The 115,343-nt window shown below is 53.0% G+C and carries 106 protein-coding genes, 5 tRNA genes, 1 other RNA gene, 1 pseudogene and 1 riboswitch (2 of these 114 cut by a window edge); of the genes and pseudogenes, 75 read left to right on the top strand and 38 right to left on the bottom strand.

The window, feature by feature from the left end; all coding sequences use genetic code 11:
• From sdhA to pnuC, 25 genes are all read left to right on the top strand, one after another.
• Window positions 1-1,091, top strand: the 3' portion of a protein-coding gene (gene sdhA, locus QEN32_RS14925; protein WP_000775561.1) for a succinate dehydrogenase flavoprotein subunit. Its footprint begins 676 nt before the window's first position; 1,091 of the gene's 1,767 nt are visible here — the last part of the coding sequence; the start codon falls outside the window, past its left edge; it ends in the stop codon at window positions 1,089-1,091.
• 16 nt (window positions 1,092-1,107) lie between these two features.
• The gene (sdhB, locus tag QEN32_RS14920) at window positions 1,108-1,824 is read left to right on the top strand and encodes a succinate dehydrogenase iron-sulfur subunit SdhB (RefSeq protein WP_001537859.1); all 717 of its coding nucleotides are present in this window, start codon (window positions 1,108-1,110) and stop codon (window positions 1,822-1,824) included.
• A 525-nt stretch (window positions 1,825-2,349) separates the two neighbouring features.
• Window positions 2,350-5,151 (top strand): 2-oxoglutarate dehydrogenase E1 component, encoded by a 2,802-nt coding sequence (gene sucA / locus QEN32_RS14915; protein WP_001181502.1) that lies wholly within the window; start codon window positions 2,350-2,352, stop codon window positions 5,149-5,151.
• A 14-nt stretch (window positions 5,152-5,165) separates the two neighbouring features.
• A complete protein-coding gene (gene odhB / locus QEN32_RS14910) occupies window positions 5,166-6,374 on the top strand; it encodes a 2-oxoglutarate dehydrogenase complex dihydrolipoyllysine-residue succinyltransferase (protein WP_000099858.1) in 1,209 nt (402 codons plus the stop codon).
• A 141-nt stretch (window positions 6,375-6,515) separates the two neighbouring features.
• Window positions 6,516-7,682, top strand: a complete 1,167-nt coding sequence (sucC, locus tag QEN32_RS14905) for an ADP-forming succinate--CoA ligase subunit beta (protein ID WP_001048590.1) — start codon at window positions 6,516-6,518, stop codon at window positions 7,680-7,682.
• Entirely contained in the window at window positions 7,682-8,551 is an 870-nt protein-coding gene (sucD, locus tag QEN32_RS14900) for a succinate--CoA ligase subunit alpha (RefSeq protein ID WP_000114631.1), read from the top strand. Before sucC ends, sucD begins: the two co-directional genes overlap by 1 nt.
• Before the next feature lie 1,581 nt (window positions 8,552-10,132).
• Window positions 10,133-11,701 (top strand): cytochrome ubiquinol oxidase subunit I, encoded by a 1,569-nt coding sequence (gene cydA / locus QEN32_RS14895; RefSeq protein ID WP_000884369.1) that lies wholly within the window; start codon window positions 10,133-10,135, stop codon window positions 11,699-11,701.
• 15 nt (window positions 11,702-11,716) lie between these two features.
• Window positions 11,717-12,856 (top strand): cytochrome d ubiquinol oxidase subunit II, encoded by a 1,140-nt coding sequence (gene cydB / locus QEN32_RS14890; RefSeq protein WP_000568258.1) that lies wholly within the window; start codon window positions 11,717-11,719, stop codon window positions 12,854-12,856.
• A gap of 14 nt (window positions 12,857-12,870) precedes the next feature.
• On the top strand, window positions 12,871-12,984 hold the full coding sequence (cydX, locus tag QEN32_RS14885; RefSeq protein ID WP_000270278.1) for a cytochrome bd-I oxidase subunit CydX: 114 nt from the start codon (window positions 12,871-12,873) through the stop codon (window positions 12,982-12,984).
• The gene (ybgE, locus tag QEN32_RS14880; protein WP_000148790.1) at window positions 12,984-13,277 is read left to right on the top strand and encodes a cyd operon protein YbgE; all 294 of its coding nucleotides are present in this window, start codon (window positions 12,984-12,986) and stop codon (window positions 13,275-13,277) included. The genes cydX and ybgE overlap by 1 nt, the downstream gene beginning before the upstream one ends.
• Before the next feature lie 228 nt (window positions 13,278-13,505).
• Window positions 13,506-13,910, top strand: coding sequence for a tol-pal system-associated acyl-CoA thioesterase (ybgC, locus tag QEN32_RS14875; protein WP_001046240.1), 405 nt, complete (start codon window positions 13,506-13,508; stop codon window positions 13,908-13,910).
• A complete protein-coding gene (gene tolQ, locus QEN32_RS14870; protein ID WP_000131318.1) occupies window positions 13,907-14,599 on the top strand; it encodes a Tol-Pal system protein TolQ in 693 nt (230 codons plus the stop codon). Before ybgC ends, tolQ begins: the two co-directional genes overlap by 4 nt.
• A 3-nt stretch (window positions 14,600-14,602) precedes the next feature.
• Window positions 14,603-15,031, top strand: coding sequence for a colicin uptake protein TolR (tolR, locus tag QEN32_RS14865; protein ID WP_000124676.1), 429 nt, complete (start codon window positions 14,603-14,605; stop codon window positions 15,029-15,031).
• Between the two features lie 64 nt (window positions 15,032-15,095).
• Window positions 15,096-16,274, top strand: a complete 1,179-nt coding sequence (gene tolA / locus QEN32_RS14860; protein WP_058805558.1) for a cell envelope integrity protein TolA — start codon at window positions 15,096-15,098, stop codon at window positions 16,272-16,274.
• Window positions 16,275-16,397: 123 nt separating this feature from the next.
• On the top strand, window positions 16,398-17,690 hold the full coding sequence (gene tolB / locus QEN32_RS14855; RefSeq protein ID WP_001562341.1) for a Tol-Pal system beta propeller repeat protein TolB: 1,293 nt from the start codon (window positions 16,398-16,400) through the stop codon (window positions 17,688-17,690).
• Window positions 17,691-17,724: 34 nt separating this feature from the next.
• Window positions 17,725-18,249, top strand: coding sequence for a peptidoglycan-associated lipoprotein Pal (gene pal / locus QEN32_RS14850; protein ID WP_001176623.1), 525 nt, complete (start codon window positions 17,725-17,727; stop codon window positions 18,247-18,249).
• Between the two features lie 9 nt (window positions 18,250-18,258).
• Window positions 18,259-19,047, top strand: coding sequence for a cell division protein CpoB (gene cpoB / locus QEN32_RS14845; protein ID WP_000097547.1), 789 nt, complete (start codon window positions 18,259-18,261; stop codon window positions 19,045-19,047).
• A gap of 164 nt (window positions 19,048-19,211) precedes the next feature.
• A tRNA-Lys gene (locus tag QEN32_RS14840) sits at window positions 19,212-19,287 on the top strand.
• A gap of 136 nt (window positions 19,288-19,423) precedes the next feature.
• Window positions 19,424-19,499 (top strand) — tRNA-Val (locus QEN32_RS14835).
• A 3-nt stretch (window positions 19,500-19,502) separates the two neighbouring features.
• Window positions 19,503-19,578: transfer RNA gene (locus QEN32_RS14830), tRNA-Lys, on the top strand.
• Between the two features lie 50 nt (window positions 19,579-19,628).
• Window positions 19,629-19,704: transfer RNA gene (locus tag QEN32_RS14825), tRNA-Lys, on the top strand.
• 134 nt (window positions 19,705-19,838) lie between these two features.
• Window positions 19,839-19,914, top strand: a tRNA-Lys gene (locus tag QEN32_RS14820).
• 128 nt (window positions 19,915-20,042) lie between these two features.
• Window positions 20,043-20,168: non-coding RNA, RtT sRNA (locus QEN32_RS14815), on the top strand.
• 294 nt (window positions 20,169-20,462) lie between these two features.
• Complete coding sequence (nadA, locus tag QEN32_RS14810) at window positions 20,463-21,506, top strand: quinolinate synthase NadA (protein WP_061424156.1); 1,044 nt, start codon at window positions 20,463-20,465, stop codon at window positions 21,504-21,506.
• A 24-nt stretch (window positions 21,507-21,530) separates the two neighbouring features.
• A complete protein-coding gene (gene pnuC / locus QEN32_RS14805; RefSeq protein WP_183055828.1) occupies window positions 21,531-22,250 on the top strand; it encodes a nicotinamide riboside transporter PnuC in 720 nt (239 codons plus the stop codon).
• On the opposite strand, the gene zitB is transcribed toward pnuC, so the two are convergent.
• Window positions 22,247-23,185 carry a CDF family zinc transporter ZitB gene (gene zitB / locus QEN32_RS14800; protein WP_000951250.1) on the bottom strand — a complete coding sequence of 313 codons (939 nt, stop codon included), beginning with the start codon at window positions 23,183-23,185 and terminating at the stop codon, window positions 22,247-22,249. The two genes, pnuC and zitB, sit on opposite strands and share 4 nt — an antisense overlap.
• 110 nt (window positions 23,186-23,295) lie before the next feature.
• Window positions 23,296-23,682 (bottom strand): YbgS-like family protein, encoded by a 387-nt coding sequence (locus tag QEN32_RS14795; protein WP_000784380.1) that lies wholly within the window; start codon window positions 23,680-23,682, stop codon window positions 23,296-23,298.
• A 319-nt stretch (window positions 23,683-24,001) separates the two neighbouring features.
• Between QEN32_RS14795 and aroG the strand changes: the two genes are divergently transcribed.
• Window positions 24,002-25,054 carry a 3-deoxy-7-phosphoheptulonate synthase AroG gene (aroG, locus tag QEN32_RS14790; RefSeq protein ID WP_001109233.1) on the top strand — a complete coding sequence of 351 codons (1,053 nt, stop codon included), beginning with the start codon at window positions 24,002-24,004 and terminating at the stop codon, window positions 25,052-25,054.
• Window positions 25,055-25,146: 92 nt separating this feature from the next.
• Here aroG and QEN32_RS14785 read toward each other — a convergent pair whose 3' ends face one another.
• Together QEN32_RS14785 and QEN32_RS14780 are read right to left on the bottom strand one after the other, a co-directional pair.
• Complete coding sequence (locus QEN32_RS14785; RefSeq protein WP_000970374.1) at window positions 25,147-25,692, bottom strand: FumA C-terminus/TtdB family hydratase beta subunit; 546 nt, start codon at window positions 25,690-25,692, stop codon at window positions 25,147-25,149.
• A 14-nt stretch (window positions 25,693-25,706) separates the two neighbouring features.
• Entirely contained in the window at window positions 25,707-26,552 is an 846-nt protein-coding gene (locus tag QEN32_RS14780) for a fumarate hydratase (RefSeq protein WP_000086831.1), read from the bottom strand.
• Between the two features lie 129 nt (window positions 26,553-26,681).
• Here QEN32_RS14780 and QEN32_RS14775 point away from each other — a divergent pair, with 129 nt between their 5' ends.
• A complete protein-coding gene (locus QEN32_RS14775; protein WP_000405924.1) occupies window positions 26,682-27,572 on the top strand; it encodes a LysR family transcriptional regulator in 891 nt (296 codons plus the stop codon).
• Here QEN32_RS14775 and QEN32_RS14770 read toward each other — a convergent pair whose 3' ends face one another.
• Complete coding sequence (locus QEN32_RS14770; protein ID WP_000282119.1) at window positions 27,573-28,556, bottom strand: LysR family transcriptional regulator; 984 nt, start codon at window positions 28,554-28,556, stop codon at window positions 27,573-27,575.
• A 222-nt stretch (window positions 28,557-28,778) separates the two neighbouring features.
• Here QEN32_RS14770 and QEN32_RS14765 point away from each other — a divergent pair, with 222 nt between their 5' ends.
• The 7 genes from QEN32_RS14765 (at window position 28,779) to QEN32_RS14735 (ending at window position 36,499) form a co-directional block, all read left to right on the top strand.
• Window positions 28,779-30,047: an SLC13 family permease gene (locus QEN32_RS14765; RefSeq protein ID WP_000074129.1), complete on the top strand. Its 1,269-nt coding sequence runs from the start codon at window positions 28,779-28,781 to the stop codon at window positions 30,045-30,047.
• A 49-nt stretch (window positions 30,048-30,096) separates the two neighbouring features.
• Window positions 30,097-30,342 (top strand): oxaloacetate decarboxylase subunit gamma, encoded by a 246-nt coding sequence (locus QEN32_RS14760; protein ID WP_265321918.1) that lies wholly within the window; start codon window positions 30,097-30,099, stop codon window positions 30,340-30,342.
• Between the two features lie 15 nt (window positions 30,343-30,357).
• A complete protein-coding gene (gene oadA, locus QEN32_RS14755; RefSeq protein WP_280144433.1) occupies window positions 30,358-32,133 on the top strand; it encodes a sodium-extruding oxaloacetate decarboxylase subunit alpha in 1,776 nt (591 codons plus the stop codon).
• A 12-nt stretch (window positions 32,134-32,145) separates the two neighbouring features.
• Window positions 32,146-33,447 (top strand): oxalacetate decarboxylase subunit beta, encoded by a 1,302-nt coding sequence (locus tag QEN32_RS14750; RefSeq protein WP_061695252.1) that lies wholly within the window; start codon window positions 32,146-32,148, stop codon window positions 33,445-33,447.
• 118 nt (window positions 33,448-33,565) lie between these two features.
• Entirely contained in the window at window positions 33,566-34,264 is a 699-nt protein-coding gene (locus QEN32_RS14745; RefSeq protein WP_023206980.1) for a triphosphoribosyl-dephospho-CoA synthase, read from the top strand.
• 379 nt (window positions 34,265-34,643) lie between these two features.
• Entirely contained in the window at window positions 34,644-35,723 is a 1,080-nt protein-coding gene (locus QEN32_RS14740) for an iron ABC transporter permease (protein WP_000128328.1), read from the top strand.
• Window positions 35,723-36,499 carry an ABC transporter ATP-binding protein gene (locus tag QEN32_RS14735; protein WP_017465744.1) on the top strand — a complete coding sequence of 259 codons (777 nt, stop codon included), beginning with the start codon at window positions 35,723-35,725 and terminating at the stop codon, window positions 36,497-36,499. The genes QEN32_RS14740 and QEN32_RS14735 overlap by 1 nt, the downstream gene beginning before the upstream one ends.
• Window positions 36,500-36,589: 90 nt before the next feature.
• Here the strand turns inward: QEN32_RS14735 and gpmA are convergent, their stop codons facing one another.
• The 8 genes from gpmA to modE all read right to left on the bottom strand — a co-directional run bounded on the left by gpmA (window position 36,590) and on the right by modE (window position 45,457).
• Window positions 36,590-37,342: a 2,3-diphosphoglycerate-dependent phosphoglycerate mutase gene (gpmA, locus tag QEN32_RS14730; RefSeq protein ID WP_000301554.1), complete on the bottom strand. Its 753-nt coding sequence runs from the start codon at window positions 37,340-37,342 to the stop codon at window positions 36,590-36,592.
• Window positions 37,343-37,565: 223 nt separating this feature from the next.
• Window positions 37,566-38,606 carry a galactose-1-epimerase gene (gene galM / locus QEN32_RS14725; RefSeq protein WP_000931428.1) on the bottom strand — a complete coding sequence of 347 codons (1,041 nt, stop codon included), beginning with the start codon at window positions 38,604-38,606 and terminating at the stop codon, window positions 37,566-37,568.
• A complete protein-coding gene (gene galK, locus QEN32_RS14720) occupies window positions 38,600-39,748 on the bottom strand; it encodes a galactokinase (protein WP_023221278.1) in 1,149 nt (382 codons plus the stop codon). Before galK ends, galM begins: the two co-directional genes overlap by 7 nt.
• Before the next feature lie 2 nt (window positions 39,749-39,750).
• Window positions 39,751-40,797, bottom strand: coding sequence for a galactose-1-phosphate uridylyltransferase (gene galT, locus QEN32_RS14715; protein ID WP_080185154.1), 1,047 nt, complete (start codon window positions 40,795-40,797; stop codon window positions 39,751-39,753).
• Between the two features lie 10 nt (window positions 40,798-40,807).
• Window positions 40,808-41,824, bottom strand: coding sequence for a UDP-glucose 4-epimerase GalE (gene galE, locus QEN32_RS14710; protein ID WP_001265465.1), 1,017 nt, complete (start codon window positions 41,822-41,824; stop codon window positions 40,808-40,810).
• Window positions 41,825-42,046: 222 nt separating this feature from the next.
• Window positions 42,047-42,955 (bottom strand): DUF2167 domain-containing protein, encoded by a 909-nt coding sequence (locus QEN32_RS14705; protein WP_000885519.1) that lies wholly within the window; start codon window positions 42,953-42,955, stop codon window positions 42,047-42,049.
• Between the two features lie 170 nt (window positions 42,956-43,125).
• A complete protein-coding gene (gene modF / locus QEN32_RS14700; protein ID WP_265322353.1) occupies window positions 43,126-44,601 on the bottom strand; it encodes a molybdate ABC transporter ATP-binding protein ModF in 1,476 nt (491 codons plus the stop codon).
• Window positions 44,602-44,668: 67 nt separating this feature from the next.
• Window positions 44,669-45,457: a molybdenum-dependent transcriptional regulator gene (modE, locus tag QEN32_RS14695; RefSeq protein WP_001147416.1), complete on the bottom strand. Its 789-nt coding sequence runs from the start codon at window positions 45,455-45,457 to the stop codon at window positions 44,669-44,671.
• A gap of 128 nt (window positions 45,458-45,585) precedes the next feature.
• Between modE and QEN32_RS14690 the strand changes: the two genes are divergently transcribed.
• From QEN32_RS14690 to modC, 4 genes are all read left to right on the top strand, one after another.
• The gene (locus QEN32_RS14690; RefSeq protein ID WP_000891513.1) at window positions 45,586-45,735 is read left to right on the top strand and encodes an AcrZ family multidrug efflux pump-associated protein; all 150 of its coding nucleotides are present in this window, start codon (window positions 45,586-45,588) and stop codon (window positions 45,733-45,735) included.
• Window positions 45,736-45,901: 166 nt separating this feature from the next.
• A complete protein-coding gene (gene modA, locus QEN32_RS14685) occupies window positions 45,902-46,675 on the top strand; it encodes a molybdate ABC transporter substrate-binding protein (protein ID WP_047607266.1) in 774 nt (257 codons plus the stop codon).
• On the top strand, window positions 46,675-47,364 hold the full coding sequence (gene modB / locus QEN32_RS14680) for a molybdate ABC transporter permease subunit (RefSeq protein WP_000604026.1): 690 nt from the start codon (window positions 46,675-46,677) through the stop codon (window positions 47,362-47,364). Before modA ends, modB begins: the two co-directional genes overlap by 1 nt.
• Window positions 47,365-47,366: 2 nt before the next feature.
• Window positions 47,367-48,425, top strand: coding sequence for a molybdenum ABC transporter ATP-binding protein ModC (modC, locus tag QEN32_RS14675; RefSeq protein WP_000891711.1), 1,059 nt, complete (start codon window positions 47,367-47,369; stop codon window positions 48,423-48,425).
• On the opposite strand, the gene QEN32_RS14670 is transcribed toward modC, so the two are convergent.
• Window positions 48,426-49,244 carry a pyridoxal phosphatase gene (locus QEN32_RS14670; RefSeq protein ID WP_001748281.1) on the bottom strand — a complete coding sequence of 273 codons (819 nt, stop codon included), beginning with the start codon at window positions 49,242-49,244 and terminating at the stop codon, window positions 48,426-48,428.
• A gap of 163 nt (window positions 49,245-49,407) precedes the next feature.
• Between QEN32_RS14670 and pgl the strand changes: the two genes are divergently transcribed.
• Window positions 49,408-50,403, top strand: a complete 996-nt coding sequence (gene pgl, locus QEN32_RS14665) for a 6-phosphogluconolactonase (RefSeq protein ID WP_000815468.1) — start codon at window positions 49,408-49,410, stop codon at window positions 50,401-50,403.
• 143 nt (window positions 50,404-50,546) lie between these two features.
• On the opposite strand, the gene QEN32_RS14660 is transcribed toward pgl, so the two are convergent.
• Window positions 50,547-51,830, bottom strand: a complete 1,284-nt coding sequence (locus tag QEN32_RS14660) for a putative acyl-CoA thioester hydrolase (RefSeq protein WP_001094776.1) — start codon at window positions 51,828-51,830, stop codon at window positions 50,547-50,549.
• 237 nt (window positions 51,831-52,067) lie between these two features.
• Here QEN32_RS14660 and hutI point away from each other — a divergent pair, with 237 nt between their 5' ends.
• From hutI to hutH, 5 genes are all read left to right on the top strand, one after another.
• Complete coding sequence (gene hutI / locus QEN32_RS14655) at window positions 52,068-53,291, top strand: imidazolonepropionase (RefSeq protein WP_063809531.1); 1,224 nt, start codon at window positions 52,068-52,070, stop codon at window positions 53,289-53,291.
• Complete coding sequence (gene hutG, locus QEN32_RS14650; RefSeq protein ID WP_023201461.1) at window positions 53,288-54,229, top strand: formimidoylglutamase; 942 nt, start codon at window positions 53,288-53,290, stop codon at window positions 54,227-54,229. The genes hutI and hutG overlap by 4 nt, the downstream gene beginning before the upstream one ends.
• Window positions 54,230-54,273: 44 nt before the next feature.
• Entirely contained in the window at window positions 54,274-54,999 is a 726-nt protein-coding gene (locus QEN32_RS14645) for a histidine utilization repressor (RefSeq protein WP_000287413.1), read from the top strand.
• A gap of 196 nt (window positions 55,000-55,195) precedes the next feature.
• Complete coding sequence (hutU, locus tag QEN32_RS14640; protein ID WP_076932644.1) at window positions 55,196-56,881, top strand: urocanate hydratase; 1,686 nt, start codon at window positions 55,196-55,198, stop codon at window positions 56,879-56,881.
• A gap of 1 nt (window position 56,882) precedes the next feature.
• Window positions 56,883-58,403 (top strand): histidine ammonia-lyase, encoded by a 1,521-nt coding sequence (hutH, locus tag QEN32_RS14635; protein ID WP_001095241.1) that lies wholly within the window; start codon window positions 56,883-56,885, stop codon window positions 58,401-58,403.
• A gap of 84 nt (window positions 58,404-58,487) precedes the next feature.
• Here hutH and QEN32_RS14630 read toward each other — a convergent pair whose 3' ends face one another.
• A complete protein-coding gene (locus QEN32_RS14630; RefSeq protein WP_000767403.1) occupies window positions 58,488-58,964 on the bottom strand; it encodes a kinase inhibitor in 477 nt (158 codons plus the stop codon).
• Window positions 58,965-59,021: 57 nt separating this feature from the next.
• On the bottom strand, window positions 59,022-60,311 hold the full coding sequence (bioA, locus tag QEN32_RS14625; RefSeq protein ID WP_001648451.1) for an adenosylmethionine--8-amino-7-oxononanoate transaminase: 1,290 nt from the start codon (window positions 60,309-60,311) through the stop codon (window positions 59,022-59,024).
• A gap of 86 nt (window positions 60,312-60,397) precedes the next feature.
• Between bioA and bioB the strand changes: the two genes are divergently transcribed.
• From bioB to slrP, 7 genes and pseudogenes are all read left to right on the top strand, one after another.
• Window positions 60,398-61,438: a biotin synthase BioB gene (gene bioB / locus QEN32_RS14620; RefSeq protein ID WP_000090727.1), complete on the top strand. Its 1,041-nt coding sequence runs from the start codon at window positions 60,398-60,400 to the stop codon at window positions 61,436-61,438.
• On the top strand, window positions 61,435-62,592 hold the full coding sequence (bioF, locus tag QEN32_RS14615; protein ID WP_265322352.1) for an 8-amino-7-oxononanoate synthase: 1,158 nt from the start codon (window positions 61,435-61,437) through the stop codon (window positions 62,590-62,592). Before bioB ends, bioF begins: the two co-directional genes overlap by 4 nt.
• On the top strand, window positions 62,576-63,331 hold the full coding sequence (bioC, locus tag QEN32_RS14610) for a malonyl-ACP O-methyltransferase BioC (protein ID WP_064034450.1): 756 nt from the start codon (window positions 62,576-62,578) through the stop codon (window positions 63,329-63,331). The genes bioF and bioC overlap by 17 nt, the downstream gene beginning before the upstream one ends.
• Entirely contained in the window at window positions 63,324-64,010 is a 687-nt protein-coding gene (gene bioD / locus QEN32_RS14605) for a dethiobiotin synthase (RefSeq protein ID WP_127172933.1), read from the top strand. The genes bioC and bioD overlap by 8 nt, the downstream gene beginning before the upstream one ends.
• Window positions 64,011-64,660: 650 nt before the next feature.
• The gene (gene uvrB / locus QEN32_RS14600) at window positions 64,661-66,682 is read left to right on the top strand and encodes an excinuclease ABC subunit UvrB (protein ID WP_000042502.1); all 2,022 of its coding nucleotides are present in this window, start codon (window positions 64,661-64,663) and stop codon (window positions 66,680-66,682) included.
• A 308-nt stretch (window positions 66,683-66,990) separates the two neighbouring features.
• Window positions 66,991-67,165 (top strand): annotated as a pseudogene (locus QEN32_RS14595) (hypothetical protein).
• A 7-nt stretch (window positions 67,166-67,172) separates the two neighbouring features.
• Entirely contained in the window at window positions 67,173-69,437 is a 2,265-nt protein-coding gene (slrP, locus tag QEN32_RS14590; RefSeq protein ID WP_265322351.1) for an SPI-1 type III secretion system effector E3 ubiquitin transferase SlrP, read from the top strand.
• A 94-nt stretch (window positions 69,438-69,531) separates the two neighbouring features.
• Here slrP and yvcK read toward each other — a convergent pair whose 3' ends face one another.
• Window positions 69,532-70,440, bottom strand: coding sequence for a uridine diphosphate-N-acetylglucosamine-binding protein YvcK (gene yvcK, locus QEN32_RS14585; RefSeq protein WP_001246033.1), 909 nt, complete (start codon window positions 70,438-70,440; stop codon window positions 69,532-69,534).
• Window positions 70,441-70,704: 264 nt separating this feature from the next.
• Window positions 70,705-70,849, top strand: a riboswitch (molybdenum cofactor riboswitch).
• Between yvcK and moaA the strand changes: the two genes are divergently transcribed.
• The 9 genes from moaA to QEN32_RS14540 all read left to right on the top strand — a co-directional run bounded on the left by moaA (window position 70,837) and on the right by QEN32_RS14540 (window position 76,344).
• Window positions 70,837-71,826 carry a GTP 3',8-cyclase MoaA gene (moaA, locus tag QEN32_RS14580; RefSeq protein WP_265322350.1) on the top strand — a complete coding sequence of 330 codons (990 nt, stop codon included), beginning with the start codon at window positions 70,837-70,839 and terminating at the stop codon, window positions 71,824-71,826. (Overlaps the previous riboswitch by 13 nt.)
• Before the next feature lie 21 nt (window positions 71,827-71,847).
• Complete coding sequence (gene moaB, locus QEN32_RS14575) at window positions 71,848-72,360, top strand: molybdenum cofactor biosynthesis protein B (RefSeq protein ID WP_000084604.1); 513 nt, start codon at window positions 71,848-71,850, stop codon at window positions 72,358-72,360.
• 2 nt (window positions 72,361-72,362) lie between these two features.
• The gene (gene moaC / locus QEN32_RS14570) at window positions 72,363-72,848 is read left to right on the top strand and encodes a cyclic pyranopterin monophosphate synthase MoaC (RefSeq protein WP_000080895.1); all 486 of its coding nucleotides are present in this window, start codon (window positions 72,363-72,365) and stop codon (window positions 72,846-72,848) included.
• Complete coding sequence (gene moaD, locus QEN32_RS14565) at window positions 72,841-73,086, top strand: molybdopterin synthase sulfur carrier subunit (protein WP_000598596.1); 246 nt, start codon at window positions 72,841-72,843, stop codon at window positions 73,084-73,086. The genes moaC and moaD overlap by 8 nt, the downstream gene beginning before the upstream one ends.
• Before the next feature lies 1 nt (window position 73,087).
• Entirely contained in the window at window positions 73,088-73,540 is a 453-nt protein-coding gene (gene moaE, locus QEN32_RS14560) for a molybdopterin synthase catalytic subunit MoaE (RefSeq protein WP_001209384.1), read from the top strand.
• Window positions 73,541-73,587: 47 nt separating this feature from the next.
• Complete coding sequence (locus QEN32_RS14555; protein WP_000373611.1) at window positions 73,588-74,292, top strand: Bax inhibitor-1/YccA family protein; 705 nt, start codon at window positions 73,588-73,590, stop codon at window positions 74,290-74,292.
• A gap of 145 nt (window positions 74,293-74,437) precedes the next feature.
• Window positions 74,438-75,145 (top strand): Bax inhibitor-1 family protein, encoded by a 708-nt coding sequence (locus QEN32_RS14550; protein WP_265322349.1) that lies wholly within the window; start codon window positions 74,438-74,440, stop codon window positions 75,143-75,145.
• Between the two features lie 22 nt (window positions 75,146-75,167).
• Window positions 75,168-75,776: a hypothetical protein gene (locus QEN32_RS14545; RefSeq protein WP_077906195.1), complete on the top strand. Its 609-nt coding sequence runs from the start codon at window positions 75,168-75,170 to the stop codon at window positions 75,774-75,776.
• 7 nt (window positions 75,777-75,783) lie between these two features.
• Window positions 75,784-76,344 (top strand): hypothetical protein, encoded by a 561-nt coding sequence (locus tag QEN32_RS14540; protein WP_080213288.1) that lies wholly within the window; start codon window positions 75,784-75,786, stop codon window positions 76,342-76,344.
• 2 nt (window positions 76,345-76,346) lie between these two features.
• Here the strand turns inward: QEN32_RS14540 and QEN32_RS14535 are convergent, their stop codons facing one another.
• The 3 genes from QEN32_RS14535 to QEN32_RS14525 are packed head-to-tail and all read right to left on the bottom strand — an operon-like array spanning window position 76,347 to window position 79,305.
• The gene (locus tag QEN32_RS14535; protein WP_265322348.1) at window positions 76,347-77,309 is read right to left on the bottom strand and encodes a YbhN family protein; all 963 of its coding nucleotides are present in this window, start codon (window positions 77,307-77,309) and stop codon (window positions 76,347-76,349) included.
• Complete coding sequence (gene clsB / locus QEN32_RS14530; protein ID WP_000649639.1) at window positions 77,309-78,550, bottom strand: cardiolipin synthase ClsB; 1,242 nt, start codon at window positions 78,548-78,550, stop codon at window positions 77,309-77,311. The genes QEN32_RS14535 and clsB overlap by 1 nt, the downstream gene beginning before the upstream one ends.
• On the bottom strand, window positions 78,547-79,305 hold the full coding sequence (locus QEN32_RS14525; protein ID WP_000192039.1) for an endonuclease/exonuclease/phosphatase family protein: 759 nt from the start codon (window positions 79,303-79,305) through the stop codon (window positions 78,547-78,549). The genes clsB and QEN32_RS14525 overlap by 4 nt, the downstream gene beginning before the upstream one ends.
• Window positions 79,306-79,437: 132 nt before the next feature.
• On the opposite strand from QEN32_RS14525, the gene QEN32_RS14520 reads away from it, so the two are divergent.
• The gene (locus QEN32_RS14520) at window positions 79,438-79,848 is read left to right on the top strand and encodes a YbhQ family protein (protein WP_000871970.1); all 411 of its coding nucleotides are present in this window, start codon (window positions 79,438-79,440) and stop codon (window positions 79,846-79,848) included.
• On the opposite strand, the gene QEN32_RS14515 is transcribed toward QEN32_RS14520, so the two are convergent.
• The 6 genes from QEN32_RS14515 to QEN32_RS14490 all read right to left on the bottom strand — a co-directional run bounded on the left by QEN32_RS14515 (window position 79,810) and on the right by QEN32_RS14490 (window position 86,550).
• The gene (locus tag QEN32_RS14515) at window positions 79,810-80,916 is read right to left on the bottom strand and encodes an ABC transporter permease (protein WP_000469050.1); all 1,107 of its coding nucleotides are present in this window, start codon (window positions 80,914-80,916) and stop codon (window positions 79,810-79,812) included. The two genes, QEN32_RS14520 and QEN32_RS14515, sit on opposite strands and share 39 nt — an antisense overlap.
• Before the next feature lie 115 nt (window positions 80,917-81,031).
• Window positions 81,032-82,162: an ABC transporter permease gene (locus QEN32_RS14510; protein ID WP_000045765.1), complete on the bottom strand. Its 1,131-nt coding sequence runs from the start codon at window positions 82,160-82,162 to the stop codon at window positions 81,032-81,034.
• Complete coding sequence (locus QEN32_RS14505; RefSeq protein WP_265322347.1) at window positions 82,155-83,891, bottom strand: ATP-binding cassette domain-containing protein; 1,737 nt, start codon at window positions 83,889-83,891, stop codon at window positions 82,155-82,157. Before QEN32_RS14505 ends, QEN32_RS14510 begins: the two co-directional genes overlap by 8 nt.
• Window positions 83,884-84,879: a secretion protein HlyD gene (hlyD, locus tag QEN32_RS14500; protein ID WP_001616965.1), complete on the bottom strand. Its 996-nt coding sequence runs from the start codon at window positions 84,877-84,879 to the stop codon at window positions 83,884-83,886. Before hlyD ends, QEN32_RS14505 begins: the two co-directional genes overlap by 8 nt.
• Window positions 84,879-85,553, bottom strand: a complete 675-nt coding sequence (cecR, locus tag QEN32_RS14495) for a transcriptional regulator CecR (RefSeq protein WP_140236089.1) — start codon at window positions 85,551-85,553, stop codon at window positions 84,879-84,881. The genes hlyD and cecR overlap by 1 nt, the downstream gene beginning before the upstream one ends.
• 73 nt (window positions 85,554-85,626) lie before the next feature.
• Window positions 85,627-86,550 carry a LysR substrate-binding domain-containing protein gene (locus QEN32_RS14490; RefSeq protein ID WP_001075547.1) on the bottom strand — a complete coding sequence of 308 codons (924 nt, stop codon included), beginning with the start codon at window positions 86,548-86,550 and terminating at the stop codon, window positions 85,627-85,629.
• A 465-nt stretch (window positions 86,551-87,015) separates the two neighbouring features.
• Between QEN32_RS14490 and QEN32_RS14485 the strand changes: the two genes are divergently transcribed.
• The 8 genes from QEN32_RS14485 (at window position 87,016) to ybiB (ending at window position 98,566) form a co-directional block, all read left to right on the top strand.
• Window positions 87,016-88,347 (top strand): MFS transporter, encoded by a 1,332-nt coding sequence (locus QEN32_RS14485; protein ID WP_001518324.1) that lies wholly within the window; start codon window positions 87,016-87,018, stop codon window positions 88,345-88,347.
• A 50-nt stretch (window positions 88,348-88,397) separates the two neighbouring features.
• Window positions 88,398-89,147 (top strand): SDR family NAD(P)-dependent oxidoreductase, encoded by a 750-nt coding sequence (locus tag QEN32_RS14480; RefSeq protein ID WP_000924697.1) that lies wholly within the window; start codon window positions 88,398-88,400, stop codon window positions 89,145-89,147.
• A 13-nt stretch (window positions 89,148-89,160) separates the two neighbouring features.
• Window positions 89,161-90,006: a transketolase gene (locus tag QEN32_RS14475; RefSeq protein WP_080185100.1), complete on the top strand. Its 846-nt coding sequence runs from the start codon at window positions 89,161-89,163 to the stop codon at window positions 90,004-90,006.
• Window positions 90,006-90,998 carry a transketolase family protein gene (locus tag QEN32_RS14470; RefSeq protein ID WP_000083414.1) on the top strand — a complete coding sequence of 331 codons (993 nt, stop codon included), beginning with the start codon at window positions 90,006-90,008 and terminating at the stop codon, window positions 90,996-90,998. Before QEN32_RS14475 ends, QEN32_RS14470 begins: the two co-directional genes overlap by 1 nt.
• Before the next feature lie 56 nt (window positions 90,999-91,054).
• Window positions 91,055-93,667 (top strand): bifunctional acetaldehyde-CoA/alcohol dehydrogenase, encoded by a 2,613-nt coding sequence (gene adhE / locus QEN32_RS14465; RefSeq protein ID WP_023254499.1) that lies wholly within the window; start codon window positions 91,055-91,057, stop codon window positions 93,665-93,667.
• 181 nt (window positions 93,668-93,848) lie between these two features.
• On the top strand, window positions 93,849-95,210 hold the full coding sequence (gene rhlE, locus QEN32_RS14460) for an ATP-dependent RNA helicase RhlE (RefSeq protein ID WP_000007065.1): 1,362 nt from the start codon (window positions 93,849-93,851) through the stop codon (window positions 95,208-95,210).
• A gap of 207 nt (window positions 95,211-95,417) precedes the next feature.
• Window positions 95,418-97,562, top strand: coding sequence for an ATP-dependent DNA helicase DinG (gene dinG, locus QEN32_RS14455; RefSeq protein WP_001218630.1), 2,145 nt, complete (start codon window positions 95,418-95,420; stop codon window positions 97,560-97,562).
• A gap of 29 nt (window positions 97,563-97,591) precedes the next feature.
• On the top strand, window positions 97,592-98,566 hold the full coding sequence (ybiB, locus tag QEN32_RS14450) for a DNA-binding protein YbiB (protein ID WP_023138452.1): 975 nt from the start codon (window positions 97,592-97,594) through the stop codon (window positions 98,564-98,566).
• Window positions 98,567-98,721: 155 nt separating this feature from the next.
• Here the strand turns inward: ybiB and ybiJ are convergent, their stop codons facing one another.
• Together ybiJ and QEN32_RS14440 are read right to left on the bottom strand one after the other, a co-directional pair.
• Window positions 98,722-98,982: a DUF1471 family protein YbiJ gene (gene ybiJ / locus QEN32_RS14445; RefSeq protein ID WP_000849089.1), complete on the bottom strand. Its 261-nt coding sequence runs from the start codon at window positions 98,980-98,982 to the stop codon at window positions 98,722-98,724.
• A 284-nt stretch (window positions 98,983-99,266) separates the two neighbouring features.
• A complete protein-coding gene (locus QEN32_RS14440; protein ID WP_000146332.1) occupies window positions 99,267-99,533 on the bottom strand; it encodes a DksA/TraR family C4-type zinc finger protein in 267 nt (88 codons plus the stop codon).
• 204 nt (window positions 99,534-99,737) lie between these two features.
• Between QEN32_RS14440 and rlmF the strand changes: the two genes are divergently transcribed.
• Window positions 99,738-100,664 (top strand): 23S rRNA (adenine(1618)-N(6))-methyltransferase RlmF, encoded by a 927-nt coding sequence (gene rlmF / locus QEN32_RS14435; protein ID WP_001275962.1) that lies wholly within the window; start codon window positions 99,738-99,740, stop codon window positions 100,662-100,664.
• Here rlmF and ybiO read toward each other — a convergent pair.
• The 6 genes from ybiO to rhtA form a co-directional block, all read right to left on the bottom strand.
• The gene (ybiO, locus tag QEN32_RS14430) at window positions 100,661-102,883 is read right to left on the bottom strand and encodes a mechanosensitive channel protein (RefSeq protein WP_265322346.1); all 2,223 of its coding nucleotides are present in this window, start codon (window positions 102,881-102,883) and stop codon (window positions 100,661-100,663) included. The genes rlmF and ybiO overlap by 4 nt on opposite strands.
• A 118-nt stretch (window positions 102,884-103,001) precedes the next feature.
• On the bottom strand, window positions 103,002-103,724 hold the full coding sequence (glnQ, locus tag QEN32_RS14425; RefSeq protein WP_000569093.1) for a glutamine ABC transporter ATP-binding protein GlnQ: 723 nt from the start codon (window positions 103,722-103,724) through the stop codon (window positions 103,002-103,004).
• Window positions 103,721-104,380: a glutamine ABC transporter permease GlnP gene (glnP, locus tag QEN32_RS14420; protein WP_001159076.1), complete on the bottom strand. Its 660-nt coding sequence runs from the start codon at window positions 104,378-104,380 to the stop codon at window positions 103,721-103,723. The genes glnQ and glnP overlap by 4 nt, the downstream gene beginning before the upstream one ends.
• Window positions 104,381-104,525: 145 nt before the next feature.
• Complete coding sequence (glnH, locus tag QEN32_RS14415; RefSeq protein ID WP_000838671.1) at window positions 104,526-105,272, bottom strand: glutamine ABC transporter substrate-binding protein GlnH; 747 nt, start codon at window positions 105,270-105,272, stop codon at window positions 104,526-104,528.
• Between the two features lie 476 nt (window positions 105,273-105,748).
• Window positions 105,749-106,252, bottom strand: a complete 504-nt coding sequence (gene dps / locus QEN32_RS14410; RefSeq protein ID WP_000100805.1) for a DNA starvation/stationary phase protection protein Dps — start codon at window positions 106,250-106,252, stop codon at window positions 105,749-105,751.
• Window positions 106,253-106,554: 302 nt separating this feature from the next.
• Window positions 106,555-107,442 carry a threonine/homoserine exporter RhtA gene (gene rhtA / locus QEN32_RS14405; protein WP_001119554.1) on the bottom strand — a complete coding sequence of 296 codons (888 nt, stop codon included), beginning with the start codon at window positions 107,440-107,442 and terminating at the stop codon, window positions 106,555-106,557.
• Window positions 107,443-107,795: 353 nt separating this feature from the next.
• Here rhtA and ompX point away from each other — a divergent pair, with 353 nt between their 5' ends.
• On the top strand, window positions 107,796-108,311 hold the full coding sequence (ompX, locus tag QEN32_RS14400; RefSeq protein ID WP_000716763.1) for an outer membrane protein OmpX: 516 nt from the start codon (window positions 107,796-107,798) through the stop codon (window positions 108,309-108,311).
• A 62-nt stretch (window positions 108,312-108,373) separates the two neighbouring features.
• Here the strand turns inward: ompX and QEN32_RS14395 are convergent, their stop codons facing one another.
• The gene (locus QEN32_RS14395) at window positions 108,374-109,954 is read right to left on the bottom strand and encodes a phosphoethanolamine transferase (RefSeq protein WP_001089325.1); all 1,581 of its coding nucleotides are present in this window, start codon (window positions 109,952-109,954) and stop codon (window positions 108,374-108,376) included.
• A 264-nt stretch (window positions 109,955-110,218) separates the two neighbouring features.
• Window positions 110,219-110,347, bottom strand: a complete 129-nt coding sequence (mntS, locus tag QEN32_RS14390) for a manganase accumulation protein MntS (RefSeq protein ID WP_001001755.1) — start codon at window positions 110,345-110,347, stop codon at window positions 110,219-110,221.
• Window positions 110,348-110,532: 185 nt separating this feature from the next.
• On the opposite strand from mntS, the gene mntR reads away from it, so the two are divergent.
• Both mntR and QEN32_RS14380 read left to right on the top strand, forming a co-directional pair.
• Entirely contained in the window at window positions 110,533-111,006 is a 474-nt protein-coding gene (mntR, locus tag QEN32_RS14385; protein WP_000533542.1) for a manganese-binding transcriptional regulator MntR, read from the top strand.
• Window positions 111,003-112,115 (top strand): anion transporter, encoded by a 1,113-nt coding sequence (locus QEN32_RS14380; protein ID WP_094948007.1) that lies wholly within the window; start codon window positions 111,003-111,005, stop codon window positions 112,113-112,115. Before mntR ends, QEN32_RS14380 begins: the two co-directional genes overlap by 4 nt.
• A 43-nt stretch (window positions 112,116-112,158) precedes the next feature.
• On the opposite strand, the gene ldtB is transcribed toward QEN32_RS14380, so the two are convergent.
• A complete protein-coding gene (gene ldtB, locus QEN32_RS14375; protein ID WP_001056404.1) occupies window positions 112,159-113,079 on the bottom strand; it encodes a L,D-transpeptidase in 921 nt (306 codons plus the stop codon).
• A gap of 218 nt (window positions 113,080-113,297) precedes the next feature.
• Between ldtB and QEN32_RS14370 the strand changes: the two genes are divergently transcribed.
• Window positions 113,298-114,890, top strand: coding sequence for an ABC-F family ATPase (locus QEN32_RS14370; RefSeq protein ID WP_000961479.1), 1,593 nt, complete (start codon window positions 113,298-113,300; stop codon window positions 114,888-114,890).
• Window positions 114,891-115,289: 399 nt separating this feature from the next.
• On the top strand, window positions 115,290-115,343 hold the beginning of the coding sequence (locus QEN32_RS14365) for a DUF4261 domain-containing protein (protein ID WP_010988985.1). Its footprint extends 690 nt past the window's final position; only the first 54 of its 744 coding nucleotides appear in the window; the start codon lies at window positions 115,290-115,292; its stop codon lies beyond the right edge, outside the window.

Raw genomic sequence — 115,343 nt, 5'->3', positions numbered from 1 at the left:
CGCTGCGTGCCGGTGTCCCGGTGCAGGATATGGAAATGTGGCAGTTCCACCCGACCGGTATCGCCGGGGCGGGCGTGCTGGTGACAGAAGGCTGCCGCGGCGAAGGCGGTTACCTGCTGAACAAACACGGCGAGCGCTTTATGGAGCGTTATGCGCCGAACGCCAAAGACCTGGCGGGTCGTGACGTGGTGGCGCGTTCCATCATGATCGAAATCCGTGAAGGCCGCGGCTGCGACGGTCCGTGGGGGCCGCACGCTAAACTGAAACTGGATCACCTGGGTAAAGAGGTGCTGGAATCTCGCCTGCCGGGTATCCTGGAGCTGTCCCGCACATTCGCCCACGTTGACCCGGTGAAAGAGCCGATTCCGGTTATCCCGACCTGCCACTACATGATGGGCGGTATTCCGACTAAAGTGACCGGTCAGGCGCTGACCGTGAACGAGCAGGGCGAAGACGTGGTCATTCCGGGGCTGTTTGCGGTAGGCGAAATCGCCTGTGTATCGGTTCACGGCGCCAACCGTCTGGGCGGTAACTCACTGCTGGATCTGGTGGTCTTTGGCCGCGCGGCGGGGCTGCATTTACAGGAATCCATCGCCGAGCAGGGCGTGCTGCGCGACGCCAGCGAGTCTGACGTTGAAGGTTCTCTGGAGCGCCTGAATCGCTGGAACAATAACCGCAATGGCGAAGATCCGGTGGCTATCCGCAAAGCGTTGCAGGAGTGTATGCAGCATAACTTCTCCGTATTCCGTGAAGGCGACGCGATGGCGAAAGGGCTTGAGCAGTTGAAAGTGATCCGCGAGCGTCTGAAAAACGCCCGTCTGGATGACACGTCCAGCGAGTTTAATACCCAGCGTGTTGAGTGTCTGGAGCTGGATAACCTGATGGAAACCGCCTACGCCACTGCCGTATCAGCCAACTTCCGAACGGAAAGCCGCGGCGCGCATAGCCGCTTCGATTTCCCGGAGCGTGATGATGCCAACTGGTTGTGTCATACCCTGTATCAGCCGCAAACGGAATCCATGACGCGCCGAAGCGTCAATATGGAGCCGAAACTGCGTCCGGCGTTCCCGCCGAAGATTCGTACTTATTAATTGCGGAGACAGGATGATGAAACTCGAATTTTCGATTTATCGTTATAACCCGGATGTCGATAACGCTCCGCGTATGCAGGATTACACCCTGGAAGGCGAAGAAGGGCGCGACATGATGCTGCTGGATGCGTTAATCCAGCTTAAAGAAAAAGATCCCAGCCTTTCTTTCCGCCGTTCCTGCCGCGAAGGTGTGTGCGGTTCTGATGGTTTGAATATGAACGGTAAGAATGGTCTGGCCTGTATTACCCCTATTTCGGCGCTGACTCAGCCGGGTAAGAAGATTGTGATTCGCCCGCTGCCCGGTTTGCCGGTGATCCGCGATTTGGTGGTAGACATGGGGCAATTCTACGCACAATATGAGAAGATTAAGCCTTACTTATTGAATAATGGGCAAAATCCACCGGCTCGTGAGCATCTGCAGATGCCGGAGCAGCGTGAAAAACTCGATGGGCTGTATGAATGTATTCTTTGCGCCTGTTGCTCAACATCCTGCCCGTCATTCTGGTGGAACCCGGATAAGTTTATCGGTCCGGCGGGGCTGCTCGCGGCGTATCGATTCCTGATCGATAGTCGTGATACCGAGACCGACAGTCGTCTGGAAGGGATGAGCGATGCATTCAGCGTATTCCGCTGTCACAGCATTATGAACTGCGTCAGTGTATGTCCTAAGGGACTAAACCCGACGCGCGCTATCGGCCATATTAAGTCGATGCTGTTGCAGCGTAGCGCATAAGTAGTTGTAGTGGTTGCCGGATGGCGACGTACCGTCTTATCCGGCCTACGGGTTACGTATTCTGTAGGCCTGATAAGCCAGGCGCCATCGGGCAATAGAAGTGCAGGAAACCTCTAAAAACTGCCATATGATTAGTAATAATCGAGATGTTCAGAGCGAGACAAGGCGCGGTCTGAACGAATCTTCGGGAGCATAGTTAACTATGTGACCGGAGTGAGCGAAGGCCGCAACGCAGTCGTAGCCTGAACAGCGAAGATTATTAGACAGTTTTTAAAGGTTCCTTAGCGGACGCAGATGACACGACAGTCCGCAACAAGTGAACCCCGGCACGCATACAGCGTATGCGTGGTTAGTATCCACGGCGAAATACTCGTCATAGTTCACGTTGCATGTGCGTTGGCTGCACTTGCTCACCCCGGTCACTTACTGGATGTAAGCTCCCAGGGATTCGCAAGCTTGCCGCCTTCCTGAAACGTGACCTATTTAGAGTATTAAATAAGCAGAAAAGATGCTTAAGGGATCACGATGCAGAACAGCGCTTTGAAAGCCTGGTTGGACTCTTCTTACCTCTCTGGTTCGAATCAGAGCTGGATAGAACAGCTCTATGAAGACTTCTTAACCGATCCTGACTCGGTAGACGCTAACTGGCGTTTGACGTTCCAGCAGTTACCTGGTACCGGAGTCAAACCGGATCAACTCCATTCAAAAACACGTGAATATTTCCGGCGGCAGGCGTTGGCTGGCTCACGTCACTCTTCTACGATTTCCGACCCTGACACCAATGTGAAGCAGGTTAAAGTCCTGCAGCTTATTAACGCTTATCGTTTCCGTGGCCATCAGCATGCAAACCTCGATCCGCTGGGTCTTTGGAAACAAGAACGCGTGGCGGATCTGGACCCTTCTTTCCATGATTTGACCGAGGCCGATTTCCAGGAAACCTTCAATGTCGGCTCCTTTGCCAGCGGCAAAGAGACGATGAAGCTGGGCGAGCTGCTCGACGCGCTCAAACAGACCTACTGCGGCCCGATTGGCGCTGAGTATATGCACATCACCAGCACCGAAGAGAAACGCTGGATCCAACAGCGCATCGAATCCGGTCGTGCGGCCTTTAGCGCTGACGAGAAAAAACGCTTCCTGAACGAACTGACCGCCGCTGAAGGGCTGGAGCGTTATCTGGGCGCCAAATTCCCGGGTGCGAAACGTTTCTCGCTTGAGGGGGGAGATGCGCTGATACCCATGCTGAAAGAGATGGTTCGCCATGCGGGTAACAGCGGCACTCGCGAAGTGGTGCTGGGGATGGCGCACCGCGGTCGCCTGAACGTGCTGATCAACGTACTGGGTAAAAAACCGCAGGATCTGTTCGACGAATTTGCCGGTAAGCATAAAGAACATCTGGGTACCGGCGACGTGAAGTATCACATGGGCTTCTCGTCAGATATCGAAACCGAAGGCGGTCTGGTTCACCTGGCGCTGGCGTTTAACCCATCGCATCTGGAAATTGTGAGCCCGGTGGTGATGGGCTCCGTGCGCGCCCGTCTGGACAGGCTGGACGAACCGAGCAGCAACAAAGTGTTGCCGATCACTATTCACGGCGACGCCGCGGTGACCGGCCAGGGCGTGGTTCAGGAAACCCTGAACATGTCGAAAGCGCGCGGTTACGAAGTGGGCGGTACGGTACGTATCGTTATCAACAACCAGGTGGGTTTCACCACCTCTAACCCACTGGATGCGCGTTCAACGCCTTACTGCACCGATATCGGTAAAATGGTCCAGGCGCCGATTTTCCACGTCAATGCGGACGATCCGGAAGCCGTCGCTTTTGTGACCCGTCTGGCGCTGGACTTCCGTAATACCTTTAAACGCGATGTGTTCATCGATCTGGTGTGCTACCGCCGTCACGGCCACAACGAAGCCGACGAGCCAAGCGCAACCCAGCCGCTGATGTACCAGAAAATTAAAAAGCATCCGACGCCGCGTAAAATCTACGCCGACAAGCTGGAAGCGGACAAAGTCGCGACGCTGGAAGATGCCACCGAAATGGTCAACCTCTATCGCGATGCGCTGGATGCAGGCGAATGCGTGGTGAAAGAGTGGCGTCCGATGAATATGCACTCGTTCACCTGGTCGCCGTATCTAAACCACGAATGGGATGAAGCATACCCGAACAAGGTAGAAATGAAGCGTCTGCAGGAGCTGGCAAAACGTATCAGCACCGTGCCGGAAGCCATTGAAATGCAGTCTCGCGTGGCGAAAATTTATGGCGACCGTCAGGCAATGGCGGCAGGCGAGAAATTGTTTGACTGGGGCGGTGCGGAAAATCTGGCTTACGCCACGCTGGTCGATGAAGGCATTCCGGTGCGCCTGTCCGGGGAAGACTCCGGTCGCGGCACCTTCTTCCATCGTCATGCGGTGATCCACAACCAGACGAACGGCTCAACGTATACGCCGTTGCAGCATATTCACAGCGGTCAGGGACAGTTTAAAGTCTGGGACTCCGTGCTGTCTGAAGAAGCGGTACTGGCTTTTGAATACGGTTATGCCACGGCGGAACCACGTACCCTGACTATCTGGGAAGCGCAGTTTGGCGATTTTGCCAACGGCGCGCAGGTAGTGATTGACCAGTTCATCTCCTCCGGCGAGCAGAAATGGGGCCGGATGTGCGGTCTGGTGATGCTGTTGCCGCATGGCTATGAAGGGCAGGGCCCGGAGCACTCTTCCGCGCGTCTGGAACGTTATCTGCAACTTTGCGCCGAGCAGAATATGCAGGTTTGCGTGCCGTCCACCCCGGCGCAGGTCTACCATATGCTGCGCCGTCAGGCGCTGCGCGGGATGCGTCGTCCGCTGGTGGTGATGTCGCCGAAATCGCTGCTGCGTCACCCGCTGGCGGTTTCCACGCTTGATGAACTGGCGAACGGTTCCTTCCAGCCGGCCATTGGCGAAATTGACGAGCTGGACCCTAAAGCCGTAAAACGCGTGGTAATGTGTTCTGGTAAGGTTTATTACGACCTGCTGGAACAACGGCGTAAAAACTCACAGAAAGATGTCGCTATCGTGCGCATCGAACAGCTCTATCCGTTCCCGCATAAAGCGGTGCAGGAAGCGCTGCAACCATACGCTCACGTCCATGATTTTGTCTGGTGCCAGGAAGAGCCGCTCAACCAGGGCGCATGGTACTGCAGTCAGCATCATTTCCGTGAAGTGATTCCGTTTGGGGCCGCTCTGCGTTATGCAGGTCGCCCGGCCTCCGCCTCTCCGGCGGTAGGGTATATGTCCGTTCACCAGAAACAGCAACAAGATCTGGTTAATGACGCGCTGAACGTCGATTAAATAAAGGATAAATAATGAGTAGCGTAGATATTCTTGTTCCCGACCTGCCTGAGTCCGTAGCGGACGCGACCGTCGCCACCTGGCATAAAAAACCGGGCGATGCGGTTGTTCGTGACGAAGTGCTGGTAGAAATCGAAACTGACAAAGTGGTACTGGAAGTACCGGCATCAGCGGACGGCATTCTGGATGCGGTTCTGGAAGAGGAGGGGACGACTGTCACCTCTCGCCAGATCCTGGGTCGCCTGCGTGAAGGCAACAGCGCGGGTAAAGAGACCAGCGCGAAATCTGAAGAGAAAGCATCTACGCCGGCACAGCGCCAGCAGGCGTCGCTGGAAGAACAAAACAACGATGCGCTCAGCCCGGCGATCCGTCGCCTGCTGGCTGAACACAATCTGGAAGCCAGCGCCATTAAAGGCACTGGTGTGGGTGGGCGTCTGACCCGTGAAGATGTGGAAAAACATCTGGCGAAAGGCGAGTCTAAAGCACCCGCTGTTGAACCTGCAGCACAACCCGCTCTGGGCGCGCGCGGCGAAAAACGCGTGCCAATGACCCGCCTGCGTAAGCGCGTGGCCGAGCGTCTGCTGGAAGCGAAAAATTCCACCGCCATGCTGACGACCTTCAATGAAGTCAACATGAAGCCGATTATGGATTTGCGTAAGCAGTATGGCGAAGTGTTTGAAAAACGTCATGGTATCCGCCTGGGCTTTATGTCCTTCTACGTGAAAGCGGTAGTGGAAGCGCTGAAGCGTTATCCGGAAGTGAACGCCTCTATCGACGGCGATGACGTGGTGTATCACAACTACTTTGATGTGAGCATGGCGGTGTCTACGCCGCGCGGCCTGGTCACGCCGGTCCTGCGTGACGTGGATACGCTGGGCATGGCTGACATCGAGAAAAAAATTAAAGAACTGGCTGTCAAAGGCCGCGACGGCAAGCTGACCGTAGAAGACCTGACCGGCGGTAACTTTACCATTACCAACGGCGGCGTATTCGGTTCGCTGATGTCTACCCCGATCATCAACCCGCCGCAGAGCGCGATTCTGGGAATGCATGCTATTAAAGACAGGCCGATGGCGGTGGATGGCAAGGTGGAAATCCTGCCGATGATGTACCTGGCGCTCTCTTACGATCATCGCCTGATCGATGGTCGCGAATCCGTGGGCTTCCTGGTCACCATCAAAGAGTTGCTGGAAGATCCGACCCGTCTGCTGTTGGACGTGTAGTCAGCAAGAGCATCACCTGCTACCTGTAGGCCGGATAAGGCGTTCACGCCGCCATCCGGCGATGGTGTAATGCCTGATGGCGCGCAGCTTTCAGGCCTACAGGTCTAAAGATAACGATTACCTGAAGGATGGACAGAACACATGAACTTACATGAATATCAGGCAAAACAACTTTTTGCCCGCTATGGCTTACCGGCGCCGGTGGGTTATGCCTGTACTACTCCGCGTGAAGCCGAAGAAGCCGCGTCTAAAATCGGTGCCGGCCCGTGGGTAGTGAAATGTCAGGTTCACGCTGGCGGCCGCGGCAAAGCGGGCGGTGTGAAGGTAGTAAAAAGCAAAGAAGAGATTCGCGCCTTCGCGGAAAACTGGCTGGGCAAACGTCTGGTGACCTATCAAACAGACGCTAATGGCCAACCGGTAAACCAGATTCTGGTTGAAGCGGCGACCGACATCGGCAAAGAACTGTACCTCGGCGCGGTGGTTGACCGTAGTTCTCGTCGCGTGGTCTTTATGGCGTCTACCGAAGGCGGCGTAGAGATCGAAAAAGTCGCGGAGGAAACCCCGCATCTGATCCATAAAGTCGCGCTCGATCCGCTGACCGGCCCGATGCCGTATCAGGGGCGGGAGCTAGCGTTCAAATTGGGTCTGGAAGGTAAACTGGTGCAGCAGTTCACCAAAATCTTTATGGGCCTGGCAACCATTTTCCTTGAGCGCGACCTGGCGCTAATCGAAATTAATCCGCTGGTGATCACTAAGCAGGGCGATCTGATTTGCCTCGACGGCAAGCTGGGCGCTGACGGCAACGCGCTGTTCCGCCAGCCGGATCTGCGTGAAATGCGTGACCAGTCTCAGGAAGACCCGCGTGAAGCGCAGGCGGCGCAGTGGGAACTGAACTACGTCGCGCTGGACGGCAACATCGGTTGCATGGTGAACGGCGCGGGCCTGGCGATGGGCACCATGGACATCGTTAAGCTGCATGGCGGCGAACCGGCTAACTTCCTTGACGTGGGCGGCGGCGCAACCAAAGAGCGCGTCACCGAAGCGTTTAAAATCATCCTCTCAGATGACAACGTGAAAGCGGTTCTGGTTAACATCTTCGGCGGTATCGTCCGTTGTGACCTGATTGCCGACGGTATCATCGGCGCGGTGGAAGAAGTGGGCGTGAATGTTCCGGTGGTGGTGCGTCTGGAAGGCAACAACGCCGAACTCGGCGCGAAGAAACTGGCTGACAGTGGCCTGAATATTATTGCAGCGAAAAGTCTGACGGATGCAGCTCAGCAGGTTGTTGCCGCAGTGGAGGGGAAATAATGTCCGTTTTAATTAATAAAGATACCAAGGTTATCTGCCAGGGCTTCACCGGTAGCCAGGGGACTTTCCACTCCGAACAGGCGATTGCTTACGGTACGCAAATGGTCGGCGGCGTAACGCCGGGCAAAGGCGGCACCACGCATCTGGGTCTGCCGGTGTTCAACACCGTGCGCGAAGCAGTAGAAGCTACCGGTGCGACCGCATCCGTTATCTACGTCCCGGCGCCGTTCTGCAAAGACTCCATTCTGGAAGCGATCGACGCAGGCATCAAACTGATTATCACCATCACCGAAGGTATTCCGACGCTGGATATGCTGACCGTGAAAGTGAAGCTGGACGAAGCGGGCGTACGCATGATCGGCCCGAACTGCCCAGGTGTGATCACCCCGGGCGAATGCAAAATCGGCATCATGCCGGGTCACATTCATAAGCCGGGTAAAGTGGGTATCGTTTCCCGTTCCGGCACGCTGACCTATGAAGCGGTTAAGCAGACCACCGACTACGGTTTCGGCCAGTCCACCTGCGTGGGTATCGGCGGCGACCCGATTCCGGGCTCTAACTTCATCGACATTCTGAAACTGTTCCAGGAAGATCCGCAGACTGAAGCGATCGTGATGATCGGCGAGATCGGCGGTAGCGCAGAAGAAGAAGCGGCGGCTTACATTAAAGACCACGTGACCAAGCCGGTTGTTGGCTATATCGCGGGTGTTACCGCGCCGAAAGGCAAGCGTATGGGCCACGCGGGCGCCATCATTGCCGGTGGTAAAGGCACTGCGGATGAAAAATTCGCCGCGCTGGAAGCCGCGGGCGTGAAAACCGTTCGCAGCCTGGCCGATATCGGCGAAGCGCTGAAAGCAATTATAAAATAAAACTCGCTGTTCCTGCGGGAACAGCGCAATGTCCGTTTTCGACATGGTTGGCCACCTTTACGGTGGCCTTTTTTATGGCTTTATTGTTTGTGGCAAAGTACGGGTGAAGCATCCGGGATATAAAATTATTGGCTTTGTAAATATTGAGCTATAGGAAAATGATGCCTCAGTAAAAAAACATGGTGGAGTCTAAAAATAATTGATAATAACCGTCTGGCAGCGGCAGTAAATTTACTCAGTTTGCTGGTTAACTCTTTTGCAGAAAATACAGATGCTGTCTTGGTGAAAGACCTGCCGACCTCACTGGAGACGGATTATGCGCTTTCCGCCATGAAAAAAACGCATCGCAGCATTACACTATGTTGACGCTAACCTCTATAGTAAATTGACGCTTGACTCTGTGGCCGCGCATGTTTGCCTGAGCGCGAACTACATGTCTCCTCAGATGTATCGCGCTTACACAGACTGCTTGTTTAATGGCAGAATAAAACAGCTATTTTAATCATAAGAGTACCGGCATTATTTCCCTGAAGTATTAAAGATATCGTTTAATAAATTATATGAACTTTTGCTGGTTAAAAGAGGTTAACTTTAAAAATTATTAAGAACTTATTGACACTATTCGTTCGTGATTAATCATGTTTAAAGGGTATTTATGGCTGCGAATAAACAGAATTATCACTATGAGTGACGTAGAAATTGAGGGTAAATCTGTGAAGGTGATAACAGAATCTTCACTATAATAATTATAGAGAGGCAAATACGGTGTTATTGAAATAAAGAAAAATTAGCGAATAAAATGTTTGTTTCTGGCTATCTGGAAAGCTTATTAGCGATAATTAAGGCGATAACCTGGCAAGATGATCCTGGCCGTTAGTCGTCGGGAAAGGGAAGTTGGGGCAGGGTAATCCCGGTGGGATGATGGCGCGTGTGCAATGAGATAGTTTCTTTGCGGTGTTAATTATAAGTAAAATAAAAATAGACTAAATGTATAAAATAATAAGTGTTGATAATCTGCAGAAAAAATCTGTGAGCTATTTAGCAATAATTGAACATCAATGTGGAATGTTTTTACGGGATGCGGGGCAGTAAAAAACGCACAAAATGTTTAGCCTTATCGAATAAGCCTCTTTTTACAGGGGGTTTGAAATTACTCTTTGCAAAAACAAAAAGTTAACAAAAAATTCACCATGCATTCAATGAATAAACATTATTAACATTAACTTCAAAAATTGATTTTAATCAATATTTAAATGTTGGAAAAGAGCATCAAAACTGGTTAAATTGTCCGTGATCAAATTCCCTGAAAAGCGATAGATTAGCCATAAATTGATCGCTGTCGAAAAAAGCAAATCTGACCCACTAAAAACCTGTTTATTGTAAGGGTTTTACGGCGTAATATATTTGCGGGATCAATTTGGGTTTTTTATTAACATGTTTGTAACCTTTCATCATTACTGTTTCCTTCCCGAGGGGATAGTACGATGGAAGGCCGCAAATAAATTTGTATTGGGGCATGCGTGTGACCCTTTCTAACGGGGTTCACTCTCGGAGTCTTCATGCGATGAGCAAGGAGTCATGATGTTAGATATAGTCGAACTGTCGCGCTTACAGTTTGCCTTGACCGCGATGTACCACTTCCTGTTTGTGCCGCTAACGCTCGGTATGGCGTTCCTGCTGGCCATTATGGAAACGGTATACGTCCTTTCCGGCAAACAGATTTATAAAGATATGACCAAGTTCTGGGGCAAGTTGTTTGGTATCAACTTTGCTCTGGGTGTGGCTACCGGTTTGACCATGGAGTTCCAGTTCGGGACAAACTGGTCGTACTACTCCCACTATGTTGGGGACATCTTCGGTGCGCCGCTGGCCATCGAAGGTTTGATGGCCTTCTTCCTCGAATCCACCTTTGTAGGTCTGTTCTTCTTCGGCTGGGATCGTCTGAGTAAAGTTCAGCATATGTGCGTCACCTGGCTGGTGGCTCTGGGGTCCAACCTCTCCGCGTTGTGGATTCTGGTAGCGAACGGCTGGATGCAAAACCCAATCGCTGCGGATTTCAATTTCGAAACCATGCGTATGGAAATGGTGAGCTTCTCTGAACTGGTGCTGAACCCGGTAGCACAGGTGAAATTTGTTCACACTGTGGCGTCCGGCTATGTCACCGGCGCGATGTTCATCCTCGGTATCAGCGCTTACTACATGCTGAAAGGTCGTGACTTCGCCTTTGCTAAACGCTCCTTTGCTATTGCTGCCAGCTTCGGTATGGCTGCCGTACTGTCCGTTATCGTACTCGGTGACGAATCCGGTTACGAAATGGGCGATGTGCAGAAAACCAAGCTCGCTGCGATTGAAGCCGAATGGGAAACGCAACCTGCTCCGGCCTCCTTTACCCTGTTCGGCATTCCTGACCAGGACAAACAGGAAAACCATCTGGCGATTCAGATCCCTTATGCGCTCGGCATTATCGCTACGCGTTCCGTGGACACGCCGGTTATTGGTCTGAAAGATCTCATGGTTCAGCATGAAGAGCGTATCCGTAACGGGATGAAAGCCTATGAACTGCTGGAGCAGCTGCGCGCCGGTTCTACCGACCAGGCCGTTCGCGACCAGTTTAACAGCATGAAGAAAGATCTCGGTTACGGCCTGCTGCTGAAACGTTATACGCCTAATGTGACTGACGCGACCGAAGCGCAGATCCAGCAAGCGACGAAAGATTCCATTCCTCGCGTTGCGCCGCTGTACTTCGCTTTCCGTATCATGGTGGCGTGCGGCTTCCTGCTGCTGGCGATCATCGCACTTTCCTTCTGGAGCGTGATTCGTAACCGCATCGGTGAGAAAAAATGGCTGCTGCGCGCGGCGCTGTACGGTATTCCACTGCCGTGGATTGCGGTTGAAGCAGGTTGGTTCGTCGCCGAGTATGGTCGTCAGCCGTGGGCGATCGGCGAAGTGTTGCCGACAGCCGTGGCGAACTCATCGCTGACCGTGGGCGATCTGCTGTTCTCCATGTTCCTGATTTGCGGCCTGTATACCCTGTTCCTGGTGGCAGAATTGTTCCTGATGTTCAAATTTGCACGCCTTGGCCCAAGCAGCCTGAAAACCGGTCGCTATCACTTTGAGCAGTCCACCGTGACTTCTCAGCCGGCACGCTAAGACAGGAGTCGTCAAATGATCGATTATGAAGTACTACGTTTTATCTGGTGGCTGCTGGTTGGCATTTTGCTAATTGGTTTCGCTGTCACCGATGGGTTCGACATGGGGGTGGGGATGCTCACCCGTTTCCTCGGTCGTAACGACACCGAACGTCGAATTATGATTAACTCTATCGCTCCACACTGGGACGGTAACCAGGTGTGGTTGATCACCGCGGGCGGCGCGTTGTTTGCTGCCTGGCCGATGGTTTACGCTGCGGCGTTCTCCGGTTTCTATGTGGCGATGATCCTGGTGCTGGCGTCTTTGTTCTTCCGTCCGGTCGGTTTTGATTACCGTTCCAAGATTGAAGACCCGCGCTGGCGCAACATGTGGGACTGGGGCGTGTTCATCGGTAGCTTTGTGCCGCCGCTGGTGATTGGCGTGGCCTTTGGCAACCTGTTGCAGGGCGTACCGTTCCATGTAGATGAGTATCTGCGTCTGTACTACACCGGTAACTTCTTCCAGTTGCTGAACCCGTTTGGTCTGCTGGCGGGTATCGTAAGCGTAGGGATGATCATCACGCAGGGGGCGACTTACCTGCAAATGCGCACCGTTGGCGAACTGCACCTGCGCGCGCGCGCCACCTCGCAGATTGCGGCGCTGGTGACATTAGTGTGCTTTGCGCTGGCGGGCGTTTGGGTAATGTATGGTATTGATGGTTATGTCGTGACATCCGCGATTGATCATCATGCCGCCTCTAACCCGCTGACTAAAGAAGTGGCGCGTGAAGCTGGCGCCTGGCTGGTGAACTTTAATAATGCTCCGATCCTGTGGTTGGTTCCGGCTCTGGGCGTGGTTCTGCCGCTGCTGACTATTCTGACTTCCCGTATGGAGAAAGGCGCGTGGGCATTCCTGTTCTCTTCGCTGACGTTGGCCTGCATTATTCTGACGGCGGGTATCGCTATGTTCCCGTTTGTGATGCCGTCCAGCACGATGATGAATGCCAGCCTGACCATGTGGGATGCGACATCCAGCCAGATGACGCTGAACCTGATGACCTGGGTTGCGGCGGTGTTCGTACCGATCATTCTGATCTACACCAGCTGGTGTTACTGGAAAATGTTCGGTCGTATCACTAAAGAACATATTGAAAGCAACACCCACTCTCTGTACTAAGTAAGGAGCTTAAAATGTGGTATTTCGCATGGATTCTGGGAACGCTTCTTGCCTGTGCATTCGGGATCATTACCGCCCTGGCGCTTGAGCACGTTGAAGCGGGTAAAACCGGTCAAGAAGAAAGCTAATGACCCATATTATCGCAAAACTGTATGCGGTAATGGACAAGCGCCCCTTAAGGGCGCTTTCCTTCGTGATGGCGATAGTGCTGGCAGGATGTATGTTCTGGGACCCGTCACGGTTTGCCGCCAGGACCAGCACGCTTGAAATCTGGCACGGATTATTGCTGATGTGGGCGGTTTGCGCAGGCATAATCCACGGCGTGGGTTTTCGCCCTGAATCCGTACACTGGCAAGGGATTTTTTGTCCGCTCCTTGCGGATATCGTCCTTATCGTCGGCCTGATTTTCTTCTTCTTGTGAATAAGAAACCTCCTTAAAAATATAGGGGCTTGCATAAGCCCATATATTTTTACTCTCCCTTAACTTCCCCCCATTCCCAAGCCTCATTCCCACGCGTATAGTAGCAACGTTTAAAAGCTCTACTTTTGTTGCATTACCGGGATGTAAAGTGAATACAAGGCGATATACAACGGCATTCTTGAGGCATTACGGCGGCAAGCGGATGACGCCAACAAAGAGGCTGCAGGGATGAATAAGTATATGTTTCGATGGCCAATTCGAGTTTATTACGAAGACACGGACGCCGGCGGTGTGGTTTATCACGCCAGCTATGTCGCTTTTTATGAAAGAGCGCGCACGGAGATGCTGCGTCACCATCACTTCAGCCAACAGGTGCTGCTGGCGGAGCGGGTCGCCTTTGTGGTGCGCAAGATGACGCTGGAATACTATGCGCCTGCGCGGCTCGACGATATGCTTGAAGTTCAAACAGAAATTACGTCAATGCGTGGCACCGCTTTGGTTTTCACGCAACGCATTGTCAACGCAGAGAACACGCTGCTAAATGAAGCAGAGGTTCTGATTGTTTGCGTTGATCCACTCAAAATGAAGCCTCGTGCGCTTCCTAAGTCTATTGTCGCGGAGTTTAAGCAGTGACTGACATGAATATCCTTGATTTGTTCCTGAAGGCAAGCCTTCTGGTTAAACTTATCATGTTGATTTTGATTGGTTTTTCAATAGCATCCTGGGCCATCATTATCCAGCGAACGCGTATCCTGAACGCCGCTGCGCGTGAGGCGGAAGCGTTTGAAGATAAGTTCTGGTCCGGAATCGAACTATCGCGTCTGTACCAGGAAAGCCAGGGGAGACGCGATAGTCTGTCGGGCTCGGAACAAATTTTTTATAGCGGGTTCAAAGAGTTTGTCCGGCTCCATCGCGCCAACAGCCATGCGCCGGAGGCAGTGGTAGAGGGGGCGTCGCGTGCGATGCGCATCTCCATGAACCGAGAGCTGGAAACGCTGGAAACGCATATCCCGTTTCTTGGCACGGTAGGCTCTATCAGTCCTTATATCGGTCTGTTTGGCACCGTATGGGGGATTATGCATGCGTTTATCGCCCTGGGCGCGGTGAAACAGGCGACTCTGCAAATGGTTGCGCCGGGTATTGCCGAAGCATTGATTGCCACGGCGATTGGTCTGTTTGCCGCTATCCCTGCGGTTATGGCTTACAACCGACTGAATCAGCGCGTGAACAAGCTGGAACTGAATTACGACAACTTTATGGAAGAGTTCACCGCGATTCTGCACCGCCAGGCGTTTACCGTAAGCGAAAGCAACAAGGGGTAAGCCATGGCCAGAACGCGTGGACGAGGTCGTCGCGAACTTAAGTCCGAAATCAATATTGTACCGCTGCTCGACGTACTGTTGGTGCTGCTGCTGATCTTTATGGCAACCGCGCCGATCATTACCCAGAGCGTGGAAGTCGACTTGCCGGAGGCGAATCAGTCGCAGGCGGTCAGTAGTAACGACGATCCACCGGTCATTATTGAGGTTTCCGGAGTAGGGCAATACAGCGTAGTGGTTGATAAAGATCGAATGGATCAACTGCCGTCTGAACAGGTGATCGCAGAAGTAAAGCGTCATCTGCAGGCTAATCCGAAAACAGTCTTTTTAATCGGCGGCGCGAAAGAGGTGCCGTACGATGAAATAATTAAAGCGCTGAACTTGTTACACAGCGCGGGCGTAAAATCGGTTGGCTTAATGACGCAGCCAATCTGAAGTCTGCGTCCCGTTGGCTTGAAAGACGGCGAGTAACAGGCGAACAGTTTTTTGGGAACCGAGAGTGTCAAAGGCAACCGAACAAAACGACAAGCTCAAACGGGCGATAATTATTTCAGCCGTGCTGCATATCATCTTATTTGCAGTGCTGATCTGGAGTTCGTTTGATGAGCATATAGAGGCTTCTGCCGGCGGCGGCGGCGGTTCCGCTATCGACGCGGTGATGGTCGATCCTGGCGCCGTTGTGCAGCAGTACAACCGTCAGCAGGATCAACAGGCCAGCGCCAGACGCGCGGAAGAAGAGCGTAAAAAGCTGCAACAGCAGCAAGCAGAGGAGCTGCAGCAGAAGCAGGCTGCCGAACAGGAGCGGTTGAAACAACTTGAGAAAGAACGTTTAGCGGCTCAGGAGCAGCAAAAGCAGGCTGAAGAAGCGGCAAAACTGGCGCAACAGCAGCAGCAACAGGCCGAAGAAGCGGCGAAAGCGGCGGCGGACGCGAAGAAAAAAGCGGAGGCCGAAGCGGCGAAAGCGGCGGCGGACGCGAAGAAGAAAGCAGAGGCCGAGGCGGTAAAAGCGGCGGCGGACGCGAAGAAGAAAGCGGAAGCCGAAGCGGCGAAAGCGGCGGCAGACGCGAAGAAGAAAGCAGAGGCCGAAGCGGCGAAAGCTGCGTCGGAGGCGAAGAAGAAAGCGGAGGCCGAAGCGGCGAAAGCAGCGGCGGAGGCGAAGAAGAAAGCGGATGCCGAGGCGGCGAAAGCGGCGGCGGAGGCGAAGAAGAAAGCGGATGCCGCGGCGGCGAAAGCAGCGGCGGACGCTAAGAAGAAAGCGGCTGCCGAAAAAGCGGCCGCCGCAGAAGGCGTCGACGATCTGCTTGGCGATCTCAGCTCGGGTAAGAATGCGCCGAAAACCGGCGGCGGCGCGAAAGGGAATGGCCAGCCATCGAAAGATAGCGGTACATCGGGCGCTAACGGTGGGGCGACAGGCGCTGATATCAGCGCCTACGCGAAACAGATTCAGGTCGCGATTCAGAGCCGTCTGTATGATGCGAGCCTGTATCAGGGCAAACAATGTGTCTTGCATATTAGCCTGGCGCCGGATGGCTCATTAAAAAGCATTACGTCTGAGGGCGGCGATCCGGCGCTTTGTCAGGCGGCGTTAATGGCGGCAAAAACCGCGAAAATTCCTAAACCGCCAAGCCAGGCTGTTTATGAGAAAATAAAGGATGCCAAACTAGACTTTAAACTGTAGATACTTTTCTTTATGGAAGTTGGAGCAGTTGAGTTGTTACTGGTCCTGGTGGTTTTGTGTATTTGAGTTTGTTAACATTCTGCTAAATTATCGTGGGTCGCAGGCCCAGGTATGGGAGATATGATGAAGCAGGCATTACGAGTAGCATTTGGTTTTCTGATGCTGTGGGCGGCAGTGCTGCACGCAGAAGTCCGTATCGAGATCACCCAGGGGGTGGACTCGGCGCGACCGATTGGCGTTGTGCCTTTTAAATGGGCCGGGCCGGGCGCTGCGCCTGAAGATATCGGTGGCATCGTGGCGGCAGATTTACGCAATAGCGGTAAATTTAATCCGTTAGACCGGTCCCGACTGCCGCAGCAGCCAGCCACCGCTCAGGAAGTTCAGCCTACCGCATGGTCTGCGCTGGGTATTGATGCCGTCGTCGTTGGGCAGGTAACGCCGAATCCGGACGGTTCCTACAATGTTGCTTATCAGCTGGTTGACACTGGCGGCGCGCCGGGGACTGTACTGGCGCAAAACTCTTATAAAGTGAACAAGCAGTGGCTGCGTTATGCAGGCCATACCGCCAGTGACGAAGTCTTTGAAAAACTGACGGGCATTAAGGGCGCGTTCCGTACTCGTATCGCCTATGTGGTACAGACTAACGGCGGTCAGTTCCCGTATGAACTGCGTGTGTCGGATTACGATGGCTACAATCAGTTCGTAGTGCACCGTTCTCCGCAGCCGCTGATGTCTCCGGCGTGGTCTCCGGACGGCTCAAAACTGGCTTACGTGACATTTGAAAGCGGTCGCTCCGCGCTGGTTATCCAGACGCTGGCAAACGGCGCAGTGCGTCAGGTTGCGTCCTTCCCGCGTCACAACGGCGCGCCGGCCTTCTCGCCGGATGGGACGAAACTGGCGTTCGCGTTATCGAAAACCGGAAGTCTGAACCTGTACGTTATGGATCTCGCCTCCGGCCAGATTCGTCAGATAACGGACGGGCGTAGCAACAATACGGAGCCGACCTGGTTCCCGGACAGCCAGACTCTGGCCTTTACTTCTGACCAGGCTGGACGTCCGCAAGTGTATAAAATGAACATTAACGGCGGTGCGGCGCAGCGTATTACCTGGGAAGGTTCGCAAAACCAGGATGCGGATGTCAGCAGCGACGGTAAATTTATGGTAATGGTAAGCTCAAATAACGGGCAGCAGCACATTGCCAAACAAGATCTGGTGACGGGGGGCGTACAGGTTCTGTCGTCAACGTTCCTGGATGAAACGCCAAGTCTGGCACCTAACGGCACGATGGTAATCTACAGCTCTTCTCAGGGGATGGGATCTGTGCTGAATTTGGTTTCTACAGATGGGCGTTTCAAAGCGCGTCTTCCGGCAACTGATGGTCAGGTGAAATCGCCTGCCTGGTCGCCGTATCTGTGATAATAATTAATTGATTACTAAAGGAATTAAAGAAATGCAACTGAACAAAGTGCTGAAGGGCCTGATGATTGCCCTGCCTGTTATGGCAATCGCGGCATGTTCTTCCAACAAGAACGCCAGCAATGACGGTAGCGAAGGCGGTATGCTGAACGGCGCCGGCACGGGTATGGATTCGAACGGTAGCGGTAATATGTCGTCTGAAGAGCAAGCGCGTCTGCAGATGCAGCAGCTGCAGCAGAACAACATCGTTTACTTCGATCTCGACAAGTACGATATCCGTTCTGACTTCGCGGCAATGCTGGATGCGCACGCTAACTTCCTGCGTAGCAACCCGTCTTACAAAGTCACCGTAGAAGGTCACGCGGACGAACGCGGTACTCCGGAGTACAACATCTCCCTGGGTGAGCGTCGTGCGAACGCTGTTAAGATGTATCTGCAGGGTAAAGGCGTTTCCGCTGACCAGATCTCCATCGTTTCTTACGGTAAAGAAAAACCTGCCGTACTGGGCCACGACGAAGCGGCTTACGCTAAGAACCGTCGCGCTGTACTGGTTTACTAAGAGAATTGCATGAGCAGTAACTTCAGACATCACCTGTTGAGTCTGTCGTTACTGGTTGGCATAGCGGCCCCCTGGGCCGCTTTTGCTCAGGCGCCAATCAGTAGTGTCGGCTCAGGCTCGGTCGAAGACCGCGTCACTCAACTTGAGCGTATCTCTAACGCTCACAGCCAGCTTTTAACCCAACTTCAGCAGCAGCTCTCCGATAATCAGTCCGATATCGATTCTTTGCGCGGCCAAATCCAGGAAAATCAGTATCAACTGAATCAGGTGATGGAGCGCCAGAAGCAAATTATGCTGCAGCTGGGGAGCTTAAATAATGGCGGCGCAGCGCAGCCAGCGGCTGGTGACCAGAGCGGGGCGGCAACCGCTGCGACCCCCGCCCCGGATGCCGGTACGGCAACCTCAGGGGCGCCGGTACAAAGTGGCGATGCGAATACCGATTACAATGCGGCAATTGCGCTGGTGCAGGATAAGTCTCGCCAGGATGATGCGATTGTGGCGTTTCAGAACTTCATCAAGAAATACCCTGATTCTACTTATCAGCCGAACGCCAATTATTGGCTGGGCCAGTTGAATTACAACAAGGGTAAAAAAGATGATGCCGCCTATTATTTCGCCTCGGTAGTAAAAAACTATCCTAAGTCGCCGAAGGCTGCGGACGCGATGTACAAAGTTGGCGTTATCATGCAGGACAAAGGTGATACGGCAAAAGCGAAAGCGGTTTATCAGCAGGTGATTAACAAATATCCTGGCACTGATGGCGCGAAACAGGCGCAGAAGCGTCTTAACGCGATGTAATGCGTACCATGCGACCAGAAAACGCCTTTTTTCTGGTCGCGTCGTGCGATTCCTAAGCAGTTGAGCCCTCTGCGTCGAAATTTTTGTTGCGCTCAAATCTGAAATCAGTAATATATGCCGCCGTTGCCACGGGATATTAAACAACTCGAAAGCAACGCAAAAGTGGGTCGTTAGCTCAGTTGGTAGAGCAGTTGACTTTTAATCAATTGGTCGCAGGTTCGAATCCTGCACGACCCACCAATCGTTCGGTGGAAACGAGAATAAAACGTGAAGGATAACGTTGCGTCAGCAACGGCCCGTAGGGCGAGGCGAAGCCGAGTCATCCTGCACGACCCACCACTAACTTCGGTTAGTCAGTAATATCCAGCGTAGTATCGGGTGATTAGCTCAGCTGGGAGAGCACCTCCCTTACAAGGAGGGGGTCGGCGGTTCGATCCCGTCATCACCCACCACTTGGGTCGTTAGCTCAGTTGGTAGAGCAGTTGACTTTTAATCAATTGGTCGCAGGTTCGAATCCTGCACGACCCACCAATTTTCTAATTGGTGCCGAGTAAAAATATTTCAGGTAGTCCCCACCGTATGGGTCGTTAGCTCAGTTGGTAGAGCAGTTGACTTTTAATCAATTGGTCGCAGGTTCGAATCCTGCACGACCCACCAATATACAAGGTGGTAACTGGTAGAGAACGTGAAGGATAACGTTGCTTTAGCAACGGCCCGAAGGGCGAGGCGAAGCCGAGTCATCCTGCACGACCCACCATCCTGAATGATTGAAGCAGTAACCCTTATCCAAGGGGTCGTTAGCTCAGTTGGTAGAGCAGTTGACTTTTAATCAATTGGTCGCAGGTTCGAATCCTGCACGACCCACCAATTTAACATCAAACTCAGATGTTGAGCGTGAAGGATAACGTTGCGTCAGCAACGGCCCGTAGGGCGAGGCGAAGCCGAGTCATCCTGCACGACCCACCAATGTAAAAAAGCGCCCTAAAGGCGCTTTTTTGCTATCTGCGATATGGAAGATTCGAACCTGCCGTAGGTTCGGGTCGAACGCAGTGAGACAACGGAGCCGTTTACGGCGACGGCCCGAAGGGCGAGCGAAGCGAGTCATCCTGCACGACCCACCAATGTAAAAGAGGGCGCTGGCGGCGCTTTTTTGCTATCTGCGATATGGAAGATTCGAACCTGCCGCAGGTTCGGGTCTTGCCTGATGCGCTGCGCTTATCAGGCCTACAGACGGTACCGCTCACGTAGGCCAGATAAGACGTTACGCCGCCATCAGATACGGGGCTACGTAATTATTGTGACTTTCCTTATTGAATCAGCTATCTTGTTTAGCATATAAAACAAATTAACCGATTGTGGCGTTTATTACGCTTTCATTCGGTTATTTCGTTAAGTCAGCAAAACGAGAAGCCACGATGAGCGTAATGTTTGACCCACAAGCCGCAATCTACCCGTTCCCGCCGAAACCAACGCCGTTGAACGACGACGAAAAGCAATTTTATCGTGAGAAAATCAAGCGGTTGCTCAAAGAGCGCAATGCCGTCATGGTGGCGCACTACTACACCGATCCGGAAATTCAACAGTTGGCAGAAGAAACCGGCGGCTGTATTTCCGACTCGCTGGAAATGGCCCGTTTCGGCGCGAAGCACGCCGCATCCACGCTGCTGGTAGCGGGCGTACGGTTTATGGGGGAAACCGCCAAAATCCTCAGCCCGGAAAAAACCATTCTTATGCCTACCCTGGCGGCGGAATGTTCGCTGGATTTAGGCTGCCCAATAGACGAATTTAGCGCTTTTTGTGATGCGCACCCTGACAGAACCGTAGTGGTCTATGCTAACACCTCGGCTGCTGTTAAAGCGCGTGCGGACTGGGTTGTGACCTCCAGTATCGCCGTAGAACTGATTGAGCATCTGGATAGTTTGGGGGAAAAAATTATCTGGGCGCCGGACAGACACCTGGGGAATTACGTGCAAAAACAGACCGGGGCCGATGTACTGTGTTGGCAAGGGGCGTGTATCGTGCATGACGAGTTTAAAACCCAGGCGTTGACCCGTTTAAAAAAAATCTATCCCGATGCCGCTCTTCTGGTTCACCCTGAATCGCCGCAGTCCATTGTCGAAATGGCCGATGCGGTGGGCTCCACCAGTCAGCTTATTAAGGCGGCAGAAACGCTGCCGCACAGACAGCTTATCGTGGCGACCGATCGCGGCATCTTCTACAAAATGCAGCAGGCGGTGCCTGAAAAAGAACTGCTTGAAGCGCCCACGGCTGGCGAGGGGGCGACCTGCCGTAGCTGTGCGCACTGTCCGTGGATGGCGATGAATGGCCTGAAAGCCATTGCTGAAGGGCTGGAGCAGGGAGGCGCGGCGCATGAAATACAGGTTGATGCGGCGCTACGCGAGGGCGCATTACTGCCGCTCAACCGGATGCTGGATTTTGCGGCTACACTTCGGGCGTAAAGACGGAAATCTTTGGGGGAGAGAATGGATTTTTTTAGTACGCACAACATACTGATTCATATTCCGATTGGCGCTGGCGGGTACGATCTCTCGTGGATCGAAGCGGTAGGAACCATCGCCGGCCTGCTCTGTATTTGGCTTGCCAGTCTGGAGAAGATCAGCAACTACTTTTTTGGACTGGTTAACGTCACCCTGTTTGCGATTATTTTCTTTCAGATCCAGCTTTATGCCAGCCTGTTGCTGCAACTCTTTTTCTTTGCCGCCAATATTTATGGCTGGTATGCGTGGTCGCGGCAAACAAAGGATAATCAAGCCGAGCTTAAAATCCGCTGGCTGCCGTTGCCAAAAGCAATGGCATGGCTGGCGATATGTGTGATAGCTATCGGTTTGATGACGCGATATATCGATCCCGTATTCGCCGTCCTGACGCGCGTGGCCGTCGCCATTATGCAGATGCTGGGGTTACAGGTGACAATGCCCGTACTGCAACCGGACGCTTTCCCGTTCTGGGACTCTTGCATGATGGTGCTGTCTATCGCGGCGATGATTCTGATGACACGCAAATATGTCGAAAACTGGCTCCTGTGGGTGGTAATCAACGTGATCAGTGTGGTGATTTTTGCTTTGCAGGGCGTCTATGCGATGTCGCTGGAATATCTGATCCTGACATTTATCGCCGTGAACGGTAGCCGCCTGTGGATAAACAGCGCGCGGGAGCGAGGATCGCGCGCGCTTTCCGGTTAATGGTGATGAACATGCCCGGATGGCGTCTGATTCAGATGACAGTCCGGGCCGTGACACACTTGATACTCCATCTGAATCGTGGCGTGCGCAATATGGTATTCGTGCATCAGGAAATCCTGGATACGTTCCAGCAGCGCATCATGGTCGTGTGGCGGAATGACCTGAGCGTGCAATGTCATGACCGGTTTTTCGCCGACCATCCAGACATGCACATGGTGTACGTTGCGGACTTCGGGGATTTCCCGGCTTAAATGGCGCTGTAAGGCATTAATATCCAGTGAAACCGGCGCGCCTTCCAGCAATTCGTTGACGCTATCTTTTAACAAACGCCAGGCGCTGCGTAGTACCAGTACCGAAACCAGAATAGAGAGAATCGGGTCCGCTGGCGTCCAGCCCGTCCAGATAATGATCAACGCGGCGACTATTGCGCCGACGGAACCCAGCAAATCGCCCATCACATGTAGCGCGGCAGCGCGCACGTTCAGGTTTTTTTCATCGCTTCCCCGATGGAGTATCCAGAACGCAAACAGGTTCGCCAGCAGACCCGCAACCGCAATTACCATCATCAGATTGCCCGCCACCGGACGTGGCGTGTAAAAGCGCTCTATCGCTTCCCAGACAATGAGAAGGGTAATGACCACCAACGCAATGGCATTCACAAAAGCCGCCAGTGTGGTGAGTCTTAGCCAGCCAAAAGTGTGGCGGACAGTCGGGGGACGACGGGAAAATTGAACCGCCAGCAGCGCAAAGAGAAGGGCCGCCGCGTCGGTGAGCATATGTCCCGCATCCGCCAACAACGCCAGAGAGCCGGAGAGTATCCCGCCCACCACCTCAAGGAGCATAAATCCGGCAGTGACGATAAAGGCGAAAAGCAGGCGACGAGCATTATTATCTTTCGGCAGGTGTGAATCGGCATGAGAGTGTGAGTGCGCCATAACGTCATTCCTTTGTTATTCTCATCAATACTGTAGACATCATACTGATTTTTCGCTGACAAAATAAAAAGGAGAGCGAAAGCTCTCCCGTTATCAGACTTTTTTCTGCATTACTGTGTGGTACCGTCGGTTTTGGTATTCACGTCATTATTGACGCCATTACCGGTTTCCACTTTTTTATTAATATCCGGGCAGCGACCATCTTTACACATGGTATTTTTATGCTCTTCATCCTTGGTCATTCCGTCATGATTCATGGTTGAACCGTCTGGATGCTGCATCGTGCTGTTAGTGTTGCCGTTGGTATTGATGTCGTTGTTATTCACATCATTCGGCGCCACATTCTGGCGGGCGTCCGGGGCAACCTGACCGGCATTTGCCGCCGAGTTCGCCTGGCCATTACTGGATTGCGCGTTAGATTCAGCAGCTAACGCTGCGCCGCTGGCAAGGCCGAGGGTAGCGGTGAGTAAAAGCGTAGTCAGTTTTGTCATTTTCATAAGATGCTCCTGTTATGGTGGATATGTCGGATAACCTCTTCCAACAGTGCACGTGTCAGTCAAATCCTCAAATAAGGGATAAAAAGCGTTCGCCGCCGCGGGTTAACGCAGCAGAGAATCTTGCAATAATTCATAAACAGAGTGGTTACAGTTAAAAAGTGTAGGTTAGATCCCATTTTTCGCTACATTTGTGCGTTTTTTTCCTGAATTCCAGGATTATTCCGTTCAAAGTGTAAAAGCCCGTTTACACTATTTAATTGAAGAGATAGATTGGAGGGATTGCATTCATTGGGATAAGTACGGCAACACTGGAATAAACATGAATTATCAGAACGACGATTTACGCATTAAAGAAATCAACGAGTTATTACCTCCGGTCGCGCTGCTGGAAAAGTTTCCCGCCACGGAAAATGCAGCAAATACCGTTGCTCACGCGCGCAAAGCTATCCATAAAATTCTCAAAGGCAATGACGATCGTCTGCTGGTGGTGATCGGTCCTTGTTCAATTCATGATCCGGCAGCGGCGAAAGAGTATGCCGCCCGTTTGCTGGCGCTACGTGATGAGCTTCAAGGCGAGCTTGAAATTGTCATGCGCGTCTATTTTGAGAAACCGCGTACCACCGTCGGCTGGAAAGGGCTGATTAACGATCCGCACATGGATAACAGCTTCCAGATTAACGACGGTCTGCGTATTGCGCGCAAACTGCTGCTGGATATTAACGACAGCGGCCTGCCTGCCGCCGGCGAATTCCTCGATATGATCACGCCGCAATATCTGGCCGATCTGATGAGCTGGGGCGCCATTGGCGCGCGGACTACTGAATCCCAGGTTCATCGCGAACTGGCGTCTGGCCTCTCTTGTCCGGTCGGTTTTAAAAATGGTACTGATGGCACGATTAAAGTCGCCATTGACGCCATCAACGCCGCCGGCGCGCCGCATTGCTTCCTCTCCGTCACTAAATGGGGTCATTCGGCGATTGTGAATACCAGCGGCAACGGCGACTGCCATATCATTCTGCGCGGCGGTAAAGCGCCAAACTATAGCGCGCAACATGTTGCTGAGGTGAAAGAAGGCCTCATCAAAGCGGGACTGACGCCGCAGGTCATGATCGATTTCAGCCATGCCAACTCCTGTAAGCAATTTCAAAAGCAGATGGAGGTTTGCGCCGATGTCTGTCAGCAGATAGCGGGCGGTGAAAAAGCGATTATTGGCGTGATGGTAGAGAGTCATCTGGTAGAAGGAAACCAGAGTCTGGAAAGCGGTCAGCCGCTGACCTACGGTAAAAGCATTACTGACGCCTGTATTGGCTGGGAAGATACCGATGCGCTGCTTCGTCAGTTGTCGGCAGCGGTAAAAGCCCGTCGCGGCTAAGTTTAGTTTCTATCCTGTGGTGAAGTGCAGGATAAAAACATATCGGTCCGGTAACAGCCTACCGGACCGATATTGCCAATATTAATGTATTATTATTTGGCGTACTTAGGTACTTCCTGCTTCTGGAGAGTATTTCCTTCCGAATCAATTCCTACAATGACTCTATAGCGGTCAAAATATAACTTCTTAATGGATTCTGTTCCTAATTCTTCGTAGGCAACAATTTCTACTGATTTAACATGTTTTGTATTAATTGCAGACGCTCCTCCAATCCCGAGTAGCGAAACCCCACCGTATTTTTTACAAAGCTCAGCGACATAATCAGCACGATCGCCTTTGCCAAGAAACGCAGTTGCCCCTTGTTGAAACATCATTTCTACAAATGGGTCCATACGCGCGGCCGTTGTAGGACCGTTGGAGCCAATAGGTAAACCAGGTCTGGCAGGGCAGGGGCCAGCATAGTAAATCGTTTGGTTTTGAAAATCGACCGGTGATTTTTCTCCGTTACTAAGCGCTACTTCGATTTTTTTATGCGCGGCGTCACGGCAGGTGTAAGCAAATCCAGTGAGAAATAATATATCGCCGACCTTAAGAGTTTTCGCTTTCTCTTTAGTCAATGGTAATGTTAATTCCATCATAGCTTCTCCAGGTATTAAATGATTTCACTAGCGTGGCGGCTTGCATTACATTGGAAATTGATTGCGACTGGCAGTGCAGTGATATGGCAAGGATAGTAATCGACATGCACGCCTAACGCCGTAATACGCCCGCCCATACCTAAAGGGCCGATCCCTGTATTATTCACGGCCTCTAATAATTCAGCTTCGAGCTGGGCATAAAGTGGTTTAGCATTGAACTCACCAAGAGGGCGTAATAATGCTTTCTTCGCCATCCACGAACAGTGATCCATTGTACCGCCAACGCCGATACCAATAATATAAGGAGGGCATGGATTGCCTCCTACACGACGGACAGTTTCCAGAACAAAATCTTTTATACCATCAATACCATCGCCGGGAAGCAATGTTTTAAAAGTTCCCATATTTTCGCTACCGCCGCCCTTTGGCATAACGGTAATTGTCACTCGGTCACCATCAACAATTTCAGTATGTAAAATTGCAGGAGTATTATCATTAGTATTAATACGTTCTAATGGATCTGCAACCATGGATTTTCTTAAGTATCCATTTTCATAGCCCTGGCGAACACCCTGGTTCACCTGATCTTTAAGCGGCTTACCTTCCCAGCATACATGTTGTCCAATTTCCATTATAACGATACAAGTGCCGGTATCATGGCAGCATGCAAGTTGTTCTTTTTTTGCATACTCTCCATTATCAATTAATATCTTAATGGTTTCCTTGCCGATCTTTGACTCTTCTTTATCGTATGCTTTACGAAAAGAACACATGAGATTATCATCCAGTTCATAACAAGCTTTTTTTACAAGTTTTTCGATAACCGGAATGATAATTTCTGTATTTAATATACGACTCATACTCCCTCCAGTGCTATGTTGCATTGTTTTATCCATTGATCACATTTTCATGATATTCGTATTCATTGTAGGAAGGAAATATGTTATTTTTATTAAATGATAAATTTTATTTATAGTAGTGGAAAATAGATGGAAATTAGACAATTAGAATATTTTGTAAGCGCTTCTTTGTTAGGTAACTTAACCAGAGTTGCTGAGCGGCATTTTGTTTCTCAACCTAATATCACCATTGCTATTAAGAAGTTAGAGACTGAATTAGGGGTGACATTATTTGATAGAAAGAAAAATAAACTTGTCCTTACTGAGGAGGGCATGTTTTTCTTACAAAAAATTGAACCTATCCTTATTGCGTTAAAAAATAGCGTAGCGGAAATGAAAGATTATCGTAATGAAAATGGTGGCATAGTAACTTTGGGGATCCCACCGATGATAAGTTTGTTTCTTTTTTCACCGCTCTTCAAGCATTTCCGGGAGATTTATCCAGAGATGGAACTCTCTCTTGTTGAAGAGGGGACTTTTGGTTTACATGATAAACTTTCTGCTGGAGAGCTGGATCTTGCTATTGTTATTATTAATGACTGTCCAAAAGAATTAGTTACGGTACCATTAATGACTCAGCAGCACGTGGTATGTATGTCAGATAAACATCCTCTGGCAAAAAAGGATAGTATCGATTGGGAAGATCTACAATATGAGCCATTGATACTAATGAAAAAAGATTCCTGGCATAGAAAAACGATTATTGAAGAATGTACAAAGCGAGGAATTCATACACATATTTTTCTATCATCAAACAGGATTCAAACCAACATAGATCTGGTTGCTAAAAATGAAGGAATTTCTTTCATTTTGGACGCTGTCGATCTTAAAGCCGAAAAAGTAATAACCAAGGCCATGACTGAGCCGACTTATGTTACGATTGGTTTGGCCTGGAAGAAAGATAAATATTTATCATATGCAACCAGAGCGTTAATTAAATTCATTGAGGATTATATTAAAGAACATTTTACAATTAAATAATTATATTTGTTCTTCAACAAAAATTTCCCATAGCTCTTCGGCATCTGGAGGCATTCTCTTGGCTGGTCTATAAAGTCTTATTTCTATGGGTACCCATAAATTGCTTTCTTTTTCCGCTGCAGTAACAATAGTTTTAGCCTCTATATCTTGCCTGGCAAGGCTCTGAGGTATCCAGGCAACACCGTCGCCAGATCTGACCATTGCCAATAGTGTTGCTGCCAGATCGGCCACAAAGGCAACATTTATATTATGGGTAATTCTGTTAATAGACGCTGTATTTGCTATTATTCTTCCCAGACCTGATTGTGATGAAAAAGAAAGGTAAGGGAATTGAATCTTATTATTTATATTCCACAACGGTTTTAACGTTTCTGAGTCTGGTTTACTGAATGGAATTAATGTATCAAACCCAAGACGAATGCTCATAAAGTTATTTTTATTTAAATTTAGATGCATATGTGGGTGATGGTGACACAGCAAAAATTGTGAATCTCCCTGCCGCATCATTTTTTCGCACGCATTCAATGAGTCAGATAAAAGACGAAATGAACCAAATTTTGCAATTTTATCACTTTGCTTTAACAAGTGCGGTACAAAAGAGAAAGACAAAGCATGCGTTGCTGAAAAAACAAGACTAGGTTGTTTATTACCTGCAGCCTCAAGGGTATCACTTTTCAATGTGTACAAGGAGTGGATCAGTTCGGGAAGCTGGTCTGTAAATACTTCTCCGGCCTTGGTAAGGGTGACTCCCCGTTTACTTCTTTCAAAAAGGGGCGTACCCACCCATTCTTCGAGAGATTGTATCCGACGACTAAATGCGGGTTGAGTCACATATCTTGAGGCAGACGCTTTTGAGAAATTCAACGTTTCTTTTAGAGCCAGACAGTCTTCGAGCCATGTTAGTTCGAGGTGATGCCGATATTGCATAAGCTGCAACCTTATTAGCATTGGATGAGTTTCATTTATATAAGTAGCATTATACACAGACAGATTTTAAGAGGAAATTATTTGATTAAACAGAAACAAAAGCAGTAAGAATATGTTATGCCTTTGTCGGGTAAGTGTTGTTATTTATGTGAGTGTATTCTTTCTCAATAGAAATTAATTAGATGTAATTTTAGTATAACATGTGATTTATGCTTGTTGCAGTTGTATTCATGACTGTAATGAGTTGTTTTTGTACCCTAATAATATAAGGACGTATACATGTCACCAGCGATTATTACTTTGTTGGTTTTAGTGGTTGCAATAATTATCTTTGTTAGCGATCGTCTTCCTATGGGATTAGTTGCATTTATGGTCCCAATGGCACTTTATTTTACCGGTGTTATCGATGCTAAGGATATTTTTGCTTCAATCGTAAATGCGAATGTTATTCTTATCGTCGCCATGTGTGTACTCGGTGCGGCATTTTTTAAAACAGGTTTGGCATGGCAATCAAGTAAAATTTTACTAAAATATGCTAAAACAGAAAGAAGCCTTAGTGTATTGATTTTTCTTATTGGTGGAGTTATGTCTGCCTTTGTTTCTAATAGCGGAACAGTTGCTGTGCTAATTCCTATTGTTTTAGGTATTGCCGCCAGTAGTCAGATTAAGCCTATTAAACTTCTTATGCCTCTGGTTTTTGGGGCAACAATCGGTGCTGATATTTCTATTATCGGTTCGCCAGGAAATCTGATTGCTAAAAATACTATTGAAACTTTTAGTAAGGGAAGTCTGTCGGTGCCATTTTTCGAATACGCTAAAATTGGTATTCCTTTGCTGATTGCATGCTCTATATTTCTCTATTTCTTCGGTTCAAAACTCATCGCAGATCGTGATGGAAATACACAATCTGATTCTCAAATGGATTATAGCCAAATTCCGGCCTGGCATAGAAATTTAACTTTAGCCGTTTTTATTCTGTCTATCGCTGGGATGGTGGCAACTGATTATATTAAGTTTCTGCCTCCAATGCATATTATTGCGTGTTGTGCGGCTATTGTTCTTGTATTTGCTGGTGTTTTGACACAAAAGGAAACTTTTAATTCTTTTGAAACGCTAACTGTTTTCATGCTTGCATTTATGATGCCTTTAGGTGCCGCGCTTAATTCTACTGGTGCTGGAGAAATGATTGCCAATGCCGTTATTTCAGTAACCGGAGATTCTGGCGTTATGATTATTATGGCGTCATTGTGGATACTTACATGGGCTTTGACTCAAGTAATGAGTAACACTGCAGCATGTACGTTGTTATGCCCGGTAGGATGGACTATCGCACAGTCTATTGGCGCAGACCCTCGTGCAGTTGTTATTGCTGTTTTTATTGCGAGTAGTGTTGCTGTTTGTACCCCAATGGCTATTCCAGCAAACTCAATGATTATTGGCCCGGGGAATGTTAAATTTAAAGATTTCTTAAAACCCGGATTGGCGATTAGTTTGGTTTGTTTTATCGTTAGTATGATTTTACTACCGGTATTTTATCCCTTCTATTAATGCCTGATATTACTTTTCTATTTTAGATTATTAAATTTGAGACTTTATTATGAATAGTTCGGTGCTATTAGGTGAAGGCTTCACTCTGATGTTCCTCGGCATGGGGTTCGTGCTGGCGTTTCTGTTCCTGCTGATTTTCGCCATCCGAGGCATGTCCGCCGCCGTCAACCGTTTCTTCCCTGAACCGGTCCCGGTACCGAAGGCGGCACCTGCCGCCGCCGCGCCCGCTGACGACTTCACCCGCTTAAAGCCGGTCATTGCCGCCGCCATTCACCATCGCCGCCTTAACCCTTAATTTACGGAGGAATCCATGACCATTGCCATTACCGATGTTGTCCTGCGCGACGCCCACCAGTCCCTGTTCGCCACCCGCCTGCGCCTTGACGATATGCTGCCGATTGCCGCCCAGCTTGATGACGTGGGCTACGGGTCCCTCGAATGCTGGGGCGGCGCCACCTTTGACGCCTGCATCCGTTTCCTCGGCGAAGACCCGTGGCTGCGCCTGCGCGAGCTTAAAAAGGCCATGCCGAAGACCCCCCTGCAGATGCTGCTGCGCGGTCAGAACCTGCTCGGCTACCGCCATTACGCCGACGACGTGGTGGAGCGCTTCGTCGAACGCGCGGTGAAAAACGGCATGGATGTGTTCCGCGTCTTCGACGCCATGAACGACCCGCGCAATATGAAAGCCGCCCTGCAGGCGGTGCGCAGCCACGGCGCGCACGCCCAGGGCACGCTGAGCTATACCACCAGCCCGGCGCACACGCTGCAGACCTGGCTGGATTTAACGGAGCAACTGCTGGAAACCGGCGTCGATTCCATCGCCATCAAGGATATGTCCGGCATTCTCACACCGATGGCGGCGTATGAGCTGGTCAGCGAAATCAAAAAACGCTACGACGTGCGCCTGCATCTGCACTGCCATGCCACCACCGGGATGGCGGAGATGGCCCTGCTGAAGGCTATCGAGGCGGGCGTTGACGGCGTCGACACGGCGATTTCGTCCATGAGCGCCACCTACGGCCACCCGGCCACCGAAGCGCTGGTGGCGACGTTGGCAGGTACTGAGCACGACACCGGGCTGGATATCCTGAAGCTGGAAAATATCGCCGCGTACTTCCGCGAGGTGCGCAAAAAGTATCACGCCTTTGAAGGCCAGCTGAAGGGCTACGACAGCCGTATTCTGGTGGCCCAGGTACCGGGCGGAATGCTCACCAACCTCGAAAGCCAGCTGAAGCAGCAGAACGCGGCGGACAAACTCGACCAGGTGCTGGCGGAAATCCCCCGCGTGCGCGAGGACCTCGGCTTTATCCCGCTGGTGACCCCCACCTCGCAGATTGTCGGCACCCAGGCGGTGCTCAACGTGCTGACGGGCGAACGCTACAAGACCATTGCCAAAGAAACGGCCGGCATTCTGAAAGGCGAATACGGCCACACCCCGGTGCCGGTGAACGCCGCGTTACAGGCCCGCGTGCTGGAAGGGGGCGCCCCGGTGACCTGCCGTCCGGCGGATTTACTCAAACCGGAACTGGCTGAACTGGAAGCGGACGTCAGGCGCCAGGCGCAGGAGAAGGGCATCCAGCTTGCGGGAAACGCCATCGACGACGTCCTCACCGTGGCGCTGTTCCCGCAAATCGGCCTCAAATTCCTTGAGAACCGCCACAACCCGGCGGCGTTTGAGCCGGTACCGCAGGCGGAAGCCGCGCAGCCTGCCGCAGCCCCGGCAAAACCTGCCGCCTCCGGTATCTACACCGTGGAAGTGGAAGGCAAAGCCTTTGTGGTGAAGGTCAGCGACGGCGGCGATATCAGCCAGCTTACTACGGCTGTTCCGGCGGCCTCTTCCGCACCGGTTCAGGCTGCCGCCCCGGCGGGCGCAGGCACACCGGTCACCGCGCCGCTGGCGGGCAACATCTGGAAGGTGATTGCCACCGAAGGCCAGAGCGTGGCCGAAGGCGACGTGCTGCTGATTCTGGAAGCCATGAAGATGGAGACCGAAATCCGCGCCGCGCAGGCCGGCACCGTGCGCGGTATCGCGGTGAAAGCCGGGGATGCGGTGGCGGTGGGCGACACCCTGATGACGCTGGCGTAACGGAGAACTGAAATGGAAAGTCTGAACGCCCTGCTTCAGGGCATGGGGCTGATGCACCTTGGCGCAGGCCAGGCCATCATGCTGCTGGTGAGCCTGCTGCTGCTGTGGCTGGCGATAGCGAAGAAGTTCGAGCCGTTGTTGCTGCTGCCGATTGGCTTCGGCGGGCTGCTCTCCAACATCCCGGAAGCGGGTATGGCGCTGACCGCGCTGGAAAGCCTGCTGGCGCATCACGACGCCGGGCAGCTGGCGGTGATTGCCGCGAAGCTGAACTGCGCGCCGGACGTGCACGCCATTAAAGAGGCATTAGCGCTGGCGCTGCCGTCGGTGCAGAGCCAGATGGAGAACCTGGCGGTGGACATGGGCTACACGCCGGGGGTGCTGGCGCTGTTCTATAAAGTGGCGATTGGCTCCGGTGTCGCGCCGCTGGTCATCTTCATGGGCGTGGGCGCGATGACCGACTTCGGCCCGCTGCTGGCCAACCCGCGCACCCTGCTGCTCGGCGCGGCGGCGCAGTTCGGCATCTTCGCCACCGTGCTGGGGGCGCTGACGCTGAACTACTTCGGCCTGATTTCCTTCACCCTGCCACAGGCGGCGGCCATCGGCATTATCGGCGGCGCGGACGGCCCGACGGCGATTTACCTGTCGGGCAAGCTGGCGCCGGAGCTGCTGGGGGCCATCGCGGTGGCGGCGTACTCGTATATGGCGCTGGTGCCGTTAATCCAGCCGCCGATTATGAAGGCGCTGACCACGGAGAAGGAGCGGAAAATCCGCATGGTGCAGCTGCGCACGGTGAGTAAGCGGGAGAAGATTCTGTTCCCGGTGGTGCTGTTACTACTGGTGGCGCTGCTGCTGCCGGACGCCGCGCCGCTGCTGGGGATGTTCTGCTTTGGCAATCTGATGCGCGAAAGCGGCGTGGTGGAGCGTCTGAGCGACACGGTGCAGAACGGTCTGATTAATATCGTGACCATTTTCCTGGGGCTTTCCGTTGGCGCAAAACTGGTGGCGGACAAGTTCCTGCAGCCACAGACGCTGGGCATTCTGCTGCTGGGTGTGATTGCGTTCGGTATCGGGACGGCGGCCGGGGTGCTGATGGCGAAGCTGCTGAACCTGTGCAGTAAGAACAAAATTAACCCGCTGATTGGCTCCGCCGGTGTGTCGGCGGTGCCGATGGCAGCCCGCGTATCGAACAAAGTGGGGCTGGAGTCGGACGCACAGAACTTCCTGCTGATGCACGCGATGGGCCCGAACGTGGCGGGGGTGATTGGCTCGGCGATAGCCGCCGGGGTGATGCTGAAGTACGTGCTGGCGATGTAAATCTGTTCCTTTCCCGGAGGCGGCGCGTTGCGCCTGTCCGGGCTACCGGATTGCATGGATCTGTAGCCCGGACAGATGCGCAGCATCGCCTCCGGGAATGTCCCATAAGGAGACTTTGATGAATGAAACCATAGCATTTCGTCCGGAAGGCCGGGCGTCGACAAAAGATGTGGTTGTCAATTATACGCTGGCGTCACTGGACGAGCTTGAACAACTGCACCCGGCGCTGAATCTGCTGGCGCACCCGTCAATCGTCCGTGGCAGCCATGATTTCTTTGTCCGTTGTTATGACGCGGGCGTACAGCATGCGCAGGCCGGGGCGGCTGAAACGGTAGCGGTTTTGCCTGATTCGCTGCCACAAGAACGGCAAAGGAGCGGGCTGCTGTGTGCCGCAGCAGGTCGTCTGGATGCTCTGCGCCAGCCGCTGACGCACAATCGTTTATGTGACCTGGCCAGTCAGTTCTGTGCTGGCATGGCAGATGTTGACAGCGAAACCCGCAGCGGTTTTTATACCGTGCGCAGCATATCGCTGCCGGTTTACCGGCGGCTGTTGCGGGATCAACATTCTCACAGTGTCTGCCTGCAGCAGGCTCTGCTGCACCTGCTGGCCTGGAAGAGCGATTCTCCCTGGGCGCGGCAGCAGGCGCAGCGGCTGCTCTGGCAGGGCGGCGTGCTGGGCGATAAAGGTGAGTTTGCGCTTATGACGCTGGATGATGAACTGCGGGAGCGCCAGATTGAGTGGCCCGGGCTATGGTCGCTGCTGGCCGTCACCGGGTTTCTGGCGAAATTCCCTGCCGGACCGATATTTGCTGACTGAAAAATGAGGACTGCTGACAATTATCTATTGTGTTGGCATTTCTGCGAGAGGCAGCTAGCGCTTTGCCTGACTTACGAAATGAGAATATCAACAGATTACGTACTTTTTGTAGGTCCGTGGTTGGAACATTGCCACCTGGTTACACGTTGTCAGCAGCCTCAAGCGTGGATGGCTCCACGCTTTTTTTGTCTATGGAAAACCCCCAGCCAGGCCCTGTCTCTTGATCAGGAGATCTGATCAAGAGACAGGGCTATGCCGGAGGATATTTATTGGAAACCGGTGAGATAGGCCACCGTGTCATTAATCGAAATATAAATAAATATATAACGAAATAATTCGGCGCTATAATTCTCCTCTGATTAATAACGTAGCCCGAGCCATGACCTGTCAGGACAAATCACTTTTAGCCCCCGCTCTCGCTTCCACGCCCGTCATTCCGCGCTATCGCCAGATCATACGCAAACGGGCTGTGCTCATGTTAGCTATTGCGCTGGCGATGATGGCTTCACTGATGGTGGATGTAACCTGTGGGTCTTCGGGTTTACCGCTCAGTGCGCTGTGGCAGGCGCTTTTCCAGCCGGAAAAGGTGAATGCGGGCATACACGTTATTGTCTGGGATATTCGTTTACCCTATGCCCTGATGGCCCTACTGGTGGGCATGGCGTTAGGGTTAGCGGGCGCCGAAATGCAAACCATTTTAAATAATCCGCTGGCAACGCCGTTTACCCTTGGCGTATCGTCCGCAGCGGCTTTTGGCGCTGCGCTGGCGATTGTGTTGGGGATCGGTATTCCCGGTATTCCTGCCGCCTGGTTTATCCCGGCCAATGCGTTCATCTTTGCGCTTTTATCCGCGTTACTCCTGGACGGTATTACCCGTTGGACAGGTGTCGCCGCATCCGGAGTGGTGTTGTTCGGTATTGCGCTGGTATTCACCTTTAACGCGTTGGTCGCCATTATGCAGTTTGTGGCTGATGAAGATACGCTGCAGGGGCTGGTATTCTGGACGATGGGGAGCCTGGTCCGCGCGTCGTGGGAAAAATTGGGCGTACTGGCCGTGGTGTTTATTGCTGTGCTTTTTTGCGCGTTACGAAGCGCCTGGCAACTCACGGCATTACGTCTGGGCGAAGAGAGGGCGATGAGCTTTGGGATTCATGTCCGCCGTTTACGCCTGCTGTCATTGTTGCGTATCAGCTTGTTATCAGCGCTGACGGTAGCTTTCGTCGGGCCGATTGGTTTTATTGGTCTCGTTGCGCCGCACATTGCGCGAATACTTTTGGGGGAAGATCACCGTTTCTACCTTCCGGGCAGCGTGCTGATAGGCGGGCTGGTGTTATCGCTGGCCTCTATTGCGGCGAAAAATAGTATTCCGGGCGTCATGGTGCCGGTGGGGATTGTCACCTCGCTGGTCGGGGTTCCGTTCTTTTTAAGCATTGTATTGCGACATCGGGGGAGTCTCTGATGCGCGGGTTAATGCTCCGCTCATTTAGCGCCAGCTATTCCACTCAGCCGGTTATTGCAGATCTCAACGTTCCCTTACTGCCGCGCGGGAAAATTACCATTTTGCTGGGGCCGAACGGCTGTGGTAAATCGACGTTACTACGTTCGCTGGCCGGGCTGAATAACGCCGACGGCGAGGCGCTGCTTGATGGCGAGGATCTCATGTCGTTATCGTTTGCCGAGCGGGCGCAGAAAGTTGTGTTTTTGCCGCAGTCATTACCGCAGGGCGTACATCTGCATGTACTGGAGTCGATTATCGTGGTACTGCGGGCATCAGGCGGCAGAGACAATGCGCAGGGCAGAGCGCAGATACTGGCTATCCTTGAGCAATTGGGCATAACGCATCTGGCGTTGCAGTATCTCGACCAGCTTTCCGGCGGTCAGCGGCAGTTAGTGGGTCTGGCGCAATCGCTGATTCGTCGCCCTGAACTTCTGTTGCTGGATGAGCCGCTCAGCGCGCTGGATTTAAACTATCAGTTTCACGTAATGGATCTCGTGCGTCGGGATACCCAGGCGCAAAATAGGGTGACGATAGTCGTGGCGCATGACATTAATATTGCACTGCGTCATGGTGACCATGTCCTGATGCTAAAAGACGGCAGGCTGGTCGCCAGCGGCGCGCCGGAGACGGTGATTACTGCGGAGCGTCTGGCTGAAGTGTACCGGGTACGAGGACGCGTGGAGCGCTGTTCGCAGGGTAAATTGCAGGTGGTGCTGGACGGCGTGATCGCTGTTTAAGACATATTGCCTGATGGCGCTGCGCTTATCCGGCCTACCCATTGCTCGTAGGCCGGATAAGGCAGTTATACCGCCATCCGGCAAAGGTGATTACTTCGCTTTACCCTGATTCGCCACGGCAGCCGCTTTCGCAGCGATCTCGTCAGCGTTGCCCAGATAGTAATGTTTGATCGGCTTGAAGTTTTCGTCGAACTCATACACCAGCGGCACGCCGGTCGGGATGTTTAACTCAAGAATCTCATCTTCACTCATGTTATCCAGGTATTTCACCAGCGCACGCAATGAGTTACCGTGAGCGGCGATGATCACGCGCTCACCGCTCTTCATACGCGGCAGGATGGTGTCGTTCCAGTAAGGAATAACGCGGTCGATGGTCAGCGCCAGACTTTCGGTCAACGGCAGCTCTTTCTCGCTCAGTTTGGCATAACGTGGATCGTGACCCGGATAACGCTCATCATCTTTGGTCAGTTCCGGCGGCGTCACGGCAAAACCGCGGCGCCACTGCTTAACCTGCTCGTCACCATATTTTTCGGCCGTTTCCGCTTTATTCAGCCCCTGCAACGCGCCATAGTGACGTTCATTGAGTTTCCAGGATTTTTCCACCGGCAGCCACGCCTGATCCAGTTCATCCAGTACGTTCCACAGCGTATGGATAGCGCGTTTCAGTACGGAAGTGTAGGCAAAATCAAAGCTGAAACCTTCTTCTTTTAGCAGTTTACCCGCTGCTTTTGCTTCGCTTACGCCTTTTTCAGACAGGTCAACATCATACCAGCCGGTGAAACGGTTCTCTTTGTTCCATTGACTTTCACCGTGACGTACCAGAACCAGCTTAGTTACAGCCATACTCTCACTCCTATAAATCATATGTAATGATAATAATTCTCATTATATTGCCGCGAGGTGTTGGCGGCAATGCTTACGCATAACCATAGCGAAAATAGTGGCGCAGTGTAAGGTTCTTGTGAACTCAGAGTTGCGATTTTGTCTTTAAGTGGTGGAGGTTTGAGCAGGGCAATGGCGCGTAGGCCCGATAAGCTTGCGTCATCGGGCATGTAGCGGCATATCGTTAGAACGGAATAAACTGATACTCGGTCAGGCTGGCGTACTCCTCGCCAGGGCGAAGGATACAGTCAGGCTGCGGCCATTCAGGATGATTCGGGCTGTCCGGCAGCAGTTCGCTCTCCAGCGCCAGCCCTTGCCAGTCGGCATAAGGTTCCGGTCCACGGGAAGGTGTACCCGCCAGATAATTGCCGGAATAAAACTGTAGCGCCGGGGCGGTGGTGTAAACCATCATTTGTAGCTTTCCATCCTGTGACCATAGACGGGCCGCCGGCTTTTTGCCATCACCCTGCGTCTGTAGCAGGAAAGCATGATCGTAGCCTTTAACCTTGCGCTGATCGTCATCGGCGAGAAACTCGCTGGCAATGACTTTTGGCATCCGGAAGTCAAACGAGGTATTGGCTACCGATTTTAGCCCCTGGCGTGGAATACCGGATTCATCTACCGGCAGATACTCATCCGCCAGAATTTGCAGCTTATGCTGGCGCACGTCGGTCCGATCGCCGTCCAGATTAAAATAGACGTGGTTGGTCAAATTCACCGGACAGGGTTTATCGACCGTCGCCCGGTAGGTGATGGAGATTCTATTGTCATCGGTCAGACGATATTGCGCCGTGGCGCAAAGATGGCCAGGAAAGCCCTGGTCGCCGTCATCAGAGGTGAGCGCGAATAATACCTGGCGATCGTTCTGGTTCACAATTTGCCAGCGGCGCTTGTCAAAGCCTTCCGGTCCGCCGTGTAGCTGGTTCTCGCCCTGGCTTGGGCTTAACTGTACGGTTTCGCCGGCAAACGTATAACGGCTATTGGCGATACGGTTCGCGTAACGGCCAATAGAGGCGCCGAGGAATGACGTCTGTTCAGGGTAGTGTTCCGGGCTGGCGCAGCCCAGCAATGCTTCCCGAACGCTGCCGTCAGACAGCGGAATACGGGCGGAAAGAAGAGTGGCTCCCCAGTCCATCAGCGTTACCACCATCCCTGCGCTATTGCGCAGGGTTAGCAGGCGGTACGGTTGACCATCGGGGGCCAGTGCGGGCGTTTCATTTAGCACTGTCCTGCTCCTTGTGACGGTTTGCATACATAAAAGGTTTCTTTGATTCCGGTTTTCGCTTCGTACTGTTGCGCAACGGCCTGCTGAACAGCGGGAACCAGATCTTCCGGGATCAGCGCGACAACACAGCCGCCGAAGCCGCCGCCGGTCATGCGCACGCCGCCTTGATCGCCGATGGTCGCTTTGACGATGTCTACCAGCGTGTCTATCTGCGGGACGGTAATTTCGAAATCATCGCGCATTGAGGCATGGGACTCCGCCATCAGTTGGCCCATACGTTGCAAATCACCTTTCTCCAGCGCGCTTGCCGCTTCAACGGTGCGCGCATTTTCGCTCAATACATGGCGAACGCGTTTTGCGACTACCGGGTCCAGTTCGCTGGCAACGGCATTGAACGCCTCAAGGCTGACATCGCGCAGGGCCGGCTGCTGGAAGAAACGGGCGCCGGTTTCGCACTGTTCACGGCGGGTATTATACTCGCTGCCTACCAGCGTGCGCTTAAAGTTACTATTGATGATCACCACGGCGACACCTTTCGGCATGGAAACCGCTTTGGCGCCGAGCGTACGGCAATCAATCAGCAACGCATGATCTTTTTTGCCGAGCGCAGAGATGAGCTGATCCATAATGCCGCAGTTACAGCCGACAAACTGGTTCTCGGCCTCTTGTCCGTTGAGCGCAATTTGCGCGCCGTCCAGCGGCAGGTGATAAAGCTGCTGGAAGACGGTGCCCACCGCCACTTCCAGCGAGGCGGAGGAGCTTAACCCGGCGCCCTGCGGCACATTGCCGCTGATGACCATATCCACGCCGCCAAACGTGTTGTTACGCTGCTGCAGGTGTTTCACTACGCCGCGCACATAGTTAGACCACTGCTGACTATCGTGGGTCACGATCGGCGCATCCAGTGAAAATTCGTCCACCTGATTGTCGTAATCGGCGGCAATCACCCGTACGGTACGATCGTCGCGCGGCGCACAGCTAATTACGGTCTGGTAATCGATAGCGCAGGGCAGAACGAAACCATCATTGTAATCAGTATGCTCGCCGATCAGGTTGACGCGGCCTGGCGCCTGAATCGTGTGGGTGGCAGGGTAGCCGAAAATTTCAGCAAACAGCGCGCGCGTTTTCTCTTTCAGATTCATTTTTATACTCCGGATTCGCGAAAATGGATGTCGCTGACCGCGCGCAGGCGTTCAGCCGCTTGTTCTGCGGTTAAATCACGCTGGGTTTCCGCCAGCATTTCATAGCCGACCATAAATTTGCGGACGGTCGCAGAGCGCAGCAGCGGCGGATAAAAGTGCGCGTGCAACTGCCAGTGTGCGTTTTCTTCACCGTTAAACGGCGCGCCGTGCCAGCCCATTGAGTAAGGGAAGGAACACTGGAACAGGTTGTCATAACGACTGGTCAGCTTTTTCAACGCCAGCGCCAGAGAGTCGCGCTGCTCGTCGCTTAAATCGGTAATGCGCAGGACATGCGTTTTGGGTAACAGTAGCGTTTCGAACGGCCACGCCGCCCAGTAAGGCACCACCGCCAGCCAGTGTTCGGTTTCGACCACGGTGCGGCTGCCGTCCGCCAGTTCTCGCTGGACATAATCCACCAGCATTGGCGAGCGCTGCTCGGCGAAGTAGGCTTTTTGTAAACGATCTTCGCGTTCGGCCTCATTCGGCAGGAAGCTGTTGGCCCAGACCTGTCCATGCGGATGCGGGTTCGAACAGCCCATCGCCGCGCCTTTATTTTCAAAGACCTGCACCCACGAATAGGTTTTGCCTAACTCGGCGGTCTGCGTCTGCCAGGTTCTGACGATTTCCGTCAGCGCGGGCAGGCTCAACTCCGGCAGCGTTTTACTGTGATCGGGAGAAAAGCAGATCACGCGGCTAGTGCCGCGCGCGCTCTGACAGCGCATCAGCGGATCGTGGCTGTCCGGCGCATCCGGCGTGTCGGCCATCAGCGCCGCGAAATCGTTAGTAAAGACGTAAGTCCCTTTGTAATCGGGATTTTTATCGCCGGTGACACGCGTATTGCCCGCACACAAGAAGCAGTCCGGATCGTGGGCCGGCAGCATTTGCTGAGACGGCGTTTCCTGCGCCCCCTGCCAGGGGCGTTTTGCGCGATGCGGCGAAACCAGAACCCACTGGCCGGTAAGCGGGTTATAACGGCGATGCGGATGATCGATGGGATTAAATGGGGTCATAACAACGTCCTTAATCTGGGTATCCCTGCGGATGGCGTGACTGCCAGTGCCAGGTGTCCTGCGCCATTTCGTCAAGCGTGCGGGTGACGCGCCAGTTCAGCTCGCGATCGGCTTTGCTGGCATCCGCCCAATACGCTGGGAGATCGCCGTCGCGACGCGGCGCGAAGTGGTAATTAATGGGTTTACCGCAGGCTTTACTAAAGGCGTTGACCACATCCAGGACGCTACTGCCGACACCCGCGCCGAGGTTATAAATATGTACGCCGGATTTGTCCGCCAGTTTTTCCATCGCCACGACGTGCCCGTCGGCTAAGTCCATAACGTGAATGTAATCGCGTACGCCGGTGCCATCCTCGGTCGGGTAATCGTTGCCGAAAACGGCGAGCGATTCGCGACGACCCACGGCGACCTGGGCGATATAGGGCATCAGGTTATTCGGAATACCTTGCGGATCTTCTCCCATGTCGCCCGACGGGTGCGCGCCGACCGGGTTGAAATAACGCAGCAGCGCAATACTCCACTCCGGCTGGGCTTTTTGCAGATCGGTGAGGATCTGTTCTACCATCAATTTACTTTTGCCGTAGGGGCTTTGCGGCGTGCCGGTAGGAAAACTTTCGACGTAAGGAATTTTGGGCTGATCGCCATAAACGGTGGCGGAGGAGCTAAAAATAAGGTTTTTAACGTTGGCCGCACGCATGGCGCTGACCAACCGCAGCGTACCGTTGACGTTGTTGTCATAGTACTCCAGCGGCCTGGCGACCGATTCGCCGACGGCTTTCAGGCCGGCAAAGTGAATCACGGTATCAATCGCGTGATCGTGCAGAATTTCGGTTATAAGCGCTTCGTTGCGAATATCTCCTTCGACAAAGGTCGGGTGCTTACCGCCCAGACGTTCAATAACGGGCAGCACGCTGCGCTTGCTGTTGCAGAGGTTATCGAGGATGACAACGTCATGACCATTTTGCAGCAATTGTACGCAGGTATGACTTCCAATGTAACCGCTACCACCTGTAACCAATACTCTCATAATTCGCTCCGTTAAGCCTATGGTATGGAATAACCATAGCATAACAAAGATGCGAAAAGTGTGACATGTAATAAATTAGTGGAATCGTTTACACACTGGTGATTTTACGCATTTGTATCGATTAAATGATTACAAATCATCTGGCTTGAGAATGCTTCTGCTTTTTATCCGAAAAAAAGGCGCGTTACGCGCCTGGGAATGAAACGGACGGGGCAGGAGCTGTCAGTCTTTTTTACGCGAGAGTAGCTTCCTGGCGAGCGCCCCGACAGCGACGACGCCGATGGCGGTCACTTTCCAGAATTTAAGTAACGCGATACCGAGCATAGCAAGCAGTCCTACTTTCTTGGCCGCGATACCGCCAATCAGCGCGGCGAGCCCATACTCCGCTATTTTGTCCGTTGATTCGTTGAAGTCAGCGTAGCGTTGTCCAGCGTTGAACTTGACGGAACTGAGAATTCTTTTCGCCAGAGGGATTTCGTGGTCAACAGAACCTCTGTCGGTCACCAGATTTAAAGAAAAATAGCCTTCACGTCCCAGCAGATAGGTGTTGTAGTTCACGCCTTGTTCATTCAGTGGTTCGTTGGTGCCGATATCCTGGATGGCGGCGGACCAGATCAGACGATGATTGGTTGCATCGTAGGTAGGCTTCTCGATCCAGCCAATAATTTCTATCGGCTCAATGCCTTTTGCAATACGATCTTTATTCGCTTCTTTTGTGCCTTTGCGCAGGTTATCCATTAATTCATCGGCATCCCAATTTTTTGCATCATCATCTTTTACGTAACCAGAATCATCATATTCGATAGAAATAAATCCATTCATTTCCTTTTTAAATACGAGACCGTAAAAATATTCATCGTCAACATAGTTACCAATTTCACGCATAAATACCGCCGCTTCTTTTGCGGGTATCCAGGTAAATCCTTCCGGCAGATTAAGCGTGGCTTTATCACCTAAACTAATCTTTGTCGGACCCGCAACGGCGGCGCGACTCATGCCTTCAACAGCGACCTCAACGGCGGTTTTACGCGCTTCCTGCGCAGCGGTCGGCTTTTGCTCAGCATAACTGCCGGGGCAAAATAACATGGCTGCCAGTAAAAATAGTATTATTTGTGGAAAACGAAAAGCCATAATGAATCCCTTATATTCACATACGACATCATTGTCGAAAATTTCAGGATTATTATGACAATGAGGCGGTCAGCGATTCAAGAGATAGTAAGCTTATCGACAGTTATTATTATTATTAATAAAAGGAGAGTGGTTCCAGAATGGCGCGCGGCGCCATTCTGATAATACATTTAATTATTGCATCGTCCGGAAACGTACTTATAACGTTCGCCCTCTGGTACAAATTCCAGCCGGTGGGTAATACAGGCAGGCGCATCCTCTGCATGATGGGAAACGAACAGCAGTTGGGTCTCTCCCTGGCGAATTAATACATCTACAAAACGGCGTACCAGTTGGCGGTTCAGCGGGTCCAACCCTTGCAGCGGCTCATCCAGAATCAACACTGTCGGATGCTTAACCAGCGCGCGCACGATCAGCGCCAGCCGCTGCTGTCCCCAGGAGAGACTGTGGAAGGGGGCATCCGCCGTACGCTTATCGATTCCCAGAATATCCAGCCACTGTTGCGCCAGTTTTCGTTGCCTGTCTGAAACGGCCTGGTAAATGCCGATAGAATCGAAATAGCCGGAGAGAATGACATTGCGTACCGTGGTACTGACGCGGTAATCCAGATGTAAACTGCTGCTGACGTAGCCGATATGTTTTTTGATATCCCAGATTGTTTCGCCGCTTCCTCGCCGCCGCCCGAACAGCGTAAGATCGTTGCTGTAGCCTTGCGGATGATCGCCAGTAATAAGGCTAAGCAACGTAGACTTACCCGCTCCGTTAGGACCGATGATCTGCCAGTGTTCGCCCGGATTGACTCGCCAGCTTAGGTGGTGGAGGATAGGGCGATCGTTATACGAGACTACGCCATCGTTAAGTACGATCCGTGGTTCGCCATCGGGTAACGCATGGCGGGCGGAAGGTTCGTCCGGTTCGGGTAATTGTACGTCGGTCAGATGCTCGCTGTGCGCGAGTTGAGCAACCAACGCCCGTTGCAGCAACTCTGCCGTCGTTCCGGTCTCCGCCAGCGTACAGTCGGCAAGCACCCCGGCAAACTGCACGAAGTCCGGGATTTCATCAAAACGGTTGAGTACCAGCGCCAGGGTAATGCCCGCCTGGTTCAACGCCGTCAGGCGTTGCGCCAGTTGTTGACGGGCGGTCACGTCAAGCCCGTCGAACGGTTCATCAAGGATCAATAACTCCGGCTCAGACATCAGCGCCTGACACAGCAGCGCTTTTCGCGTCTCGCCGGTAGAAAGGTATTTAAAACGCCTGTTGAGTAAAGCGGAAATGCCGAACTGCTGCGCCAGCATCGCACAGCGGGCAGGATGGTGAACATCATCCTGAATAATTTCCGCGGTAGTGCGCCCGGTATCGTCTTCGCCAGGACTGAGCATATCGGTGTTATTACGTTGCCACTCATCGCTGACCAGCTTTTGCAATTGTTCAAAGGACAGACGAGTAATGCGGGTAAACCGACACTGGCGCTCGCCTGTTAATAACGGCAGTTCGCCCGCCAGCGCGCGGGCGAGCGCCGACTTCCCGCTCCCGTTAGCCCCAACGAATGCCCAGCTATCGCCCGCATTGAGCGTCAGCGAATCCAGATGAAGTGTTTTTGTATCGCTCAGACGAAACGTGCCTTGCGAAATTTGCAACGATGACATTTTGCATCCCATTTTTTGCAGCGATGAATGACAGGGATACGTCTTTCGGCAACGGATGTCAATGTGCTTAGCACAACGTTGCAATAATCACTCTGTCCGCATTAAACCAGGCAATCACGTCATCGCCTTCCTTTAACGTGGCGGCATCCGCAGTCGGTATCGTGGCGCACAGCGTCTGGCCGTCCGGCAGCGCCATCAACACTTCACACTGTTCCGCGCCGCGCTCGATATGGCTGATCGTTCCCGACAACTGATTGTCAGCGGCGCGCGCAACGGCTGCATCCCGGGTAATGCCAACCCACGGCGCTTTTAGCAGGATCAGCACTTCTTTTCCCTCCTCCAGGCCGAGACGCTCGCCGCTTTGCGCCGTCAGCGCGACTTTGAGCCGCGTTTTGCCGTCGGCCAGCAGCACGTCGACATGCTGTTGCACCTGATCGCGATCGCGGGCGGTAATGGTGCCGAACCACTGATTTCGGGCGCTGGTTTGCAGTGAAAAGCGGGAGATAGCGGCCAGCAGACTGTCAAGCGGCAGGGCGTCATCGTCGCTTAACACATCGAACGCTTTTTGCTGAATTTGGCCCAGCAAATCGTAAAGCTGGATCAGACGCTGGCCATAGCGGGTTAATACCGCGCCGCCGCCGCCTTTGCCGCCCGTTGCGCGTTCAACCAGCATATGTTCGCTAAGCTGGTTCATGTCGTTTATCGCATCCCAGGCGCTCTTATAGCTGATTCCCGCGTCTTTCGCGCCCTGACTAATCGAGCCGGAAAGCGCAATGTGTTTCAGCAGAGAGATACGTCGGGGATCGGCAAAAAGCTTTTGCTGAAGTTTCAGGGTAAGAAGGATTTCGGCCTGCATAACCAGCTCCTGGTAAAAAGACTATTGTGACTGAAAAGCGCGTCAGCGCAAAGCCGACCGCACAAAAGGGGAGTGCTTTTCTGTGTGATGCGGTTAAAATACAAAAAGGACTATATCTGGAGTTGCCCATGTTAGAGTTATTAAAAAGTCTGGTATTCGCCGTCATCATGGTACCGGTAGTGATGGCCATCATCCTCGGTCTGATTTACGGTCTGGGTGAGGTGTTCAACATTTTTTCCGGTATCGGTCAGAAAGACCAGTCCAGACAGAACCGCTGATTTCCCCAAACGCCCGCTCAGTCGGGCGTTTTTGTTACTCAAGATCCTGCTTTTCCTGCCGATATTTTCTGTGTTTAATCGTTAATGGGTATGAATAACCGCTGGGAAACCCCTGAGATTATCGTTATATTGTCGTTTACATAACGAAACGCACAAGGAGTTACAGATGGCGCATTCCTGGTTACGCCTGGTCGCAGGGGCGACATTATCTTTCGTCATCGCTGGTCATGCGCTGGCGGATGAAGGCAAGATCACCGTATTCGCCGCCGCGTCGCTAACGAACGCGATGCAAGACATTGCGGCAGAATATAAAAAAGAGAAAAATGTGGATGTGGTTTCCTCATTCGCCTCCTCTTCAACGCTGGCGCGCCAAATAGAAGCGGGCGCGCCGGCGGATCTGTTCATCTCTGCTGACCAGAAATGGATGGATTACGCAGCCGATAAAAAAGCGGTGGATACCACGACGCGCGAAACATTGCTTGGCAATAGCCTGGTGGTGGTAGCGCCGAAAGCCAGCGGGCAGAAACCGTTTACCATCGACAACAAAACGGACTGGATTCGTCTGCTGAACGGCGGGCGTCTGGCGGTGGGCGATCCGCAACACGTACCGGCGGGAATTTATGCCAAAGAAGCGCTGCAAAAGTTGGGCGCATGGCAAACGCTTGAACCGAAACTGGCGCCGGGCGAGGATGTGCGCGGCGCGTTGGCGCTGGTCGAACGTAACGAAGCGCCTTTGGGCATTGTATACGGTTCTGATGCGGTCGCCAGCAAGGGGGTCAACGTGGTGGCGACGTTCCCGGAAGATTCACATAAAAAAGTGGAATACCCCATCGCTATCGTGGAGGGGCATAAAAATGCGACCGTCAGCGCGTTCTATGATTACCTGAAAGGACCGCAGGCCTCGGCAATCTTTAAACGTTATGGATTTACGACGAAGTAATGATACTGACCGATCCAGAATGGCAGGCTGTCCTTCTTAGCCTGAAAGTGTCTTCCCTGGCCGTGCTGTTTAGCCTGCCGTTTGGGATCTTTTTTGCCTGGTTACTGGTGCGATGCCGGTTTCCGGGCAAAGCCTTACTTGATAGCGTCCTGCATCTGCCGCTGGTGCTGCCGCCGGTGGTGGTCGGCTATCTGCTGCTGGTGTCGATGGGGCGACGCGGGTTTATTGGCCAGTGGCTGTATGACTGGTTCGGTCTCACGTTTGCCTTTAGCTGGCGCGGCGCCGTGCTGGCCGCGGCGGTGATGTCCTTCCCGCTGATGGTGCGGGCCATTCGGCTGGCGCTGGAGGGGGTGGATATCAAGCTTGAACAGGCCGCCAGAACGCTGGGCGCCGGGCGCTGGCGCGTTTTTCTGACTATCACCTTACCGCTTACCCTGCCAGGCATTATTGTCGGTACGGTGCTGGCGTTTGCCCGTTCGCTTGGCGAATTTGGCGCGACCATTACCTTTGTTTCCAATATTCCGGGCGAAACCCGCACCATACCTTCCGCCATGTATACCTTGATCCAGACGCCGGGCGGGGAGAGCGCGGCGGCGAGGCTGTGCGTGATTTCGATTGTATTAGCGCTGATTTCGCTGTTGATTTCTGAATGGCTGGCGCGGATTAGCCGTGAACGGACGGGGCGCTAACCATGCTGGAGCTTAATTTTTCCCAGACGCTGGGAACGCACTGTTTAACCCTCAACGAAACGCTGCCAGCCAGTGGGATCACGGCTATCTTTGGCGTCTCCGGCGCGGGAAAAACCTCGCTGATTAATGCCATCAGCGGTTTGACTCGCCCGCAAAAAGGACGCATCGCGCTGAATGGCCGGGTGTTGCATGACGCGGAAAACGGTATCTGTTTAACGCCGGAAAAGCGCCGCATCGGTTATGTTTTCCAGGATGCGCGCCTGTTCCCCCATTACAAAGTACGCGGCAATTTGCGCTACGGCATGGCGAAAAGCATGACCGGTCAGTTTGATAAGCTGGTGTCGCTGCTGGGAATTGAAGCGTTGCTTGATCGCCTGCCGGGGAGCTTGTCCGGCGGAGAAAAACAGCGCGTAGCGATAGGCCGGGCATTGCTCACCGCCCCGGAGTTGCTGCTGTTGGACGAACCGTTGGCCTCGCTGGATATCCCGCGTAAACGCGAATTACTGCCGTACCTGCAACGGCTGGCGCGGGAAATCAATATTCCCATGCTGTATGTCAGCCATTCTCTCGATGAAATTCTCCACCTGGCGGATAAAGTCATGGTGCTGGAGGATGGACAGGTTAAAGCGTTTGGCCCGCTGGAGGAGGTCTGGGGAAGCAGCGTTATGCACCCGTGGCTGCCGAAAGAGCAACAGAGCAGTATTCTGAAAGTCAGCGTGCTGGAGCATCACCCGCATTATGCCATGACCGCTCTGGCGCTTGGCGACCAGCACCTGTGGGTAAATAAACTCAATCAGCCGCTGCAATCCACACTGCGTATTCGCATACAGGCGTCGGATGTCTCGCTGGTACTACAGCCGCCGCAGCAGACCAGTATCCGCAACGTATTGCGGGCAAAAGTGGCGAATTGTTATGACGATAACGGACAGGTGGAAGTCCAGCTTGAGATAGGCGGCAGAACGCTGTGGGCGCGAATAAGCCCGTGGGCCAGGGATGAGCTGAGTATCAAGCCTGGCCTGTGGCTTTACGCGCAGGTGAAAAGCGTTTCTATCACCGCCTGACTATAGCAGGTGGGTGTAAATAAATTTGGCGATGCTATCGGTAGTGTTATCGCCGATCACAACGTCAGCGCGCGCTTTCACCGCCTCATCGGCGTTGCCCATCGCAACGCCGGTGCCTGCCGCCTCCAGCATACTGATGTCGTTGTAGTTATCGCCGAAAGCGATCACATTTTTCATTGACCCTCCCTGCGCTTCTATCCACTGGGTAAGGCGCTTGCCTTTACTGTTGCCTTTGCGCGCGATATCCACCTGATCGTGCCATGACCATTCGCACTCCAGGCCAAGCGCCTGTTCAACATGCTGACCGAACCGCTGTAGTCTGGGAATATCTTCATCGGTAAGCGCAAACTTCCACACGGCATTCACGTCGCGCGCCGCCTGCGCTAACGAAGAGACCTGTGTAAAGGTCGGACGTTGTTCCGGCGGCAAGGTCTGCGCCCACCGGGAGGTACGCACGACGTGGCCGGTTGGGTGTTCGTAAAGCATAGCGTCATCAACATACATCAGGCCGTGAATCTGATGCTCATCCAGTAAATCAATCAACTGCAACGCCTTATCCACGGGCATAGGATCGGCATCCAGGACAGTTTTAGCTTGATAATCATACAAATAGGTGCCGTTGCAGCAAATAGCAGGTGTTTCCAGCGCCAGCGCCTGATAAAAAGGATGAATAGCAACGTGATGGCGACCAGTGACAATGATAAGTTGAAAGCCCGCCTCTTTGGCGCGTGATAGCGCGTCAAGCGAGGAGGGGAGTAAGGTTTTATGCGGGGTTAATAACGTTCCGTCTAAATCGAGGGCAATCACGCGTGCAGTCATAATTTTTTCCAGATTAAGAGTAATAATTCCGTCTGTCGGCATGGTACACCGGGACGGTAAGCAGACAAAATTCTGCGTCTGAATTCAGCATTCGCCGTCAAAAGCGACTACGTTAAGCTGTGTCCTGTTATTGCAGCTACATGCCATATGCAAAGGAGTATTCATGAAACAAACAGTCTATACCGCCAGCCCTGAGAGTCAGCAAATTCACGTCTGGAGCCTGAACCACGAAGGGACGCTGACGCTGGTGCAGGTCGTGGATGTGCCCGGTCAGGTTCAGCCGATGGTGGTCAGTCCGGATAAACGCTACCTCTATGTCGGCGTGCGCCCGGAGTTTCGTGTCCTGGCGTATCGTATTGCGCCGGATGATGGCGCGCTGACGTTTGCCGCCGAATCCGCCCTGCCGGGTAGCCCGACCCATATTTCTACCGATCATCATGGTCGTTTTGTCTTTGTCGGATCGTATAACGCCGGTAATGTCAGCGTGACGCGCTTACAGGATGGCCTGCCGGTTGAGCTGGTGGATGTGGTGGAGGGGCTGGACGGCTGCCACTCGGCAAATATTACGCCGGATAACCGTACCCTGTGGGTGCCTGCGCTAAAACAGGATCGCATTTGTCTGTTTACGCTAAGCGATGACGGCCATCTGGTGGCCCAGGAGCCGGCGGAAGTAAATACAGTTGAAGGGGCAGGCCCGCGTCATATGGTCTTCCACCCGAATCGACAATATGCGTATTGCGTCAATGAACTGAACAGTTCGGTGGATGTCTGGCAGCTTAAAAATCCGCATGGCGAGATAGAGTGCGTGCAAACGCTGGATATGATGCCCGCCGATTTTTCCGATACCCGCTGGGCGGCGGATATTCATATTACGCCGGATGGACGGCATCTGTATGCCTGTGACCGCACCGCCAGTCTGATTACCGTCTTTAGTGTCTCCGAAGATGGCAGCGTACTGAGCGTTGAAGGCTTCCAGCCGACGGAAGCCCAACCGCGCGGCTTTAATATCGACAATAGCGGAAAATACCTGATTGCAGCGGGTCAAAAATCACATCATATCGCGGTCTATGAAATTACGGGCACTCAGGGGTTGCTGACGGAAAAAGGCCGTTATGCCGTCGGCCAGGGGCCAATGTGGGTTGTAGTGAACGCGTACTAAAGCGCTGTGTGCCGGAGGGCGGCGGGCTGGAGCTCATCAAGGCGGGCTGCCTGATTAATTTCAATAAACATCGCTTGCAGTAAAACCACGGGCCGCCACATCTGCTGCGGCGGCCCGTTTATAAGCCTGAACCGGAACGGCGATTACTGCTTAGGTTCCGCCACCACTTTACTGCCTACACCGCGGTTGTTGTATTCCCACATGCGGTTGTAGTTAGTATCGTTCAGATTACGCTGCACCTCGTCTTTGTCATCCACGGTTCCCGTATTTCCGGCAAACGGACGTTTCGAGATGACCGCGTCGGCCCACGGTTTGGCAACGTTGAAGCCCTCGTTAATCACGCTGTCGCGGATCACGACCTGACCGTTGGTGTTGGCGTCGACATCCAGCGAGCGGCCAAGCTGCGCAACGCCATCGCCGGAGGCGTTAAAGCGGCTGTTGATCGCCAAAAAGCCATAGTAAATATTGGACAGCGTCGCCGGGGCGAAGACGTAGGCTTCCTGCTGTGTGCGGGAGTTGACGACCTGGAAGTTGGTGTTATCGAACACCACGGCGCCGCGTCCGGACACCATATCCACATCGCCTTCAATATAGCTGTTCGTCACCAGCGTACGCGGCTGACGATCGGTTTGCAGACGGTTCTGCACGCCGCTGTTGGTCACAAAGAAGGTGTTCTGGCGGCCAAGGATATTGACCTTGTTAATCTGGACTTTGTCGCCATCGGTACGCAGCGCCACCGCCGGATGGTTTCCGGCATCGACACTGTCGCCCAGCGTGTTCTCGATGGTCAGATTTTGTAGCTGCAGACCGTTATTCTGCGACCAGAACGCGGCAGAACACATTACACCGATCGTCGCGGCGTGTTTGCTTTGGCAGTTATCGAACATATACCAGGCGGGTTTACCAGGCATATATTTCCCGCCGGGATTCACCGCGCGACGCCAGTCAGCGACGCTCATTTCACCATCAATCGCCATCCCAATTTTCACATCGATCGGTTTTTCACCGGTCCCGTACAGGGTCAGACTTCCCGGCGCGGCGGGAACATACACGGTCCCCTGATAGTCGCCCGGCATAATAGCAATGTACTGGCGTTTGTTCGTGCGTTTAACCATTGCCGCATCGACCGCGGCCTGAATCGAGGTGTGCGTAACGCCTGGCGTACCTGCCGGCCCCACCACAAAGTCAGGCTGTGCGGGCAGGGTAATCGGCGACGGCGACCACGGGGCGGTATTCGGCGTCAGGGAGGCAAAATAGCGCGCCGCAACGAAGTTTTTCGCTTCATTTGCCGACAGAATTGGGCGCGAGGCGGTGCCAGGCGCGGTTTGATCGGAAGGGATCTGATCGGGTGGCGTAGAGCTACAGGCGCTCAGCGTCACGCCAAAAGCCAGTGCCAGCGCCAGACGGGAAACCGATAATGTATTCACAGGTTGCTCCGGGCTTGAAAAAGTTAAATGACATCCATTGAAGCCTGCTTTTTTATACTAAGTTGAACGAAACGGGAAGGCGAAAAGGTAAAAAGTTCCTTTTCAGGCTGGAAACACCTGTAGCATCAGATAGTTTTATCACAATTAAGCAACAACTTTCGCGCTTTGAGTTGACAATCCGGAGCAGAAAGAAAATAAATGTCTATACAACTCATGACAGGCAAGAGAGCGACAGGAATGCGGCAACTTTTACCGGGCGATACTGTCTGGCGAAACATCAGGCTGGCGACAATGGACCCGCAGCGGCAAGCCCCGTACGGGCTGGTGGATAACCAGGCGCTGATTGTACGCGAAGGGCATATTTGCGATATCGTGCCAGAGACGCAGCTTCCTGTCAGTGGGGACAATATCCATGATATGCAGGGACGACTGGTAACCCCGGGACTTATCGATTGCCACACGCATCTGGTGTTTGCCGGTAACCGCGCCGCAGAGTGGGAGCAGCGGCTTAACGGCGCGTCATACCAGCATATTAGCGCTCAGGGCGGCGGCATTAACGCGACGGTATCAGCAACCCGCGCCTGTGCGGAGGAGACGCTCTACCTGCTGGCGCGCGAACGCATGATGCGCCTTGCCAGCGAAGGCGTTACGCTGCTGGAGATTAAATCCGGCTATGGTCTGGAGCTGGCGACAGAAGAAAAGCTGTTGCGCGTCGCTGCAAAACTTGCTGCCGAAAACGCTATCGACATTAGCCCCACGCTATTGGCCGCTCATGCTACGCCAGCGGAGTATCGTGACGACCCGGACGGCTACATCACTTTGGTTTGCGAGACGATGATTCCGCAGCTCTGGCAAAAAGGGTTATTTGATGCGGTAGACCTCTTTTGCGAGAGCGTCGGCTTTAATGTGGCGCAGAGTGAGCGCGTGTTGCAGACGGCGAAGGCGTTAGGTATTCCCGTTAAAGGCCATGTTGAGCAGCTTTCGCTGTTGGGCGGCGCGCAGCTGGTGAGTCGTTATCAGGGTTTATCGGCGGATCATATCGAATATCTTGATGAAACGGGCGTCGCGGCGATGCGTGACGGCGGTACTGTCGGCGTATTATTGCCCGGCGCGTTTTATTTTCTGCGCGAGACGCAGCGCCCGCCGGTAGAACTGCTGCGCCGCTATCAGGTGCCTGTCGCCGTCGCCAGCGATTTCAATCCCGGCACCAGCCCGTTTTGCAGTTTGCATCTGGCGATGAATATGGCCTGCGTACAGTTTGGTCTGACGCCGGAAGAGGCATGGGCGGGCGTTACGCGCCATGCCGCTCGCGCGCTGGGAAGACAGGCGACGCATGGGCAGATCAGGGCCGGCTACCGGGCGGATTTTGTGGTGTGGGATGCTGAACAGCCGGTAGAGATTGTGTATGAGCCGGGGCGTAACCCTTTATATCAGCGGGTATACAGAGGAAAAATCTCATGACGCAATGGTATCCGGCTTCTCCGGCGCTCTGGCAGGGGCGCGATGACAGTATAGAAGCGCCGGATGCGCGGCGTCTGTTTCAGACCGTCACGCGCAGCGAGACCTTTTCCCCCGAAAACTGGCAGCAAAAGATCGCGTTAATGGGATTTGCCTGCGACGAGGGGGTAAAACGCAATTCAGGCCGTCCCGGCGCGGCAGGCGCCCCGGATGCGTTGCGTAAAGCGCTGGCGAATATGGCCAGCCACCAGGGACATGAACGGCTGGTGGATTTAGGCAATTGGGTTGCGCCGACGCCCGATCTGGAAGGCGCGCAGCAGGCCTTGCGCGATGCGGTAAGCCGCTGTCTGCGGGCCGGGATGCGCACGCTGGTGCTGGGCGGCGGGCATGAAACCGCATTTGGACACGGCGCGGGGGTGCTGGACGCGTTTGCGCAGGAAAGCGTAGGGATCATTAATCTTGATGCGCATCTGGATCTCCGTCAGACCGACCGGGCAACATCCGGGACGCCGTTTCGTCAACTGGCGCAGCTATGCGACGCGCAGAGCCGCGCGTTTCATTATGCCTGTTTCGGCGTGAGCCGTGCGGCAAATACGCAGGCGTTGTGGCGGGAAGCGCAGTGGCGGAATGTTACCGTGGTGGAGGATCTTGACTGCCATGACGCGCTGGCGCAGATGACGCAGTTTATTGACAAGGTGGATAAAATTTATCTGACTATCGATCTCGACGTATTGCCTGTCTGGGAAATGCCGGCCGTCTCCGCTCCCGCAGCGCTGGGCGTGCCGCTGATACAGGTTCTGCGTTTAATTGAGCCGGTTTGCCGTAGCGGAAAATTACAGGCGGCGGATCTGGTTGAATTTAATCCACGCTTTGATGAAGATGGCGCAGCGGCGCGCGTGGCGGCGCGGCTTGGCTGGCAAATCGCGCACTGGTGGCGTTAATCTGTCATCCGGAAAACACTCTCCGCATAAGGAAGGCTTCACGCATGTATTCATCCCGCTCCCGTTCTGCGCCTGCGCCTTTTTACGAAACGGTGAAACAGGACATCTGTAAAAAAATAGCCGGCGGCGTCTGGCAGCCGCACGATCGCATTCCGTCGGAAGCTGAACTGGTCGCTCAGTATGGCTTTAGCCGAATGACCATCAACCGGGCGCTGCGTGAGCTGACGGATGAAGGGTGGCTGGTGCGTTTACAGGGCGTGGGGACGTTTGTCGCTGAACCAAAAGGCCAGTCCGCGCTGTTTGAAGTCCGCAGTATCGCCGAGGAGATTGCCGCCCGCCGTCATCAGCATCGTTGTGAGGTGCTCACGCTGGAGCGTGTGCGGGCAAACGCCATCCAGGCCAGCGCTCTCAACGTCAATGAGAGCGATGTCATTTTCCATTCCATCATGGTGCATTATGAAAACGATCTGCCGGTACAAATTGAAGATCGCTGCGTGAATGCGGATATTGCCGTGGATTACCTGACGCAGGATTACCGTCAGACCACGCCGCACGCTTATTTGTCGCGGATCGCGCCGCTAACGGAAGGGGAACATATTGTGGAGGCGGTGCGCGCCACGGCGCAAGAGTGCGCGTGGTTAACTATCAAAGAGCATGAGCCTTGTCTGCTCATTCGTCGTACAACCTGGTCCGCGTCGCGGATTGTTTCTCACGCCCGCTTACTTTTCCCCGGGTCGCGCTACCGGCTACAGGGACGATTTATCTCCTGAGCGGGCCGCTGCCGGAAAACGTGATTGCTGACACAATATAACAAAATTGTATCATTTTTGTTAATTCTATTCTTGTGCTTACTTGTATAGACAAGTATATGTCTGATTCTTATCTGTGGGTCTGCGGCGGTGCCTGATAGTGGCGTTTTAGCGTTATTTGGCGATGGCAGACCGATAATAATGAGGAGTCATTGCTATGCCTGAAAGCAAGTATCGTCAGCAGACTATCCGCGCGCCCCGAGGCACGGTATTAACGGCGAAAAGCTGGCTGACAGAAGCCCCGCTGCGGATGTTAATGAATAATCTCGATCCTGACGTGGCGGAAAATCCGCATGAGCTGGTGGTCTACGGCGGGATTGGTCGCGCCGCGCGCAACTGGGAATGCTATGACGCTATTGTTGATGCGCTCACCCGGCTGGAGGCGGACGAAACGTTGCTTATTCAGTCTGGCAAACCGGTCGGCGTATTTAAAACGCACGACAACGCGCCGCGGGTATTAATCGCCAACTCCAACCTGGTTCCCCACTGGGCGACATGGGAACACTTTAACGAACTGGATGCAAAAGGGCTGGCGATGTACGGTCAAATGACGGCCGGAAGCTGGATTTATATCGGCAGCCAGGGAATCGTGCAGGGAACATACGAAACCTTTGTCGAGGCGGGGCGTCAGCACTATAACGGCACGCTGGCGGGACGCTGGGTGCTGACTGCCGGGCTGGGCGGCATGGGCGGCGCGCAACCGCTAGCCGCGACGCTGGCCGGAGCGTGTTCGCTGACGATTGAATGCCAGCAAAGCCGTATCGATTTTCGTCTGCGTACTCGTTACGTGGATGAGCAGGCCGCCACGCTGGATGACGCGCTGGCCCGCATTACGCGCTACACCCGCGAGGGGAAAGCCGTGTCCGTCGCCCTGCGCGCGAACGCGGCGGATATCCTGCCGGAACTGGTTAATCGCGGCGTGCGCCCGGACCTGGTGACCGATCAGACCAGCGCCCACGATCCGCTACATGGCTATTTACCCTCCGGCTGGCGCTGGGAGGAGTATCAGAAAAACGCGCAATCCGATCCCCACGGGACGATGCAGGCAGCGAAACGTTCCATGGCGGCACATGTTCGGGCGATGCTGGCGTTCAGTAAAATGGGCGTGCCGACCTTTGACTATGGCAACAATATTCGCCAGATGGCGAAAGAGATGGGGGTGGAAAACGCCTTTGATTTTCCGGGATTTGTGCCAGCCTATATTCGTCCGCTGTTCTGTCGTGGCATCGGGCCGTTTCGCTGGGTGGCGCTGTCCGGCGATCCGCAGGATATCTATAAAACCGATGCCAAAGTCAAAGAGATAGTGGCTGAGGATAAACATCTGCATCACTGGCTGGATATGGCGCGCGAGCGCATTCATTTTCAGGGGTTACCGGCGCGTATCTGCTGGGTAGGCCTGGAGTGGCGGCAAAAACTGGGGCTGGCGTTCAACGAAATGGTGCGTTGCGGCGAGGTATCCGCGCCCATTGTGATTGGCCGCGATCACCTGGATTCCGGTTCCGTCGCCAGCCCTAACCGTGAAACCGAAGCGATGCGCGACGGCTCTGACGCGGTTTCCGACTGGCCGCTGTTAAATGCGTTGCTGAATACCGCCAGCGGGGCGACATGGGTATCGCTCCATCATGGCGGCGGAGTGGGGATGGGTTTTTCGCAACACGCCGGTATGGTGATTGTCTGTGATGGCACTGACGAGGCCGCCGCGCGTATTCGCCGCGTGTTACACAACGATCCGGCGACGGGCGTCATGCGCCATGCCGATGCCGGATATGATCTCGCGGTGGAATGCGCTGTTGAGCAAGGTCTGAATTTACCGATGGTTGCGGCGACGCAGGGGAAAGGCTGATATGAACACCATGACACTCACTCCGGGGCAGCTAAGCCTCTCTCAACTGTACGATGTCTGGCGTCATCCGGTACAGCTTCGGCTGGACGCCAGCGCCATTGACGGCATTAACGCCAGCGTCGCGTGCGTCAATGATATCGTTGCCGAAGGGCGTACCGCCTACGGCATCAACACCGGTTTCGGCCTGCTGGCGCAGACGCGCATCGCTGATGAAGACTTGCAAAATCTACAGCGATCGTTGGTGCTGTCTCACGCCGCGGGCGTAGGCGACCCACTGGATGACGCGATGGTGCGTCTGATCATGGTATTGAAAATCAATAGCCTGGCGCGCGGGTTTTCCGGGATTCGGTTGAGCGTGATAGAGGCGCTCATCGCTCTGGTGAATGCCGGCGTGTATCCGCTGATTCCGGCAAAAGGCTCGGTTGGCGCGTCGGGCGACTTAGCGCCGCTGGCGCATCTGTCGCTGACGCTGCTTGGCGAAGGAAAAGCGCGCTGGCAGGGTGAATGGCTTCCGGCGCAGACGGCGCTAAAAAAGGCCGGACTGGAGCCTGTCGCGCTGGCGGCCAAAGAGGGGCTGGCGCTGCTTAACGGCACCCAGGCGTCAACGGCCTTCGCGCTGCGCGGTTTGTTTGAGGCACAGGAGTTATTTGCCTCCGCCGTCGTCTGCGGCGCGCTGACTACCGAAGCCGTGCTGGGATCGCGCCGTCCTTTTGATGCGCGCATTCATGCCGCGCGCGGACAACAGGGGCAAATTGACGTCGCGCGGTTGTTCCGGCATCTGCTGACCGATACTAGTGCTATTGCTGAATCACATCACCACTGTCATAAAGTTCAGGACCCGTATTCCCTTCGCTGTCAGCCGCAGGTAATGGGCGCTTGTCTGACCCAGTTACGTCAGACGAAAGAGGTACTGCTGGCTGAGGCCAACGCGGTATCCGATAATCCGCTGGTCTTTGCCGATGCGGGGGAGGTGATCTCCGGCGGTAACTTCCATGCTGAACCGGTTGCCATGGCGGCGGATAATCTGGCGCTGGCGATAGCGGAAATCGGCGCGCTATCGGAGCGGCGCATCGCGCTGATGATGGATAAACATATGTCGCAGTTACCGCCGTTCCTGGTAAAAAATGGCGGCGTTAATTCCGGTTTTATGATTGCCCAGGTCACCGCCGCGGCGCTCGCCAGCGAGAATAAAGCGCTGGCGCACCCGCACAGCGTGGATAGCCTGCCGACCTCGGCGAATCAGGAAGATCATGTCTCAATGGCCCCGGCGGCAGGACGGCGACTCTGGGAAATGGCGGCGAATACCCGCGGCATCATTGCCGTGGAGTGGCTGGCTGCCTGTCAGGGGATAGATTTACGGGAAGGGTTAACCTCCAGCCCGTTACTGGAACAGGCGCGGCAGACACTGCGCGAGCAGGTGGCGCACTATACGCAGGATCGTTTTTTCGCGCCCGATATTGAGTGTGCGACGGCGCTGCTGGCGCAAGGCGCGTTACAGCGTCTGGTGCCGGACTTTATGTGAATGCTGCCGGATGGCGCGGCGCGTATTCGGCTTACCCAACCCGTTGGCAGGGTAAGACGTTTACGCCGCCATCCGGCACAGCGTTTAACTGAACATCGCCGTGATCGAGGCGCTGGCGAGCGAATGGAAATGCACGTTAAAGCCGACCATCGCGCCGCTGGCGTCTTCATCAACGTCAAGACGCTCGACGTCCAGCGCGTGAACCGTAAAGATATAGCGGTGCGTTTCCCCTTTAGGCGGCGCCGCGCCGCCGTAGCCCGCTTTACCGAAATCGGTACGCGTCTGAATGACGCCGTCTGGTACGGCCACCAGGCCTGAGCCGAACCCCTGGGTCAGTACGCGCGTATCCGCCGGGAGGTTCACCACCACCCAGTGCCACCAGCCGGAGCCGGTCGGCGCGTCGGGATCGTAACAGGTCACGACAAAACTTTTGGTGCCCATCGGCACGTCGTCCCAGGCCAGATGCGGCGAAATATTATCGCCATCATAGCCCATACCGTTAAAAACGTGGCGATGAGGAAGTTTATCTCCATCGCGCAAATCGTTGCTGATAAGTTTCATGCGCTCTCCTTTTGACTCACCAGAAGTGTAGCCAGAAGCAGCATCGCTTACCGCTGATTAATGGCTAAAAAATGTTTCATTGTGTACCGCGTCATTGACCGCCTGGGTCAAACGGCGCAGTTGATCCGGACGAATAATGTAGGGCGGCATCAGGTAGATTAGCCTGCCGAACGGCCTGATCCAGACGCCTTGCCCGACGAAGAAGCGTTGAAGCGCCGCCATATTGACCGGATGCGTGGTTTCAACCACCCCAATCGCGCCCAACACCCGCACATCCGCCACCCAGGGCGAACTTTGCGCGGGGGCTAACTCAGCGCGTAACTGAGACTCGATAGACGCCACCTGCTGACGCCATTCGCCGCTTTCCAGCAGCGTCAGGCTGGCGCAGGCGACGGCGCAGGCCAGCGGATTCCCCATAAACGTCGGGCCATGCATAAAACACCCCGCCTCGCCGTTGCTAATAGTCTCTGCAACCTGGCGTGTCGTGAGCGTTGCCGAGAGGGTCATGGTGCCGCCGGTTAAGGCTTTGCCGAGACACAGAATATCCGGCGCGATCCCGGCGTGCTCGCAGGCGAACAGTTTGCCGGTACGGCCAAACCCGGTGGCTATTTCATCGGCAATCAGCAGAATGCCTTCGCGATCGCACATGTTACGAATACGCCTGAGCCATTGTGGATGATATATGCGCATCCCGCCCGCGCCCTGAACGATAGGTTCCAGAATCACGGCGGCTATTTCATGGCGATGCGCGGCCATCAGGTGGGCAAATGGCGCGATGTCGCTTTCATCCCATTCGCCATCCATCCGGCTTTGCGGCGCCGGCGCGAACAGATTTTCCGGCAGATAGCCTTTCCACAAGCTGTGCATGGAGTTATCCGGATCGCACACCGACATCGCGCCGAACGTGTCGCCATGATAACCGTGGCGAAACGTCAGAAAACGCTGACGCGATTCGCCGCGCGCCTGCCAGTATTGCAGCGCCATCTTCATGGCCACTTCCACCGACACCGAACCGGAGTCGGCCAGAAAGACACACTCCAGCGGTTCAGGCGTTATCGCGACCAGCTTACGGCACAGATTCACCGCAGGTTGATGGGTTATGCCGCCGAACATGACATGCGACATGGCGTCAATTTGCGCTTTCATCGCCGCATTCAATTGTGGGTGGTTATAACCATGAATGGCCGCCCACCAGGAGGACATCCCCTCAATCAGGCGTTCGCCCGAGGCGAGAACCAGCTCGCAGCCTTCGGCCCGCTCAACGGGATATACCGGCAGCGGCGAGGTCATGGAAGTGTAAGGATGCCAAATATGGCGTTTATCGAAGGCCAGATCGTCCGTTGTCATAATCGACTTGTAAACCAAATTAAAAAGATTTAGGTTTACGAGTCTACACCATATCAAAAACAAACAACATATTTTGGAGAAGCCCGATGGCTCGCCACCCACGCTGGACACTGTCGCAAGTAACCGAATTATTTGAAAAACCACTGCTGGAATTGCTGTTTGAAGCGCAGCAAATTCATCGCCAGCATTTCGATCCGCAGCAGGTACAGGTTAGTACGCTGCTGTCGATCAAAACCGGCGCCTGCCCGGAGGATTGTAAATACTGCCCGCAGAGCTCGCGCTATAAAACCGGGCTGGAAGCCGAGCGTTTAATGGAAGTAGAGCAGGTACTGGACTCCGCCCGTAAAGCGAAAAACGCCGGTTCGACCCGCTTCTGTATGGGAGCGGCCTGGAAGAATCCGCATGAACGCGATATGCCTTATCTGGAGCAGATTGTACAGGGCGTCAAAGCGATGGGGCTGGAAACCTGTATGACGCTAGGCATGTTGAACGAGAGCCAGGCGCAGCGTCTGGCTAACGCCGGGCTGGATTACTACAACCACAACCTCGATACCTCGCCGGAGTTTTACGGCAATATCATCACTACCCGTACCTATCAGGAGCGCCTCGACACGCTGGAAAAAGTCCGTGAAGCAGGGATTAAAGTGTGCTCCGGCGGCATTGTGGGTCTGGGCGAAACGGTTACCGATCGCGCCGGACTGTTGTTGCAGTTGGCGAACCTGCCGACGCCGCCGGAAAGCGTGCCAATTAACATGCTGGTGAAGGTAAAAGGCACGCCGCTTGCGGATAACGATGACGTGGATGCATTTGATTTTATTCGTACTATCGCCGTAGCGCGCATCATGATGCCGACCTCATACGTGCGTCTTTCCGCAGGACGTGAACAGATGAACGAGCAGACCCAGGCGATGTGCTTTATGGCCGGGGCGAACTCGATTTTCTATGGCTGCAAATTGTTAACTACGCCAAATCCGGCAGAGGACAAGGATCTGCAGTTATTCCGTAAGCTGGGGCTGAATCCGCAGCAGACCAGGGTGCTGGCGGGCGATAACGAGCAGCAGCAACGTCTGGAGCAGACGCTGATGACGCCTGACACCGATGATTATTACAACGCGGCAGCCTTATGAGTTGGCAACAACGCGTCGACGATGCGCTGACGGCGCGTCGGGCGACGGATACATTGCGCCGCCGCTATGTGGTGTCGCAGGGCGCCGGACGCTGGCTGGTAGCGAACGGGCGACAGTATCTTAACTTCTCCAGCAATGATTACCTCGGCTTAAGTCAACACCCGCAGATTATTCGCGCCTGGCAACAGGCAGCGATACGTTTTGGCGTCGGCAGCGGCGGGTCGGGTCATATCAGCGGTTATTCCGTGGCGCACCGGGCGTTAGAGGAGGAACTGGCGCAATGGTTAGGATATCCACGCGCGCTGCTGTTTATCTCTGGCTTTGCGGCGAATCAGGCGGTCATTACCGCCTTAATGAAAAAAAATGACCGGATTGTGGCCGACAGGTTGAGTCATGCTTCCCTGCTGGAGGCCGCCAATCTGAGTCCGGCGCAGCTTCGCCGCTTTATCCATAACGATACGCAGCATCTGTCGCGTTTACTGCAATCGCCCTGCGTGGGTCAGCAACTGGTGGTGACAGAAGGTGTATACAGCATGGACGGCGACAGCGCGCCGCTGGCGGAAATCCAGCACATTGCCCGCAGGCATCATGCCTGGCTGTTGGTTGATGATGCGCACGGCATCGGCGTGACTGGCGATGAGGGGCGGGGCACCTGCTGGCAACGGGGGGTGAAGCCTGAGTTGCTGGTGGTGACTTTCGGTAAGGGGTTTGGCGTCAGCGGCGCTGCGGTGCTCTGCTCGGAAAGCGTCGCGGATTATCTGCTGCAATTTGCCCGTCATCTGGTTTACAGCACCAGTATGCCGCCCGCCCAGGCGCAGGCGTTAAGCGCCTCGCTGGCGGTGATCCGTAGCGATGAAGGTGGTGAACGGCGCGAAAAACTCGCCGCTCTGGTTCAGCGCTTTCGGGCCGGCGTTAACGCGTCCCGGTTTACGCTACTGAATGCCCATAGCGCCATCCAGCCGTTAATCGTGGGCGATAACAGCCGTGCATTACGCCTGGCGGAGGCACTGCGTCAACAAGGATGCTGGGCGACGGCGATTCGCCCGCCGACGGTGCCTGTCGGCACGGCGCGCCTGCGCTTAACGTTAACGCAGGCGCATGAAGCGTGTGATATCGATCGTCTGCTGGAGGTGCTGCATGGCGCAGGTGAATAAGCAGGCTATTGCGGCGGCGTTTGGCCGGGCCGCATCGCAATATGAACAGCACGCCTCTTTGCAGCAACACAGCGCGGATGCGCTGCTGACGCTGTTGACAGGCCGCCAGTTTGCCAGTGTGTTGGACGCAGGCTGCGGCCCCGGACGTATGAGTCGTTACTGGCGAGAGCGGGGGAGCGAAGTGACCGCCCTGGATCTTTCGCTGCCGATGCTGCAACAGGCGCGCGATCGTCAGGCGGCACATCACTATTTGCTGGCGGATATCGAAGCGATTCCCCATGACGCCGAAGTTTTTGACCTGGCCTGGAGCAACCTGGCGGTCCAGTGGTGTGGCGATTTACGTGATGCGTTGAGCGAGTTGTATCGGGTTGTACGGCCCGGCGGCGTGGTGGCGTTTACCACCTTGTGCCAGGGGTCGTTGCCGGAGCTGCGTCAGGCATGGCAGGCCGTCGATAATCGCGCTCACGCGAATAGCTTTTTGCCGGAAGAGGCCATTGACCACGCGCTGCGCGGCTGGCGGGCGTCTCGTCATACTCAGGCGATGACATTGTGGTTTGAGGATGCCCTGAGCGCGATGCGCTCGCTTAAAGGCATTGGCGCCACCCATCTTCATGAAGGGCGGGAGTCGGATGTATTAACCCGCGCCCGGCTTAGACAGATTCAGTTGGCATGGCCGCGGCGGCAGGGGAAATATCCGCTGACGTACCATCTTTTTATGGGAGTGATTGAACGTGACTAAACGCTATTTTGTGACCGGTACTGATACTGAAGTCGGTAAAACGGTTGCCAGTTGCGCCTTATTGCAGGCCGCAACGCAGTTAGGTTATCAAACCGTAGGCTATAAGCCCGTCGCTTCCGGCAGCGAAATGACAACCGACGGGCTACGCAATAGCGATGCGTTGGCCTTGCAGCGTCACAGCAGCCTGCCGCAACCTTATTCCGCTATCAATCCTTATACTTTTGCCGAGCCTACCTCTCCCCACATCGTTAGCGCCGACGAAGGCCGGGCGATAGACGCGGCGGTGTTATCACGCGGATTGCGAACGCTGGAGTCGCAGGCAGACTGGGTGTTGACAGAAGGGGCGGGCGGCTGGTTTACACCGCTCTCTGCCACGCTGACGTTTGCCGACTGGGTACAGACGGAACAGCTGCCGGTGATTCTGGTTGTTGGCGTCAAGTTGGGCTGTATTAATCACGCCATGCTGACGGCGCTGGCGGTAGAACAGGCCGGATTACCACTTGTCGGATGGATAGCCAACGACATACAGCCGCCGGGCGCGCGTCATGGTGAATATCTCGCGACGCTTCGCCGCGTCATACCGGCCCCGCTGTTAGGGGAAATCCCGTGGCTGGGCATTTCTCCATCGCAGGCGGCGACAGGACAGTATCTGGACCTCAGCCCCCTGGAACGCGCCTGACCGCGCTTAAAAACCGCCTTCTTGCAGGATCAGACGATCCTGCTGTTCTTTCGCCAGACCCTCCTGACGTCGCCAGGCTAAAAATGTGCAAAATGTGAGCGTCTACGCCTCAATTTTTCCCTTCTCGTTAGCCAATAATCTGCCAAAAATAGCGATAATTTTTTTTTATCGCCCGGCGAAAACGTCAAGGGCTGATTTTGCCAGGCGGCAGGGGATACGGGCTGGAAGCAGTTATCCACTATTCCTGTGGATAACCTTGTGTATTAGAGTTAGAAAACACAACGTAAGCGAGAGGCGACGCGGCCTGCGACTAAATTGGCGCGAAAGACGGCTTGAGAAAATATCCCTTTTCAGACAGCAAGTTATATAAAATCAATGGTTGTAAAGGAAGGGGGATACGTTGACATAAAACTTTCATCATCCGACTTGACAAATGTTAAAAAAGACTCTGGTCTGGGGATAACCAGCACACTGCTGGAATTTTACCCCGCGACTGTCTATGTTTTACCTCTAAATAGCGTGGGGTATCTGCCGATAGCCATTATACACTGGAGTGTTACTGTTTTTTCATCCAGTATTTTTTATTGGCAATATTCACCGTCGAGAGTAAAATTACACCCCTGCCCGCTCACTCCTTCAGGTAGCCGCTCATGAGTAAACCGTTCAAACTGAATTCCGCTTTTAAACCTTCTGGCGATCAGCCGGACGCTATACGTCGTCTGGAAGAGGGGCTGGAGGACGGGCTGGCGCATCAGACGTTATTGGGCGTGACCGGCTCCGGGAAGACATTCACCATTGCCAACGTCATTGCGGACTTGCAGCGGCCAACGATGGTGCTTGCGCCCAATAAAACCCTGGCGGCGCAGCTCTACGGCGAAATGAAAGAGTTTTTCCCGGAAAACGCGGTCGAGTATTTCGTCTCCTACTATGACTACTATCAGCCGGAAGCGTATGTGCCAAGTTCGGATACGTTTATCGAAAAAGACGCTTCGGTAAACGAACATATTGAGCAAATGCGGTTGTCGGCAACGAAAGCGTTGCTTGAGCGACGCGATGTCGTGGTGGTGGCTTCCGTGTCCGCGATTTACGGTCTGGGCGATCCGGATCTCTACCTGAAAATGATGCTGCATCTGACGGTGGGAATGCTGATTGACCAGCGCGCGATTTTGCGTCGGCTGGCGGAATTGCAATACACCCGTAACGATCAAGCTTTTCAGCGTGGTACCTTTCGCGTGCGCGGCGAAGTGATCGACATCTTCCCGGCTGAATCTGACGACATCGCGCTACGCGTTGAGCTGTTTGATGAAGAAGTGGAACGCCTGTCGCTGTTCGACCCGTTAACCGGGCAGGTAGAGTCAACGGTGCCACGTTATACTATCTATCCCAAAACGCACTACGTGACGCCGCGCGAGCGTATTCTGCAGGCGATGGAAGAGATAAAAGATGAGCTGGCGGACAGGCGTAAGGTCTTGCTGGCGAATAATAAGCTGCTTGAAGAGCAGCGATTAAGCCAGCGCACGCAGTTCGATTTAGAGATGATGAACGAGCTGGGCTACTGCTCAGGCATTGAAAACTATTCCCGCTTTCTGTCGGGCCGCGGGCCGGGCGAACCGCCGCCAACCTTGTTCGATTATCTGCCCGCCGACGGACTGCTGGTGGTGGATGAGTCTCATGTCACCATCCCGCAGATAGGCGGCATGTACCGCGGCGACCGGGCGCGCAAAGAGACGCTGGTCGAGTATGGCTTCCGTCTGCCTTCGGCGCTGGATAACCGTCCGCTGAAGTTTGAGGAGTTTGAAGCCTTAGCGCCGCAAACTATCTATGTTTCCGCCACGCCCGGCAACTATGAGCTGGAAAAATCTGGTGATGAGGTGGTGGATCAGGTCGTGCGACCGACCGGGCTGCTGGACCCGATTATTGAAGTGCGTCCGGTGGCGACCCAGGTGGACGATCTGCTGTCCGAAATTCGTCAGCGTGCGGCCATTAATGAGCGTGTCCTTGTCACTACGCTTACCAAACGGATGGCGGAAGATTTGACCGAATATCTGGAAGAACACGGCGAGCGCGTGCGTTACCTGCACTCAGATATTGATACCGTGGAGCGCATGGAAATCATCCGCGATTTGCGTCTGGGCGAGTTTGACGTTCTGGTGGGGATTAACCTGCTGCGCGAAGGGCTGGATATGCCGGAAGTCTCGCTGGTGGCGATTCTGGACGCCGATAAAGAGGGCTTTCTGCGCTCCGAGCGCTCCCTGATTCAGACCATAGGACGCGCGGCGCGTAACGTTAACGGTAAAGCGATTCTGTATGGCGATAAAATCACGCCGTCGATGGCGAAGGCGATTGGCGAAACCGAGCGACGTCGCGAGAAGCAGCAGAAGTACAACGAAGAGCACGGTATCACTCCGCAGGGGCTGAACAAAAAAGTGGTCGACATCCTGGCGCTGGGGCAGAACATTGCGAAAACCAAAGCGAAGGGGAAAGGCAAGGGCCGTTCTACGGCAAAAGCCGGAATTGTCGAACTGGATATGACGCCGAAAGCGTTGCAGCAGAAAATTCATGAACTGGAAGGGCAAATGATGCAGCACGCGCAAAATCTGGAGTTTGAAGAAGCCGCGCAAATTCGCGACCAGTTGCACCAGTTACGCGAGTTGTTTATCGCGGCGTCCTGACAATGTGTCGATCTCCAGCGAGTCATCGTTACCATGGCTCGCTTTTGAGAATTTCAGTGCAATAGTCAGGGCTAAGTCAGTCAGGAATGAAAAACAGTGACAGGCTTTGACTAACGAGATTGTCGAAAAAGTCAAAACATCAATGGGGTAGCTAGTTTAATCACAACTGAAGAAAATTAGCGTTGAGGCTGAACCCAACGCTAATTTTCCCTCTCTCCTCGGCTATGAAAAAAAACGCCCCGTATTATCGGTATAGCTATCCTTATGATCGTCATTTTAATCTTATGTGAGTTCGTTGAAATCGTGTCATGGCAACAGATAACATCATCCTACGTAAAAAAAGAGGTGATGGAAGCGTGAGCATTTATAAGTCAAGTGCAGCAAATACTGAATGATTTGTCCGAAATAATGACGACTATGACCTCTTATTTAAAGTTGAGAATATCCTTATCTGTTACTTTAGGTTACGTTCAGTTCAGGTAGGGAAAATATGTTTAATATTACTAATATACAACCTACGGCAAGGCATCAAAGTATTAGCAATGAGGCATCAACAGAGGTACCTTTAAAAGAAGAGATATGGAATAAAATAAGTGCCTTTTTCTCTTCAGAACATCAGGTTGAAGCACAAAGCTGCATCGCTTATCTTTGTCATCCACCTGAAACCGCCTCGCCAGAAGAGATCAAAAGCAAGTTTGAATGTTTAAGGACGTTAGCTTTCCCGGCGTATGCGGATAATATTCAGTATAGTAGAGGAGGGGCAGACCAATACTGTATTTTGAGTGAAAATAGTCAGGAAATTCTGTCTATAGTTTTTAATACAGAGGGCTATACCGTTGAGGGAGGGGGAAAGTCAGTCACCTATACCCGTGTGACAGAAAGTGAGCAGGCGAGTAGCGCTTCCGGCTCCAAAGATACTGTGAATTATGAGTTAATCTGGTCTGAGTGGGTAAAAGCGGCGCCAGCGGAAGAGGCAGCAAATCGTGAAGAAGCCGTACAACGGATGCGTGACTGCCTGAAAAATAATAAGACGGAACTCCGTCTGAAAATATTAGGACTTACCACTATACCCGCCTGTATTCCTGAGCAGATAACTACTCTGATACTCGATAACAATGAACTGAAAAGTTTGCCGGAAAATTTACAGGGAAATATAAAGACCCTGTATGCCAGCTGTAATCAGCTAACCAGTATCCCTGCCTCGTTACCGGATACCATACAGGAAATGGAGCTGAGCATTAACCGTATTACTGAATTGCCGGAACGTTTGCCTTCAGCGCTTCAATCGCTGGATCTTTTCCATAATAAAATTAGTTTTTTACCTGAAAATCTACCTGAGGAACTTCGGTACCTGAGCGTTTATGATAACCGCATAAGGACATTGCCAGAACATCTTCCGTCAGGGATTATCCGTTTGAATGTGCAGAGTAATTCGTTAACCGCTCTGCCTGAAACATTGCCACCGGGCCTGAAGAATCTGGAGGCCGGCGAAAATGCCTTAACCAGTCTGCCCGCATCGTTACCACCAGAATTACAGGTCCTGGATGTAAGTAAAAATCAGATTACTGTTCTGCCTGAAACACTACCTCCCACGATAACAACGCTGGACGTTTCCCGTAATGCATTGAGTAATCTACCGGAAAACCTCCCGGCGGCATTACAAATAATGCAGGCCTCTCGCAATCGCCTGGTCCGTCTCCCGGAGTCGTTACCCCATTTTCGTGGTGAAGGACCTCGACCTACAAGAATAATCGTAGAACATAATCCTTTTTCAGAACGAACAATACAGAATATGCAGCGGCTAATGTCCTCTGCGGGTTATCAGGGACCCGAGGTATTTTTCGCCATGGGCGACTTTTCAACTGTTCGGGTAACTCGACCACTGCATCAAGCTGTCCGGTGGTGGCTAACCAATCTTGAGGAGGAAGACATCAACCAATGGCGGGCATTTGAGGCAGAGGCAAACGCGGCGGCTTTCAGCGGATTCCTGGACTATCTTGGTGATACGCAGAATACCCGGCACCCGGATTTTAAGGAACAAGTCTCCGCCTGGCTAATGCGCCTGGCTGATGATAGCGCACTAAGAGAAACCGCATTTATTATAGCGATGGATGCAACGATAAGCTGTGAAGATCGGGTCACACTGGCATACCACCAAATGCAGGAAGCGACGTTGGTTCATGATGCTGAAAGAGGCGCCTTTGATAGCCACTTAGCAGAACTGATTATGGCGGGGCGTGAAATTTTTCGGCTGGAGCAAATAGAATCGCTCGCCAGAGAAAAGGTAAAACGGCTGTTTTTTATTGACGAAATCGAAGTATACCTGGGTTTTCAGAATCAGTTACGAGAGTCGCTGTCGCTGACAACAATGACCCAGGATATGCGGTTCTATAACGTTTCGGGTATTACTGAGTCTGACCTGGACGAGGCGGAAATAAGGATAAAAATTGCTGAAAATAGGGATTTTCACAAATGGTTTGCGCTGTGGGGGCCGTGGCATAAAGTGCTGGAGCGTATAGCGCCAGAAGAGTGGCGTGAAATGATGGACAAAAGGGCTGAGTGTATTGAAACGGATGAGTATCAGAGCCGGGTCAATGCTGAACTGGAAGCGTTAAGAATAGCAGACGACTCTGACGCAGAGCGTGCTATTGGGAAAAAAATAATGGAAGAAATTAATCAGTCACTCTGTACTGAGATCATGGAGAATATATTGCTGAAAAAAGAGGTGAGCTCGCTCATGAGCGCCTACTGGTGATAGCTGAACGCAGTTTATCAGAAGGGGGAGAGAGCCTGTTTACCCTTCGGTGTAAACAGGCTTCTGATAAGCGCAGCGTCGTCGGTAAACGGGCTTAACCCAACGCCTGTAGCGCTTTTTCCAGCGCATTATGTAATAACTGACGATCGTGGCGATAGGGGATATCGCTGGCCTCCAGCACTTCCTGAATCACCAGCCGATCGTTCACCGCACTGACGTCAACTCGCGGCCCAACCACTACTGCGTCAATGACTTTTTTGCCAATATATTGCTCCATCATCGCCAGCTTATCGACCAGCGTTAAACTGGCGGCGGGCAGACTCAGTTCGCGACCCAGATTGCCGATATACACCATTGGCGCCGGGGTGCGCCGCAGCGCCTGCGCCAGTTCATCCAGCAGCAGGCAAGGCATCAGGCTGGTATAAAAACTGCCAGGGCCAATCAGAATCAGATCCGCGTCATTAATGGCCTGTACCGCTTCCCGCGTCGCCGGAACGTTTGGCGTTAACATGATCTCCTGCGGCGGCGTCGCTAACTGATCGATATTCACCTCGCCATAAATCTCATGCCCCTGATCGTCAATCGCCATCAGATCTACCGGTAGCTCCGACATCGGGATCAGCTGCGCGTCCACTTTAAGCAGATTACGAATTAAATTAATCGCTTCCAGAGGCCGCACGCTCAGGTGATCTAACGCCTTTAACATCAAATTTCCGAGGTTATGACCAGAAAGTTCGCCATTACCGCCAAAACGATACTCAAACATAGCGGATGCGACGCTGGGTTCGGTAATTAACTGATTCAGACAGTTGCGCATATCGCCCCATGCGATCCCGCCTTCCGAGCGGCGAATACGGCCAGTTGACCCCCCGTTATCTGTGGTAGTCACAATGCCGGTCAGGCGCGAACCTAATGAAGAAAGCGAGGAGAGGACGCGTCCTAATCCATGCCCTCCGCCGAGGGCAACGACACGATCAAGGTCAGCCAGCGTACGATTGCGCATAAAAATTCCTGAAGTCAAATAAGCAGCGCTACAGTAGCGCAAGTCGCGGGTTTTCAGCAATTAGCCGACCGGCTAAAAGACAATTAATTATTCCCGACTACCCCTTTATAGCGAGGGCGTTACCACGGCTAAATGATATATATCAATGTAAAAGTGTGATTTTCACGTATTCTGTCGCTAAATAGCACGATCATATCGCTATGTATATGTTTATATAGCGAAAGCGTGATGGCGAAATTGTCATTTACACGCTAGTATCGGCGTAACCACAGTAAACACTCTAGCCTCTGCACCTGGGTCATTTTTGATACGGTGCTTTGGCCGTGACAACGTTTAACGTTTGCCACCAGGGCGCAGGAAGAAATGACTCCGCCTCCCGTATTTGGAAAGGTGTACATGGCTTCACAACTTACCGATGCTTTCGCGCGTAAGTTTTACTACTTGCGTTTGTCGATTACCGATGTGTGTAACTTTCGTTGCACCTACTGCCTGCCGGATGGCTACAAACCTGGCGGCGTCACTAACAACAGTTTCCTTACCGTCGATGAAATTCGTCGCGTTACGCGCGCTTTTGCCAGTCTTGGCACGGAGAAGGTGCGTCTTACCGGCGGCGAGCCTTCATTACGCCGCGATTTTACCGACATCATTGCCGCCGTGGGTGAAAATGATGCTATTCGCCAGATCGCGGTGACCACTAACGGTTATCGACTGGCGCGCGATGCCGCGAGCTGGCGCGAAGCGGGGCTGACGGGCGTCAATGTTAGCGTGGATAGTCTGGATGCGCGTCAGTTCCATGCGATTACCGGTCAGGACAAATTCCGCCAGGTGATGGCGGGCATCGATGCCGCCTTTGACGCCGGTTTCGAAAAGGTGAAAGTCAACACCGTGCTGATGCGCGACGTGAATCACCATCAGTTGGATACCTTCCTTGCCTGGATTCAGCCTCGCCCCATTCAGCTACGCTTCATTGAACTTATGGAGACGGGCGAGGGGAGCGATCTCTTCCGCAAACATCATATTTCGGGTCAGGTATTACGCGACGAGCTGATTAAGCGCGGTTGGATCCACCAGCTCCGCCAGCGCAGCGATGGCCCGGCGCAGGTTTTTTGTCATCCCGATTACGCCGGTGAGATCGGTCTCATTATGCCGTATGAAAAAGATTTCTGCGCCACCTGTAACCGCCTGCGTGTTTCGTCCGTCGGTAAGCTGCATTTATGTCTGTTTGGCGACGGCGGCGTGAGTTTACGCGACCTGTTACAGGATGACGCGCAGCAATACGCGCTTGAGAAACGTATTTCCGACGCGTTGCGGGAGAAAAAGCAGACCCATTTCCTTCACCAGAGCAATACTGGTATTACGCAAAATTTATCTTACATTGGCGGTTAATCCTTAATAAGGAGATTTCAGATGAGTCAGGTCAGCGCTGAATTTATCCCGACCCGCATCGCTATTCTTACTGTTTCCAGCCGACGCGGCGAAGAAGACGACACCTCCGGTCATTATCTGCGTGATTCGGCGCAGGAGGCCGGGCATGAAGTGGTGGCGAAAGCCATCGTTAAAGAGAACCGTTACGCGATTCGCGCCCAGGTTTCCGCCTGGATCGCCAGTGATGAGGTGCAGGTCGTATTGATAACTGGTGGGACCGGTTTGACCGAAGGCGATCAGGCGCCGGAAGCGCTGTTGCCGCTGTTCGATCGTGAAGTGGAAGGATTTGGCGAAGTGTTTCGCATGCTCTCGTTTGAAGAGATCGGCACCGCAACTCTGCAGTCGCGCGCGGTAGCTGGCGTGGCGAATAACACCTTGATTTTCGCCATGCCGGGCTCCACAAAAGCGTGCAGAACCGCATGGGAGAATATCATTGCGCCGCAGCTGGATGCCCGTACACGCCCATGTAATTTTCACCCTCATTTAAAGAAATAACGATGTCGCAATTAACCCATATAAACGCCGCAGGCGAAGCGCACATGGTGGACGTTTCCGCGAAAGCGGAAACCGTTCGTGAAGCGCGGGCGGAAGCATTCGTTACCATGCGTAGTGAAACGCTGGCGATGATTGTTGATGGCAAACACCACAAGGGCGATGTTTTCGCCACCGCCCGAATTGCCGGTATTCAGGCCGCCAAACGCACCTGGGAGCTGATCCCGCTGTGCCACCCGCTACTGCTAAGTAAAGTGGAGATTCAGCTTCAGGCCGAGCCGGAGCATAACCGCGTACGTATTGAGTCTCTGTGCCGTCTGACCGGTAAAACCGGCGTCGAAATGGAAGCATTAACCGCGGCGTCCGTCGCGGCGTTAACCATCTACGACATGTGCAAAGCGGTACAAAAAGATATGGTAATTGGTCCGGTGCGCCTGCTGGCGAAAAGCGGCGGCAAATCGGGGGATTTTAAGGTGGATACGCATGATTAAGGTGCTTTTCTTCGCCCAGGTTCGCGAGCTTACAGGAACTGATGCGCTGGATCTTCCAGCAGATTTTTCCACCGTTGAGTCGCTGCGACAGCATCTGGCGACAAAGAGCGATCGTTGGGCGCTGGCGCTGGAAGACGGCAAGCTGTTGGCGGCGGTCAACCAGACGCTGGTAAGTTTTGACCATCCGCTGACGGCGGGCGATGAAGTGGCGTTTTTCCCGCCAGTCACGGGGGGCTAACATGCGTGAAACGCGAATTGTAGTCGGCCCTGCGCCGTTTAGCGTCGGGGAGGAATATTCCTGGCTGGCGGCGCGCGACGAAGACGGCGCGGTCGTCACCTTTACCGGAAAAGTGCGCAATCATAACCTGGGCGATAGCGTTAAGGCGCTGACGCTGGAGCATTATCCCGGCATGACTGAGAAAGCTCTGGCGGAGATCGTCGCGAAGGCGCGTTCCCGCTGGCCGCTGGGACGGGTCACGGTGATTCATCGCGTTGGCGAATTATGGCCGGGCGATGAGATTGTGTTTGTCGGCGTCACCAGCGCGCACCGCAGTAGCGCGTTCGACGCCGGTCAGTTCATTATGGATTATCTGAAAACCCGTGCGCCGTTCTGGAAGCGTGAAGCCACGCCGGAAGGCGATCGCTGGGTCGAAGCGCGCGACAGCGACCAGCAGTTGGCGAAACGTTGGTAGCAGAATGTGATACGCTTTAGGGTATCATTTCCACACAGGAGTTCATCATGGACAGATTTCCACGATCTGATTCAATAGTGCAGGCGCGATCCGGCCTGCAGACCTATATGGCGCAAGTGTATGGCTGGATGACGGTCGGACTGTTACTGACCGCGTTTATCGCGTGGTATGCGGCTAATACGCCAGCCGTCATGATGTTTGTCTTTTCCAGTAAGATCACCTTCTTTGGCTTAATTATTGCCCAGCTTGCGCTGGTGTTTGTTCTGTCGGGACTGGTGCATAAACTTAGCGCCGGAATGGCGACGACGCTGTTTATGCTCTATTCGGCGCTAACCGGATTGACGTTATCCAGTATTTTTATCGTTTACACCTACTCCTCTATCGCCAGCACGTTTGTGGTGACGGGGGGAATGTTTGGCGCCATGAGCCTGTACGGGTACACCACTAAACGCGATCTTAGCGGTTTCGGCAATATGCTGTTTATGGCGCTTATTGGTATCGTTCTGGCGTCGCTGGTCAATTTCTGGCTGAAGAGTGAAGCGCTGATGTGGGCGGTAACCTATATCGGGGTGGTGGTGTTTGTCGGTCTGACCGCCTATGATACGCAGAAACTGAAAAATATCGGCGAGCAAATAGATACCCGCGATAGCGCTAATCTGCGTAAATATTCGATTCTCGGCGCGTTAACGCTGTACCTGGACTTTATCAACCTGTTCCTGATGTTACTGCGTATTTTTGGTAATCGCCGCTAATTATAGCGATCTCTTAAAATCCTGGCCCTGCGCCAGGATTTTTTTAGGACTATATTTAGGGCGAAACAGCATAAATATCTTAGAAATGTTTTCCTGCGCTTGCCATTCTTATCACCGTGATCATGTGAAGAGTGATAAATGACAAGTGGGACCTCTGGCTGCAATACGTATACGACAAATAGCATTTATTCCCGCGACAATGTTATCCCTTACCTATTGGTATACTGCGTTGGGACTATGGTGTACCGCCGGCATTATATGGTTAACGTTGTATACTCATTTTTTGATAACCCACGTTCAACCTGTTGTTGTTTTGTGGATATCAGCACTTTTGCTTGGTCTGGGGTATGGGGCCATTACCTGTCTTTCCCGCTTTGGCACTGTTGTCGCAACGTTGATATATATTGCCATCATTACGCTTACCGGCGTGTCATTAGCTTACCTTTTCTCAGGTGGCGCGACCATTTTCATGATTGTTGGAATCATGTTTAGTCTTAATGCCTTATTTATTTTCTACCTGAATATCAGTTCTGGTCTATTCAGGCCGTTAATTTTTATGGCGGTAAGCGGGATCATCGCTGCGATAGTTGTCAATAGCCTGGTGGCCAGTAGCACTATGGTCTGGATAGTCAGTATGCTGACGGTATTGGTATGGACATTGATTACAGCACTAGAAAAATCGACACTTCATGGTTATGCCCGCATGTTATATCACAGCGAGTTTTCATCCCTGTCTCGTTGCGCTTTATTTGGCGCGCTGACGCTTTACCTTGGCATTATTAATGCTGTGGTTACGCTGTGTCGTTATATCATTTTGATGATTCTGGAAATACTATTATCTTTCAGGCCGTAGGCGTTGCAGGTTTTTATTCAGGTTGGTGATGATGGGTATAATGAGTAAATTATGTGGCAAACAATTTTGGTTAGCGTTTTGTGAAGCTAAAGACGTCACTCGCGCCATTAAAAATGGCGGCGAGGATTTTAATAAGAAATGCCCACCAGCGCTGATTTCTCATTTCATTACCGGATTGTCATGGGAACATTCATTACCCAATCCTGCGCCTGTTTGCGCGTTTAGTTTTATGCTTCTTGTGGGAGGTGTGTGCAGTGCGCATTTTGTTTTTGATAAGTTTATCCTGTATTGGCCACTAAATATAATTATTTATTTTGGCAGTGCTATAGGTATGATGCTATGTGTTATGGCTGAGGTATGGCTTATTGCCAAGGGTTTTATCCTGGGTTTGCGCCTCTGCGTTTTACTTTTTTTATTAAATATTATGCTCTGCGGTACTGGATTATTTGACGTGTTGTGCAATCAAAATAGCGAACTAAAGAGTGATCTGGTTATCGCGATTATTATGGTTGTGCTTTGCCGCTGGGTGATGAATGGCGAAACGTTTACGATGATGATTCGTTTCTGCCTGGGGCGTCGATTAGTGCGAGTCGCATTACAAAAATATCTCACCTCACAGACAAGGAAATGATAAGCCCATGAACCTGATGACGTGGCTAACAGGAAAAACACTGGCGGAGCTGGTGAAAAAAGGGCAGTTGATCCCGCCAGAAATTAAGTTACCTGTGTATCCGGCCAGCCACTACAAAAAAAACTGGTATGAACAAGGTATTCCTCACGGAGGCGTTATTGGGCTTACGGCGATTATGATGACCATGACATGGATCGTCAGTATAAACATGGTTATTGCGCAGTTTGAGCTGCACAATAAAAAGCATCTGGAGCTGGTCTTCTTCCTGGCCGTGGGCTATATCGCTTTTCTTACCCCGTCAAATCAGCTCCTGCTTAAAGGAAGAATGAGCGGGGTCATTATTTACCGCTATGCGCTATTGCTGGCCATTATTTCCGTTACGTTGGCAACGCTCTGTACCCTGTCATCAGTATTCATGGGCGAGTTTCACGAAGTGCTCCTGCTGCTGTTTAGCTGGTCATTGCTGCTTTTTTCCCGCTTACAGATGAATACGTCTTTTTTCTCAGCATATGTTTATTTTTACCGGATAAAACGCGTTGTGCTGGAAAGCGAAAACGCGTCTGCTTAAATTTATTTCGCCATCGCCCGCTCGTTTTTCACCCGCAGCTTCTTCGCCCGGCTCTCCAGGATCAGATAGCACACCAGCGCCAGCAACAGGGGAATAAAATAGTAAAGCACGCGGTATGCGAGCAGGGCGGCGATAATCGTGCCTTGCGACGTATGTTCGCCCGCCAGCAACGCAAGGAATACGGCCTCCAGCACGCCGATGCCTGCCGGAATATGCACGATGACGCCCGCGATACTGCTCACCAGCAGTACGCCCAGCACAAAGAAATAGTTCACATCCTGACCCATCAGCAGCCAGATGATGGCGCCCATCGCCATCCAGTTCGCGCTGGAGATCGCCATCTGCGCCAGCGCGAATTTCCATGACGGCAGCACCAGTTTCTGCCCTTTAATCGTCATATGCCGCCGCTTCGCAAAGGCGCAAAACCACAGATAGACCGCGATAATCAACAATAAAACGATACCGAGAATACGTAGCGTGCCTTCATCGATATACCAGTGGTCGGGAAGCTGGACAATGCCGAAGGTAAAAATGATGCCGCCAAGCAGAATATAGCCCAGCCAGTTAGTGGTAATGCTGAGCGAGAAAATGCGCGTGATAGTACTGCCGGGCAACCCGAGGCGAGAGTATAGTCGGTAACGCATCCCGATCCCGCCGACCCAGGTGCTGAGCGTCAGGTTAAAGGCATAGCAGACGAACGATACCAACATTACCTGTCGCTTCGCCAGTTTATGGCCGCAATAAAGCCGTCCAAGCAGGTCGTAGCAGCCGTACAGAAGATAGCTAACGATCACCAGTCCCACAGCGCTTAAAAGCGCCGTGCGGTTATAGTCGCGGATGACGGTCCAGACATCGCCCCAGTCGACCTTTTTAGCATAAACCACCAGCAGAACGACGACCGCAATAAAAAACAGCCAGGTCAGCACTTTTTTAGCCAGCCGCCAGCGCGGATGCGATTTAGCCATTAGGGCTTCACTCCTGTATTTTCTGGATCAACGCGATCCTGGGTTTCCATTTCCGGCTGGGCAGGCGGGGGAACCTGCGCCAGATGCGGGGTATGCGCCGGTAGCCAACCGACCAGCGCCGGGAAATGGCGTAAAAAGTGGAACGCCAGCACGCTTTTGGTCAGGTTCCACCAGGTGCGTTTCGGCAGCATAGACTCATCGACCTGCTTACAATCGTTCACGATGATGCCTTGTAAGTTATCGCGCAGGGTCTGGTTAAAAGTACGATCGTGAATGATCAGGTTAGCTTCAAGGTTAAGCGACAGGCTGAGCGGATCGAGATTACTCGACCCTACCGTGGCCCAGTGATCGTCCATCAGCGCCACTTTGCCATGCAGCGGACGGCGTCGGTATTCATAAACCTGCACGCCGCCCTTCACCAGATAGTTATAGAGCAACCGCGCGCCGACTTTGACTATCGGCATGTCTGGTTCCCCCTGGACAATCAGTTTTACGCTCACGCCACGGCGGGCAGCTTTACGCATTGCGTGGAGCAAGCGATAGCCGGGGAAAAAATAGGCGTTAGCGATAATCACTTCACGCTTTGCCTGGGTCAGCATTTTCAGATAATGACGTTCGATATCGTCGCGGTGTTCTTCATTATCCCGCCAGACAAACAGCGCCTGCGCTTCGCCGGGGTGACGGTTTTCTTCTGCCTGGTGATGGCGCTTCCACCAGCGGCGCGCGGGGCTTTGCCCCGGCAGATTCTCGACTTCGAATTGCAGGATATCGGCCACAACAGGCCCTTCGACCCGTACCGCGTAGTCTTGTTTCGCCTGCGGGCCGTAATCCGACATATGTTCGGCGGAGTAGTTAATGCCGCCGACAAAGGCAATACGATCATCAATCACCACAATTTTGCGGTGCATTCGGCGGAAGATATTGGTTCGCAACCCCAGTAGACGCGGGCGGGGGTCGTAATAGCGAAAAATCACGCCCGCCGAGGTTAATTCGCCGACAAACGCGTCGCTGAGATCGGGAGAGCCGTAGCCGTCGAGTAATACTTCGGCTTTTACGCCGCGCTGTGCGGCTTTTAGCAGAGCGGCATGGAGTTTTTTACCCACCTCATCTTCAAACAAGATAAAGGTTTCCAGAATGATTTTTTGCTGTGCCTGAGCGATAGCCTCAAACACGGCAGGATAGAACTGGTCGCCGTTTTCCAGTAGCTGAATTTGATTACCTTCACGCCAGCCGCATTTCATAGATGGATCTCCGCGCTAAGGGGGGCATGGTCTGATAAATGTCGCCAGTTCCGCAGCGGTAGCGCCGTAGGAGAACTGGCGTTCGCATTCTTGACGTAAATACGATCGAGTCGCAGCAGCGGCATACTCACCGGGAATGTGCGCGCCGGTCGGCCATGGGCACGGGTGAATATCTCCTCCAGCCCGGCCGCGTTTAATGGCGGGCCGGCCTTTTGCCGCCAGTCATTAAAGTCTCCGGCCACCAGCACCGGTTCTGATTCCGGCAAGGCATTCACCCATCCCGCCAGCATGGTTAACTGCGCCTGGCGGTGGCTCTCCCGCAGGCCGAGATGTACGCACATGACGTGGATAGGGCGGTTGAGCATGGGCGGCGTAATGCGGCAATAGAGCACGCCGCGTTTTTCGCTACCGCCGACCGAGACGTCGCGATTTTCATAATGTTCAATGGGATAGCGAGAAAGAACCGCGTTACCGTGGTGGCCTTCCGGATAGACCGCATTGCGGCCATAGGCGAAATCGCTCCACATGGTGTCGGCCAAAAATTCATAGTGGGTAGTGTCCGGCCAGTTTTCGATATGCAGCGGATGTACTTCATGCGCGCCCATCACTTCTTGCAGACAGACGATATCGGCGCCGACCGTTCTGACAGCGTCGCGCAGCTCCGGCAGGATGAAGCGTTTATTAAAGGCGGTAAAACCTTTGTGCGTATTAATTGTGAGCACTTTGAATGAAAAATTTCGCGTGTGTTGAGTCATTTTCTTCCTGTCCGCGTCACTATCCTGATTGAAATAGTGTAGTCGTCGTCACAAAAAGATGCGGTCTTACGGAATTTTCCGTAAAGTTCGGTACTCTGAATAATGAGAGAAAAATGCTTCAGGAGAAAAGCCATGAAGTGGCAACAACGCGTTCGTGTCGCAACCGGCCTCGGTTGTTGGCAGATTATGTTGCATTTACTGGTAGTGGCGATGCTGGTAATAGGCTGGATGAGCGGCACATTAGTGCGCGTCGGCCTGGGATTATGCGTGCTTTATGGCGTGACGGTACTGCTGATGCTGGCGTTGCAGCGCCATCATGAGCAACGCTGGCGCGATGTGGCGGATGTGCTGGAAGAGCTGACTACCACCTGGTACTTCGGCACCGCGCTGATTGTCCTCTGGCTGCTATCCCGCGTATTGCAAAACAATGTCTTACTGGCGCTGGCGGGGCTGGCTATCCTGGCCGGGCCCGCCGTGGTCTCGCTACTGGCGAAAGATAAAAAGCTACATCACTTTGCGTCTAAACATCGCATACGCCGCTGAACCCGTGGTGGCCGCTATCACCAGTAGCGGCCACAAACTTCCCCAGACAATCCCCAGACTCGCATCCTTAAGATAAATTTGCTTGGTAATATCAGTAAAGTGGCGGATAGGGTTTATCCACGTCAGGTTTTGCAGCCAGACCGGCATATTTTCCACCGGCGAGACATACCCCGAGAGCAAAATCGCCGGCATCATAAAGACAAAGACGCCGATAAACGCCTGCTGTTGCGTGGCGCAAAGCGATGATATCAGCAAGCCAAAGCCTACCAGCGACAGCCCGTAAATCACCATCGTGAAATAAAACAGCGCTAACGAACCGGCGAAGGGAATTTGGTATGCCCAAATGCCGATAGCCAGCACGATCGTGGCCTGGAAGGTCGCGACAATCAGCGCCGGCACCGCTTTACCAACGAAAATCTGCCAGGTGGTGAGCGGAGAGACCAGCAGCTGATCCAGAGTGCCTTGTTCACGCTCGCGGGCGACGGACAGCGAAGTGACGATCATCACGCCAATAGTGGTGATCATGGCGATCAGCGAGGGCACCACAAACCACTTGTAGTCCAGATTCGGGTTATACCAGTTGCGTACCACCAGTTCGCTATTGTTGGGCTTTGGCTTACCGTCCATCAATGTCTGCTGATACTCCTTGACGATCTGTTGCAGATAATTGGCGGCGATTTGCGCGCTGTTGGAGTTACGTCCATCAAGAATGAGTTGCATCGGCGCAGGCTGGAAGGTATCCAGATTCCGCGAGAAATCCGCCGGGAAGCGCACCAGCAGCAGCGCTTTTTGCGTATCGATAGTCGGCTGGATCTCCTGCGGACTGTTCAGCAATAGCACATGGGTAAACGCTTTCGCGCGGGCAAAGCGCTGGGTAAGTTCTACCGAATGTTTGCCGTTATCTTCGTTATAGATGGCGATAGTCGCGTTAGTGACTTCAAGCGTCGCGGCGAACGGAAACAGGATGACCTGAATCAGCACCGGCAGAATCAGGATCGCGCGCGTTTGCGGTTCGCGTAAAAGCGATTGCAGTTCTTTGCGAATTAACGTCCATAAACGATGAAACATGTCCGTCCTCTCAGTCCAGTTTGTAGGCCTGATAAGCAAAGCGCATCAGGCATAATGCCGGATGGCGGCGTGAACGCCTTATCCGGCCTACGACGACAATTATCCATACACATATTTAATCCAGCCGTCGTTTGGTTTTTAGCCACGTCAGGCCAATAAACATCACCGCCGAGGCGATTAAAAACAGTACGTTAACGCCTAACACGACCGGAATATTGCCGGCCAGAAACAGACTTTGCAGGGTGCTAACAAAATAGCGCGCCGGAATAATATAGGTCACCGCGCGGATCACCGCAGGCATACTGTCTATCTGGAAGATAAACCCGGACAGCATAATTGAGGGCAAAAAGGCGGCGTTCAGCGCCACCTGCGCGGCGTTAAACTGGTTGCGAGTGATGGTGGAAATCAACAGCCCCATCCCCAGCGTACTCAGTAAAAACAGACTGGTGATGATAAACAGAATCACCAGCGAACCGCGATACGGCACGCCGAGAATAAACACCGATACCAGCATACAGAGCAGCATCGCCAGCATACCGAGAAAGTAATAGGGAATAAGCTTACACAGCAGCAGTTCAACACGCGTCACTTCGGTTGAGAGCAGCGCCTCCATCGTGCCGCGCTCCCATTCGCGGGCAACGACCAGCGAGGTGAGGATTGCGCCAATTACCGTCATGATAATGGTCACCGCCCCGGGAATAATAAAATGCTGACTGATCGCCGCCGGGTTAAACCAGTAGCGCGTCTGGACGTCGATGAGCGGTTCAAAGGTGTCGCCGCGATCTTCCGCCCGCTGCTGTTGCCAGATTTGCCAGATGCCTTCCACATAACCCTGAACGAAGTTGGCGGTGTTTGGCTCGCTGCCGTCGGTAATCACCTGAATCGGCGCGCTGTCACCGTCGCGCGCCATTTGCTGCGCGAAATCCACCGGAATCACCACCAGTCCGCGAATGCGTCCGGCCTGCATTTTTTCAATTAATTCATGGCGATTATCGCTAATGGTCGCGTCGATATAGGGTGAACCGGTCATCGCATGAGTGAAATCCAGCGCCTCCTGGCTTTGTTGTTCAAGCAGAATCCCCACCCGCAGCTTGCTGGAGTCGAGGTTAATGCCGTAACCAAAAATAAACAGCAACAGTAGCGGGATCACCACCGCAATCAGCCAGCTACTGGGATCGCGCACGATCTGGCGCGTCTCTTTGACGCACAACGCACGCACGCGGCGCCAGGAGAGAGACTTACTCATGCGTATGCTCCTTATCCCAGTCATTGATGAGAGTGACAAAGGCCTGCTCCATCGTTGGATCGGCCTGTTGCTCATCGGCGGCCTGCGCTTTGAGATCGTCCGGCGTACCGCTGGCGATAAGCTTCCCGCGATAAACCAGTCCGATGCGATCGCAATATTCCGCCTCATCCATAAAGTGGGTCGTCACCATTACCGTGACCCCTTTTTCCACCATGCTATTAATATGCAGCCAAAATTCACGGCGGGTGAGGGGATCAACCCCGGACGTTGGTTCATCAAGGAATAAAATATCCGGTTCGTGCATCAGCGAGCAGGCCAGCGCCAGTCGCTGTTTAAAGCCCAGCGGCAGCGCATCGGTGGGATGCGACGCGATGCTTTTCAGACCAAACGCTTCACTCATGCGCTGAATTTTTTCATTTTGCGCGCGGCCCCGCAAACCATAGACGCCGGAGAAAAAACGCAGGTTCTGCTCAACCGTCAGGTTGCCGTAAAGCGAAAATTTTTGCGCCATATAGCCCAGATGCTGACGGGCTTTGCCGGAGCTGACTTTCAGGTCCATATCCAGCACCAGCGCCTTGCCGGACGTCGGCACCAGCAGGCCGCACATCATTTTAAAGGTGGTTGATTTACCCGCGCCGTTCGGGCCGAGCAGGCCAAAAATCTCGCCGCGTTGTACGACGAAATTAACATGGTCCGTGGCCGCGAAATCGCCAAATTTTTTCGTCAGTTCCTGCGCTTCAATCACCGTTTCGCCGGCAGTGCCTTCAACCGTATGCAGGATTGAACCCAGCGGAGACTCCGAGGTTCCCGCTCCGCCAAGCAGATCGATAAACGCATCTTCGAAGCGCGGCGCGGTCTCATTGAGGGTGATTTCCGGCATCCCTTCGGCCTGACGAATATCTGCTGCGGTCGCCTCTTTTTTCAGGATCAGGCGTACCGAACGTCCCTGAATCATGCCGTCGCTCACCTGCGGCAGTCTGAGCGCTCTCTGTAGTAACTTACGGTTGTTTTCCTGTGGACTGCTCATCAGAAAGCTACGTCCGGCCATCGTTTGCGTCAGCGCTTTAGGTTCGCCCTGATAGAGCAGCTCGCCTTCATTCATCAGCAGTACATCGCGACACTGTTCGGCTTCATCCAGATAGGAGGTGCTCCATAAAATCAGCATCCCGTCGCCCGCCAGTTCGTGGACCATTTGCCACAACTCGCGCCGTGAAATCGGGTCAACGCCAACGCCCGGTTCATCCAACAGCAGCACTTTCGGTTCGCCGACCAGCGTACAGGCCAGCCCCAGTTTTTGCTTCATCCCGCCGGACAATTTTCCTGCCAGACGGCCAGTGAAAGGGCCGAGGGCGGTAAACTCCAACAAACGGGCAAAGGTCTTTTCCCGTATCTCGCCGGTAACGCTGCGTAAATCGGCATAGAGATTAAGGTTCTCCATGACGGTAAGATCTTCATACAGACCGAATTTCTGCGGCATATAGCCCAGAACCGCGTGCAGCTCGCTGTCGTTTTGTATCGGATCGAAGCCCAATACGGACGCGCTGCCGCCATCGGCTTTGAGCAGGCCCGCCAGCATACGCATTAGCGTGGTTTTTCCTGCGCCGTCCGGCCCTACCAGCCCGGTGACATAACCGGAATGAATGGTACAGTCGAGCGGCGCGACGGCGGGTTTATCCATTCCCGCAAAGCGCTTCGTCAGACCGTGCAGCGTAATAACGGCCTCACTCATGCCGTGCCTCGTCATTAAATTTCACCGTGACTGGCATCCCCTGGCGTAACGCATCGTCCGCATCGGTGACGATAATGCGCAGGCGATAGACGAGATCGGTACGCAGATCCGGCGTTTCGACGGTTTTCGGCGTAAATTCCGCGGTGGGCGAAACGAAACCAATCTTGCCGTGGTAAGGTTTGTCAGGACGACCGTCGGTATACAACAGAATGTCGCGCCCCGGTTGCGTCTGACTGAGGTTGCGTTCATCGACATAGGCGCGCACCCAGACGGGGCGGGTCAGCGAGAGCGTTAATACCGTGCTGCCGGCGTTCAGCATACTGCCAGGCTCGACCGCGCGGGTGAGCAAGGTTCCGTTGGCAGGCGCGATAAGCGTAGTGTCCTGCAAATCAAGCTGCGCCTGCGCCAGTTGGGCCTTTGCCTGTTCCAGGCTGGCTTTCGCCTGGGCGATATCCTGTTCACGATTACCGGTACGGTACTGGCTCAGTTTATCCTGCGCGGACTTCAGCGTCGCCTGCGCCTGATCGCGCGATGAGCGGGCGTTTTCCAGATCGTTAGCGGAAATGGTGCGGCTTTTCCACAATCCTTGCTGACGGTTATAAAAGTTTTGTGCGTAGTCATAGGCGGCTTGCGCCTGTCTGACGGCGGCGGCGGCCTGGGCTATCTCTTCATCGCGATAGCCTGCCAGCATCAAATCATATTGCGCCTGCGCGACCGACACGCCAGCTTTCGCCTGCATTAGCGCGTTTTCGTATGGCGCGTGATCCAGTTCGCCGAGCACCTGTCCGGCTTTGATGGCATCGCCTTCATCAACATTCAGCGACGCCAGCCTGCCGCCGACGCGAAAGCTGATATTGACGGTACGGATATCGACATTACCGTATAGCGTCAGCCCATCGTCCTGCCGACTTTGATACCACCAGGTTCCACCGGCAATCACAGCGATGAGCGCTGCGATTGCCAGTCCGATAACGACAGGTTTTTTCATCAGTCCAGACTCCTTTGCGTTAAACCGTGCAGAATAAGATCGATGTGGCAGGTTACCGTCTGGTAAATCAGCTCCGCTTTTTCTTCATCAAACTGCGGCCAGCCGGTACGTAACAGAATAGTTTCTTTGCCGAGACGAAACGCCAGCACTTCGCCCAGTAAGGCATGGGTATGCAAAATCATGCGCGTATCATTGGCGTCGCAGCCGGTATAAGCGGCAACCAATCTTGTCAGATGGGTGTGCAACGGATCGATAACCTGTTCATGAACCAATTTATAGGCCGACGTGGGAGAGAGCTGCTCGCGTGAAATAAATTTGCTCAGGTTAACGGTGTCTTCCTGCGTCAGCAGCATAATCATGTTCTTGCAGGCGAGCAGAATGAGCTCGCGTATGGCGTCCCGGTCAGGGGCAGGCTGGCTAAACAGACGTTCCGCTTTTTCAGCATGGGGGCGAAATTTTTCGCCAAGAAAATCGGCAATCCACTGGGCGCAGGCGAGGTATAAATCCTCTTTTGAGCCGAAATAGTAAGTAATGGCGGCAATATTTTGCCCCGCCAGCGCGGCGATATCGCGCGTGGTGGCATGGAGGCCATACTCGCCAAACTGCGCCAGTGCGGCGGCAATGAGCTGACTTTTCGCCTGCTCGCCCTTGGTGGTCGTGGTGGGAATATTCATCACACGCCCTAATTTTTAATCAATCGATTGATTAACTTTAGGCGCACATTTCAGGTTTGTCTACCGCCAGCTATTAGATCTGAAATCCTTCGCGGCTTAGCTCTTTGGAAACCCAATTAAAGAATATCCTCACTTTCTCTTTTTGTTCATTGTGGTGTGGCAAAACGAAGTGGTGAGCGTTAACCGGCATACTCACGTCAGTCGTAAAAACGGGCGCCAGGTGGCGTTGGCTAACGCTTTGTCCGGCCAGTAAATTGCTTTCAAGAATAATACCCATGCCCATACGTGCAGCCTCAATGCTCATATAGGAACGGTCAAAATTAAAAATAAAGTTTTTATTCCAGCCGCGAACCTTATGCCAGGACAGCCAGTTGCTCCAGTTGATCAGCGTGCTATCTGAATGAATAAGATCGCAACCCAGTAAATCTTCAATGTTTTGAATGCTATGACTCGCTAAATAAGTCGATGATGTATAGGGGAGCATACGTTCATTTTTTATGGTTTTGACGACCAGCGTCGGCCATTGTGAAAGGCCGTGGCGGATATCGATATCGATATTATCACGGGAGAACTGAATACTTTCGTAAGAACAGGTCAGGCTAATTTTAAGTTCAGGCCAGGCCTGGCGAAATTTATTCAGACGGGGCATCAACCATAGCAATCCAAAACTCGGTGCTGAATGTATGCGTAAATAATCCTGGTGAATATCATTTATGACCTGGTTGGTAGCCTGTCCAATAATGTTTAACGCCCCCGAAACCTCTTTTAAATATTTTTCACCAATCGCGGTCAATACGACGCCTTTACTGCTGCGCGAAAAAAGTTTCTTTCCCAGATACTGTTCCAGACTGGCTATCTGATGGCTTACCGCGGAGGCCGTAACATTGAGATTTTCAGCTGCCAGATTCAGGCTGTTGGTATCAGCCACTTCAATGAATGCCTGGATATTGCGTAAAGATGGCACAGGCAAGCTTTTATTCTGTAGTGGCTGGTTCATGACTATCTCCGGTGAATGGAATGATGATCGCCCAATTTTATTACCCCAGGAAGTAAATTCAGCGGTTACTCCCCTAATACCTGGTCAGCTTAACATAGGCGAAAAATAAGTTATGGGGTAATTCGTGATGAAGTTAACAGTTTTATCTGCCATTTCTGTCGGTCAAGATGATTCAACAATAATTTGAATCCAGTCACGAAGCAAATTTTCCTCATTCATAATTGAGGTTTTTTGAATACCGTTTCTTTTGGGGATTGTTATATTGCAACCACAGGCCTGATAACAAGGCGCGATGCGGTAAGGTTCGCGAAAAAAACATATACCCAAAATAATTCGAGTTGCTTAAAGGCGGCAAGGGAGTGAGTCCCCAGGAGCATAGATAACTATGTGACTGGGGTGAGCGAGCGTAGCCAACACATAAGCAACTTGAAGTATGAAGGGTATAAACAATAATGAGGATACCCTATGTCACGTATAGATACTGTAGTCTGTACTGACGCCAGGAAGACAAAATATCGTTTGGTGGTTTTGACGATGATTTTCCTGGTGTATGCAATAAATTACGCCGACAGAACCAATATCGGCGCGGTGCTGCCGTTTATCATTGATGAGTTTCATATCAACAACTTTGAAGCCGGGGCCATCGCCAGTATGTTTTTCCTTGGCTACGCGGTAAGCCAGATCCCGGCAGGTTTTTTTATCGCCAAACGCGGCACGCGGGGGTTAGTTTCACTATCAATTTTCGGCTTTTCCGCTTTCACCTGGCTGATGGGCACGGTAAGTTCGGTGTTTAGCCTGAAGATGGTGCGACTGGGACTGGGGCTTAGCGAAGGACCATGCCCGGTGGGTCTGGCTTCAACGATTAATAACTGGTTTCCGCCGAAAGAGAAAGCCACGGCAACCGGCGTTTATATCGCGGCCACCATGTTTGCGCCGATTATCGTGCCGCCGTTGGCGGTGTGGATTGCGGTCACCTGGGGCTGGCGGTGGGTCTTTTTCTCCTTTGCGATCCCGGGGATCGTGGCGGCGATTGCCTGGTATTTACTGGTTAAGTCCAAACCTTCAGAGAGCGGATTTGTTTCGCAAAGTGAACTGGAAGAGATTAATGCCGGGCGTGATATCCATAAAAACACCGTGCGGGAAAATATATTAATTGCCGATCGTTTCACTTTGCTGGATAAAATTATTCGGGTGAAAAAAATGGCGCCTATCGATACGGCAAAAGGATTATTTACTTCCAAAAATATCCTCGGTGACTGCCTGGCCTATTTTATGATGGTTAGCGTGCTGTACGGCTTATTAACCTGGATTCCGCTCTATTTAGTGAAAGAGCGCGGTTTTGATGTCATGAGTATGGGGTTTGTAGCCAGTATGCCGTGCATCGGCGGGTTTATTGGCGCGATTGGCGGCGGATGGATTTCGGATAAAGTATTAGGCCGTCGTCGTAAGCCAACGATGATGTTTACTGCTATTTCTACCGTGGTCATGATGTTAATTATGCTGAATATTCCGGCAAGCACCTGGGCGGTATGTGTTGGGTTATTCTTCGTCGGTTTATGCCTGAATATTGGCTGGCCCGCATTCACAGCATACGGTATGGCGGTTTCGGATACGAAAACGTATCCCATTGCCTCTTCTATTATCAATAGCGGCGGCAACCTCGGCGGGTTTGTCGCTCCGATGGCTGCGGGTTTTTTACTTGATAAGACCGGCAGCTTTAATTCTGTATTTACCTATTTCGGTATCTGCGCAGCAATTGGTCTGGTGGTTATTCTCTTCCTCGATGAGCCACAATAACGGAAATATATCCTGTTAATTAATATGACGTAATGTCATGGAGTGAAAATATGTTATTAAAAGATAAAGTCGCCATTATTACTGGCGCGGCCTCCGCACGCGGTTTGGGTTTTGCTACCGCGAAATTATTTGCTGAAAACGGCGCTAAAGTGGTCATTATCGACCTCAATGGCGAAGCCAGTGAAGCCGCAGCTGCGGCATTAGGCGAAGGTCATCTCGGGTTGGCGGCAAACGTCGCTGACGAAGTTCAGGTTCAGGCGGCAATTGAACAGATCATGGCTAAATATGGTCGGGTCGATGTACTGGTGAATAACGCCGGTATTACTCAGCCGCTGAAGCTAATGGACATTAAGCGCGCTAATTATGACGCGGTGCTTGACGTCAGCCTGCGCGGCACGCTGTTGATGTCACAGGCGGTTATCCCGGTCATGAGAGCGCAAAAATCCGGCAGCATTGTCTGCATCTCCTCCGTTTCCGCCCAGCGCGGCGGCGGTATCTTCGGCGGCCCGCACTACAGCGCGGCAAAAGCCGGCGTGCTCGGTCTGGCGCGGGCGATGGCGCGTGAGCTTGGCCCCGATAACGTCCGCGTAAACTGCATCACTCCGGGGCTGATTCAGACCGACATCACCGCCGGTAAGCTGACCGATGAAATGACGGCCAACATCCTTGCCGGGATCCCGATGAACCGCCTGGGCGATGCGGTAGACATCGCGCGCGCCGCGCTGTTCCTGGGAAGCGATCTCGCGTCCTACTCCACCGGTATCACCCTGGATGTTAACGGCGGCATGTTAATTCACTAAGCGAGGCAATGAGATGAAGATGACCGAATCACAAAAAGTCGCCGCAGCGGCGTGGCGCATCCGCCGCTACGCCCTGCAAATGGGGGAAGTTCAGGGACAGGGCTATATCGGCCAGGCTCTGGGCTATGCCGATGTGCTGGCAACCGCGTTCAGCCACGCGATGACCTACCGTCCGGAAGACCCTGAGTGGGAAGGGCGCGACCGCTTCCTGCTCTCTCACGGCCATTACGCCATCGCCTATTATGCGGCGCTGCTGGAAGCGGGAATTATCCCGGAAGAGGAGCTGGAAACCTACGGCTCCGACGACAGCCGACTACCGATGTCGGGGATGGCGACCTACACGCCAGGAATGGAGATGTCCGGTGGTTCGCTGGGGCAGGGGCTGTCCATTGCCGTAGGAATGGCGCTCGGGCTGAAGCAAAAAAGTAGTACCTCCTGGGTTTATAACTCTATGTCGGATGGGGAACTGGACGAAGGTTCAACCTGGGAAGCGGCGATGTCGGCAGCCCACTATGGCCTGACTAACTTGATTAACATCGTTGATGTTAACAAACAGCAGGCGGACGGCGATTCGCGCAAAATCCTCGGCTTTGAGCCGCTGCATGAAAAATGGGCCGCTTTCGGCTGGTACGTACAGCGCGTGGACGGTAACGATCTGGCTGCGGTGATTGCGGCCTTTGACAACGCGAAAAGTCATGCCAGCAACCAGCCGCGGGTCATTCTCTGCGACACGCTGATGGGCAAAGGGGTGCCGTTCCTCGAAACCCGCGATAAGAACCATTTTATTCGCGTCGATGCTGACGAGTGGCAAAAAGCGATTGCGGTGCTGGACGCTAACAAACCGGAAGGAGTGCTGTAATGAGCCAGAGTAAACCACGTTTAAAAACGTCCGCGATGATTGCTTCTATCGCCGATGAAGGCCAGGCGACGATCCCTGCGCCGTTTGGCGTCGCGCTGTCGAAACTGGCGGCGCAGCGCCCTGAAATCGTCGGTATGACCGCGGACCTGTCAAAATATACCGATCTACATATTTTCGCCCAGGCTTTCCCGGATCGCTTTTTCCAGATGGGAATGGCGGAACAGCTGCTGATGGGCGCGGCGGGGGGCATGGCGAAAGAGGGATTTATTCCCTTCGCTACCACCTACGCTGCGTTTGCCACCCGTCGCGCCTATGATTTTATCCATCAGGTGATCGCCGAAGAGCATCTGAACGTGAAGATCTGTGCAGCGCTGCCGGGCCTGACGACGGGTTATGGCCCAAGCCACCAGGCAACCGAAGATCTGGCGATTATGCGCGGCATTCCCGGCATGGTTATCGTCGATCCTTGCGATGCGCTGGAGATAGAGCAGGCGGTACCGGCAATTGCTGACCATAACGGCCCGGTGTATATGCGCCTGCTGCGCGGTAAGGTGCCGCTGGTGCTGGATAAGTACGACTATCAGTTTGAGCTGGGCAAGGCGAAACTGCTGGAGGACGGCAATGATGTGCTGATTATCTCTTCCGGGCTGATGACCATGCGTGCTCTGGAGGCGGTTGAAAAGCTACGCGCCGATAATATCAGCGTGGCCGTACTGCACGTGCCGACAATCAAGCCACTTGATGAAAAAGCGATTATTGAGCAGGCGTCGAAGCCCGGTCGCCTGGTGATGACCGCGGAAAACCATACCTCGGTCGGCGGGTTAGGGGAGGCGGTTGCCGCGCTGCTGATGCGCAAAGGCGTACGCTGTGAGCTGGATACCGTTGGTTTGCCTGACGAATTCCTGCTGGCCGGCGCGCTGCCGACGCTGCACGATCGCTACGGCATCTCCACCGCGATGATGGTAGAAAAAATTAAGCATCGTCTGCGTTAATGACTTTCGCCGCCGCGTTCTGCGGCGGCGCTTCTCTGTTTCCGTTCGAGGTTTCCATGTCGATTAATTCCATTGAAGAATTAAACGCGCTGGTTGCGCGCGTCAAAAAAGCCCAGCGTCAGTACGCGAGTTTCACGCAACAACAGGTAGACAAAATCTTCCGCGCCGCCGCTCTGGCCGCCGCTGATGCCCGCATTCCGCTGGCCAAAATGGCGGTCGCCGAGTCTGGTATGGGCATCGTGGAAGACAAAGTGATTAAAAACCACTTCGCTTCCGAATATATCTATAACGCCTATAAAGATGAAAAGACCTGCGGCGTGCTGTCAGAAGACGACACTTTCGGGACCATTACGATTGCTGAACCTGTCGGTATTATTTGCGGCATCGTTCCGACAACCAACCCGACCTCTACCGCGATTTTCAAGTCGCTGATTAGCCTGAAGACCCGTAACGCCATCATCTTTTCTCCGCATCCGCGCGCTAAAGAAGCAACCAACAAAGCGGCAGACATCGTTCTGCAAGCGGCTATCGCTGCCGGCGCGCCGAAAGATCTGATTGGCTGGATCGATCAACCTTCCGTAGAACTGTCTAACGCATTGATGCACCACCCGGATATTAACCTGATCCTCGCGACGGGTGGTCCAGGCATGGTTAAAGCAGCATACAGCTCCGGCAAACCGGCTATCGGCGTAGGCGCAGGTAACACTCCGGTAGTGATTGATGAAACTGCTGACATTAAACGCGCTGTGGCGTCAATCCTGATGTCGAAAACCTTCGATAACGGCGTAATCTGTGCTTCTGAACAGTCTGTTGTCGTTGTTGATTCCGTCTATGATGCCGTTCGCGAGCGTTTTGCGAAATGCGGCGCGGTGATTCTGAATAAAAAAGAGAGGAAAGCTGTAGGCGGAGTATTGCTCAAAAATGGGGCGCTGAACGCGGCAATTGTCGGCCAGTCAGCGGCTACAATCGCAGAGATTGCCGGCATTTTTGTGCCTGAAAATAGCAAGGTTCTGATAGGGGAGGTGAGTGCAACGGACGTCTCTGAGCCTTTCGCTCACGAAAAACTCTCTCCGACGCTCGCCATGTACCGAGCAAAAGATTTTGCCGATGCGGTAGATAAAGCGGAGCAACTGGTCGCTATGGGCGGTATCGGTCACACCTCCTGCCTGTACACTGACCAGGATAACCAGCCAGAACGCGTTGCTTACTTCGGTCAGATGATGAAAACCGCGCGTATCCTGATCAACACCCCGGCCTCTCAGGGGGGTATCGGTGACCTGTACAACTTCAAACTCGCACCTTCCCTGACGTTGGGTTGTGGTTCCTGGGGTGGTAACTCCATCTCTGAAAACGTTGGTCCGAAACACCTGATCAACAAGAAAACCGTTGCTAAGCGAGCTGAAAACATGTTGTGGCACAAACTTCCGAAATCTATCTACTTCCGCCGTGGCTCTTTGCCCATCGCGCTGGATGAAGTGATTACTGATGGCCACAAACGTGCGCTCATCGTGACTGACCGCTTCCTGTTCAACAACGGCTACGCAGACCAGATCACCTCTGTGCTGAAAGCGGCTGGCGTTGAAACCGAAGTCTTCTTCGAAGTTGAAGCCGACCCGACGCTTTCCGTTGTTCGCAAAGGCGCTGAGCTGGCGAACTCCTTCAAACCGGACGTGATCATCGCGCTGGGCGGTGGTTCCCCGATGGACGCCGCGAAAATCATGTGGGTCATGTACGAACATCCGGAAACTCACTTCGAAGAACTGGCGCTGCGCTTTATGGACATCCGTAAACGTATCTACAAGTTCCCGAAAATGGGCGTGAAAGCGAAAATGATCGCCGTCACCACCACTTCCGGTACCGGTTCTGAAGTCACACCGTTTGCGGTTGTGACCGACGATGCAACCGGTCAGAAATATCCGCTGGCTGACTATGCCCTGACCCCGGATATGGCGATTGTCGACGCCAACCTGGTGATGGATATGCCGAAGTCCCTGTGTGCGTTCGGTGGTCTGGATGCGGTAACTCACGCCCTGGAAGCTTACGTTTCCGTACTGGCTTCTGAGTTCTCTGACGGTCAGGCTCTGCAGGCTCTGAAACTGCTGAAAGAAAACCTGCCGGCGTCTTACCACGAAGGGTCTAAGAACCCGGTTGCGCGTGAACGTGTTCACAGTGCAGCGACTATCGCCGGTATCGCGTTTGCCAACGCCTTCCTCGGTGTATGTCACTCCATGGCGCACAAACTGGGCTCTCAGTTCCACATTCCGCACGGTCTGGCGAACGCCCTGCTGATTTGTAACGTTATCCGCTACAACGCGAATGACAACCCGACCAAGCAGACCGCTTTCAGCCAGTACGATCGTCCGCAGGCACGCCGTCGTTACGCTGAAATTGCTGACCACCTGGGCCTGAGCGCGCCGGGCGACCGTACCGCCGCTAAGATTGAAAAACTGCTGGCATGGCTGGAAAGCATTAAAGCTGAGCTGGGCATTCCTAAGTCTATCCGTGAAGCAGGCGTACAGGAAGCTGACTTCCTGGCACACGTTGACAAACTGTCTGAAGATGCCTTCGATGACCAGTGCACCGGCGCTAACCCGCGTTATCCGCTGGTATCGGAACTGCGCCAACTGCTGCTGGCAAGTTTCTACGGCGAGGCGTTTGCTGAACAATAACGCATGGATCTCCGTCGCGGGGCGTCATTTTCCCCGCGGCTCACCGTAAGGATAATTTATGCGCCGCATCACAAAAACTGCTACACTCCGCCCCTTCATGACATTGTGGTTTTTGTCATTCCAAATTTGAGCATCTCCCTGAAAACTACACCGGCAACGGTCGGGGCGGTCCGGAGTAGTTATGTCTTTTGATTCCCTGGGATTAAACCCTGATATCCTGCGCGCCATTGCCGAGCAGGGTTACCGTGAACCTACCCCTATTCAGCAACAGGCGATTCCCGCCGTGCTGGAAGGCCGCGATCTGATGGCCAGCGCCCAGACCGGAACCGGTAAAACGGCGGGTTTTACCCTGCCATTATTGCAGCACCTGATTACCCATCAGCCGCATGCTAAAGGTCGTCGCCCGGTGCGTGCGTTGATCCTCACGCCAACCCGCGAACTGGCGGCGCAAATTGGCGAAAACGTTAGAGATTACAGTAAATACCTCAATATTCGCTCGCTGGTGGTGTTTGGCGGCGTAAGCATCAATCCGCAGATGATGAAACTGCGCGGCGGCGTGGATGTGCTGGTGGCGACGCCGGGACGTCTGCTCGACCTGGAACATCAAAATGCCGTAAAGCTGGATCAGATTGAGATTCTGGTACTGGATGAAGCCGACCGTATGCTGGATATGGGCTTCATTCACGACATTCGTCGCGTGCTGGCGAAACTGCCGGCGAAGCGTCAGAATCTGCTGTTCTCCGCCACGTTCTCCGACGACATCAAAGCGCTTGCCGAAAAGCTGTTACGCAACCCGCTGGAAATCGAAGTGGCGCGCCGCAACACGGCCTCAGAGCAGGTGACGCAGCACGTGCACTTTGTCGATAAAAAACGCAAACGTGAACTGTTGTCGCAGATGATTGGCCAGGGCAACTGGCAGCAGGTGTTGGTCTTCACCCGCACCAAGCATGGCGCGAACCATCTGGCGGAACAGCTTAATAAAGACGGTATTCGCAGCGCGGCGATCCACGGTAATAAATCGCAGGGCGCACGTACCCGCGCGCTGGCCGATTTTAAATCCGGCGATATTCGCGTGCTGGTGGCGACGGATATTGCGGCGCGTGGTCTGGATATTGAAGAGCTGCCGCACGTGGTCAACTATGAACTGCCGAACGTGCCGGAAGATTATGTACACCGTATTGGCCGTACCGGTCGCGCGGCGGCAACTGGCGAGGCGCTGTCGCTGGTCTGTGTTGACGAGCATAAACTGTTGCGTGATATCGAAAAATTGCTGAAAAAAGAGATCCCACGCATTACGACGCCGGGCTATGAGCCGGACCCGTCGATTAAAGCGGAGCCGATTCAGAACGGTCGTCAGCAGCGCGGCGGCGGCGGTCGTGGACGCGGACAAAATCAGGGGGGAGCGGGGCGCAGTCAGCAGCCGCGACGTCAGGATAGCGGGGCGGCGAAGGCGAAACCAAAACCGCGCACAGGCGAGGGGAAACCCGCTGGCGACAAAGCACGTCCGCCGCGTCGCCCGCGCAGAATCACGCCTGCCCAGTAAATTTTATCCGGCAACATGCCCGGTAGCGCGACGCTTACCGGGCCTACGGACTATGCAAATACGTAGGCCCGATAAGGTGCTTGCACCGTCATCCGGCAAAATACACATCGCGTTGCGAGCCGCCTTCCAGAACCGGTAAAAAAGGTACTTCCCGCCCCTGAAATGTGACACAATAGTGGCTGTTTATACAGTACTTCAGGTTTTCTCATGGCATTGACCGCTGCGCTGAAAGCGCAAATCGCCGCCTGGTATAAGGCGCTTCAGGACCAGATTCCCGACTTTATTCCCCGTGCGCCGCAGCGGCAGATGATTGCTGACGTCGCCAGAACGCTGGCCGGGGAAGAAGGGAGACATCTGGCTATTGAAGCGCCGACCGGCGTCGGGAAAACCCTCTCCTATCTTATTCCCGGTATCGCCATTGCCCGGGAAGAGCAAAAAACACTGGTGGTCAGTACCGCTAACGTGGCGTTACAGGATCAGATCTTTAGCAAAGATTTGCCGCTGCTACGAAAAATCATCCCCGATCTGCGCTTTACCGCCGCCTTTGGCCGCGGGCGTTACGTGTGTCCGCGAAACCTGGCGGCGCTCGCCAGTAGCGAGCCTACGCAGCAGGATCTGCTCGCCTTTCTTGATGACGAACTGACGCCTAACAATCAGGAAGAGCAAAAGCGCTGCGCCAGGCTGAAAGGGGATCTTGACGGTTACAAATGGGATGGTCTGCGGGATCATACCGACATTGCTATTGACGACGATCTGTGGCGGCGATTAAGTACCGATAAAGCCAGTTGTCTGAACCGCAACTGTCACTATTACCGCGAATGTCCATTCTTTGTCGCCCGACGTGAAATACAGGAAGCGGAAGTCGTGGTGGCGAATCACGCGCTGGTAATGGCGGCGATGGAAAGTGAAGCCGTACTGCCGGAACCAAAGCATCTGCTGTTGGTACTGGATGAAGGTCATCATCTGCCCGATGTCGCTCGCGATGCGCTGGAGATGAGCGCGGAAATTACCGCCTCCTGGTATCGCTTGCAACTGGACCTGTTCAGCAAACTGGTGGCGACCTGCATGGAGCAATTTCGCCCTAAGACCACGCCGCCGTTAGCGAATCCTGAGCGACTTAACGCCCATTGCGAGGAGGTGTACGAACTGATCGCCTCGCTCAATGCCATTCTTAATCTGTATATGCCCGCAGCGCAGGAGGCGGAGCACCGTTTTGCAATGGGCGAGTTGCCTGATGAGGTCATGGAAATCTGCCAGCGACTGGCGAAGCTGACCGAGACGCTGCGTGGGCTGGCGGAATCCTTTCTCAACGATCTCAGCGAAAAAACCGGATCGCACGATATTGTGCGTTTGCATCGGGTGATTTTACAGATGAACCGGGCGCTGGGAATGTTCGAGGCGCAAAGTAAATTATGGCGGCTGGCTTCGATGGCGCAGTCTTCAGGCGCGCCGGTGTCCAAATGGGCGACGCGTGAAATACGCGAAGGGCAACTCCACGTCTGGTTCCATTGTGTCGGTATCCGCGTCAGCGATCAGCTGGAAAGATTGTTATGGCGCAGCGTACCGCACATTATTGTCACCTCGGCGACACTGCGCTCGCTCAATAGCTTTTCGCGTCTGCAGGAAATGAGCGGCTTAAAAGAAAAAGCCGGCGACCGCTTTGTGGCGCTGGATTCGCCGTTTAATCATGTGGAACAGGGGAAACTGGTGATTCCTCAAATGCGCTACGAACCCACCATTGATAACGAAGAGCAGCATATTGCCGAAATGGCAGCCTATTTTCGTGAGCAACTGGAGAGCAAAAAACATCATGGTATGCTGGTACTGTTCGCCAGCGGGCGGGCGATGCAGCGTTTTCTGGAGCATGTCGCTGATGTGCGCTTACTCCTCCTGGTCCAGGGCGACCAGCCGCGTTACCGGCTGGTGGAGCTACACCGTAAACGGGTGGAGAGCGGCGAACGCAGCGTGCTGGTTGGGCTTCAGTCTTTTGCCGAAGGGCTGGATCTTAAAGGCGAGCTGCTGACGCAGGTCCATATCCATAAAATTGCTTTCCCGCCGATCGACAGCCCGGTCGTGATCACCGAAGGCGAATGGCTAAAAAGCCTGAATCGTTATCCGTTTGAGGTACAAAGTTTACCAAGCGCGTCTTTTAATTTAATTCAGCAGGTAGGGCGATTGATCCGTAGCCACGCCTGTCGGGGAGAAGTGGTCATTTATGATAAGCGTTTGTTGACCAAAAACTACGGACAGCGTTTACTGAATGCCTTACCTGTTTTTCCGATAGAGCAGCCTGCCGTGCCAGACGTTATAGTAAAACCAAAAGCAAAACCTGCACGCCGCCGACGGCGTTAATGCTGTGAGCACACTTCAAGGAGCTTTCAATGGATTATCGCAAGATCATCAAAGAGATCGGGCGAGGTAAAAATCACGCCCGCGATCTGGATCTGGATACCGCGCGCGGTTTGTATACCCGAATGCTGAATGGCGACGTCCCCGACCTGGAGATGGGCAGTATATTGATGGCGCTGCGTATTAAAGGCGAAGGCGAAGCCGAAATGCTGGGCTTTTATGAAGCCATGCAGAATCATACCATCAAACTGACACCGCCCGCAGATAGGCCGTTGCCGGTCGTTATTCCCAGCTATAACGGCGCGCGTAAACAGGCGAATTTAACGCCGTTGCTGGCTATCCTGCTGCATAAATTGGGCTTTCCAGTTGTAGTACACGGCGTCAGTGAAGATCCGACCCGCGTACTGACGGAAACAATATTTGAGCTGATGGGGATTGTGCCCACCCTACACGGCGGACAAGCGCAGGCCAAACTGGACGGGCGCCAGCCGGTGTTTATCCCGGTGAGCGCGCTCTGCCCGCCGCTGGAAAAACAGCTGGCGATGCGCTGGCGGATGGGCGTGCGCAACAGCGCGCATTCACTGGCCAAGCTGGCGACGCCATTTGCTGAGGATGCCGCGCTGCGTTTATCAAGCGTTTCTCATCCTGAATATGTTCCGCGTGTGGCGACCTTTTTTAGCCGCATTGGCGGGCGGGCTTTGCTGATGCATGGTACCGAAGGCGAAGTCTATGCCAACCCGCAACGCTGTCCGCAAATTAGCCTGATTGATAGCCGCGGCGTGCAGGTACTGCATGAGCGCCAGAGCGACACGTACGACGAGCCGCTTTCACTGCCTGCGACTAAAGATCCTGAAATCACCGCGCGCTGGATTGAGCGCTGCCTTGCCGGCCACGAGTCGGTGCCGCAATCATTAAAAACGCAAATGGCCTGTTGTCTGGTTGCGACGGGAGAGGCGGCGACGTTAGAAGACGGGCTTGCGCGCGTCGAACAGGCTTTTAGCGAATAAAAAAAGCCCGTCCAGTGGCGGACGGGCAAATAAGGGTAACAAACAGGGTTAATGAGGGTTGGAGCAGTGGGTCTGTTGGCAAACAGACGAGGGTAATACCCGTCAGAATTCAAACAACAGCGATGTTACAGCCTGAAATCTGGCGGGCAGGTAAATTATTTATAAATCACCGCAGTGCCGCTCATTTTGTCATTACCCACGGCGGAGGTGATGTTATAAGCGCTTGCGCCAGCAGCGGCGGCTTTTTCAGCCAGTTTAGCTTCCAGGCCATCCAGCGTGGTGGCGCCATCGGCAGACACTACGCCGATTTTATGCAGGTTTTGCGTCTGAGACGCGCTAACCGGTTCTGCGGCAAAAGCGCCAAAAGAAAGGGTAGAAAGCGCGATGGCTGCAACAGCATATTTAATGGTTTTCATGATTAATCTCTCGCAGGTTATTCTGTTTATGGGACGATTTTTCGTTGATGTGATGAGTATCACGGTTTTTTGCGAAAGATAAAATCGAATAGAATTGACAGCCTTGCTCAAAATTTTTGAATGACAAATAACCTATTGATTATTAATTAATTCAACGGTGGAATTTACCGTTCTTGTCATCTGGCTTTACAGAGTCGAGGTTAACGGCACATTCTGCGACGCAGAACGCTAAAAAGCATGAGCGTAAAGGAATGGATGATACTGGCGGTTTCGGTAAAGAAAAGTCAGCGTAACTGGCTGTCTTTTGAACCTCTGCGATTATATCCTGAAAATGTTGCGTTATGTAAATCTTTCTCCTGTTGGCAGGATATGCATAACCGAACGCCCGGTACGGCTTTACGCCGCGCTTCAGGGATAGGGTCGCCGCAAGATTCGCATTCATCGCGACTTTCGCCGTGAGGAAGTTCGCCGCGAGCGCGGGCAACGGCATCTTCAATGGTATTGTTGATTTGTTCATTCACTGCGTCATCATTTGCCCAGCCGGATGCCATCACGCTCTCCTGATTTTAGGGTACCTGAGGTTAAGTGTAGCGCCGTCAGGTGAAAAAATCGCATCGCGCGATCTTTTCAGACCATGAGCAGAGCCAATGTCATTCAGAGAGCCGATAAAACGAGCGAGGCAGGGAATTCGCGGTGGTATATTTACCCCGTGGCGTTATACGGGTATCTTACGCCGCTGCTAAAAGGAGAATGCCATGTCCGCCCAGAAACCGGGGTTACACCCGCGCAACCGCCACCAACACCGTTATGATCTTGCCGCACTGTGTCAGACCACGCCGGAATTGACGTCCTTTCTTATCCGCACGCCCGCCGGTGAACAGAGCGTTGATTTTGCTAATCCGCAAGCGGTAAAAGCGCTCAATAAGGCGTTGCTGGCGCATTTTTATGCCGTCACACACTGGGACATTCCGCCAGGGTTTTTATGTCCGCCAGTGCCTGGTCGTGCGGATTATATCCATCATCTGGCGGATCTGCTTGGCGAAACGACAGGGAGTATTCCGGCGCAGGCAACTATTCTGGACGTAGGCGTGGGCGCCAATTGTATTTATCCGCTTATCGGCGTCCATGAATATGGCTGGCGATTTACCGGTAGTGAAGTCAGCGACGCAGCGATGTCCAGCGCGCAGGCTATCATTCAGGCTAATACGGGGTTAAGCCGCGCCATTCGTCTGCGTCGGCAAAAAGATCCGGCGGCCATTTTTACAGGTATCATTCATAAAAATGAATTTTATGACGCAACGCTTTGTAACCCGCCTTTTCACGACTCCGCCGCCGCAGCCCGCGCGGGCAGCGAGCGTAAGCGCCGCAATTTGGGGCAGAATAAAGATGATGCTCTGAACTTTGGCGGTCAACAGCAGGAGCTATGGTGTGAAGGCGGCGAAGTCGCCTTTATTAAAAAAATGATTGCTGAAAGCCAATCCTTCCGCCGTCAGGTGTTGTGGTTTACGACGTTGGTGTCGCGCGGCGAGAATTTACCGCCGCTTTACCGGGCGTTGACGGAGGCTGGCGCGGTGAAAGTGGTGAAAAAAGAGATGGCCCAGGGGCAAAAGCAAAGCCGCTTTATTGCCTGGACCTTTATGGATGACGACCAGCGTCGCCGTTTTATCACCCGTAAACGCTAAATCGTCGGTTCGCGCGGCGGCAGTGAATCAGGCGACGGGCCGCCAGCGGGGGCGGGTAGAACCTGATACGTTTGCACCGGCGCGCGCACATTGGCCAGATCAAAATGCTTTTTCACCTGGCTATCAAGGGCAAAACGCACCGTCCACTGCTTGAGCGGTAGGGTGGTGAACGATACGCGTAAAGTAAACGCCGTGTTCGTTAAACCGACAATACCGGCGAACGTGGGTTCGCCGATAATCAGCCCGCGAATATCCTCCGTCTCCATCAGCGCCGTTACCGCGTCTTTCAGCGCCTGATTCGCTTTATCCGCATCCTCATGGCGATCCACGTCATAGTTGGCGACAACTGAGCCGATACCGCGCACAAAGTTGGCGAAAGTGGTGATCGAGGACCACGGGATAATATGGTATGCCCCGGTATCCTGCCGCACGCCGACGGAACGAATCGACATTCTTTCGACCGTCCCCGTCAGCGGGCCTATGGTGACTAAGTCGCCGGTATTCATCCCGTTTTCAAACTGAATAAAGACGCCGGTAATAATATCTTTCACCAGGGTTTGCGAACCGAAAGAGATAGCCAGACCTAACGCCCCCGCGCCAGCCAGCAATGGCGCGATATTGACGCCGATTTCCGATAACACGATCATGATGGTTATGGTACTGATAATCACTGCCAGCGCATTGCGGAACAGCGTCAGCAGCGTGCGCGTGCGGGCGCTGGGTAGCGGGCGACCATGAATATCGGAGGCCAGGCGATTCTCAATCAGACTGGCGAGAATCGTCCATCCCACGGCGGAGAAGAATAAGATTAACGCGATACGGATGAGGATATCGACCATCTTTTCCCCCGCGCCATAATGTAGCCAGTGCCAGAAATCGAATAATCCCCAGGCGTTGAGCAACAGCATAACGGCGACGCAGACGGTCAAAAAGCGTGCGACTTTTAGCGCTGAGGAGAGCCAGCCGTTAAGCCGCTTTTGTAATTCCGGGTAATTGCGCTGCGTATGGGGCGACAGGGTGATGGTTTTCGCTATCCAGCGGGTAAACATACCGGAGATAAACGCCGCGATGCCAATAATCGCCAGACTGCGCACAGTCGCGCCCATCATAAACTTCAGGCTATTGCCTGGGTCGAATAACGAGAAGAAAAACAGCACGATAAAGTAAGCGCTGGCCAGCCAGTGCCACACCAGCGCAAAGGCGCGGATAAACAGGCTAAAAAAGGCTAATGATCGTTCCGCCAGACTTAATAAATGTTGCGTAATCTCCGCTTTGTTTTTAAAGATCAGGTACAGCGCCCAGATGGTGATGCAGAGCATGATCGCCACATTAGCCATCGCGCCAACCTGAACATTCACCTGGTTGGAAATAATCGGAACGGCAACAATCAGCCCGTAGCCAATCAAACTGCTAAGGGAACTCATACGGCGATTCCAGTAACGCGCTGTCGCATCCTGAATCGCGAATGGGCGTAACTCCGGTACATTAGGGCAAAAAATAAGCCGCAGAATCGCTTTAAAGAACTCTATCAGCGCGAAGGCATTCAGGAACAGGCTTTGCTGAAAAGCGATAGTTCGACTTCCCGCATGGAAATTATCACTGAGCATCTGACCGATAAATAAGGTGAGCGCCAGTAGCAGCAGGTCGATAATAAACGCGCCGACGATCATCGCCGGGAGCTGTAACCAGTTGCTGCGTTCACGGTTTTTCTTGCGCGCCCACAGGCCCATTTTTCGATATAACGGCAGGGCGCAAAGCCGTATCACGCTATAAAAACCAAATACCGCGGCGGTCAGAAATAAAAAGTGGGTTAACGCGTTGGTGAAGGTTTGCGAGTTAAATGGCTTGTGCGGCGCATCGGTGATGTTGCGATAAAGCTGGGCGAAACGGGTAGCGAAAGCATCGCCGTACTGACGGGTAACGGTGGTGACGTTCTCCAGTACCGTTTTTTCATCTTTGGCCGCAGGCGGCGCAAGCGCTGGCGACGGCTCGGTCGGCGGCGTGGTTGAGGCTTCGCGGAGTTGCGCTATCAATTCGTTACGTGAAGCCTCGTTCTCCAGTACGTCAGCCAGGGCCGCATAGGCCGCTTTTTTTTGTTCAGGACTGGGCTCTGGCGCTGCTTGCTGGCTGGTTGATGTCCCCGTGGTCACGCCGGGTATGGCGACCGCATGGGCAGGCGCGCCCAGTAGACAAAAAAGGATGAACAGGGTCCACCGCATGACTCCTCCAGTGAGAAAAGAGACGCAAAACACTAAGTATAGATGGCGCAGGGGAGGGAAAATGAAATGGGACTATTCCATGATGCCCTCCCTGCCGCAGGGCAGGAAGGGCGATATCTCAGGAGACGTGCTGTAAAAATTCCTGTAAACGTGGGCTTGGCGGGTTTTCGATCAACGCCTGCGGGCTGCCATCTTCGGCAATACGGCCTTTATCGATGAAAATCAGCCGTGAGGCGACTTTTTCGGCAAAGCCGATTTCGTGAGTGACAATGACCATAGTCATGCCTTCTTCCGCCAGATCCTGCATGACTTTCAGCACTTCATGGCGCAGTTCAGGGTCCAGAGCGGAGGTTGGCTCGTCAAAGAGCATCATTTTCGGCTTCACTGCCAGCGCTCGGGCAATGGCGACGCGCTGTTGTTGACCGCCGGAAAGCTCGGAGGGGTAGTGGTGCGCCCGTTCCGCCAGTCCAACTTTCGCTAATAGTGCTTTCGCCTGTTTTTCCGCTTCTTCTTTCTTTACGCCGCGCACGCGCAGAGGACCGAACATCACGTTTTCGAGCGCGGTCAGATGCGGGAACAGATAAAACTGTTGAAACACCATGCCGGCTTCCTGGCGAATCAGCCGTTCGTCTACTTTAGGATCGTTGACTTTCAGACCATCGACAATCAGATCGCCGGAGGTGATCTCTTCCAGTTTATTGATACAGCGTAATAACGTGGATTTACCCGAACCGGAAGGGCCGATAATCACAACCACTTCGCCCTGACGGATGTTTAAATCAATGTTATGTAGCACCTGGGTGGGGCCAAAGTGCTTGGAGACGTTTTTAAATTCAATCACAGGATTTTCATCCTTCTTTCAAGACGACGCAAAATAAAGCTCAGCACCAGCGTAATGATCAAATAGAAGACGGCCACGGCGCTCCAGATTTCCAGGGCGCGAAAGTTACCGGCAATAATTTCCTGGCCCTGACGGGTCAGCTCGGCTACGCCGATAACAATAAACAACGAGGTGTCTTTGATGCTAATGATCCACTGATTGCCCAGCGGCGGCAGCATACGGCGCAGAGCAAGCGGTAAAATAACATGGCGGATGGTTTCCCGGCGAGAAAGGCCCAGCGCCAGACCCGCTTCGCGAAAACCTTTGTGAATGGATAGTACTGCGCCGCGAGTAATTTCCGCGATATAAGCGCCGGAGTTAATCATAATTGTCACGACCGCTGCGCTGAACGGATCAATACGCAAATCATTAAATGCCATCGGCAGGGCAAAGTAGATAAACATGACCTGGACAACGATGGGCGTGCCGCGAATAATTTCAATGAAAACCAGGGCGATGTGGTTGGCGAACCAGCCGCCAAACGTACGGGCAAAACCTGCCGCCAGTCCAATAACCAGGCCGCCAGCCAGACCGAGGACCGAGATCCACAGGGTCATTTTAGCGCCCTCAAGCAAAAGCGGAATGGCGGGCCAGATGGCGCTCCAGTCAAACTGCATATGTCGTTCCTGTTACCGTGGTGTAAATAGTCAAATGCTCTATCCGGCGCGGAAATGGCGTGAAAGTGTCTTATCCGTCACGGAAAAGAGCTGTAGGCCCGGTGAGCGTCCTCACTACCGGGCCACAAGCCAACATCAGGTCGTTTTATTTAGGTTCTGTACCGAACCATTTTTTGTAGATTTCGTTATAGGTGCCATTCTCACGCAGCGTTTTTAGCGCGCCGTTGACTTTCTCGCGCAGTTCATCGCTGCCTTTCGGGAAGGCAACTCCGTATTGCTGTGCTTCCAGCGATTCGCCTACCGCCTTGAACTGGCCGTTGCCTGCGGTTTTGATAAAGTACAGGATGTTCGGCGTATCGTGCAGAACAGCGTCTGCGCGGTTGGTGCCTAATTCCATGTACGCGTTATCAATGTTCGGGAACTGACGCAGGTCTTTAGTTTTGATGTTCGCTTTCGCGTAATCCACCGACCCGGTTCCGCTCTTCACGGCAACGACTTTGCCATCGAGGTCTTTAACGCTTTTAATATCGTTATTGTTGGCTTTCACCATCACGAGCAGACCGCTTTTGTAATAGCCATCGGAAAAGTCGATCGCTTTTTTACGCTCGTCCGTAATCGTAATACCCGCCAGCGCCAGATCGATATTTTTGGTTTGTAATGCCGGAATAATGCCGCTGAAATCCATCGGTTTCAGGGTGTAGTCCAGCTTCAGTTCTTTCGCGATAGCGTCCCACAGATCAACATCAAAACCGACGTATTTGTCGCCCTGTTTAAATTCAAACGGAACGAACGCCGTATCGGTTGCCACAACGAGTTTCTTATCCGCGGCGTGCGAAGACACCGCAAAAGCCAGGGTAAGTGCAGCCAGTGAAACTTTTAATAGAGACTTCATAGCATTTCCTTTTCTATCCACGGGGCGATCCCCTGCGAGAACATGTAGCGTAATGAAAAAATCATGCCAATTATGTAACTCATTGTTTTAACAGAAGCGTGAATCATTCCTGTGCACAATAAGTCGGGCAAAACCAGTATGCCGCACCGTTTTGGGGCACTGATTTAGTGCATGAATAACAAAGTAGAGATACAGGGTCTATTTAGCGTAAAAATTGTTGTTAAAACAATCTTTAATTAACGATTGTGTGATGTAATTATTACAAATAATTCACTTTTATCGGAGGGGAGTACAAGACGTGTGCACTATTTAAGTGCAAAACCCCTGTGCCAGGCAGGGGTATAGGGATGACTTATATACCTGTGTACATCAAGTTGCAGGTGCGTTCGCTTCAGTGACCGACGGAAGTCAGGCTTCTGCGGATTCGCTGCGTTTGTACCTTCCTGCAACTCGAAGTATTCAGGGTAGAGATAGATTTATTCGATGTTGGATTCGATAAACCACAGGAATTTATCGAGGTCGCGTGATGCGGCGGTAAAGATATCGGCAGTGTCTTCATCTTTGGCTTCACCGATAGCTTTGCGAACATCATTAGCGACAACAGCGTAGCGATCGGCCAGTTCTTTTAAGTGATCCTGCACGTTATGGATGTCGAGCGGATAGCTTTTCAGTGGAGTTTTGCTGTTGATAACTTGCGTGGTGCCTAACGCCACACCGCCAAGCTGTACGGCGCGCTCGGCCATAGTATCCAGATGATCGGTCAGTGCGGTACGGAAGCCATCCAGCATCTCATGAACGGCAATAAAGTTAGCACCGCGCATGTTCCAGTGGGCCTGTTTCGTGATCAGCGACAGGTCAATGAACTGGATCACCTGACGATTAAGCAACTCAACCGTCGCTTTTTTATCGCTCTCTGATACATCGTTACGGGTATAAAGCAGATTAGACGCTTTTGTTTTTACCAGTTTAGCGGTACTCATAATCTCATATCCTCTTGATGTTTGTGTCCCAGGTAATTAACGAAAATAAGTATAGCACCGGTTTTTAACTTTGCTTTTTTGAATTTACCTATCACTTTAATAGTACAGACAAGATTTAATATTTATTATGATTAAAAATCAATTGGTTAGGTGGGTTTGTTGTTTTGTGGGTAATAATTCTCATTTTAATGTAAAAAATGAGAAAAAATATGACAAAAAATGACGAAGTAATAGTGCGATAATAAAAGGTGAATAACGAGGTGATATTCTGCATGATTATGCACATCATGCAGAATAAGAAACTATTTTACGTCAACTTGTTTAATTTGCGGTTCGCGGCGAATCGTTAGGGTAGATCCCATTGAAGCGGCAATGATGGCGCACAGGGCCAGGATTTGTATGCCCGTAAGCGTTTCGCCCAGAAAAATCATCCCGGAAACGGCGGCCAGCGCGGGTTCCATGCTCATCAGCGTACCGAAGGTGCGGGTTGGCAGGCGCGTCAGCGCAATCATTTCCAGTGAATAAGGCAGCGCCGTAGAAAGCACAGCGACCGCTAACCCTAAGGGAAGAATCGACCAGTGCCATAGCGCGTCGCCAGCCTGAACTGCACCAATCGGCACGAAAATGATGGCGGCAATCAGCGAGCCTACCGCCACCGTGGCCGGACCATGTTCCGCGCCTGCTCGCTGGCCGGTAAGAATATAGACAGCCCAACAGGCGCCAGCGCCGAGCGCCAACGCGGCCCCGGTAAGATCGACGTGAGACATATCTTGCCCTAATGGCAGCAGGAACCAGAGTCCAAGCACAGCCAGTACGACCCAAATAAAATCTACCGGCCGTCGGGATGAAAACAGCGCGACCGCCAGAGGACCGGTAAATTCCAGCGCGACCGCAATACCCAACGGCACCGTCTGAATCGACAGATAGAATAGATAGTTCATCCCGCCCAGCGACAGACCATAGAACAGTAAAGGCAGCCGCTGCTCTTTGGCAAAACGCAAACGCCAGGGTTTGAAAAAGGCGATAAGGATAAGCGTTCCCAACGCCAGACGAAGCGCCGTTACGCCCGGCGCGCCGACAAGAGGAAATAACGATTTCGCCAGTGAAGCGCCACTCTGAATAGAGGACATGGCAATGAGCAAAACCAAAATGGGCAACCAGACTGGTAGTTTACGTGTTGACCCCGGCATCCTTTCTCCTGTCAAAAAATGTCAGTACGAGTAAAGGTGGCAGTGTAATGGAAATTCCCCGTGGCGGTTGAGGATTCGTTGAAAAAAAATTTCCAGGATTCCATAAAATGAACTTAAATTGATGGATAAATAGACTGTTAGTTTAGGAATAATCTGGATGAATGTATCGCGTCGCACGCGCATTATTGGTGCAATCAGCCGGAAAAGTGACGTTAATTGAATAAGATAGCGCGATATGGAAACGTTCTGTTACATGAAAGGCGCCCTTAGACACCGTGAATCGCAAAGAGTTTCCCATTAATTTTTGATATATTTAAAACTTAGGACTTACTTGAAGCACATTTGAGGTGGTTATGAAAAAAATTGCATGTCTTTCAGCACTGGCCGCTGTTCTGGCTTTTTCCGCAGGTACTGCAGTAGCTGCTACTTCTACCGTTACCGGTGGTTACGCTCAGAGCGACGCGCAGGGCGTAGCGAATAAAATGAGCGGTTTCAACCTGAAGTATCGTTACGAGCAGGACGACAACCCGCTGGGCGTAATCGGTTCCTTCACCTACACCGAAAAAGATCGTACTAACGGTGCGGGCGATTACAACAAAGGTCAGTACTACGGCATCACTGCCGGCCCGGCTTACCGTCTGAACGATTGGGCGAGCATCTACGGTGTAGTCGGTGTGGGTTACGGTAAATTCCAGACGACCGATTACCCAACCTACAAGCATGACACCAGCGATTATGGCTTCTCCTATGGCGCTGGTCTGCAATTCAACCCGATGGAAAATGTTGCTCTGGACTTCTCTTACGAGCAGAGCCGTATTCGTAGCGTTGACGTTGGCACCTGGATTGCTGGTGTGGGTTACCGCTTCTAATCACGTCGGTGAAAATGAAAAATCCGCCTTTCGGGGCGGATTTTTTTTGCCTGAAACATGCATTATTTTAGTGAAAAAATATCGCTGCCCAGATGGTTATAGTCCACTTTCTGTAATTTGAAATTGGTGATATAAACGGGCCCGGCTTTCTGCTCCGAAATAAATCGATAGCGATTTTTGATCTCTTTAGCGCTAATTCCTGTCCATTGCGAGAAAAAACTCAGAAAATCGTTCGCAGAACGGCGAGCTTTAATGATCCGATGCGCTTTACTGTCGCTGGATAGCACCATAAACGGCACCTGGAAGTTTTGCTGGAATTTGTCGTCATGCGCCAGGTACTGTACCGCTTTGCCGCGCTCTTTAAACGCCAGCCCGTGATCGGAGAAATAGACGAGCGAAAAACTGTCGCCGCTATGACGAAGCTGAGTATAGAGCTGACGGAGCAAATCGTCGGTTTGCGTCATGGTGTATAAATAACAAGACGTCTCTTTCGACTGGACAAACGTCGCGTATTTTCCCTGAGTGCGGTCGCAGGCCTGGGGATGCGACCCCATTAAATGCAACACAATCAACTGCGGTTGCGTGCGTTCTGTCGCCAATACCTGCGCCGTCATGCTTAACAGCGCGTCGTCGCGAGTATTTTTATCCGCTTCAAAATCGCCGTTTTTCAGGAAATGCGCTTCATCGGCGCGTTTGGCGATACTGGCGATGGCCGTGTCGTATTCGCCGATTTGCCCCTGATTGGAAAACCACCATGTCTGAAAACCGGCGCGGTTAGCCAGCGTGACGAAGTTATCCTGATACTGCGGTTTGTTATCCACCACGCGATTGAGCGTTAAACCGAGCGATTTTTGCGTTGAGCCGCTGGCGGCGATGTAATCCATAAAGAAGTCGCCATTCACATGGCTGGCGAAGGGGGTATTATCCCAGTGGCCGCCGAAAGCGCCCATGGCATCCCGTCGCGCGCTTTCACCAATCACCACGACATAGATGTGATATCTGGGTTTCACCGCAGTAACCGTCCAGCTATCTTTTATGCCGGATAGCTGCGCCATACGGTGCTGCTCTTCAATGACTTCGTTGTTATTGACGATAACGTCTTTGGCGAAGCGAAAAACCGGATAGCCGGTATCAATAACCTTAAAAACGCCGCCCCACGCCAGATTTTGTACCGGCGCGACGAAAAATGCCGCGACGCTGATCAGCAGGCACAGGCTGTCGAGGCTATTCCAGCGCGGCCTGACCTCTTCTTTTCGGCGGCGAAGCGCAATAATACCCAGCGCAAAAATAAAAAGTCCGGTCAGGTAGCTATACCACGGGAAGATGGTCAGGATTTCGCTCGACTCTTCCATATTGGTGGAGTGCAGCGCCAGCAGCGTATTAAAGTTCGGCGCCCCGTAAGCCTGGCCAAAGGGAAAATAGCAAGCAGCTACCAGCGAACAGATGCCGAGCAGCGCTTTTTGTCCGCGGGGCAGGTAGCGCCAGAGCAGCAGCAGCAGGCAGGTAAACGCCGCGGTATAAAGCAGGCTAAAGGGGTAGCCGAGCGCGAGGTTAATCAGCAGCGACTGTAAAAAGTAGAGGCCCGCCCACGGGCTTACAGCCCGACGACGGGCCAGAAGTGAATCGATAAGGGTTGAATTCATATGCCACTATTGCAAAAACGCCATGTGCTAACCCTGGCGCGAAGGGTCATTACCTGCCTGATTATGCGTAAAAAAGGTATTGGGTTCGCAACGGCGAGTCGCAAAATATTCAGGGCTGCCAGAAGATAGAGCGTGCGGGTAAGAAGGTCAACCGCCGGAAAGAAAATGTTTTGCGAAGAGAATAGCAAAACCACAAAAAAACAGGGGAAATGGGCGCCATTTCCGTTGAGGATGCAAAATAAAGCGGCGTACCGCACCGCCGCGTTATTTCGTGGAAGGGTTATCCTGCTCCGGTTTGCCGTTGATCATATCGCACAACATAGAGAGCAGCATTAACCGGACTTTAAAGGGAGAGTGACTGAACACGCGTATACACCTCTTAAATTCGTTCATATAAACCTCCTGATGTTTCTATCCCATCGATCCGTGAGGGATGTCTGCATTACATACAGATATAGCACAGGCTATGTTTTATAGCTATTGCTAAAACGTTAATTTTTTGTGCCCGGACAACTCTGGTTTACAATGAGCGCTCTGTCAGCTGACGCGTTAACGCGTCACAGAAACGAGGAAGCAAAATGGGTCGTCGCGCAGGTACGCCAACAACAAAAAAAGTGACGCAATTGGTGAACGTAGAAGAACACGTTGAAGGATTTCGTCAGGTCAGAGAGGCGCATCGCCGTGAGTTGATAGACGATTACGTTGAGCTGATTTCCGATTTAATTATTGAGGTAGGGGAAGCGCGTCAGGTGGATATGGCGGCGCGGCTCGGCGTCTCCCAGCCGACTGTGGCCAAAATGCTTAAGCGCCTGGCATCGTTAGGATTTATTCAAATGATCCCCTGGCGCGGCGTTTTTCTGACGCCGGAAGGGGAGAAGCTGGCGCAGGAAAGCCGCGAGCGGCATCAAATTGTCGAAAATTTTTTACTGGTATTAGGCGTAAGCCCGGAAATCGCGCGTCGTGATGCGGAAGGGATGGAACACCATGTCAGCCAGGAGACATTGGATGCCTTTTTGGCCTTCACGCAACAGCATGGAACATCTGCAGAATGAATCTGGCCTTTTTACGGGCGCTGCGGCGTGACCGTTTTTTTCAGTTGTTGATCATTGTGGGGATGGCGTTAAGCCTGTTTGTTCCTTTTGCGCCTCGCGCCTGGCCTGGCGCGATTGACTGGCACACCATTATTACCCTCAGTGGGTTAATGTTGCTCACTAAAGGCGTTGAGCTGAGCGGCTATTTTGATGTGCTGGGACGCAAGATGACGCGCCGATTTCATACCGAGCGGCAACTGGCGATGTTCCTGGTGCTGGCTGCGGCGGCGCTGTCGACCTTTCTGACAAACGATGTCGCGCTGTTTATCGTTGTGCCGCTGACGATAACGTTAAAAAAACTGTGCGCGATTCCGGTCAACCGATTGATTATTTTTGAAGCGTTGGCGGTGAACGCTGGTTCGCTGCTGACGCCTGTCGGTAATCCGCAAAATATTCTGTTGTGGGGACGCTCCGGCTTAACCTTTGCTGAATTTAGCGGGCAAATGGCGCCGCTTGCCGTCATGATGATGCTGACGTTACTGCTCCTGTGCTGGTTTTGTTTTCCGGGTAGGGCGTTACAGTATCATACCGGTACGCGTTCGCCGCAGTGGCAGCCCCGTCTGGTGTGGAGTTGCCTGGCATTATATGTCGTTTTTCTTACCGCGCTGGAGCTCAGGCAAGAGTTATGGGGACTGGTGTTGGTGGCGGCTGGGTTTATTGTGCTGGCGCGCAGGGTGATAGTCAGCGTGGACTGGACGCTGCTGCTGGTATTTATGGCGATGTTTATTGATGTCCATCTGCTAACGCAATTGCCGGCGTTGCAGGGCGTTTTCAACCAGGTTGGCGCACTGTCTCACCTGGGACTTTGGCTAACCGCTATCGGCCTGTCGCAGGTTATCAGTAATGTGCCCAGTACCATTCTCCTGCTGAACTATGTACCGGCCTCGACGCTGCTGGCGTGGGCGGTGAATGTCGGCGGGTTTGGTCTGCTGCCGGGGTCGCTGGCAAATCTTATTGCTTTACGGATGGCGAACGATCGCCGAATCTGGTGGCGATTTCATTTCTATTCGCTGCCGATGCTGGCATGGGCGGCGCTGGTGGGATATGGATTATTGCAACTGATGCCGTAAGAGAAGCCCGATAGTATCTATCGGGCTTCGCAGGCAGAGTCTGTCAGTTCAGACGAACCGGCATCCCGGAACGATCCTGAACCGCCTGTTGTACGACGGTCTGATCAACGTCAGGCTCGTTGGTGACGGCCAGGATGCTCTTATTAAGCGTGATCGGCACCGCTTCCTTACCTTCAAACTGCGCTTCCGTCGTTGACAGCGGGTTATGTACCTCAATGTAACGGCTACCGTCCGGCTCGGTGGTGGCTTTTACCGGTTCATCGATAAACTGCACGCGGGTACCGACCGGCACATTTTCAAACAGGAATTTGATATCGTCGTTGCGCAGACGTACGCAGCCGTGGCTCACGCGAAGCCCGATGCCGAAGTTGGCGTTGGTGCCGTGAATAGCATACAGGCGACCGATGTACAGTGCGTACAGACCCATCGGGTTATCCGGGCCCGCAGGCACGACGGCAGGCAGCGGCTCGCCGGCGGCGCGATATTCAGCGTGCATTTTTGCCGTAGGCGTCCAGGTCGGACCGGCTTTTTTACGTTCAACTTTGGTCGTCCAGTTGATAGGCGTGTCTTTACCTAACTGACCGATCCCAATCGGCAGGACGATAACGGTGTTTGTGCCTTTCGGATAGTAATAGAGGCGCATTTCCGCGCTATTGATGATAATGCCTTCGTGTACGGTATCCGGCAGGATCAGCTGCTGCGGAATATTCAGCACGGTACCGCCCTTCGGCAGGAAGGTATCCACGCCCGGGTTGGCTTCCAGCATGTTGGAGAGCCCCATCTGATACTCCGCGGCAAAATACTCCAGCGGCTGGGTATTGCCCTCCGGAACGGTGATGACCTGATTTTGCCCAATTAAACGGCTACCATCGGTAGGCAGCGGGTAAGTGACTGCTGAGGCTGTTTTACAAAAACCAACTACAGCGAAAGCCGCCGCGAAAAGCGTTGTTAATTTCATATTCATGTTATGCGAGATTCTGTGCCAAGCAGGCTAGTAGGTTGAGAATTCTGTCATGTTGGGAGCGCATTATAGGTGCATTCCAGTAAACAGGGAATTCAGATGTGTACGAAATCACGTTTTTTTCCCTTACGGTTCAGTGTAGCCCTTTGTACAGGGCGCGATCTTATTTCAGACTTGTGGCATAATAAGCGGTTTGTCACATCTTTTTTCAGGATAAGCCTGTGTTAGTTTCCAGCAACGTTACCATGCAGTTCGGCAGTAAGCCGCTGTTCGAAAACATTTCCGTCAAATTTGGCGGCGGCAACCGTTACGGCCTGATTGGCGCCAACGGTAGCGGAAAGTCCACTTTTATGAAAATCCTCGGCGGCGACCTGGAGCCGACGCTGGGCAATGTTTCCCTCGATCCGAATGAGCGCATCGGTAAGCTGCGTCAGGACCAGTTCGCTTTTGAAACATTCACCGTACTTGATACTGTCATTATGGGGCATGGCGAACTGTGGGAAGTCAAGCAGGAGCGCGACCGTATCTACGCTTTGCCGGAAATGAGCGAAGAAGACGGCTATAAAGTCGCCGATCTGGAAGTAAAATACGGCGAGATGGACGGTTATTCCGCTGAGGCGCGCGCGGGCGAACTGCTGTTGGGGGTGGGCATCCCGCTGGAGCAGCATTACGGTCTGATGAGTGAAGTCGCGCCAGGCTGGAAATTGCGTGTGCTGCTGGCGCAAGCGTTATTCTCTAACCCGGACATCCTGTTGCTCGACGAACCGACCAACAACCTGGATATTGATACTATCCGTTGGCTGGAGCAGGTGCTGAACGAGCGCGATAGCACGATGATCATCATTTCGCACGACCGTCACTTCCTGAACATGGTTTGTACGCATATGGCGGATCTGGATTACGGCGACTTGCGCGTCTATCCGGGTAACTATGATGAGTATATGACGGCGGCGACCCAGGCGCGTGAACGTCTGTTGGCCGATAATGCGAAGAAAAAAGCGCAAATTGCCGAGCTGCAATCTTTTGTTAGCCGTTTTAGCGCCAATGCCTCTAAATCGCGTCAGGCAACGTCGCGCGCGCGGCAGATCGATAAAATCAAGCTGGAAGAGGTGAAAGCCTCCAGCCGTCAGAACCCGTTCATCCGTTTTGAGCAGGATAAAAAACTGTTCCGTAACGCTCTGGAAGTGGAGGCGCTGACGAAAGGTTTTGATAACGGTCCGCTGTTTAAAAATGTCAATTTGCTGCTCGAAGTCGGCGAGAAGCTGGCGGTACTCGGCACCAATGGCGTGGGTAAATCTACGCTGCTGAAGACGCTGGTTGGCGATCTGGACGCCGATCACGGCACCGTTAAATGGTCGGAAAACGCGCGTATTGGTTACTACGCGCAGGACCACGAATATGAATTCGAAAATGACCTGACGGTGTTTGAATGGATGAGTCAGTGGAAGCAGGAAGGCGACGACGAGCAGGCAGTGCGCAGTATTCTGGGCCGCCTGTTATTTAGCCAGGATGATATCAAAAAGCCTGCGAAAGTCCTCTCCGGTGGCGAGAAGGGCCGTATGCTGTTCGGCAAACTGATGATGCAAAAGCCGAATATCCTGATCATGGACGAACCGACTAACCACCTGGATATGGAGTCGATCGAATCGCTGAATATGGCGCTGGAGCTGTATCAGGGCACGCTGATCTTTGTTTCGCACGACCGTGAGTTCGTCAGCTCGCTGGCAACCCGCGTCATTGAAATTACGCCGGAGCGCGTGGTGGACTTCAGCGGCAACTACGACGATTATTTGCGTAGTAAAGGGATCGAGTAAGTTATTGTCTGTAACCCCGATAGCGTCGGGGTTACAGAATGTTAACAAGGTAATTTTTATTTTTTCCGAATGCAATGTGAAAATTATATATACTCTTAATATTCGATTTTAAAATTAAATGAAAGAAGAGGATCTATCATAAAAATTGCGAATATATTTTGTGGTAAACATATTGTAATGTTATTTTCTTTATAAGAATTCAAGTGCTATTTTATATTCCTTTATTGTTCAACAAAAGGAATAAATATGAGCATTTTGGAACGCTTTTTTGGCCGTAAAGAAAAAAACTCATCTAATATACAAGGTGTTTTAGTAGCGAATGCTGAAATTGATAACCCACTAAGTTTAGTTGTTGTATTTGATACTCTCCCGGAAAATAATTCAAAAGAACTCACCCGCTTGTTGCGTAATTATCATTCCAGTATGAAACAGGCAACGTGTGAACTTGTCCCT

The sequence above is a fragment of the Salmonella sp. SA14318 genome, assembly GCF_029866905.1.
GTDB lineage: Bacteria > Pseudomonadota > Gammaproteobacteria > Enterobacterales > Enterobacteriaceae > Salmonella > Salmonella enterica.
The sequence above is the reverse complement of the archived record's forward strand: the minus strand, read 5'-3'. Positions and strand labels throughout refer to the sequence as shown.

Bases quoted from the DNA above. Each gene is read 5' to 3' on its own strand.
- pgl (WP_000815468.1), top strand. From the start codon at position 49,408: ATGAAACAAACAGTCTATACCGCCAGCCCTGAGAGTCAGCAAATTCAC.
- sucA (WP_001181502.1), top strand. From the start codon at position 2,350: ATGCAGAACAGCGCTTTGAAAGCCTGGTTGGACTCTTCTTACCTCTCT.
- modB (WP_000604026.1), top strand. From the start codon at position 46,675: ATGATACTGACCGATCCAGAATGGCAGGCTGTCCTTCTTAGCCTGAAA.
- sucD (WP_000114631.1), top strand. From the start codon at position 7,682: ATGTCCGTTTTAATTAATAAAGATACCAAGGTTATCTGCCAGGGCTTC.
- QEN32_RS14540 (WP_080213288.1), top strand. From the start codon at position 75,784: ATGAACCTGATGACGTGGCTAACAGGAAAAACACTGGCGGAGCTGGTG.
- galK (WP_023221278.1), bottom strand. From the start codon at position 39,748: ATGAATCTGAAAGAGAAAACGCGCGCGCTGTTTGCTGAAATTTTCGGC.
- pal (WP_001176623.1), top strand. From the start codon at position 17,725: ATGCAACTGAACAAAGTGCTGAAGGGCCTGATGATTGCCCTGCCTGTT.
- galE (WP_001265465.1), bottom strand. From the start codon at position 41,824: ATGAGAGTATTGGTTACAGGTGGTAGCGGTTACATTGGAAGTCATACC.
- QEN32_RS14630 (WP_000767403.1), bottom strand. From the start codon at position 58,964: ATGAAACTTATCAGCAACGATTTGCGCGATGGAGATAAACTTCCTCAT.
- mntS (WP_001001755.1), bottom strand. From the start codon at position 110,347: ATGAACGAATTTAAGAGGTGTATACGCGTGTTCAGTCACTCTCCCTTT.
- QEN32_RS14380 (WP_094948007.1), top strand. From the start codon at position 111,003: ATGAATCTGGCCTTTTTACGGGCGCTGCGGCGTGACCGTTTTTTTCAG.
- QEN32_RS14480 (WP_000924697.1), top strand. From the start codon at position 88,398: ATGTTATTAAAAGATAAAGTCGCCATTATTACTGGCGCGGCCTCCGCA.
- QEN32_RS14735 (WP_017465744.1), top strand. From the start codon at position 35,723: ATGCGCGGGTTAATGCTCCGCTCATTTAGCGCCAGCTATTCCACTCAG.
- bioB (WP_000090727.1), top strand. From the start codon at position 60,398: ATGGCTCGCCACCCACGCTGGACACTGTCGCAAGTAACCGAATTATTT.
- QEN32_RS14475 (WP_080185100.1), top strand. From the start codon at position 89,161: ATGAAGATGACCGAATCACAAAAAGTCGCCGCAGCGGCGTGGCGCATC.
- pnuC (WP_183055828.1), top strand. From the start codon at position 21,531: ATGGATTTTTTTAGTACGCACAACATACTGATTCATATTCCGATTGGC.
- QEN32_RS14740 (WP_000128328.1), top strand. From the start codon at position 34,644: ATGACCTGTCAGGACAAATCACTTTTAGCCCCCGCTCTCGCTTCCACG.
- dinG (WP_001218630.1), top strand. From the start codon at position 95,418: ATGGCATTGACCGCTGCGCTGAAAGCGCAAATCGCCGCCTGGTATAAG.
- sdhB (WP_001537859.1), top strand. From the start codon at position 1,108: ATGAAACTCGAATTTTCGATTTATCGTTATAACCCGGATGTCGATAAC.
- sucC (WP_001048590.1), top strand. From the start codon at position 6,516: ATGAACTTACATGAATATCAGGCAAAACAACTTTTTGCCCGCTATGGC.
- cydX (WP_000270278.1), top strand. From the start codon at position 12,871: ATGTGGTATTTCGCATGGATTCTGGGAACGCTTCTTGCCTGTGCATTC.
- moaD (WP_000598596.1), top strand. From the start codon at position 72,841: ATGATTAAGGTGCTTTTCTTCGCCCAGGTTCGCGAGCTTACAGGAACT.
- hlyD (WP_001616965.1), bottom strand. From the start codon at position 84,879: ATGAAAAAACCTGTCGTTATCGGACTGGCAATCGCAGCGCTCATCGCT.
- nadA (WP_061424156.1), top strand. From the start codon at position 20,463: ATGAGCGTAATGTTTGACCCACAAGCCGCAATCTACCCGTTCCCGCCG.
- galT (WP_080185154.1), bottom strand. From the start codon at position 40,797: ATGACCCCATTTAATCCCATCGATCATCCGCATCGCCGTTATAACCCG.
- bioF (WP_265322352.1), top strand. From the start codon at position 61,435: ATGAGTTGGCAACAACGCGTCGACGATGCGCTGACGGCGCGTCGGGCG.
- hutG (WP_023201461.1), top strand. From the start codon at position 53,288: ATGACGCAATGGTATCCGGCTTCTCCGGCGCTCTGGCAGGGGCGCGAT.
- adhE (WP_023254499.1), top strand. From the start codon at position 91,055: ATGTCGATTAATTCCATTGAAGAATTAAACGCGCTGGTTGCGCGCGTC.
- QEN32_RS14490 (WP_001075547.1), bottom strand. From the start codon at position 86,550: ATGAACCAGCCACTACAGAATAAAAGCTTGCCTGTGCCATCTTTACGC.
- QEN32_RS14520 (WP_000871970.1), top strand. From the start codon at position 79,438: ATGAAGTGGCAACAACGCGTTCGTGTCGCAACCGGCCTCGGTTGTTGG.
- rlmF (WP_001275962.1), top strand. From the start codon at position 99,738: ATGTCCGCCCAGAAACCGGGGTTACACCCGCGCAACCGCCACCAACAC.
- modC (WP_000891711.1), top strand. From the start codon at position 47,367: ATGCTGGAGCTTAATTTTTCCCAGACGCTGGGAACGCACTGTTTAACC.
- clsB (WP_000649639.1), bottom strand. From the start codon at position 78,550: ATGAAATGCGGCTGGCGTGAAGGTAATCAAATTCAGCTACTGGAAAAC.
- hutH (WP_001095241.1), top strand. From the start codon at position 56,883: ATGAACACCATGACACTCACTCCGGGGCAGCTAAGCCTCTCTCAACTG.
- tolR (WP_000124676.1), top strand. From the start codon at position 14,603: ATGGCCAGAACGCGTGGACGAGGTCGTCGCGAACTTAAGTCCGAAATC.
- dps (WP_000100805.1), bottom strand. From the start codon at position 106,252: ATGAGTACCGCTAAACTGGTAAAAACAAAAGCGTCTAATCTGCTTTAT.
- odhB (WP_000099858.1), top strand. From the start codon at position 5,166: ATGAGTAGCGTAGATATTCTTGTTCCCGACCTGCCTGAGTCCGTAGCG.
- aroG (WP_001109233.1), top strand. From the start codon at position 24,002: ATGAATTATCAGAACGACGATTTACGCATTAAAGAAATCAACGAGTTA.
- ybgC (WP_001046240.1), top strand. From the start codon at position 13,506: ATGAATAAGTATATGTTTCGATGGCCAATTCGAGTTTATTACGAAGAC.
- bioC (WP_064034450.1), top strand. From the start codon at position 62,576: ATGGCGCAGGTGAATAAGCAGGCTATTGCGGCGGCGTTTGGCCGGGCC.
- yvcK (WP_001246033.1), bottom strand. From the start codon at position 70,440: ATGCGCAATCGTACGCTGGCTGACCTTGATCGTGTCGTTGCCCTCGGC.
- ybiJ (WP_000849089.1), bottom strand. From the start codon at position 98,982: ATGAAAACCATTAAATATGCTGTTGCAGCCATCGCGCTTTCTACCCTT.
- modF (WP_265322353.1), bottom strand. From the start codon at position 44,601: ATGTCATCGTTGCAAATTTCGCAAGGCACGTTTCGTCTGAGCGATACA.
- QEN32_RS14785 (WP_000970374.1), bottom strand. From the start codon at position 25,692: ATGATGGAATTAACATTACCATTGACTAAAGAGAAAGCGAAAACTCTT.
- QEN32_RS14395 (WP_001089325.1), bottom strand. From the start codon at position 109,954: ATGAATTCAACCCTTATCGATTCACTTCTGGCCCGTCGTCGGGCTGTA.
- ybiB (WP_023138452.1), top strand. From the start codon at position 97,592: ATGGATTATCGCAAGATCATCAAAGAGATCGGGCGAGGTAAAAATCAC.
- moaC (WP_000080895.1), top strand. From the start codon at position 72,363: ATGTCGCAATTAACCCATATAAACGCCGCAGGCGAAGCGCACATGGTG.
- QEN32_RS14535 (WP_265322348.1), bottom strand. From the start codon at position 77,309: ATGGCTAAATCGCATCCGCGCTGGCGGCTGGCTAAAAAAGTGCTGACC.
- moaA (WP_265322350.1), top strand. From the start codon at position 70,837: ATGGCTTCACAACTTACCGATGCTTTCGCGCGTAAGTTTTACTACTTG.
- uvrB (WP_000042502.1), top strand. From the start codon at position 64,661: ATGAGTAAACCGTTCAAACTGAATTCCGCTTTTAAACCTTCTGGCGAT.
- QEN32_RS14645 (WP_000287413.1), top strand. From the start codon at position 54,274: ATGTATTCATCCCGCTCCCGTTCTGCGCCTGCGCCTTTTTACGAAACG.
- ldtB (WP_001056404.1), bottom strand. From the start codon at position 113,079: ATGAATATGAAATTAACAACGCTTTTCGCGGCGGCTTTCGCTGTAGTT.
- QEN32_RS14705 (WP_000885519.1), bottom strand. From the start codon at position 42,955: ATGGCTTTTCGTTTTCCACAAATAATACTATTTTTACTGGCAGCCATG.
- moaE (WP_001209384.1), top strand. From the start codon at position 73,088: ATGCGTGAAACGCGAATTGTAGTCGGCCCTGCGCCGTTTAGCGTCGGG.
- ybiO (WP_265322346.1), bottom strand. From the start codon at position 102,883: ATGCGGTGGACCCTGTTCATCCTTTTTTGTCTACTGGGCGCGCCTGCC.
- QEN32_RS14690 (WP_000891513.1), top strand. From the start codon at position 45,586: ATGTTAGAGTTATTAAAAAGTCTGGTATTCGCCGTCATCATGGTACCG.
- rhlE (WP_000007065.1), top strand. From the start codon at position 93,849: ATGTCTTTTGATTCCCTGGGATTAAACCCTGATATCCTGCGCGCCATT.
- QEN32_RS14670 (WP_001748281.1), bottom strand. From the start codon at position 49,244: ATGACTGCACGCGTGATTGCCCTCGATTTAGACGGAACGTTATTAACC.
- gpmA (WP_000301554.1), bottom strand. From the start codon at position 37,342: ATGGCTGTAACTAAGCTGGTTCTGGTACGTCACGGTGAAAGTCAATGG.
- QEN32_RS14775 (WP_000405924.1), top strand. From the start codon at position 26,682: ATGGAAATTAGACAATTAGAATATTTTGTAAGCGCTTCTTTGTTAGGT.
- QEN32_RS14780 (WP_000086831.1), bottom strand. From the start codon at position 26,552: ATGAGTCGTATATTAAATACAGAAATTATCATTCCGGTTATCGAAAAA.
- moaB (WP_000084604.1), top strand. From the start codon at position 71,848: ATGAGTCAGGTCAGCGCTGAATTTATCCCGACCCGCATCGCTATTCTT.
- cydB (WP_000568258.1), top strand. From the start codon at position 11,717: ATGATCGATTATGAAGTACTACGTTTTATCTGGTGGCTGCTGGTTGGC.
- modE (WP_001147416.1), bottom strand. From the start codon at position 45,457: ATGCAGGCCGAAATCCTTCTTACCCTGAAACTTCAGCAAAAGCTTTTT.
- QEN32_RS14470 (WP_000083414.1), top strand. From the start codon at position 90,006: ATGAGCCAGAGTAAACCACGTTTAAAAACGTCCGCGATGATTGCTTCT.
- QEN32_RS14505 (WP_265322347.1), bottom strand. From the start codon at position 83,891: ATGAGTGAGGCCGTTATTACGCTGCACGGTCTGACGAAGCGCTTTGCG.
- QEN32_RS14485 (WP_001518324.1), top strand. From the start codon at position 87,016: ATGTCACGTATAGATACTGTAGTCTGTACTGACGCCAGGAAGACAAAA.
- glnH (WP_000838671.1), bottom strand. From the start codon at position 105,272: ATGAAGTCTCTATTAAAAGTTTCACTGGCTGCACTTACCCTGGCTTTT.
- QEN32_RS14795 (WP_000784380.1), bottom strand. From the start codon at position 23,682: ATGAAAATGACAAAACTGACTACGCTTTTACTCACCGCTACCCTCGGC.
- oadA (WP_280144433.1), top strand. From the start codon at position 30,358: ATGACCATTGCCATTACCGATGTTGTCCTGCGCGACGCCCACCAGTCC.
- ompX (WP_000716763.1), top strand. From the start codon at position 107,796: ATGAAAAAAATTGCATGTCTTTCAGCACTGGCCGCTGTTCTGGCTTTT.
- tolB (WP_001562341.1), top strand. From the start codon at position 16,398: ATGAAGCAGGCATTACGAGTAGCATTTGGTTTTCTGATGCTGTGGGCG.
- modA (WP_047607266.1), top strand. From the start codon at position 45,902: ATGGCGCATTCCTGGTTACGCCTGGTCGCAGGGGCGACATTATCTTTC.
- QEN32_RS14555 (WP_000373611.1), top strand. From the start codon at position 73,588: ATGGACAGATTTCCACGATCTGATTCAATAGTGCAGGCGCGATCCGGC.
- mntR (WP_000533542.1), top strand. From the start codon at position 110,533: ATGGGTCGTCGCGCAGGTACGCCAACAACAAAAAAAGTGACGCAATTG.
- QEN32_RS14525 (WP_000192039.1), bottom strand. From the start codon at position 79,305: ATGACTCAACACACGCGAAATTTTTCATTCAAAGTGCTCACAATTAAT.
- rhtA (WP_001119554.1), bottom strand. From the start codon at position 107,442: ATGCCGGGGTCAACACGTAAACTACCAGTCTGGTTGCCCATTTTGGTT.
- QEN32_RS14750 (WP_061695252.1), top strand. From the start codon at position 32,146: ATGGAAAGTCTGAACGCCCTGCTTCAGGGCATGGGGCTGATGCACCTT.
- bioA (WP_001648451.1), bottom strand. From the start codon at position 60,311: ATGACAACGGACGATCTGGCCTTCGATAAACGCCATATTTGGCATCCT.
- QEN32_RS14440 (WP_000146332.1), bottom strand. From the start codon at position 99,533: ATGGCATCCGGCTGGGCAAATGATGACGCAGTGAATGAACAAATCAAC.
- cpoB (WP_000097547.1), top strand. From the start codon at position 18,259: ATGAGCAGTAACTTCAGACATCACCTGTTGAGTCTGTCGTTACTGGTT.
- zitB (WP_000951250.1), bottom strand. From the start codon at position 23,185: ATGGCGCACTCACACTCTCATGCCGATTCACACCTGCCGAAAGATAAT.
- hutU (WP_076932644.1), top strand. From the start codon at position 55,196: ATGCCTGAAAGCAAGTATCGTCAGCAGACTATCCGCGCGCCCCGAGGC.
- cecR (WP_140236089.1), bottom strand. From the start codon at position 85,553: ATGAATATTCCCACCACGACCACCAAGGGCGAGCAGGCGAAAAGTCAG.
- glnP (WP_001159076.1), bottom strand. From the start codon at position 104,380: ATGCAGTTTGACTGGAGCGCCATCTGGCCCGCCATTCCGCTTTTGCTT.
- ybgE (WP_000148790.1), top strand. From the start codon at position 12,984: ATGACCCATATTATCGCAAAACTGTATGCGGTAATGGACAAGCGCCCC.
- QEN32_RS14760 (WP_265321918.1), top strand. From the start codon at position 30,097: ATGAATAGTTCGGTGCTATTAGGTGAAGGCTTCACTCTGATGTTCCTC.
- QEN32_RS14510 (WP_000045765.1), bottom strand. From the start codon at position 82,162: ATGAGTAAGTCTCTCTCCTGGCGCCGCGTGCGTGCGTTGTGCGTCAAA.
- QEN32_RS14765 (WP_000074129.1), top strand. From the start codon at position 28,779: ATGTCACCAGCGATTATTACTTTGTTGGTTTTAGTGGTTGCAATAATT.
- cydA (WP_000884369.1), top strand. From the start codon at position 10,133: ATGTTAGATATAGTCGAACTGTCGCGCTTACAGTTTGCCTTGACCGCG.
- QEN32_RS14515 (WP_000469050.1), bottom strand. From the start codon at position 80,916: ATGTTTCATCGTTTATGGACGTTAATTCGCAAAGAACTGCAATCGCTT.
- hutI (WP_063809531.1), top strand. From the start codon at position 52,068: ATGCGGCAACTTTTACCGGGCGATACTGTCTGGCGAAACATCAGGCTG.
- QEN32_RS14745 (WP_023206980.1), top strand. From the start codon at position 33,566: ATGAATGAAACCATAGCATTTCGTCCGGAAGGCCGGGCGTCGACAAAA.
- slrP (WP_265322351.1), top strand. From the start codon at position 67,173: ATGTTTAATATTACTAATATACAACCTACGGCAAGGCATCAAAGTATT.